Annotated in this window: 103 protein-coding genes and 2 rRNA genes (2 of these 105 cut by a window edge); 56 read left to right on the forward strand and 49 right to left on the reverse strand. The window is 68.9% G+C overall.

What is annotated here, in order from left to right; all coding sequences use genetic code 11:
* On the reverse strand, positions 1 to 334 hold the 5' end (the start) of the coding sequence (solA, locus tag JNUCC0626_RS21285) for an N-methyl-L-tryptophan oxidase (protein WP_394621532.1). The gene continues 764 nt to the left of window position 1, outside the view; 334 of the gene's 1,098 nt are visible here — the first part of the coding sequence; its start codon is at positions 332 to 334; its stop codon lies beyond the left edge, outside the window.
* A complete protein-coding gene (locus JNUCC0626_RS21290) occupies positions 331 to 2,697 on the reverse strand; it encodes a GcvT family protein (protein ID WP_394621533.1) in 2,367 nt (788 codons plus the stop codon). Before JNUCC0626_RS21290 ends, solA begins: the two co-directional genes overlap by 4 nt.
* Before the next feature lie 174 nt (positions 2,698 to 2,871).
* Here JNUCC0626_RS21290 and JNUCC0626_RS21295 point away from each other — a divergent pair, with 174 nt between their 5' ends.
* Together JNUCC0626_RS21295 and JNUCC0626_RS21300 are read left to right on the forward strand one after the other, a co-directional pair.
* Positions 2,872 to 3,687 carry a hypothetical protein gene (locus tag JNUCC0626_RS21295; protein WP_394621534.1) on the forward strand — a complete coding sequence of 272 codons (816 nt, stop codon included), beginning with the start codon at positions 2,872 to 2,874 and terminating at the stop codon, positions 3,685 to 3,687.
* Positions 3,684 to 4,418 carry a hypothetical protein gene (locus JNUCC0626_RS21300; RefSeq protein WP_394621535.1) on the forward strand — a complete coding sequence of 245 codons (735 nt, stop codon included), beginning with the start codon at positions 3,684 to 3,686 and terminating at the stop codon, positions 4,416 to 4,418. Before JNUCC0626_RS21295 ends, JNUCC0626_RS21300 begins: the two co-directional genes overlap by 4 nt.
* On the opposite strand, the gene JNUCC0626_RS21305 is transcribed toward JNUCC0626_RS21300, so the two are convergent.
* Positions 4,415 to 5,185, reverse strand: coding sequence for an IclR family transcriptional regulator (locus JNUCC0626_RS21305; protein ID WP_394621536.1), 771 nt, complete (start codon positions 5,183 to 5,185; stop codon positions 4,415 to 4,417). The two genes, JNUCC0626_RS21300 and JNUCC0626_RS21305, sit on opposite strands and share 4 nt — an antisense overlap.
* Before the next feature lie 119 nt (positions 5,186 to 5,304).
* On the opposite strand from JNUCC0626_RS21305, the gene JNUCC0626_RS21310 reads away from it, so the two are divergent.
* The 5 genes from JNUCC0626_RS21310 (at position 5,305) to JNUCC0626_RS21330 (ending at position 11,190) form a co-directional block, all read left to right on the forward strand.
* Complete coding sequence (locus JNUCC0626_RS21310; RefSeq protein WP_394621537.1) at positions 5,305 to 5,625, forward strand: bifunctional 3-phenylpropionate/cinnamic acid dioxygenase ferredoxin subunit; 321 nt, start codon at positions 5,305 to 5,307, stop codon at positions 5,623 to 5,625.
* The gene (locus tag JNUCC0626_RS21315) at positions 5,622 to 6,725 is read left to right on the forward strand and encodes an NAD(P)/FAD-dependent oxidoreductase (RefSeq protein WP_394621538.1); all 1,104 of its coding nucleotides are present in this window, start codon (positions 5,622 to 5,624) and stop codon (positions 6,723 to 6,725) included. Before JNUCC0626_RS21310 ends, JNUCC0626_RS21315 begins: the two co-directional genes overlap by 4 nt.
* An 80-nt stretch (positions 6,726 to 6,805) precedes the next feature.
* On the forward strand, positions 6,806 to 8,248 hold the full coding sequence (locus JNUCC0626_RS21320; protein ID WP_394621539.1) for an aldehyde dehydrogenase family protein: 1,443 nt from the start codon (positions 6,806 to 6,808) through the stop codon (positions 8,246 to 8,248).
* Positions 8,245 to 9,714, forward strand: a complete 1,470-nt coding sequence (locus JNUCC0626_RS21325) for a GMC family oxidoreductase (protein WP_394621540.1) — start codon at positions 8,245 to 8,247, stop codon at positions 9,712 to 9,714. The genes JNUCC0626_RS21320 and JNUCC0626_RS21325 overlap by 4 nt, the downstream gene beginning before the upstream one ends.
* Positions 9,715 to 11,190 (forward strand): APC family permease, encoded by a 1,476-nt coding sequence (locus JNUCC0626_RS21330; protein WP_394621541.1) that lies wholly within the window; start codon positions 9,715 to 9,717, stop codon positions 11,188 to 11,190.
* Here the strand turns inward: JNUCC0626_RS21330 and JNUCC0626_RS21335 are convergent.
* The 11 genes from JNUCC0626_RS21335 to JNUCC0626_RS21385 form a co-directional block, all read right to left on the reverse strand.
* Positions 11,170 to 12,717 carry a helix-turn-helix domain-containing protein gene (locus JNUCC0626_RS21335; protein ID WP_394621542.1) on the reverse strand — a complete coding sequence of 516 codons (1,548 nt, stop codon included), beginning with the start codon at positions 12,715 to 12,717 and terminating at the stop codon, positions 11,170 to 11,172. The two genes, JNUCC0626_RS21330 and JNUCC0626_RS21335, sit on opposite strands and share 21 nt — an antisense overlap.
* Complete coding sequence (locus JNUCC0626_RS21340; protein WP_394621543.1) at positions 12,714 to 14,006, reverse strand: MFS transporter; 1,293 nt, start codon at positions 14,004 to 14,006, stop codon at positions 12,714 to 12,716. The genes JNUCC0626_RS21335 and JNUCC0626_RS21340 overlap by 4 nt, the downstream gene beginning before the upstream one ends.
* A 10-nt stretch (positions 14,007 to 14,016) precedes the next feature.
* On the reverse strand, positions 14,017 to 14,748 hold the full coding sequence (locus tag JNUCC0626_RS21345) for a 3-hydroxybutyrate dehydrogenase (RefSeq protein ID WP_394621544.1): 732 nt from the start codon (positions 14,746 to 14,748) through the stop codon (positions 14,017 to 14,019).
* 290 nt (positions 14,749 to 15,038) lie between these two features.
* Positions 15,039 to 16,058 (reverse strand): LCP family protein, encoded by a 1,020-nt coding sequence (locus tag JNUCC0626_RS21350; RefSeq protein WP_394621545.1) that lies wholly within the window; start codon positions 16,056 to 16,058, stop codon positions 15,039 to 15,041.
* A gap of 76 nt (positions 16,059 to 16,134) precedes the next feature.
* A complete protein-coding gene (locus tag JNUCC0626_RS21355; protein ID WP_394621546.1) occupies positions 16,135 to 16,521 on the reverse strand; it encodes a DUF3037 domain-containing protein in 387 nt (128 codons plus the stop codon).
* Positions 16,505 to 17,272, reverse strand: a complete 768-nt coding sequence (locus JNUCC0626_RS21360) for a HipA family kinase (RefSeq protein WP_394621547.1) — start codon at positions 17,270 to 17,272, stop codon at positions 16,505 to 16,507. The genes JNUCC0626_RS21355 and JNUCC0626_RS21360 overlap by 17 nt, the downstream gene beginning before the upstream one ends.
* Before the next feature lie 10 nt (positions 17,273 to 17,282).
* On the reverse strand, positions 17,283 to 17,738 hold the full coding sequence (locus tag JNUCC0626_RS21365; RefSeq protein ID WP_394621548.1) for an SRPBCC family protein: 456 nt from the start codon (positions 17,736 to 17,738) through the stop codon (positions 17,283 to 17,285).
* Entirely contained in the window at positions 17,735 to 18,037 is a 303-nt protein-coding gene (locus tag JNUCC0626_RS21370; protein ID WP_394621549.1) for an ArsR/SmtB family transcription factor, read from the reverse strand. The genes JNUCC0626_RS21365 and JNUCC0626_RS21370 overlap by 4 nt, the downstream gene beginning before the upstream one ends.
* A gap of 17 nt (positions 18,038 to 18,054) precedes the next feature.
* Entirely contained in the window at positions 18,055 to 18,786 is a 732-nt protein-coding gene (locus JNUCC0626_RS21375) for an SGNH/GDSL hydrolase family protein (protein ID WP_394621550.1), read from the reverse strand.
* 51 nt (positions 18,787 to 18,837) lie between these two features.
* Positions 18,838 to 19,893, reverse strand: a complete 1,056-nt coding sequence (locus JNUCC0626_RS21380; protein ID WP_394621551.1) for a lactonase family protein — start codon at positions 19,891 to 19,893, stop codon at positions 18,838 to 18,840.
* A gap of 151 nt (positions 19,894 to 20,044) precedes the next feature.
* The gene (locus JNUCC0626_RS21385; protein ID WP_394621552.1) at positions 20,045 to 20,875 is read right to left on the reverse strand and encodes a PPK2 family polyphosphate kinase; all 831 of its coding nucleotides are present in this window, start codon (positions 20,873 to 20,875) and stop codon (positions 20,045 to 20,047) included.
* 140 nt (positions 20,876 to 21,015) lie between these two features.
* Here JNUCC0626_RS21385 and rocD point away from each other — a divergent pair, with 140 nt between their 5' ends.
* The 3 genes from rocD (at position 21,016) to JNUCC0626_RS21400 (ending at position 24,278) form a co-directional block, all read left to right on the forward strand.
* A complete protein-coding gene (rocD, locus tag JNUCC0626_RS21390) occupies positions 21,016 to 22,245 on the forward strand; it encodes an ornithine--oxo-acid transaminase (protein ID WP_394621553.1) in 1,230 nt (409 codons plus the stop codon).
* A 79-nt stretch (positions 22,246 to 22,324) separates the two neighbouring features.
* On the forward strand, positions 22,325 to 23,704 hold the full coding sequence (locus tag JNUCC0626_RS21395; RefSeq protein ID WP_394621554.1) for a DUF2252 domain-containing protein: 1,380 nt from the start codon (positions 22,325 to 22,327) through the stop codon (positions 23,702 to 23,704).
* 169 nt (positions 23,705 to 23,873) lie between these two features.
* Positions 23,874 to 24,278, forward strand: a complete 405-nt coding sequence (locus tag JNUCC0626_RS21400; protein ID WP_394621555.1) for a GNAT family N-acetyltransferase — start codon at positions 23,874 to 23,876, stop codon at positions 24,276 to 24,278.
* 4 nt (positions 24,279 to 24,282) lie between these two features.
* Here JNUCC0626_RS21400 and JNUCC0626_RS21405 read toward each other — a convergent pair whose 3' ends face one another.
* Together JNUCC0626_RS21405 and JNUCC0626_RS21410 are read right to left on the reverse strand one after the other, a co-directional pair.
* Complete coding sequence (locus tag JNUCC0626_RS21405) at positions 24,283 to 25,878, reverse strand: ABC-F family ATP-binding cassette domain-containing protein (RefSeq protein WP_394621556.1); 1,596 nt, start codon at positions 25,876 to 25,878, stop codon at positions 24,283 to 24,285.
* 48 nt (positions 25,879 to 25,926) lie between these two features.
* Positions 25,927 to 26,172, reverse strand: a complete 246-nt coding sequence (locus JNUCC0626_RS21410) for a DUF3040 domain-containing protein (RefSeq protein ID WP_394621557.1) — start codon at positions 26,170 to 26,172, stop codon at positions 25,927 to 25,929.
* A gap of 289 nt (positions 26,173 to 26,461) precedes the next feature.
* Between JNUCC0626_RS21410 and JNUCC0626_RS21415 the strand changes: the two genes are divergently transcribed.
* A complete protein-coding gene (locus tag JNUCC0626_RS21415; protein WP_394621558.1) occupies positions 26,462 to 27,244 on the forward strand; it encodes a M48 family metallopeptidase in 783 nt (260 codons plus the stop codon).
* 217 nt (positions 27,245 to 27,461) lie between these two features.
* On the opposite strand, the gene zapE is transcribed toward JNUCC0626_RS21415, so the two are convergent.
* The gene (zapE, locus tag JNUCC0626_RS21420; RefSeq protein WP_394621559.1) at positions 27,462 to 28,454 is read right to left on the reverse strand and encodes a cell division protein ZapE; all 993 of its coding nucleotides are present in this window, start codon (positions 28,452 to 28,454) and stop codon (positions 27,462 to 27,464) included.
* Positions 28,455 to 28,520: 66 nt separating this feature from the next.
* Here zapE and JNUCC0626_RS21425 point away from each other — a divergent pair, with 66 nt between their 5' ends.
* On the forward strand, positions 28,521 to 29,174 hold the full coding sequence (locus JNUCC0626_RS21425) for a dihydrofolate reductase family protein (protein WP_394621560.1): 654 nt from the start codon (positions 28,521 to 28,523) through the stop codon (positions 29,172 to 29,174).
* A gap of 17 nt (positions 29,175 to 29,191) precedes the next feature.
* Positions 29,192 to 30,256, forward strand: a complete 1,065-nt coding sequence (locus JNUCC0626_RS21430) for an ATP-dependent DNA ligase (RefSeq protein WP_394621561.1) — start codon at positions 29,192 to 29,194, stop codon at positions 30,254 to 30,256.
* Here JNUCC0626_RS21430 and JNUCC0626_RS21435 read toward each other — a convergent pair.
* Positions 30,253 to 31,119 carry an EamA family transporter gene (locus tag JNUCC0626_RS21435; RefSeq protein ID WP_394621562.1) on the reverse strand — a complete coding sequence of 289 codons (867 nt, stop codon included), beginning with the start codon at positions 31,117 to 31,119 and terminating at the stop codon, positions 30,253 to 30,255. The genes JNUCC0626_RS21430 and JNUCC0626_RS21435 overlap by 4 nt on opposite strands.
* A gap of 116 nt (positions 31,120 to 31,235) precedes the next feature.
* Here JNUCC0626_RS21435 and JNUCC0626_RS21440 point away from each other — a divergent pair, with 116 nt between their 5' ends.
* Positions 31,236 to 32,732, forward strand: a complete 1,497-nt coding sequence (locus tag JNUCC0626_RS21440) for an alpha/beta fold hydrolase (RefSeq protein WP_394622073.1) — start codon at positions 31,236 to 31,238, stop codon at positions 32,730 to 32,732.
* Here the strand turns inward: JNUCC0626_RS21440 and JNUCC0626_RS21445 are convergent.
* The 7 genes from JNUCC0626_RS21445 to JNUCC0626_RS21475 all read right to left on the reverse strand — a co-directional run bounded on the left by JNUCC0626_RS21445 (position 32,681) and on the right by JNUCC0626_RS21475 (position 39,077).
* Entirely contained in the window at positions 32,681 to 32,824 is a 144-nt protein-coding gene (locus JNUCC0626_RS21445) for a hypothetical protein (protein ID WP_394621563.1), read from the reverse strand. The two genes, JNUCC0626_RS21440 and JNUCC0626_RS21445, sit on opposite strands and share 52 nt — an antisense overlap.
* Positions 32,825 to 33,110: 286 nt before the next feature.
* On the reverse strand, positions 33,111 to 33,806 hold the full coding sequence (locus tag JNUCC0626_RS21450) for a DUF6319 family protein (RefSeq protein ID WP_394621564.1): 696 nt from the start codon (positions 33,804 to 33,806) through the stop codon (positions 33,111 to 33,113).
* A 105-nt stretch (positions 33,807 to 33,911) separates the two neighbouring features.
* Complete coding sequence (locus tag JNUCC0626_RS21455; RefSeq protein WP_394621565.1) at positions 33,912 to 34,130, reverse strand: hypothetical protein; 219 nt, start codon at positions 34,128 to 34,130, stop codon at positions 33,912 to 33,914.
* A 78-nt stretch (positions 34,131 to 34,208) separates the two neighbouring features.
* Positions 34,209 to 35,018, reverse strand: a complete 810-nt coding sequence (locus JNUCC0626_RS21460) for an aminoglycoside phosphotransferase family protein (protein WP_394621566.1) — start codon at positions 35,016 to 35,018, stop codon at positions 34,209 to 34,211.
* Between the two features lie 11 nt (positions 35,019 to 35,029).
* Positions 35,030 to 37,435, reverse strand: a complete 2,406-nt coding sequence (locus JNUCC0626_RS21465) for an NACHT domain-containing protein (RefSeq protein ID WP_394621567.1) — start codon at positions 37,433 to 37,435, stop codon at positions 35,030 to 35,032.
* A 31-nt stretch (positions 37,436 to 37,466) separates the two neighbouring features.
* Positions 37,467 to 38,468, reverse strand: coding sequence for a non-homologous end-joining DNA ligase (gene ligD, locus JNUCC0626_RS21470; RefSeq protein WP_394621568.1), 1,002 nt, complete (start codon positions 38,466 to 38,468; stop codon positions 37,467 to 37,469).
* A gap of 9 nt (positions 38,469 to 38,477) precedes the next feature.
* A complete protein-coding gene (locus JNUCC0626_RS21475; protein WP_394621569.1) occupies positions 38,478 to 39,077 on the reverse strand; it encodes a TetR/AcrR family transcriptional regulator in 600 nt (199 codons plus the stop codon).
* A gap of 40 nt (positions 39,078 to 39,117) precedes the next feature.
* On the opposite strand from JNUCC0626_RS21475, the gene JNUCC0626_RS21480 reads away from it, so the two are divergent.
* Genes JNUCC0626_RS21480 through JNUCC0626_RS21495 form a run of 4 tightly spaced genes read left to right on the forward strand, consistent with a single transcriptional unit; the run spans position 39,118 to position 42,756 of the window.
* A complete protein-coding gene (locus JNUCC0626_RS21480) occupies positions 39,118 to 40,263 on the forward strand; it encodes an acyl-CoA dehydrogenase family protein (protein ID WP_394621570.1) in 1,146 nt (381 codons plus the stop codon).
* 10 nt (positions 40,264 to 40,273) lie between these two features.
* Positions 40,274 to 41,443 carry an acyl-CoA dehydrogenase family protein gene (locus tag JNUCC0626_RS21485; protein ID WP_394621571.1) on the forward strand — a complete coding sequence of 390 codons (1,170 nt, stop codon included), beginning with the start codon at positions 40,274 to 40,276 and terminating at the stop codon, positions 41,441 to 41,443.
* Positions 41,444 to 41,458: 15 nt separating this feature from the next.
* Positions 41,459 to 42,199, forward strand: a complete 741-nt coding sequence (locus JNUCC0626_RS21490; protein WP_394621572.1) for a MaoC/PaaZ C-terminal domain-containing protein — start codon at positions 41,459 to 41,461, stop codon at positions 42,197 to 42,199.
* Complete coding sequence (locus JNUCC0626_RS21495; RefSeq protein WP_394621573.1) at positions 42,196 to 42,756, forward strand: helix-turn-helix transcriptional regulator; 561 nt, start codon at positions 42,196 to 42,198, stop codon at positions 42,754 to 42,756. The genes JNUCC0626_RS21490 and JNUCC0626_RS21495 overlap by 4 nt, the downstream gene beginning before the upstream one ends.
* On the opposite strand, the gene JNUCC0626_RS21500 is transcribed toward JNUCC0626_RS21495, so the two are convergent.
* Positions 42,753 to 44,690, reverse strand: a complete 1,938-nt coding sequence (locus JNUCC0626_RS21500) for a helix-turn-helix transcriptional regulator (protein WP_394621574.1) — start codon at positions 44,688 to 44,690, stop codon at positions 42,753 to 42,755. The two genes, JNUCC0626_RS21495 and JNUCC0626_RS21500, sit on opposite strands and share 4 nt — an antisense overlap.
* 223 nt (positions 44,691 to 44,913) lie before the next feature.
* Between JNUCC0626_RS21500 and JNUCC0626_RS21505 the strand changes: the two genes are divergently transcribed.
* Complete coding sequence (locus tag JNUCC0626_RS21505) at positions 44,914 to 45,297, forward strand: SsgA family sporulation/cell division regulator (RefSeq protein ID WP_394621575.1); 384 nt, start codon at positions 44,914 to 44,916, stop codon at positions 45,295 to 45,297.
* A 10-nt stretch (positions 45,298 to 45,307) separates the two neighbouring features.
* Here the strand turns inward: JNUCC0626_RS21505 and JNUCC0626_RS21510 are convergent, their stop codons facing one another.
* Entirely contained in the window at positions 45,308 to 47,563 is a 2,256-nt protein-coding gene (locus tag JNUCC0626_RS21510; protein WP_394621576.1) for a helix-turn-helix domain-containing protein, read from the reverse strand.
* A 10-nt stretch (positions 47,564 to 47,573) separates the two neighbouring features.
* Positions 47,574 to 48,227 carry a GntR family transcriptional regulator gene (locus JNUCC0626_RS21515; RefSeq protein ID WP_285646706.1) on the reverse strand — a complete coding sequence of 218 codons (654 nt, stop codon included), beginning with the start codon at positions 48,225 to 48,227 and terminating at the stop codon, positions 47,574 to 47,576.
* A 102-nt stretch (positions 48,228 to 48,329) separates the two neighbouring features.
* Between JNUCC0626_RS21515 and JNUCC0626_RS21520 the strand changes: the two genes are divergently transcribed.
* The 10 genes from JNUCC0626_RS21520 to JNUCC0626_RS21565 all read left to right on the forward strand — a co-directional run bounded on the left by JNUCC0626_RS21520 (position 48,330) and on the right by JNUCC0626_RS21565 (position 58,531).
* Positions 48,330 to 49,283 carry an asparaginase gene (locus JNUCC0626_RS21520; RefSeq protein ID WP_394621577.1) on the forward strand — a complete coding sequence of 318 codons (954 nt, stop codon included), beginning with the start codon at positions 48,330 to 48,332 and terminating at the stop codon, positions 49,281 to 49,283.
* A 349-nt stretch (positions 49,284 to 49,632) separates the two neighbouring features.
* On the forward strand, positions 49,633 to 49,923 hold the full coding sequence (locus JNUCC0626_RS21525; protein ID WP_394621578.1) for a hypothetical protein: 291 nt from the start codon (positions 49,633 to 49,635) through the stop codon (positions 49,921 to 49,923).
* A gap of 96 nt (positions 49,924 to 50,019) precedes the next feature.
* A complete protein-coding gene (gene msrB, locus JNUCC0626_RS21530) occupies positions 50,020 to 50,442 on the forward strand; it encodes a peptide-methionine (R)-S-oxide reductase MsrB (RefSeq protein ID WP_394621579.1) in 423 nt (140 codons plus the stop codon).
* Positions 50,443 to 50,718: 276 nt separating this feature from the next.
* A complete protein-coding gene (locus tag JNUCC0626_RS21535) occupies positions 50,719 to 51,600 on the forward strand; it encodes a TIGR04222 domain-containing membrane protein (RefSeq protein ID WP_394621580.1) in 882 nt (293 codons plus the stop codon).
* Between the two features lie 85 nt (positions 51,601 to 51,685).
* The gene (locus JNUCC0626_RS21540; RefSeq protein ID WP_394621581.1) at positions 51,686 to 52,483 is read left to right on the forward strand and encodes a TIGR04222 domain-containing membrane protein; all 798 of its coding nucleotides are present in this window, start codon (positions 51,686 to 51,688) and stop codon (positions 52,481 to 52,483) included.
* A gap of 10 nt (positions 52,484 to 52,493) precedes the next feature.
* On the forward strand, positions 52,494 to 53,258 hold the full coding sequence (locus tag JNUCC0626_RS21545) for a TIGR04222 domain-containing membrane protein (protein WP_394621582.1): 765 nt from the start codon (positions 52,494 to 52,496) through the stop codon (positions 53,256 to 53,258).
* Positions 53,258 to 54,073: a TIGR04222 domain-containing membrane protein gene (locus JNUCC0626_RS21550; RefSeq protein WP_394621583.1), complete on the forward strand. Its 816-nt coding sequence runs from the start codon at positions 53,258 to 53,260 to the stop codon at positions 54,071 to 54,073. The genes JNUCC0626_RS21545 and JNUCC0626_RS21550 overlap by 1 nt, the downstream gene beginning before the upstream one ends.
* On the forward strand, positions 54,073 to 54,891 hold the full coding sequence (locus JNUCC0626_RS21555) for a DUF692 domain-containing protein (RefSeq protein WP_285646780.1): 819 nt from the start codon (positions 54,073 to 54,075) through the stop codon (positions 54,889 to 54,891). Before JNUCC0626_RS21550 ends, JNUCC0626_RS21555 begins: the two co-directional genes overlap by 1 nt.
* Positions 54,884 to 55,255: a hypothetical protein gene (locus JNUCC0626_RS21560; RefSeq protein WP_394621584.1), complete on the forward strand. Its 372-nt coding sequence runs from the start codon at positions 54,884 to 54,886 to the stop codon at positions 55,253 to 55,255. Before JNUCC0626_RS21555 ends, JNUCC0626_RS21560 begins: the two co-directional genes overlap by 8 nt.
* A 180-nt stretch (positions 55,256 to 55,435) precedes the next feature.
* On the forward strand, positions 55,436 to 58,531 hold the full coding sequence (locus tag JNUCC0626_RS21565) for a S8 family peptidase (protein WP_394621585.1): 3,096 nt from the start codon (positions 55,436 to 55,438) through the stop codon (positions 58,529 to 58,531).
* Between the two features lie 37 nt (positions 58,532 to 58,568).
* Here JNUCC0626_RS21565 and hemQ read toward each other — a convergent pair whose 3' ends face one another.
* The 3 genes from hemQ to hemE are packed head-to-tail and all read right to left on the reverse strand — an operon-like array spanning position 58,569 to position 61,746.
* The gene (gene hemQ / locus JNUCC0626_RS21570) at positions 58,569 to 59,261 is read right to left on the reverse strand and encodes a hydrogen peroxide-dependent heme synthase (RefSeq protein WP_394621586.1); all 693 of its coding nucleotides are present in this window, start codon (positions 59,259 to 59,261) and stop codon (positions 58,569 to 58,571) included.
* Between the two features lie 23 nt (positions 59,262 to 59,284).
* Positions 59,285 to 60,712: a protoporphyrinogen oxidase gene (gene hemG, locus JNUCC0626_RS21575; protein WP_394621587.1), complete on the reverse strand. Its 1,428-nt coding sequence runs from the start codon at positions 60,710 to 60,712 to the stop codon at positions 59,285 to 59,287.
* Positions 60,712 to 61,746 (reverse strand): uroporphyrinogen decarboxylase, encoded by a 1,035-nt coding sequence (hemE, locus tag JNUCC0626_RS21580; protein ID WP_394621588.1) that lies wholly within the window; start codon positions 61,744 to 61,746, stop codon positions 60,712 to 60,714. The genes hemG and hemE overlap by 1 nt, the downstream gene beginning before the upstream one ends.
* A 72-nt stretch (positions 61,747 to 61,818) precedes the next feature.
* Between hemE and JNUCC0626_RS21585 the strand changes: the two genes are divergently transcribed.
* Complete coding sequence (locus JNUCC0626_RS21585; protein ID WP_394621589.1) at positions 61,819 to 62,361, forward strand: DUF3000 domain-containing protein; 543 nt, start codon at positions 61,819 to 61,821, stop codon at positions 62,359 to 62,361.
* A gap of 16 nt (positions 62,362 to 62,377) precedes the next feature.
* Here JNUCC0626_RS21585 and JNUCC0626_RS21590 read toward each other — a convergent pair whose 3' ends face one another.
* Positions 62,378 to 63,481 carry a dipeptidase gene (locus JNUCC0626_RS21590; protein ID WP_394621590.1) on the reverse strand — a complete coding sequence of 368 codons (1,104 nt, stop codon included), beginning with the start codon at positions 63,479 to 63,481 and terminating at the stop codon, positions 62,378 to 62,380.
* A 294-nt stretch (positions 63,482 to 63,775) separates the two neighbouring features.
* Between JNUCC0626_RS21590 and JNUCC0626_RS21595 the strand changes: the two genes are divergently transcribed.
* Together JNUCC0626_RS21595 and JNUCC0626_RS21600 are read left to right on the forward strand one after the other, a co-directional pair.
* Positions 63,776 to 64,492 (forward strand): response regulator, encoded by a 717-nt coding sequence (locus JNUCC0626_RS21595; RefSeq protein WP_015099292.1) that lies wholly within the window; start codon positions 63,776 to 63,778, stop codon positions 64,490 to 64,492.
* A 70-nt stretch (positions 64,493 to 64,562) separates the two neighbouring features.
* A complete protein-coding gene (locus tag JNUCC0626_RS21600; protein WP_394621591.1) occupies positions 64,563 to 65,825 on the forward strand; it encodes an HRDC domain-containing protein in 1,263 nt (420 codons plus the stop codon).
* Positions 65,826 to 65,836: 11 nt separating this feature from the next.
* On the opposite strand, the gene JNUCC0626_RS21605 is transcribed toward JNUCC0626_RS21600, so the two are convergent.
* A complete protein-coding gene (locus JNUCC0626_RS21605; RefSeq protein WP_394621592.1) occupies positions 65,837 to 66,793 on the reverse strand; it encodes an SDR family NAD(P)-dependent oxidoreductase in 957 nt (318 codons plus the stop codon).
* A gap of 79 nt (positions 66,794 to 66,872) precedes the next feature.
* On the opposite strand from JNUCC0626_RS21605, the gene JNUCC0626_RS21610 reads away from it, so the two are divergent.
* A complete protein-coding gene (locus JNUCC0626_RS21610; RefSeq protein WP_394621593.1) occupies positions 66,873 to 67,475 on the forward strand; it encodes a TetR/AcrR family transcriptional regulator in 603 nt (200 codons plus the stop codon).
* Here JNUCC0626_RS21610 and JNUCC0626_RS21615 read toward each other — a convergent pair.
* Positions 67,459 to 68,100 carry an O-methyltransferase gene (locus JNUCC0626_RS21615; protein WP_394621594.1) on the reverse strand — a complete coding sequence of 214 codons (642 nt, stop codon included), beginning with the start codon at positions 68,098 to 68,100 and terminating at the stop codon, positions 67,459 to 67,461. The two genes, JNUCC0626_RS21610 and JNUCC0626_RS21615, sit on opposite strands and share 17 nt — an antisense overlap.
* Before the next feature lie 71 nt (positions 68,101 to 68,171).
* Here JNUCC0626_RS21615 and JNUCC0626_RS21620 point away from each other — a divergent pair, with 71 nt between their 5' ends.
* The 3 genes from JNUCC0626_RS21620 (at position 68,172) to JNUCC0626_RS21630 (ending at position 72,569) form a co-directional block, all read left to right on the forward strand.
* Positions 68,172 to 68,762 (forward strand): TetR/AcrR family transcriptional regulator, encoded by a 591-nt coding sequence (locus tag JNUCC0626_RS21620; protein ID WP_394621595.1) that lies wholly within the window; start codon positions 68,172 to 68,174, stop codon positions 68,760 to 68,762.
* Positions 68,759 to 69,244: a GNAT family N-acetyltransferase gene (locus tag JNUCC0626_RS21625; protein ID WP_394621596.1), complete on the forward strand. Its 486-nt coding sequence runs from the start codon at positions 68,759 to 68,761 to the stop codon at positions 69,242 to 69,244. Before JNUCC0626_RS21620 ends, JNUCC0626_RS21625 begins: the two co-directional genes overlap by 4 nt.
* 136 nt (positions 69,245 to 69,380) lie before the next feature.
* Positions 69,381 to 72,569, forward strand: a complete 3,189-nt coding sequence (locus JNUCC0626_RS21630; RefSeq protein WP_394621597.1) for a S8 family peptidase — start codon at positions 69,381 to 69,383, stop codon at positions 72,567 to 72,569.
* A 40-nt stretch (positions 72,570 to 72,609) separates the two neighbouring features.
* Here the strand turns inward: JNUCC0626_RS21630 and JNUCC0626_RS21635 are convergent, their stop codons facing one another.
* From JNUCC0626_RS21635 to JNUCC0626_RS21645, 3 genes are read right to left on the reverse strand one after another with little or no spacing between them, the layout of a single operon-like run.
* Positions 72,610 to 73,341, reverse strand: coding sequence for a hypothetical protein (locus JNUCC0626_RS21635; protein WP_394621598.1), 732 nt, complete (start codon positions 73,339 to 73,341; stop codon positions 72,610 to 72,612).
* On the reverse strand, positions 73,338 to 73,844 hold the full coding sequence (locus JNUCC0626_RS21640; RefSeq protein WP_394621599.1) for an RNA polymerase sigma factor: 507 nt from the start codon (positions 73,842 to 73,844) through the stop codon (positions 73,338 to 73,340). Before JNUCC0626_RS21640 ends, JNUCC0626_RS21635 begins: the two co-directional genes overlap by 4 nt.
* A gap of 55 nt (positions 73,845 to 73,899) precedes the next feature.
* Positions 73,900 to 74,550, reverse strand: coding sequence for a MerR family transcriptional regulator (locus tag JNUCC0626_RS21645; RefSeq protein WP_394621600.1), 651 nt, complete (start codon positions 74,548 to 74,550; stop codon positions 73,900 to 73,902).
* Between the two features lie 69 nt (positions 74,551 to 74,619).
* Between JNUCC0626_RS21645 and JNUCC0626_RS21650 the strand changes: the two genes are divergently transcribed.
* From JNUCC0626_RS21650 to JNUCC0626_RS21665, 4 genes are all read left to right on the forward strand, one after another.
* A complete protein-coding gene (locus JNUCC0626_RS21650; RefSeq protein WP_394621601.1) occupies positions 74,620 to 75,522 on the forward strand; it encodes a hypothetical protein in 903 nt (300 codons plus the stop codon).
* Complete coding sequence (locus tag JNUCC0626_RS21655) at positions 75,519 to 75,968, forward strand: ABA4-like family protein (RefSeq protein WP_394621602.1); 450 nt, start codon at positions 75,519 to 75,521, stop codon at positions 75,966 to 75,968. The genes JNUCC0626_RS21650 and JNUCC0626_RS21655 overlap by 4 nt, the downstream gene beginning before the upstream one ends.
* Before the next feature lie 92 nt (positions 75,969 to 76,060).
* Positions 76,061 to 77,275, forward strand: coding sequence for a thiolase family protein (locus tag JNUCC0626_RS21660; RefSeq protein WP_394621603.1), 1,215 nt, complete (start codon positions 76,061 to 76,063; stop codon positions 77,273 to 77,275).
* Positions 77,272 to 79,380: a 3-hydroxyacyl-CoA dehydrogenase NAD-binding domain-containing protein gene (locus JNUCC0626_RS21665; protein WP_394621604.1), complete on the forward strand. Its 2,109-nt coding sequence runs from the start codon at positions 77,272 to 77,274 to the stop codon at positions 79,378 to 79,380. Before JNUCC0626_RS21660 ends, JNUCC0626_RS21665 begins: the two co-directional genes overlap by 4 nt.
* 49 nt (positions 79,381 to 79,429) lie before the next feature.
* Here JNUCC0626_RS21665 and JNUCC0626_RS21670 read toward each other — a convergent pair whose 3' ends face one another.
* Both JNUCC0626_RS21670 and JNUCC0626_RS21675 read right to left on the reverse strand, forming a co-directional pair.
* Positions 79,430 to 79,846: a hypothetical protein gene (locus tag JNUCC0626_RS21670; RefSeq protein ID WP_394621605.1), complete on the reverse strand. Its 417-nt coding sequence runs from the start codon at positions 79,844 to 79,846 to the stop codon at positions 79,430 to 79,432.
* A gap of 82 nt (positions 79,847 to 79,928) precedes the next feature.
* Positions 79,929 to 80,255 (reverse strand): hypothetical protein, encoded by a 327-nt coding sequence (locus JNUCC0626_RS21675; protein WP_394621606.1) that lies wholly within the window; start codon positions 80,253 to 80,255, stop codon positions 79,929 to 79,931.
* A gap of 108 nt (positions 80,256 to 80,363) precedes the next feature.
* On the opposite strand from JNUCC0626_RS21675, the gene JNUCC0626_RS21680 reads away from it, so the two are divergent.
* Entirely contained in the window at positions 80,364 to 80,897 is a 534-nt protein-coding gene (locus JNUCC0626_RS21680; protein ID WP_394621607.1) for an HAD domain-containing protein, read from the forward strand.
* Here JNUCC0626_RS21680 and JNUCC0626_RS21685 read toward each other — a convergent pair.
* On the reverse strand, positions 80,836 to 81,351 hold the full coding sequence (locus tag JNUCC0626_RS21685) for a DUF2199 domain-containing protein (protein WP_394621608.1): 516 nt from the start codon (positions 81,349 to 81,351) through the stop codon (positions 80,836 to 80,838). The genes JNUCC0626_RS21680 and JNUCC0626_RS21685 overlap by 62 nt on opposite strands.
* A 55-nt stretch (positions 81,352 to 81,406) precedes the next feature.
* Between JNUCC0626_RS21685 and JNUCC0626_RS21690 the strand changes: the two genes are divergently transcribed.
* Entirely contained in the window at positions 81,407 to 82,039 is a 633-nt protein-coding gene (locus JNUCC0626_RS21690) for a CPBP family intramembrane glutamic endopeptidase (protein ID WP_394621609.1), read from the forward strand.
* On the opposite strand, the gene JNUCC0626_RS21695 is transcribed toward JNUCC0626_RS21690, so the two are convergent.
* Positions 82,030 to 82,437: a type II toxin-antitoxin system VapC family toxin gene (locus JNUCC0626_RS21695; RefSeq protein WP_394621610.1), complete on the reverse strand. Its 408-nt coding sequence runs from the start codon at positions 82,435 to 82,437 to the stop codon at positions 82,030 to 82,032. The two genes, JNUCC0626_RS21690 and JNUCC0626_RS21695, sit on opposite strands and share 10 nt — an antisense overlap.
* Positions 82,425 to 82,712: a type II toxin-antitoxin system Phd/YefM family antitoxin gene (locus tag JNUCC0626_RS21700; RefSeq protein WP_394621611.1), complete on the reverse strand. Its 288-nt coding sequence runs from the start codon at positions 82,710 to 82,712 to the stop codon at positions 82,425 to 82,427. The genes JNUCC0626_RS21695 and JNUCC0626_RS21700 overlap by 13 nt, the downstream gene beginning before the upstream one ends.
* A gap of 129 nt (positions 82,713 to 82,841) precedes the next feature.
* On the opposite strand from JNUCC0626_RS21700, the gene JNUCC0626_RS21705 reads away from it, so the two are divergent.
* The 3 genes from JNUCC0626_RS21705 to JNUCC0626_RS21715 are packed head-to-tail and all read left to right on the forward strand — an operon-like array spanning position 82,842 to position 87,728.
* A complete protein-coding gene (locus JNUCC0626_RS21705) occupies positions 82,842 to 84,824 on the forward strand; it encodes an AAA family ATPase (protein ID WP_394621612.1) in 1,983 nt (660 codons plus the stop codon).
* Positions 84,811 to 85,998, forward strand: a complete 1,188-nt coding sequence (locus JNUCC0626_RS21710) for an McrC family protein (protein WP_394621613.1) — start codon at positions 84,811 to 84,813, stop codon at positions 85,996 to 85,998. The genes JNUCC0626_RS21705 and JNUCC0626_RS21710 overlap by 14 nt, the downstream gene beginning before the upstream one ends.
* A gap of 29 nt (positions 85,999 to 86,027) precedes the next feature.
* Positions 86,028 to 87,728, forward strand: a complete 1,701-nt coding sequence (locus tag JNUCC0626_RS21715) for a glycoside hydrolase family 5 protein (protein ID WP_394621614.1) — start codon at positions 86,028 to 86,030, stop codon at positions 87,726 to 87,728.
* Here JNUCC0626_RS21715 and JNUCC0626_RS21720 read toward each other — a convergent pair.
* A complete protein-coding gene (locus JNUCC0626_RS21720; protein ID WP_394621615.1) occupies positions 87,683 to 88,417 on the reverse strand; it encodes an arylamine N-acetyltransferase family protein in 735 nt (244 codons plus the stop codon). The genes JNUCC0626_RS21715 and JNUCC0626_RS21720 overlap by 46 nt on opposite strands.
* A 17-nt stretch (positions 88,418 to 88,434) precedes the next feature.
* Between JNUCC0626_RS21720 and JNUCC0626_RS21725 the strand changes: the two genes are divergently transcribed.
* The 6 genes from JNUCC0626_RS21725 (at position 88,435) to JNUCC0626_RS21750 (ending at position 96,048) form a co-directional block, all read left to right on the forward strand.
* Positions 88,435 to 89,244: a DUF72 domain-containing protein gene (locus JNUCC0626_RS21725; RefSeq protein WP_394621616.1), complete on the forward strand. Its 810-nt coding sequence runs from the start codon at positions 88,435 to 88,437 to the stop codon at positions 89,242 to 89,244.
* A gap of 40 nt (positions 89,245 to 89,284) precedes the next feature.
* Entirely contained in the window at positions 89,285 to 89,641 is a 357-nt protein-coding gene (locus JNUCC0626_RS21730; protein ID WP_394621617.1) for a peptidase inhibitor family I36 protein, read from the forward strand.
* Positions 89,642 to 89,796: 155 nt separating this feature from the next.
* Positions 89,797 to 92,181 carry an AAA family ATPase gene (locus tag JNUCC0626_RS21735; protein ID WP_394621618.1) on the forward strand — a complete coding sequence of 795 codons (2,385 nt, stop codon included), beginning with the start codon at positions 89,797 to 89,799 and terminating at the stop codon, positions 92,179 to 92,181.
* Positions 92,178 to 92,576 (forward strand): hypothetical protein, encoded by a 399-nt coding sequence (locus tag JNUCC0626_RS21740; protein WP_394621619.1) that lies wholly within the window; start codon positions 92,178 to 92,180, stop codon positions 92,574 to 92,576. Before JNUCC0626_RS21735 ends, JNUCC0626_RS21740 begins: the two co-directional genes overlap by 4 nt.
* 8 nt (positions 92,577 to 92,584) lie before the next feature.
* Positions 92,585 to 93,421, forward strand: coding sequence for a metallophosphoesterase family protein (locus JNUCC0626_RS21745; RefSeq protein WP_394621620.1), 837 nt, complete (start codon positions 92,585 to 92,587; stop codon positions 93,419 to 93,421).
* On the forward strand, positions 93,418 to 96,048 hold the full coding sequence (locus tag JNUCC0626_RS21750; RefSeq protein ID WP_394621621.1) for an AAA family ATPase: 2,631 nt from the start codon (positions 93,418 to 93,420) through the stop codon (positions 96,046 to 96,048). Before JNUCC0626_RS21745 ends, JNUCC0626_RS21750 begins: the two co-directional genes overlap by 4 nt.
* Here JNUCC0626_RS21750 and JNUCC0626_RS21755 read toward each other — a convergent pair.
* Positions 96,029 to 96,172, reverse strand: coding sequence for a hypothetical protein (locus tag JNUCC0626_RS21755; RefSeq protein ID WP_394621622.1), 144 nt, complete (start codon positions 96,170 to 96,172; stop codon positions 96,029 to 96,031). The two genes, JNUCC0626_RS21750 and JNUCC0626_RS21755, sit on opposite strands and share 20 nt — an antisense overlap.
* A gap of 250 nt (positions 96,173 to 96,422) precedes the next feature.
* Here JNUCC0626_RS21755 and JNUCC0626_RS21760 point away from each other — a divergent pair, with 250 nt between their 5' ends.
* Positions 96,423 to 97,058: a hypothetical protein gene (locus JNUCC0626_RS21760; RefSeq protein ID WP_394621623.1), complete on the forward strand. Its 636-nt coding sequence runs from the start codon at positions 96,423 to 96,425 to the stop codon at positions 97,056 to 97,058.
* On the opposite strand, the gene JNUCC0626_RS21765 is transcribed toward JNUCC0626_RS21760, so the two are convergent.
* Positions 97,055 to 97,345: a hypothetical protein gene (locus tag JNUCC0626_RS21765; protein ID WP_394621624.1), complete on the reverse strand. Its 291-nt coding sequence runs from the start codon at positions 97,343 to 97,345 to the stop codon at positions 97,055 to 97,057. The genes JNUCC0626_RS21760 and JNUCC0626_RS21765 overlap by 4 nt on opposite strands.
* 135 nt (positions 97,346 to 97,480) lie before the next feature.
* Here JNUCC0626_RS21765 and JNUCC0626_RS21770 point away from each other — a divergent pair, with 135 nt between their 5' ends.
* Together JNUCC0626_RS21770 and JNUCC0626_RS21775 are read left to right on the forward strand one after the other, a co-directional pair.
* The gene (locus JNUCC0626_RS21770; protein ID WP_394621625.1) at positions 97,481 to 98,380 is read left to right on the forward strand and encodes a helix-turn-helix domain-containing protein; all 900 of its coding nucleotides are present in this window, start codon (positions 97,481 to 97,483) and stop codon (positions 98,378 to 98,380) included.
* A gap of 181 nt (positions 98,381 to 98,561) precedes the next feature.
* A complete protein-coding gene (locus tag JNUCC0626_RS21775; protein WP_394621626.1) occupies positions 98,562 to 99,479 on the forward strand; it encodes a hypothetical protein in 918 nt (305 codons plus the stop codon).
* Here JNUCC0626_RS21775 and JNUCC0626_RS21780 read toward each other — a convergent pair.
* A complete protein-coding gene (locus JNUCC0626_RS21780) occupies positions 99,452 to 100,243 on the reverse strand; it encodes an NmrA family NAD(P)-binding protein (RefSeq protein ID WP_394621627.1) in 792 nt (263 codons plus the stop codon). The two genes, JNUCC0626_RS21775 and JNUCC0626_RS21780, sit on opposite strands and share 28 nt — an antisense overlap.
* A 96-nt stretch (positions 100,244 to 100,339) precedes the next feature.
* Between JNUCC0626_RS21780 and JNUCC0626_RS21785 the strand changes: the two genes are divergently transcribed.
* Both JNUCC0626_RS21785 and JNUCC0626_RS21790 read left to right on the forward strand, forming a co-directional pair.
* Positions 100,340 to 100,714, forward strand: a complete 375-nt coding sequence (locus JNUCC0626_RS21785; protein ID WP_394621628.1) for a nucleotide pyrophosphohydrolase — start codon at positions 100,340 to 100,342, stop codon at positions 100,712 to 100,714.
* Positions 100,698 to 100,904 (forward strand): hypothetical protein, encoded by a 207-nt coding sequence (locus tag JNUCC0626_RS21790; RefSeq protein WP_394621629.1) that lies wholly within the window; start codon positions 100,698 to 100,700, stop codon positions 100,902 to 100,904. Before JNUCC0626_RS21785 ends, JNUCC0626_RS21790 begins: the two co-directional genes overlap by 17 nt.
* 2 nt (positions 100,905 to 100,906) lie before the next feature.
* Here the strand turns inward: JNUCC0626_RS21790 and JNUCC0626_RS21795 are convergent, their stop codons facing one another.
* From JNUCC0626_RS21795 to JNUCC0626_RS21805, 3 genes are all read right to left on the reverse strand, one after another.
* Positions 100,907 to 101,071 (reverse strand): hypothetical protein, encoded by a 165-nt coding sequence (locus tag JNUCC0626_RS21795; RefSeq protein WP_170176444.1) that lies wholly within the window; start codon positions 101,069 to 101,071, stop codon positions 100,907 to 100,909.
* Positions 101,072 to 101,273: 202 nt separating this feature from the next.
* Positions 101,274 to 101,390, reverse strand: a 5S ribosomal RNA gene (rrf, locus tag JNUCC0626_RS21800).
* Positions 101,391 to 101,502: 112 nt separating this feature from the next.
* Positions 101,503 to 103,639, reverse strand: a 23S ribosomal RNA gene (locus JNUCC0626_RS21805) (it continues 948 nt past the right edge of the window).

Raw genomic sequence — 103,639 nt, forward strand, 5'->3', positions numbered from 1 at the left:
TCAGACCGAACTGCTCGACGCTCGCCCGGCTACCCGTGATGGCGCCGCTGTCCTGGGCGCCGACGATGAGGCCGCCGACGCGGTGGAAGATCTGTTCGCCGCTGTCGTGCTCGATCTGGTCCCACATCTCGTGCGCGCGCAACAGCAACGGCACGTACGCGGGGTCCTCGAAGTACGCCTGGCGCGTGACGCGGGAGCCGCCGTGGCTGGAGCCCCTGGCGTGCGCGGGCGTGAACTTCTCCAGGCCCAGCACGCGCAGGCCGCGCTGGGCGAGCCGGTACGCGGCGGCGCTGCCCATGCCGCCGAGTCCGATGACGACGACGTCGTACGTCACCCCCGCAGCCGCTTCATCTCGGGGTCGAACAAAGGTTCCGCGGCTGGACGGGCGGTGACGCGCTGCCCGAGGTACTCGATCTCGACCTCGTCGTCGATCTCGCTGGGCAGCCAGGCGTAGGCGATGTTGAGGCCGGTCGTGTAGCCGTAGGCGGCGCTGGTGACGTAGCCGACCGGTTGTCCTTGGTGGAACACGGGTTCGCTGCCGAGCACGACGCTGTGCGGGTCGTCGATGGTGAGGCAGGTGAGCTTCTTGGTGGACGTCAGGTTGTGCAGCGAGCCCTTGCCGAGGAACTCCTTGTCCTGGCGCACCGCGAAGCCGAGACCCGCCTCGAACGGGTCGTGCTCCGTCGTGACGTCGGTGCCCCACGACCGGTAGCCCTTCTCCAGGCGCAGGCTGTTGAACGCGCCGCGCCCGGCCGCGATGACTCCGTGCCGTTGCCCGGCTTCCCAGAGCGTGTCCCACAGCTTCGGGCCGAGGTCGGCGGTGGTGTAGAGCTCCCAGCCGAGTTCGCCCACATAGGACAGTCGCAGCGCGGTCACCGGGACGTTCTTGATGTACGCCTGCTGCGCGGTGAAGTAGCCCTTGCCGACGTCGAGGGTGTGCGGGAGGTCGTTGATCAGGTCGCGCGCCAGCGGGCCCCACAGGCCGATGCAGCACGTTCCGGCGGTGATGTCCCGGATGAACACGTCGTCCGGCGCGTGCCGGGTGAGCCAGTCGAGGTCGAGGTTGCCGTTGGCGCCGACCTGGAACGTCGTCGGGCCGAGCCGGGCGATGGTGAGGTCGCTGCGCACGCCGCCCTGTTCGTCCAGCAGCAACGTGTAGACGACGGCGCCGGGCTTGCGCCTGAGGTTGTTGGTCGTCATGCGGTGCAGGAACTCCAGCGCTCCCGGCCCGCTGACCTCCAGCCGTTTCAACGGGGTCATGTCGAACAGCGCGACGCGTTTGCGCGTCACCAAGGCTTCGGCGCCGCAGATCGGGGACCAGTAGCGGCTCGCCCAGTCGTTGCGCGCGGGCACCTCGGCGACCTCGGGCAGGTCGGCGTTGGCCTCGTACCAGTGCGGGCGTTCCCAGCCGGACGCCTCCAGGAAGAACGCGCCGAGGGCCTGCTGGCGGCCGTGGAAGGGGCTGGTGCGGATCGGCCGCGGGCTTTCCATGGGCTGCAACGGGTGCAGCAGGTCGTAGACCTCGACGAAGTTCTGGCAGCTGCGTTCCAGCACGTAGTCCGGGGCCAGCTGCACCTGTTCGAACCGGTTGAGGTCGCTCGAGTGCAGGTCCAGCTCGGGCTGGCCGTCCACGATCCACTCGGCCATCGAGCGCGCGACCCCGGCGGAGTGCGTGATCCACACGGCCTCCGCGACCCAGAAGCCGCGCAGTCCGGGGTGCTCGCCGAGCAACGGCATGCCGTCGCTGGTGAACGAGAACAGCCCGTTGAACCCGTGGTCCACCCCGGCCTCGGCGAGTGCCGGGATCAGGTCGACCGCCGCCTCCCAGGACGGTTCGAAGTCCTCCTTGGTGAACGGCAGCTCGGACGCGGTGATGTCCTTGGCGCTGATCGGCATGGGCTTGTGCCCGTACGCGCCGATGCCGAGCGCCTTGCCGTGCGAGCGGAAGTACAGGTCGGCTTCCTGGTGCCGCAGGATCGGCTGCCGCGCCAACGCCTCGGGGTCGGCGTTCAGCGAGCCGGTGAACACGTACTGGTGCGCCATCGGCACGAGCGGCACGGTCAGCCCGACCATCTCGCCCAGCACCGGGCCCCACATGCCCGCGCACGAGACGACGATGTCGGCGGCGAACACGTCGGTCTCGGTCCGCACGGCCGTGACGCGGTCACCGTTCGTCTCGACCGCGACGACCTTCTGCCCGAACAGGAACCGCGCCCCGCGCTGGATCGCCCGGCCCGCCTGGATCTCGGCGGCCCGCACCGGCTTCGCGAGGCCGTCGCTCGGGATGAGGAACCCGCCGAGCAGCTGTTCGCGGTCGAGCAACGGGTGCAGCCGCGCGACCTCGTCCGCGTCGATCAACCGGCTCTCGACGCCCCACGACGTGGCCCAGCCGTGCCGACGGCGCAGGTCCGCGAGCCGTTCGGGGCTGGTCGCGATCTCGAGGCCGCCGACCTGGTCGAAGCAGCCCAGCGCGGTGTACTTCTCGACGGTGTAGCGGGCGAACTGGGTCATGCTGCGGCACGAGTTGGTCTGGAACACCAGGCCGGGGGCGTGCCCGCTCGACCCGCCGACCGCGAGTCCGCTCGCCTGGTCGAGCACCGTGACGTCGGTGAAGCCTCTTTCGGTGAGTTCGTCGGCCAACGCGCACCCGACGATCCCCGCCCCCACGAGCACCACGCGCGGCACTTCACCAGGCATCAGGACTCCCCTTCGCCACAGTTGCGGTCACCAGAACTCGTTCCGCTATCAGCAACAAAGTGCGGTCAGCGCCTCTGACTGTCAATACCGCCGTTCGCGCGATCAGCGTTCGACGGCACGTGAAACCGGATAAATGAGGAGGTTCGGCCGCGGACCGTGGCGCATCATCTGCGGATGGAGTCCGCGACCCTGCACACGATGGCGCGCAGGTACCTGATGAGCCGCAACGAGAAGCTGCACGCCGAGCAGTCGGCCGCCCTGAGGCGCGCGGCCGGTCCCGGAGGCACCCTCACGGAGCGGCTCGACCCCCGGTGCGAAGTGGTGGCCGCGCTGCTGAACGAGGTCGAGAAGCTCGATCCCGAGGACCTGCCGCCGCTCGATCAGCTCGTCAGCGCTCTCTCCACCGCGGCCACGACCGCGCAGTCGATGTTCACGACCGGCCTCGGCCCGGCCGACGCCGAGGCGAGCGCCGGGGAGCGCGCGCTGTTCCGCCGGTCGGTCAAGGACTGGCTGCGCCAGGACCTCGTCGTCGAACCGCTGCCCTACCGGCGCGCGCTGGGTGAGGACGAGGCGCTGGAGTGGCGTCGCCGGATCGAGGCGAGGTGGGGCAGCCCGCTGGACGGCATGGAGTGGCACCCGATCATCGGCCCCGTGCCACCGGACGTGCTCGCCCTCGACTCCGACGCGGTGTGGGAAGGCCCCGCCACCGAACTGGCCCAGGCGGCCCTGCGGGACATGGGTGTGCGCCGGGTGGTCGAGATCCGGGAGTTCGCCGTCACGGGCTACGTGCTGGACCTCGAACTGTTCGTGCCGACCAACGCGGGCGGCCCGGAAGGCATCTGGGCCGACGACACGATGGAGTGGATCGCGTACGCCTCGCACGAGGCGTCGGTGGCGTTCGGTGGCACTCTCGCCGAACGCCTCCGCGCCTCCTGGCCGGACGTGGCCGACTGGACCTGGGTCCCGTACTGGGAGCAGCCGGCGAGATGAAGTCCACCGCGCTGCACACGATGGCCCGGCACTACCTGCGTTCCCGTCGGGGAAAGCAGCCCCGCACCTACGGCGTGGTCGCCGCGATGCTGGCCGAGGTCGTCCGCCTCGACCCGGACGACCTGCCCGCGCCCCGGCAGCTCGCGGCCGCGCTCGCCACGGCGGCGGGCGTCCCGTGCTACGAGAGTCTGCGGGCCACCGGTGCCGAGGCGGAGGTGATCGACGAGGAACGCAGGCTGTTCCGCGAGGCGATCAGGAGCTGGCTGCACCAGGACTTCGCCGTGGAGCCGCTGCCGTACGAACGCCTGCTCGGCGACGAGGAGGCCGCGGTGTGGAACCGACGGCTCCACGAGCGCTGGGGCCACCGGGTTGGGCTGTGGATGCCGACGATCGACGCCGACGCGCCCGCCGGGATGCTGCGGCTCGCGACCTCGGCGATGCAGGACGACGGCCCCGGCGCCGAGCTGCTGCCGGAGGTGTTGCGGGGCATGGGACTCAGCCGGGTGATCGAGATCAGGGAGCCCGGCACCACGGTCTCCCTGATCGACGTCGACCTGGTCGAGGCGTTCTACACCGGCGTCGAGGCCGTCTGGATCGACGAGACGCTCGACTGGATCATCTACACCTCGCACAACTGGACCGTCGAGATCAGCGGCACGCTCGCCGACCGCCTCCGGGCGGCCTGGCCGGACGTCGACGACTGGCTGTGGGAACGCCCGGACTGGTACTAGCCCGCGAAGTAGCCGAGCTGCGCCGAGAGTTCCTGGGCGGCCGTCGACATCGCGGGCACGATCTCCTGCACGCGTTCCCGCGACAGCCGGTACGACGGACCCGAAGCGCTCATCGCGGCCACCACCTCGCCGCGATGGCCGCGCACCGGGACGGCCACGGCGTGCAGCCCCAGTTCGAGCTCCTCGAAACACGACGCGTAGCCCTTGGCCGCGACGTCGTCGAGTTCGGACAGCAGCCGTGTGGCTTCCACGACCGTGTTCTCGGTGTAGGCGTCGAGCGGTAACGACGCGAGGCGCGTGCGTTCGTCCGACGGCAGGTAAGCGAGCAGGACCTTGCCGGAGGAGGTGGCGTGCAACGGGGTGCGCTGGCCGATCCAGTTCACCGCCGAGACGGCCGCGGAGCCGCGGGCCTGGGTGATGTTGATGGCGACGCCGGCGTCGTGCACGGCGATGTTGACCGTCTCGCCGAACGAGTCGGCGAGGGTCTGGCAGACGGGTTGGCCGAGCTTGGTCAGGTCCATCCGGCCGGTGGCGGCACCGGCCAGCCTGACCACGCCGAACCCGATGGCGTACTTGCCTCTTTCGCCGAGCTGCTCCACCAGGCCACGCGCCTCCAGCACGGAGACGAGTCTGGACACCGTGGACTTGTGCACACCCAGCTCACCAGCGATTTCGGTGATGCCGGCCTCGCCTTGGGCGAGCAGTTCGAGCACGCTGATGGCCCTGTCCACGGACTGCACCTGAGCTGCCGAGTCGGAGTTGCTCATCGCGCAACAGTAATCGACAGGCAAAACAACCGGCTGGACTCTTGACGGCGGGTCGCGCGAGGCTCACATTGTGTTGCGTCATTCGGAACGTGTGCCGTGTTACGCAACGGAGGCCGACGATGATCCGCGCCTGCGCTCTCATGGACCTGCCCCCAGGGGAGGCGGTTCGCATCGTCGGCCCTCACGCGCCGATCGCCCTCTTCAACGTCGACGGCGCCATCTACGCCATCGACGACACGTGCACCCACCAGGACGCCTCGCTGAGCGAAGGCTGGCCGGAGGGGTGCTTCGTCGAGTGCCCGCTGCACGCCGCGAGCTTCGACCTGCGCACCGGCGTGCCCACCTGCCTGCCCGCCAAGAGACCCGTGAAGACCCATCCGGTTCTTGTGCAGGATGGAGTCGTCTATGTCGATGTCGATGTGAACAAGGACGTGGCGTGAAGACGATCGCGATCATCGGTGCCTCCCTCGCCGGCCTCAGGTCCGCTCAGGCACTGCGGCAGCAGGGGTTCGACGGACGGATCGTCGTCGTCGGCGACGAGATCCACCTCCCCTACGACCGGCCCCCGCTGTCGAAGGACTTCCTCCTCGGCAAGGTCGAGGCCGTGCCGCTCGCCGACCAGGAGGACCTCGACGCCGTCAACGCCGAGTGGCGCCTCGGCGTGAAGGCGACCGGACTGCTGTCGACGCAGGAGGTCGCGCTCAGCGACGACACCACGCTCGCGGCCGACGGCATCGTCATCGCGACCGGCGGACTGCCGCGCACGATCCCCGGCACGCACGTCCTGCGCACGCTCGACGACGCCGTCAAGCTCCGCGAGGCGTTCGGCACCGCGCAGCACATCGGCGTCATCGGCGCCGGGTTCATCGGCGCGGAGATCGCGTCCAGCGCACGTGCACTGGGCAAGGACGTCACCGTCGTCGAGGCGTTGCCCACTCCACTCACCCGTGTACTGGGTGCACAGATGGGCACTGCATGTGGACATCTGCACGGCGACCACGGATCAACGTTGATTACCGGAATCAATGTTGATTCAGTCAACGTTGACGGCGGAATCAACCTCGCTGATGGACGTGTCGTCAATGCTGACGTGGTCGTGGCGGGCATCGGCACGCGTCCAGCCACGGACTGGTTGACAGGCGGTCCCGTCAACATCGACAACGGCGTGCTGTGCGACGCGGGCGGCGTGACGAACGTGAAGAACATCGTCGCGGTCGGCGACGTCGCGAACTGCGGCGGACATCGGGCCGAGCACTGGACGTCCGCGACCGAACAGGCGCAAGTTGCCACGCGCAACTTGCTGGCGGGCGAGACCGTCGCGACGCACACCGCGGGCGGCTACGTCTGGTCCGACCAGTACGGCGTGCGCATCCAGTTCATCGGGCGAGCGACGGACGACGTCCGCATCGAAGATGGGTCCGTTGAAGACAGGAAGTTCGTCGCGACCTATCGAGACGGTGAGAACCCGGACGACATTGTTGGCATTGTGGCCATGAGCAACGCCCGACTCTTCACCCGGCTCCGCCGGAACCTGAAGTAACGGTCGTCACGGTTTATCCCCGCCGGCGACCGGATATACCCGAGTGTCCTTCGTGGACACATGAACCAGGGAGGCAGTCCGTGTCGCCGGTGCGGCAGATCATCAACCCCTTCGACCAGAGCGTCATCACCGAGGTCGAGGAGCAGACCCGCGACCAGGCCCTCGCCGCGATCGCGAAGGCACGGCACGCCTTCGACCACGGCGACTGGCAGCACTCGAGCCCCGAGCACCGCGCCGCCGTGCTGAACCACGTGGCGGACCTCCTGGAGCGCGACAAGGAGGACATCGCCCGCACCGAGACGCTCGACACCGGCAAGACGCTGGTGGAGAGCCGCATCGACGTGGACGACGTCGCCGCCGTGTTCCGCTACTACGGCAACCTCGCCGGACTGCTGCACCCCAAGATCGTGCAGGGCGTGCCGGAGAACGTCATCAGCCGCATCGACTACGAACCGGTCGGCGTGTGCGGCATGATCGCCCCCTGGAACTACCCGCTGCTCCAGATCTCCTGGAAGATCGCGCCGGCTCTCCTCGCCGGCAACACGCTGGTGGCCAAGCCCAGCGAGATCACCCCGCTCAGCACCATCAAGCTGTTCGAGCTCATGACGGAAGCCGGGCTGCCCGACGGCGTCGCGAACCTCGTCCTCGGCACCGGGCCCGAGGTCGGCGCGCCGCTGTCCGAGCACCCCGACGTCGACCTGATCTCGTTCACCGGCAGCCTCGCGACCGGTCAGCGGATCATGGCGTCGGCCGCGGGCACGGTGAAGAAGGTCGCGCTCGAACTCGGCGGCAAGAACCCGAACATCGTCTTCGCGGACGCCGACATCGACACCGCCGTCGACTACGCGCTCACCGCCGCGTTCTTCCACGCGGGCCAGGTGTGCTCGTCCGGCACGCGGCTCGTCGTGCACACCGACATCTACGACGACTTCGTGAACGAGGTCACGCGCCGGACCGATCTCATCAAGCTGGGCAACGGTTTCGACGAGGACACCGAGTCCGGTCCGCTCGTCAGCGCCGAGCACCGCGCGAAGGTCGAGAGCTACGTCGAGGTCGCCAAGCAGGAAGGCGCGACCCTCAAGGCAGGCGGCAAGCGGCCCGAGGAAGCCGAGCTGCAGAACGGCTTCTTCTTCCGCCCCACGGTCTACGCGGACTGCACCAGGGACATGAAGCTGGTCCAGGACGAGACGTTCGGCCCGATCATCACGGCCGAGCGGTTCAGCACCGAGGACGAGGCGATCATGCTCGGCAACGACACCGAGTACGGCCTCGCCGGCGGTGTCTGGAGCCAGGACCTGGAGAAGGCGCAGCGCGTCGCGAAGAAGCTGCGGCACGGCACGGTCTGGATCAACGAGTTCGGCGCCTACCTGCCGCAGGCCGAGTGGGGCGGCTTCAAGCGTTCCGGCGTCGGCCGCGAACTCGGCACCGCCGGTCTGCACGAGTACACCGAGCCCAAGCACGTGTACCAGAACCTCAAGCCGGCAGCCCAAAACTGGTTCGCGCGAAAGGACTCCACCAAGTGACCGCATATGACTACGTGATCGTCGGCGGCGGAACGGCGGGCTGCGTGCTCGCGGCCAGGCTCACCGAGGACGAGAACGTGACGGTCGCGGTCATCGAGGGCGGCCCGTCCGACGTCGGTGACGAGAAGATCCTGAACCTGCGCAACTGGATCAACCTGCTCGAGACCGAGTACGACTACGACTACCCGACGGTCGAACAGCCGCGCGGCAACTCGCACATCCGGCACAGCCGCGCGAAGGTGCTCGGCGGGTGTTCCAGCCACAACACGCTGATCTGCTTCCAGCCGTTGCCGCAGGACCTCGACGACTGGGGCCACGGCTGGACGTGGGACGCGCTCGGCCCGTACTGGGACAAGGTCCAGCTCAACATCATCCCGGTGGTGGAGAAGGACAGGAACCCGATCGCGAAGGACTTCGTGGCGTCCGCGCGACAGGCCACCGGCGTCCCCGAGATCGACAACTTCAACTCGAAGCCGTTCCAGGACGGCGTGGGCTTCTTCTCCATCGCGTACCACCCGGAGAAGAACAACCAGCGCTCCAGCGCCTCGACCGCTTACGTGCACCCGATCCTGGAGCGCAAGAACCTCACGCTGCTCCTGAACACGTGGACCAGCAAGATCGAGTTCGACGGCACCCGCGCGATCGGCGTGCACACCGACAAGGGCTACGTCGAAGCCAACAAGGAGGTGCTGCTCTGCGCGGGCGCGATCGACACGCCCCGGCTGCTGATGCTCTCGGGCGTCGGCGACGCCGAACACCTGAGCAGCATCGGCATCGAGCCCAAGCACGACCTGCCGGGTGTCGGCGAGAACCTGCTCGACCACCCGGAGTCGGTGATCGTGTGGGAGACCACGAAGCCGTTGCCGGAGAACTCGGTGATGGACTCCGACGCCGGGCTGTTCATCCGGCGCGACGAGTCCGACCCGCGGCCGGACCTGATGTTCCACTTCTACCAGATCCCGTTCACCACCAACACGGAACGCCTCGGCTACCCGGCGGTGGAGCACGGGGTCTGCATGACGCCGAACATCCCCAGGCCGCACAGCAAGGGCAGGCTGTGGCTGAACTCCAGCGACCCCACCGAGAAGCCGCAGCTCGACTTCGGCTACTTCATGAACCCCGACGGCTACGACGAGCAGACGCTCGTGGACGGGTTCAGGATCGCCCGTGAGATCGCCGCGCAGGAGCCGCTGAAGTCGTGGCTCAAGCGGGAGATCGCGCCCGGCCCGGACGTCACGAGCGACGAGGCCCTGTCGGAGTACGGCCGCAAGGCCGCCCACACCGTCTACCACCCCGCCGGCACGTGCGCCATCGGGTCCGTTGTGGACGGTGACCTGAAAGTTCTCGGACTCGAAGGCCTTCGGGTCGTCGACGCGTCCGTGTTCCCCACCATGCCGACGGTGAACCCCATGGTCACCGTCCTCATGATTGGAGAACGCGCCGCGGACCTGATCAAGGAGGCGTAAATGACAGCCACAGCGGAAGACAGGCTCAAGGATCTCGGTTACACCTCGGAGTTCAAGCGGGACATGAGTCCCTGGGCGAACTTCTCGCTGGGCTTCACCTACCTCTCCCCCGTGGTCAGCACGTACACGCTGTTCGGTGTCGCGCTGGCCCTGGGCGGTCCGCCGATGATCTGGAGCTTCGTCGTCGCGGGCGTCGGCCAGTTCCTGGTCGCGCTGATCTTCGGCGAGCTCGTGGCGCAGTACCCGGTGGCGGGCGGCGTGTACCCCTGGGCACGCCGCCTGTGGGGAAAGCGCTGGGCGTGGATGACCGGCTGGGTGTACATGCTCGCCCTGCTGGTCACCATCGCCTCCGTCAGTTACGGCGCAGGTCCTTATCTGGCCACACTTCTCGGGTACACGGCGAACGTCGGCAACACCGTGCTGTGCGCGATCGCGATCATCGCGGTGTCGACGCTGATCAACTACGCGGGCACGAAGGTGCTCAGCTGGGCCGCGATCTTCGGGTTCGCCGCGGAGATCGTCGGCGCGCTGGTCGTCGGCATCTGGCTGCTCGTCGACAACCGCGTGCACGGCCTGGGCGTGCTGTTCGACAGCTTCGGCGCGGAGGGCTCCGGCAGCTACCTGCCCGCGTTCTTCGCGGCCGGCATCATCGGTCTCTACCAGTACTACGGCTTCGAGGCGTGCGGCGACACCGCGGAAGAGGTCAAGGACCCCGGCCGCGTCATCCCGAAGGCCATGCGCCGCACCATCTACATCGGCGGCGCGGCGGCCACGTTCGCGTGCCTGTCGCTGCTGCTCGCGGTGCCGGACTTCGGCAAGGTCATCTCCGGCGAGGACGCCGACCCGGTCACGAACATCCTCACGAACGCGTTCGGCCCGGTCGGCTACAAGATCGTGATCGCGGTCGTGCTGATCTCGTTCCTGTCCTGCACGATGTCGCTGCAGGCCGCCGCGTCCCGCCTGACCTACTCCTACGCTCGCGACAAGATGCTGTTCGGGCATAAGGCACTCGCGCAGTTCAACAAGAAGCGCCACATCCCGCCGTACGCGCTGGCCCTCGCCGGGGTCATCCCGGCGGCCATCGTGGTCGCGTCGATGCTGTCCACCAACGCCCTGGACAAGATCGTGTCGTTCGCGACGCTCGGCATCTACCTGGGCTTCCAGATGGTGGTGTTCGCGGCGCTGCGGGCGCGACTCAAGGGCTGGCAGCCGTCGGGTGAGTTCACGCTCGGCCGGTGGGGCCTGATCGTCAACGTGCTGGCGCTCGCGTACGGCGTCGCGGCGATGGTGAACATGGTGTGGCCGCGCACCCCGGACGCACCCTGGTACGACAACTACATCGTGATCCTCAGCGGTGTCCTGGTCGTGGGCATCGGCCTGGTGTACATGCTGATCGCCAAGCCGTTCGGCAACTCCGACGCGGCCGCGGGCGACGCGATCCCCGTCGAGAAGAACTCAGCCCTGCAGGCGAAGTAGCCGCAACGCGAGCTGCACCTCCAGCACGCGGTCCGGCGACTGCCAGTCGCCGAGCAACGACGTGACCCGGTCGAGTCGTTGCGTGACCGTGTTGACGTGGAGGTGCAGCTCCGCCTTGGCGCGACTGAGGTTCGCGCCGCAGCGGAAGTAGACCTCCAGCGTGTGCACGAGTTCCGTGCCGCGTTCGGTGTCGTAGTCGAGCACCGGCCCGAGCACCGACCGCACGTACCCCGAGACGTCCGCGCGATCCCCCAGCAGCACACCGACGAACCCGAGGTCGTCCAACGTCGCCGCGTCCTTCTCGCGTCCCAGCTGCCGCAACGCCTTCAGGCACCGCCGCGCCTCCTCGTAGGCCGCCGCGATCGCCACCGGCCCGGCGACAGGCCCGCACGCCCCGACCGTCGCGTCCAGCGCCTTGGCCACCTCGCGCGCCACGTGCGTCGACGCTGACGGCAACGCCAGCACGACGTCCCGCCCGCGCGCCCCGGCCAGTCCCCTGTGGACGGACGCGTAGTGCGTCGCCCCGGACAGGTTCCCGTCCGCCACCAGCACCACGTGCGGATCCGACAGCTCCACGCCGACCCGCCGGGCCCGCGCCACCAGCCCGGTCGCGTCCCGCCCGTCCAGGATGTCGGTGATCAGCTCACCGCGGACCTTGTTCTCGGCCTCGGCCACGGTCCGCCGCAGCAGCAACAACAACGCCGTCACCGCCGCCGACCGTTCGAACAACCGCCGGTCCGCGTCCGTCAGATCGGGACGGCCCGCCAGCGCGATCCCGCCCAGCAGCTCCGATCCTGCGAGCACCGCGCACACCCACAGATCACCGAGCAGCACGGCCCGGCCGTTGGCCCGCACCGCGTTGGGCGGCACGGCGTCGAGCACCTCGACCGGCCCGCCGAGCAACTCCCCCACCGCCGCCGCGACCTCCGCCGACGAACCCCCGCGCAGCACCAGGTCCGTCAACCGGTCGTGCGCCTCCTCAGCCCGTTTCATGGCCTCGTTGTGCGACTGGATGGTCGCGAACAACGACGCCGTGTCGATCGCGATCGCCGCGTGGTCCGCGAGCGACTGCAACAGCGCCACTTCCTCGGCCGGGAACTCCCGCGTGGTCCGGTCCGCCGCGTACAGCACGCCGATGACCTTCGAGTCGAGCTTCAGCGGCACGCCCAGGATCGCGGTGAGGCCCTCGTCGTGCACCGCCGAGTCGATCGGGTTGGTGTGGTTGAACCGGGCGTCGGCGAAGTAGTCGGACGTCGCGTACGGCCGGGCGGTCTGCGCGACCAGCCCGCCGAGCCCTTCGCCGAGCCCGAGCCTGACCTTCTGGAACAACGGCGAGAACGACCCGTCCGTCACCCGCATGTAGGTGCCGGCCGGGTCGTTCATCGACAGGTACGAGACGTCCGTCCCGAGCAGCGTCCGGGCTCTGCGCACGATCGAGCGGAGCACCGCGTCCGGGTCTCGCATGCCCGCGAGCTCGGACGCGGTCTCGAACAACGCCGCCAGTTCGGCCTCACGCCGTCGTGTCACACCCCAACCCTGTCACGTTCCTCCAGATCCGCACCACGGGTCTCGCGGGCCAGCAGCACCGACACGAACGTGATCACGCACGTGATCACCACGTACACCGCGATGGGCGCCGACGACCCGTACGCCTGCAACAGGGCCGTCGCGATCAACGGGGCGAGAGCACCGGCCGCGATCGACGCGAGCTGGTAACCGACCGACGCACCCGAGTACCGCACCCGCGTGCCGAACAACTCCGAGAAGAACGCGGCCTGCGGCCCGTACATCGCACCGTGCAGCACCAGGCCGACGGTCGTGGCCACCGTGATCAGCACCGGGTCCTTCGTGTCGAGCATCGCGAAGAACACGAAGATCCACACGGCCATGCCGACCGTCCCGAGCAGGTAGATCGGCTTGCGGCCGAACCTGTCCGAGAGATGGCCCCACACCGGGATCGTCACGAGGTGCACCGCCGAGGCGATGAGCACCGCGTTGAGCCCCACCGACTTCGACAGCCCGAGTCCCGTGACGACGTAGACGAGGATGAACGCCGTGATCACGTAGTAGGACACGTTCTCGGCGAACCTCGCGCCCATCGCGATCAGCACCTCGCGCCAGTTGTGCTTCAGCAACTCCAGCGCGGGCGCCCTCTCCTGCACGGGCTCCTTGGCGCGCTTCTCCTGGGCCGCCAGGAAGATCGGCGATTCGGACACCGACAGCCGGATCCACAGGCCGATCACGACCAGCACACCCGAGAGCAGGAACGGGATCCGCCAGCCCCACGCGAGGAAGTCGGCGTCCGACTGCACGGCCGCGAGCACCGCCAGCACGCCCGTCGCGAGCAGGTTCCCGCACGGCACCCCGGCCTGTGGCCACGACGCCCAGAACCCGCGCCGCTTCGGGTCACCGTGCTCCGACACGATCAGCACGGCCCCGCCCCACTCGCCGCCCAGCGCGAACCCCTGGACGAGGCGCAGCAAGGTCAGCAGCAACGGCGCCAGCACGCCCACCGACGCGTACGTCGGCAGCACGCCCATCAGCATCGTCGCGCCACCCATCAGCAGCAACGACAGCACGAGTAACTTCTTGCGCCCCAAGCGATCCCCGAAGTGGCCGAAGACCAGGCCACCGAGCGGGCGCGCCAGGAAGCCGATCGCGTACGTGGTGAACGCGAGCAGCGTGCCGGTCAGCGGGTCCGCGGTCGGGAAGAACAGCTTGTTGAACACCAGCGCGGCGGCAGACCCGTAGAGGAAGAAGTCGTACCACTCGACAGTTGTCCCGATGAGCGAGGCGCCTACCACTTTTTTGATCATCGACAACTCCTCATTGAGCTGACCAGCCGCCGTCGACGGCCACTGACGTTCCGGTGACAAAACTGTTGCCGCACAACCACAGCACGGCGTCGGCGACCTCGGAAGGCTCGATCAGCCGTTTCACCGCGCTGCGTTGCAGGAAGATCTGCTCGGTCACGTCCTCGGGCGCGATGCCGTGCACCTTCGCCTGATCCGCGATCTGCTTCTCCACCAACGGGGTGCGCACGTACCCGGGCTGCACGCAGTTGGACGTGACGCCGTGCGGGGCGCCTTCGAGCGCGGCGACCTTGGAGAAGCCCTCCAGGCCGTGCTTCGCGGCGACGTAGGCGGACTTGAACGCGGACGCGCGGATGCCGTGCACGCTGGAGATGTGCACGAGCCGGCCCCAGCCCCGGTCGTACATGTGCGGGAGGACGTGCCGGGTGAGCCGGAACGCCGCGCCGAGCATGAGTTCGACCATCGCCGAGAAGCGCTCGGCGGGGAACTCGTGGATGGGCGCGACGTGCTGCACGCCGGCGTTGTTGACCAGGACGTCGATCTCGTCCGGCAACGCGGCGACGGACCCCGTGAGATCGACGACGTGCCCGACCCCGCCCAGTTCCTCAGCGAGAGGAAGAACCTGCGGATCTCGATCTACCAGGTGGACCTTGGCGCCGGAGGAGGCCAGTGCGCGGGCGCAGGCCAGGCCGATGCCGCTCGCGGCTCCGGTGACCAACGCGCTGTGACCCGTGACACTCGACATGACCGGAAACGGTAGGCGTCACCCGGCGTCACCAACATGTGGTGGCCGCACATAACGGCAGGTCACCAGGTGGCTTTAGCCAACATTTAGCGTCTCAACTGCTTATCTGGCGAACGGACGGGGTACAGAGGCGTAAGCTCCCGTCACCTGAACGGGGGAAGATCCGCAACCGAGGGGGACCAATGTCCACAACACCGATTTACGACGACCTCCTGCGCGAGCTCGAAGGCATCGCGCAGGAGGCCGGTTCGACCGGCTCGGAGCCCACTCCCGAGCCCGTCAAGCAGTGACTACTGCGGCACCGCGATCAGCTCGGCGGGGACCGGCTGATCCTTGCTGATCAGGTCGAAGAGCTGAGAAGCCTTCTCCTTGTTCCACTGCACGACCGAGCCCGCACCGGGCACCGTCGGCGTGCCGCCCACCGGCACCGTGCCGCTCGTCGCGTCGCTCATGTTCAGAGCCACGCTGAGCAGGTGCCAGATGTGGTCGTCCTCGTTGATGGAGACCGACCCGGACGCCGCGTTCATCAGCGGGATGGCGCGGAACGGGTTCGCGAGCGTCGCCGGGCTCTTCACCTTCTCGAAGAGCGCGTTGAGGAACTTGCGCTGGTTCTGCACGCGCTGCAGGTCGGCGGTCGCGAACGCACGGGTCCGCACGAACCCGAGCGCCTTCGGCCCGTCGAGCTCCTGGCAGCCCGCGGGCAGGTCGATGCCGGCCAGCGGGTCCTTGATCGGCTCGTCGAGGCAGATGTCCACGCCACCGACCGCGTCGACCATGTCGGAGAAGCCGCCGAAGCCGATCTCCATGTAATGGTCGATCCGCACGCCGGTCGCGCCCTCGACGGTCTGCACGAGCAGCTGCGGCCCGCCGAACGCGTACGCGGCGTTGACCTTGTTGCGGCCGTTCTCCGGGATCGTGACGTAGGAGTCACGCGGAATCGACAGCAGCACCGGCTTGGCCGCGCTGTTGTCCGGCAGGTGCAGCATCATGATCGTGTCCGTGCGCCGACCGGCCGCGTCACCGGTGGCCAGCGCGTCCTTCTGCTCCTGCGACAGCCCCTCGCGGGCGTCCGAGCCGACGAGCAGCCAGGTGGTGCCCGGCGTCTCCGCCGGACGGCCCTCGTAGTCCGGCAGCGCGTTGATCCGCGTCAGCGTCGAGTCCACGTAGAACCCGAACCCGACGGTGCCCAGAACCAGGACGAGCAGCAGCACCAGAATGACGCGTCCCGGACGCCTCTTCTTCTTCATCGGCCGCTGCGGCGGCATGGGACGCCGCGGCTGCTGGTAGCCGTGGTGATACCCAGCGCTCATGTGTCGCCAACCCCGATCGCTTCAGTTTCGCTTTGCAAGTGAGGACGTCGTTCGCCGCCTCAGGTTGCGAGGAAACCTACCGGGGTGGCAGCACCAACGCCTCGAAAAGGCGCGTGACCTCCGCCGACGGGTCGTCAGTCCAGCCCGTGTGTGCCGGTGATGTCTGCACGATCGTGCTGCGCGGCGCGGTGAGCCAGCGGAACCGCTGCCCGACGGTCGTCCTGCTCACCGGACCGGCCTCGGCCGACCCGGCGCACGAGTTCGTCAGGTGCTTCAGACTGCTTTCGAGCATCTCGACGTCGAGGTGCGGGTCCAGCACCCGCAGCCGCTCGCCGTCCACATAGGTCTTGGCGCACAGGAAGTCCAGCGGCGCGCAGTAGACGATCACGCCGACGTTCATGAACTCGCCCCGCTCCTGCCGCGCCACCGCCCGCAGCAGCGCGTACTCAAACACGTGCGGCACGCGCGGCCTCCAGCGAGTCGACCCAGCCGCGGTTCTGCAGGCGATAGGTGAAGAAGTCCTTGTAGCGCTGCCGGAGTTCCGCCGGATCGCCTTCGAGCCACTCGTCCGGAACGAGTGCGAGAACCTCGTCGAGCAGCTCCGGGGTGATCTTCGCGGCCATCTCTGCGTCCACTTCGGACACCGCACCCGCGTTGGGCAGCATCGCGTGGTCCGACGAGTCGTAGCGGAAGTCCTTGGTGGCCGGCCGGTCCTCGCTCCACGAGTAGTGGAAGTACAGCGAGGCGCCGTGGTCGATCAGCCACGGTTCGCGGTGCCACAGCAGCATGTTCGGGTTGCGCCAGCTGCGGTCCACGTTCAGCACGAGGGCATCGAACCACAGCAGCTCCGTGGCGAGTTCGGCGCCGGGGTCGCGCACGATCGGGTTGAAGTCGAACGAGCCGGGCAGGTAGTCGAGGCCGAGGTTGAGGCCACCGCTGGCGCGCAGGAGTTCCTGGACCTCCTGGTCGGGTTCCGCGCGGGCGAGTTCGGGGTCGACGTGCACCAGGACGATCTCGGGTATCCGGAAGCCCAGCCGCCGCGCCAGTTCGCCGACGACGATCTCGGCGACCAGGACCTTCACGCCCTGCCCCGCGCCGCGGAACTTCACCACGTACATGCCCAGGTCATCGGCCTCGACCAGGCCCGGCATCGACCCGCCCTCGCGGAACGGGGTGACGTACCGGGTGGCCGTGACCTCCCTCAGAGAACTCACCCGCGCATGATCACACGAACGCCTGCCCGAAGCCGAGCAGAATTCCCGCCCAGCCACCCTCGCCGCTGACGCCGTCGCGGACCCTTTCGGGCTTCGTGAAGTGCCGCTCGAAGTGGCGATGCACCAGCTCAACGCGGGTGCCGTCGCCCTCGGCGGTGAAGGTGATCTCCACTTCGGACGCCCGCGCGGGGTCCGGGTCGTAATCCCAGTCACCGTCGAGGTGCCAGGCCAGCAGCAGCCGGGAAGGCGGCTCCCAGGCCAACACCTCGCCCCACTCGCACTCGGCGCCGTCGACGCCGATCTCGTACCAGCGGCCGCCCTCGCGCGGTTCGACGACGACGTCCTTCAACTCCGCCTCGCCGATGTGGTGCGCGGCCGGCCACCACGTCACGAACTTCTCCGTGAACACCTTGAACGCGTGGTCGGCACCGGCTTTCACCAGTACGGACCTGCGGACCTCCGTCATGATTCCTCCACCACCGCAGCGAAGTTCGCGAGAGCCTGACCCCACACGTCGTCGAGGTAGTCGCGCATCGCCGCGACCCCGACGTGGTCGACGGAGTACCTCCGCCGGGTGCCCTGGGCCTCGACGCGGACCAGCCGGGCCTCCTTGAGCACCTTGAGGTGCTGGGACACGGCCGGCCGCGACACGGGCAGCACGGCGGCGATCTCCCCCACTGCCCGTGGTCCGGCCACGAGCAGCGTGAAGATCTCGCGGCGGGTCGGATCGCCGAGCGCCGCGAACGCCGTTTGGTAAGTCTCCACGAACGGTAAGTCTGAACTTACCGAAGCGCGGCTGTCAACGCCCGGAAGTACGCGGCCTGTCCGGCCTTGTTCGGGTGGTAGGAGTCCTTGGTGGGGTTGATCAGCGCGTTGATCCACGGGTCGGAGGCGCACACACCGTGGTCCGCAAACGCTTCCCTGACGTCGACGTACCGCGCCCCGGCCCGGTCGGCGGCCTGCGCGATCTGGTCCGAGAGCCGGTCGGCGGCGTCGTTGAGGGCCGCGCGTTTGACGGCCGACAGAGTGCGGCAGCCGTCGTTCGGGGTGAACAGCCTCGGGTAGCCGATGACCACGAGCTGGGCGTGCGGCGCGGCTTGTTTGATCGTCGCGTAGGTGGAGTCGAGCCGGGCGGGCAGCTGGGAGCCGATGAAGTCGACGGCCACGGCGGCGCGTTTCGAGCACGCCGCGTCGCCGTTGAGCGTGCAGGTGGTCAGCACGTCGACGAACCCGAGGTCGTTGCCGCCGATGGTGATCGTGACGAACGTGGTGTTCGGGGTGAGCGCCCGGAACTGCGACCTGAGCGACTTGGTCGTCGCCCCGCTGCACGCGACGAACCGGAACGACGGGAACTCCGCGCCCTGCAACGCCGGGTAGGCGTTCGAGCTGCGGCGGCACGAGCCGTCCACATAGGAACCGGCGCCCGCACCGGACGCGTAGGAGTCGCCGAGTGCGACGTACTCCGGAGCGATCGGCGCGGGCGCCATCAACGCTATTGCCAGTACTCCAGCCATGAGACCCATACGGCCCGGAGTACCACTGTGGACGGTTGTTCCAGAAGGTGCTTAACCCAGTCGAGTGGGCAGCACGCAGACCGGAATGGCGGTCTGCAGAGCGGTTCCGGACGGGGTCAGCCTGCCCGTGGCCTTGTCGACCTTGAACGAGGTGACGTTGTTCGAGTTCTGGTTGGCCGCGAACAACAACGACCCGGTCGGGTCGAACGTGATGTGCCGCGGGTACTTGCCGCCGACCGCCGTCGTGCCGACCATCGTGAGCCCCGTGGCGTTCACCGCGAAGAGCGCGACGCTGTCGTGGCCGCGGTTCGACAGGTACACGAACCTGCCGTCCGCGGAGACCAGCACCTCGGCCGGGTAGTTCGTCGGGCTGTTCGACGGAACGGTCTTGAGCACCTGCCCCGGCGTCAGGATCCCGTTCGCGTACGAGCAGGTCACGATGGTCGAGTCGAGTTCGTTCGCCACGTACGCGGTCTTGCCGTCCGGCGCGAACGCGATGTGCCGCGGCCCCGCGCCCGGCTTCACCTTGGCCTGCGAGACCTGCACGAGCTTCCCGCCGGTGAACGAGTAGACGAACACCGAGTCGGCGCCGAGGTCGACCGCCGCCGCGTACTTGCCGGCCGGGTCGAACACGATGTGGTGCGCGTGCGGGCCTTCCTGGCGTTCCTTGTTCGGCCCGGACCCCTTGTGCTGCACCTTCTGCGTGCGAGCGGCGAGGCTGCCATCGGCGTTGACCGGGAAGACGCTGAGCGAGCCGGACGAGTAGTCGGCCGTGATCAGGAACTTCCCGGACGGGTCGAGCGTCAGGTGGCACGGGTCCGCACCACCGGTCGCCTGCTTGTTGATCACCTTGAGGGTGGCCGCGTTGATCGCGGTCACCTCGCCCTTGGTGTTCTCGTTGACGGCGTAGAGGAACCTGCCGTCGGCCGACTCGATCACGAACGACGGGTTGACCACGCCGTTGATCACGCCGGTCGTCTTCAGCTGCCCGGACACCGAGTCGTAGGTGCCGATGCCGATGCCCTTCGCGCCCCCGCTCCAGGTGGTGTAGGCGCCGAAGAACACTCTCCGGGTGGCGGCGGCCGCTTCAGCGGTTCCTCCGGTCATCAGCAGTCCAGCTCCTACGCCCATGGCTCCGAGAAAACGTCGCCGATCTACACCCACGACTGCACACCTCCGGTCTGACTTCGCGGCGGCGGCGCAGCCCACACTGGCCTAGACCACTGCGGTCAGGCAATAGGTGCAATCAAGATTGCGTCTACCGCAACGGGTCGGCGGAGATCAGCCGGGCCTTCTCGGCCTCGATGTCGTAGACGGGCGGCGGGAACTTCGGGTCCATCTCGCGCATCGTCTCCAGCAGCAACCGGCTGATCGCCCAGTTCCGGTACCACTTCCGGTCCGACGGCACGGCGTACCAGGGCACCTCGTGGCAGTTCTTCAGCGCCTGCGTGTACGCGTCCTGGTACTTCGACCACTTCGACCGCGAGTCGATGTCGGCCGGGTTGTACTTCCAGTGCTTCTTCGGGTCGTCCAGGCGCGCCAGCAGCCGTTCCTTCTGCACCTCGGGCGAGATGTTCAGGAAGCACTTGACCAGCACGACGCCGGAGTCGGCGAGCTCCTTCTCGAAGGCGTTGATCTCCTTGTAACGCCCGCGAATCTCCGCCGCCGTGAGCAGGCGTTCTACTCGGGGGACGAGGACGTCCTCGTAGTGGGAGCGGTCGAACGCGCCGATGCGGCCCTTCTCGGGCAGCACCTTGCGGATGCGGGTGAGGAAGTGCTGACGACGTTCGGCGGGAGTCGGTTTCTTGAACGACGCGATCCGCACGCCCTGCGGGTTCACCAGGCCGACGACGTGGCTGACCACGCCGCCCTTGCCGGCGGTGTCCATGCCCTGCAGCACGAGCAGGACCGAACGGGAGTTCTCCGCGTAGAGCGCCTCCTGCAGGGCGTCCAGCTCGATCCCGGTGGCGGCGATGTCCTCGGCCGCCTCCTTCTTGTTCTTGGGACCGGTGGGACGGCCTGCCGGGTCGAGGGTGGACAGATCCACCTCGTCGAGCCGAAGGGCGTCACGAACCGACTTCTTGGCCATCCCCCGACCGTAGCGATTCACCGCCGATTCCGCCCGCTGTGCAACAAAACACCACCGATAGGTGAATGTCTGCAACGAACTGAGGCAGTGCGCAATGCTTGGCGGTCGAAATCGCTTGTCGACGCCCCTAGCCTTGGAGGATGACCGCCATCGCTGAGCACAAGACCACCACCAGCGCGGACTACGTCTCGATGGACGAAGAGTGGAGCACGCACAACTACCACCCGCTGCCGGTGGTCATCTCGCACGGCGAGGGCGCGTGGGTCACCGACGTCGAGGGACGCCGCTACCTGGACTTCCTGTCGGGCTACTCGTCGCTCAACTTCGGCCACCGGCACCCCGCCCTGGTGGCCGCCGCCGTCGAGCAGCTCGGCCGCGTCACGCTGACGAGCCGCGCGTTCCACCACGACCAGTTCGGCCTCTTCTGCCGTGAGCTCGCCCAGCTCACCGGCACCGAGATGGTCCTCGCGATGAACTCCGGCGCCGAAGCCGTCGAGTCCGCGATCAAGGTCGCGCGCAAGTGGGCGTACCAGGTCAAGGGCGTGCCGGAGGGCACCGCCGAGATCATCGTCGCCGGGTCCAACTTCCACGGCCGCACCACGACGATCGTGTCGTTCTCGACCGACGACACCGCGCGCAACGACTTCGGTCCGTTCACGCCGGGCTTCAAGGTCGTGAAGTACGGGGCGCTGGACGAGATCGAGTCCGCGATCTCCCCGCGCACCGCCGCCGTGCTCTTGGAGCCGATCCAAGGCGAGGCCGGCGTTGTCGTGCCGCCCGCCGGGTACCTCGCGGGCATCCGCCGCCTGTGCGACGAGAACAACGTGCTGATGATCGCCGACGAGATCCAGTCCGGCCTCGGCCGCACCGGTGAGCTGTTCGCGCTCGACCACGAGGGCGTGCGCGCCGACCTCTACACGCTCGGCAAGGCGCTGGGCGGCGGCATCCTGCCGGTGTCCGCGGTGGTCGGGTCGAAGGCCGTGCTGGGCGTGCTCAAGCCGGGCGAGCACGGGTCGACGTTCGGCGGCAACCCGCTCGCCTGCGCGGTCGGCCGTGCGGTCGTGCGGCTGCTCGCGACCGGCGAGTTCCAGGAGCGCTCGCGCGAGATGGGCGCGTACCTGCACGCCGAACTCGGCAAGCTGGTCGGGTCCGGCGTCGCCGAGGTGCGCGGGCGCGGCCTGTGGGCCGGTGTCGAGATCGCGCCGGGTGGCCCCGTCGGCCGGACCGCGTCCGAGGCGTTGGCCGCGCGCGGGGTGCTGTGCAAGGAGACGCACGCGTCGACGTTGCGCGTCGCACCGCCGTTGGTGATCACCCGCGACGAGATCGATCTTGGCGTGCGGGCGATCGCGGACGTCGTTCGTCCCGTTTAGGGGGATTTTCCCTCGTAGCCAGGTCACAAATGCGGCGGACGGGCCACGTTGCCCGTCCGCCGCATGCATCATGACACCTATGGGTGAACGCGTGCGTGCTGAGGCCGCTGCCGCTTTGGGCAGATGGGTTGAGCCGGAAGAGGTCTACGCGGAGGGGCGCGCACTGCGGTCCTCAGTGGACTTCAAGGCGCACCGCGCGATGTCGCTCGCGTCCTCACGCCCGTCGGTGCTGGAGTTCATGCGTGCCAGCAACGAGGGCCGGATCGAGCACCTGATCCCGTTGCGGGTCGGGCGGATGCTGGAGAACCCGTTCGCGTTCTTCCGCGGCTCGGCGGGCCTGCAGGCGGGCGATCTGGCCGCCGGGTGCTCGACGGGACTTCACGCTCAGTTGTGCGGTGATGCACACGCCGCGAACTTCGGCCTCTACGGCACGCCCGAGGGCCAGATCGTCATGGACATCAACGACTTCGACGAGACGCTGCCCGGCCCGTGGGAGTGGGACCTCAAACGGCTCGTCGCCTCGCTGGTGCTCGCGGGCCGCGTCGGGGGCGTGTCGGACAAGGGCTGCCGCGACGCCGCCGAGGACGCCGTGCGCGCGTACCGGGGTGCGATCCGGCACCTCGCGGAGATCCCGTTCATGGACTCGTGGAGCGCCCTGGGCGACGAGTCGACGCTGTCGAAGGTCAAGGCCGACGACCTGATCAACGACTTCTCCAAGGCCGCCGAGAAGTCGCGCAAGAACACCAGCGCCCGGTTCGCCGCGAAGTGGACCGCGCACGACGGAGAGAAGTGGCGGTTCGTGACGAACCCGCCGACGTTCACCGAGGCCACTCCCCCGACCAAGGCCGCCGTGATCGCCGCGCTGCCGTCCTACGTGGACACCCTGCGCGAGTCGCGGACCAACCTGATCATGCGCTACGGCGTGTCGGACGTGGCGTTCCGCGTCGTCGGCACCGGCAGCGTCGGCCTGCGCAACTACCTGATCCTGTTGCACGGCAACGGCTCGGAGGCGTTGGTGCTCCAGGCCAAGGAGGCCCGTCCGTCGGCGTTGCAGCCGTTCCTCGACGTACCGGCGTCCAAGCACGAGGGCAAGCGGATCGTGCACGGCGCGCGGCTCGTGCAGGCCGAGACGGACATCCTGCTGGGCTGGACGACGATCGAGGGCCGGCACTTCATCGTGCGGCAGTTCCGCAACCGCAAGGGCGAGATCGACGCGACGACTTTGAAGCGCGACGACCTCGACGACTACGGCCGGTTCGCGGGAGCGCTGCTGGCCCGCGCGCACACCCGCTCACTCGACCCGCGGCTGCTCGCCGGGTACTTCCAGAACGGGGACGGCGACGACGTCGACGAGGCGTTCGCGAAGTACGCGTTCGACTACGCCGACCAGACCGAGGCCGACCACGACGAGCTGACGAAGCTGGTCAAGAACGGGAAGCTGCCCGCGCACGTCGAATGATCGCCTCGGACACGAGATGAGGCGTACCGACGTCGAGCACGTGCCCGACGCCGAGCGTTGAGCGGCTCGGCCCAGAGCCCGGGCCCGAGGCGTTCGCAGTAGGCGTCGACCGACACGCCAGTGGTTCTACCGCACGGAGATGAACACCAAGATTGCTTAGCCTGACGGTATGAAGATCCGCCGCGCCGCCTCCTCCGACGACGTGTTCGCCGCCGCGCACCTGTTCGACGCGCCGCCGAAGCCGGACGCGACCGCTCGGTTCCTGGCGCAGGATCACAGCCACCTGCTGATCGCGTACGTCGGCGAGGAACCGGCCGGGTTCGTGTCCGGGGTCGAGACCACGCACCCCGACAAGGGCACCGAGATGTTCCTCTACGAACTCGGGGTGGACGACGCGTTCCTGCGCCGCGGCATCGGAACGGCGCTGGTCGAGGCGTTGAGGACGCTGGCGGCGGAACGGGGTTGCTACGCGATGTGGACCGGCACCGCCGCGGGTGACGCGGCGGCGCAGGCCACCTACCGGAAGGCGGGCGGGTCGATCGACGACGGCGCGTTCGTCTCCTGGGAACTCTAGGTCGCTAGGTCCAGACCGGTTCGTCCACTTCGGACACCTTGCCGTCCGCCCGGAAGTGCAGGAACCGGTCGAACGACTTCGCGAACCACCGGTCGTGCGTCACGGCGACGACCGTGCCCTCGAAGTCGTTCAAAGCGTTCTGCAACGCCTCCGCCGACGCGAGGTCGAGGTTGTCGGTCGGCTCGTCGAGCAGCAGCAACGTCGCTCCGGACAGCTCCAGCAGCAGGATCTGGAACCGCGCCTGCTGGCCGCCGGAGAGGTTCTCGAACCGCTGGTCGCCCGCGTGGTGCAGGCCGTAGCGCTGCAACACCGACATGGCCGCGCCCCGGTCCTTGCCCGCGCGTTGCCCCTCGCCGTGCCAGAGGATGTCGACGAGCGTGCGGCCGAGCCACTCCGGGTGCTCGTGCGTCTGCGCGAACAGGCCGGGCACGACCCGTGCGCCGAGCTTCCAGTCACCCGTGATCTTGACGCTGTCGCCGCCGAGCAACCGCAGGAAGTGGCTCTTGCCCGAGCCGTTCGAGCCCAGCACCGCCACCCGGTCGCCGAAGAAGATCTCCTGCGAGAACGGTTTCATGAGCCCGGTCAGTTCCAGCTGCTCGCACGTGATCGCGCGAACGCCGGTGCGGCCGCCCTTCAGCCGGGGGGTGACCTTCTCGTCGGTCGCGATCTCCGGCGGAGGGCCCGCGTCCTCGAACCGTTGCAACCTGCCGACCATCACCCTGTACTTGGAGCTCATCGACTCGTAGAACTTGGCCTGCTCCTGGAGCGTGCGCACCAGTTCCTTGAGCCGTGCGTGCTCCTCGTTCCACCGGCGATGATCTTCTTTGAGCTTCTCGATGCGTTTGGCGCGAGCGTCGTGCCACGTGCCGAACGAGCCGGGGTGCGTCCACGCGGAGTGCGCCTCGACCGTGACGACGTGCGTGGCGGCGTTCGCGAGCAGCTCACGGTCGTGGCTGACGACGAACACGGCCTTGTCGGTGGCTTTGAGGCGTTCCTCGAGCCAGCGCTTGCCGGGCACGTCGAGGTAGTTGTCGGGCTCGTCGAGCAGCAGCACCTGCTCGTGGCCGCGCAACAACGTCTCCAGCACCAGCCGCTTCTGCTCGCCGCCGGAGAGCGTCCGCACCTCGCGGAACCGGGCCCGGTCGTACGGCAGCCCCAGCGCGGCGACGGTCACGGTGTCCCAGAGGACCTCGATGTCGTACCCGCCCGCCTCGCCGTAGCTGGTCAGGGCGTTGGCGTAGCGCATCTGGGCAGCTTCGTCGTCGGTGTCCATCAACGCCAGTTCGGCGTCGTCGAGTTCGCGCGCCGCGTTCCGGAGTGCTTCGGGCGCCACCGACAGCAACAGGTCCCGCACCAGGCTCTCGTCCCGCACCGAGCCGATGAACTGCGGCATCACCGCCAGCCCGCCCTGCACGTGCACGCTGCCCTGCTTCGGGACGAGCTCTCCCGACAGGATCCGCTGCAACGTCGTCTTGCCGACGCCGTTCGCGCCGACGAGCGCGACCACGGTCCCACCGCTCACCTTGAACGAGACGTCGCGGAACAGCTCCCTGCCGTCAGGCAGGGCGTACGCGAGCCCGTTCGCTTCCAGATACCCCACGCCGGAGATGGTCGGGGAACCTGAGGCCCGGCGCCAGCGAGTTTCCGGCTACCTCAGGCGCAGCGGGAACCTGCGGTACACCAGCACACCGGCCGTCACCAGCAGGCACTGGAAGGCGGGGCCGAACGCGCTGATCACGGTGAGCAGCACCGTGAGGCCGCCGAACACCAGCAGAAGGGAGTAGAACAACCAGGGCCGCACCTGGCGGTTCATCGTTCGGGCGAGTCTGGGCTCGTCCGCCAGCAACCGCTGCTCGATCTCCTCGAGCGAGCGGCGTTCGGCTTCACTCAGCATGGGTGCCTCCGGAAGACGTCGGGACGTCATCATTCCCGCCCGCCACTCAGTGGATACTCGAACGCCTCCGGAGTCAAACTCGCCTTTCCCCTGCTTCACACCGTCGGCGCACCGCGAAGATCGCCCGGAGTGTCGGTCCAGCTGACTAACCTTGAAACTGGGGGACCCCGGCGGAGGCGTGTGTGTGGTGTGAACGCACGGGCCGCGAGGCCGCCCGAATACCGATGCCACGCCACGGACCCGCCCGCACTGGGTCGCCGCGCGCGTCGCCCTGATCGGCCTCTCGGTGGTGCTCGTGGTGCTGGTCGCCGAACTCGCCGTGCTGGGCGGGTGGCTCGTGACGCACGACTTCCCGTCGTTCTTCCCGATCGTCGCCGGGGTGCCGGTGCTGCTGGTGGCGTGGGCGCTGCGACCTCGACTGGGGAGCGCGCCCGACTCGTGGCACGAGCTGCGCCGCGACGACGCGCCGACGTTGTTCGCGCTGCTCGACCGTGTCGCCGCGACCGTCGGCACCCAGTTGCGGGACCACGTCGCGCTGGACGCCGACTTCAACGCCTCAGCGTTCACCCACGGCTGGCTGCGGCGCCGGACCCTGACGATCGGGCTGCCGATGTTCGGCGTCCTCACGCCGCAGCAGCGAGTGGCGTTGCTGGGGCACGAGTTCGGTCACTTCGTGAACGGGGATCCGTCGCGCGGCCTGCTGACCGAGCCCGCCGTGCGCACCCCGTTGACGATCGCGGACCTGGTGCGGCCCTCCGAGTCGCTCGTGGGCGACACCCTGTGGGCCCGGCTCGCCGAACGAGCGTTGTGGGCCGTTCCAGGTGCTGCTCGCGTGGCTGTTCACCTGGGCCGGCACCGGTGTCATCGCCGTCGCACCGCGCGACCACCAGCGGGCCGAGTACTGCGCGACGCCCTCGCCGTCCGGCTGGCCGGGTCGACCGCGACCCGGCAGCTGATGGTCGACCTGGCGTCCGCCGAACAGCTGAGGGGCGCGATCGCCGCCGAACGCGGTACCCAGTCCCACGCCGAGACCGCTCGCGGCAACCATCCCGGCGCGGCCCGGTGGCGGTAGGCGGCCGACGCGTGGCACGCCTCGGTCGACGTCGAGGCCGTGCTGAACGGCTCGGTCGATGCCACCTCGCTCTGGCACGACCACCCGGCGGCTGCGGCTGTGCCACCGCTCCCCCGCGCGATTCCTCCTGACGCAACGCGCGAACGCCCGTTTTGGTTCCCGCTCCATCCACAGGCCGAGCGTGGCGCGCCAGCGGACACGATTTGGCCTGGTCAGGTCACTGACGGCTCAGCGCGACCAATCGGCTGACGGCCCGCAGGTACTTCTTGCGGTAGCCGCCGCGCAGCATCTCCTCGGTGAACAGCTCCGACAGCGGCTGCCCCGACACCGCGACCGGGATGTCGCGGTCGTAGAGGCGGTCGCCGAACGCCACGAGCCGCAGCCCGACGTTCTGGTCGGGCGCGGGCTTGACGTTCTTGAGGTGCACGGCCGTGACGCCGTCGAGCAGCCTGCCGTACTTCGACGGGTGGATGCGGGCGAGCGCCGTGCACAGCTCGTCGAAGTCGTCGAGCGTCGAGCCGTCCGTGTTAGAGGCTCTAACAACCAATTCACCCTCTGACATCGGTGAGGGGGCGTCAGGCAGGCCGCGGTGGCGGTAGTCGGGGCCGTCGACGCGGACGATGTCGAACTTCGACGACATCGACTGGATCTCGCGCAGGAAGTCGGCGGCGGCGAACCGGCCCTCGCCGAGCTTGTCGGGCAGGGTGTTCGAGGTGGCGGCGATGTGCACGCCGTGCGCCGTCAGTTCCTTGATCAGGCGGGTGACGAGCATGGTGTCGCCGGGGTCGTCGAGTTCGAACTCGTCGATGGCGAGCAGCTTGTGCGCGGAGAGGCGCTTCACGGCTTCGGGGAACGTGAGGACGCCGACGAGGTTCGTCAGTTCGACGAACGTGCCGTACGCCTTCGGGCCCGGAACGGCGTGCCAGAGCGAGGCGAGCAGGTGGGTCTTGCCGACGCCGAAGCCGCCGTCGAGGTAGAGGCCGAGCTTGCCGGGCTCGTCGTCGCGGGAGCCGAACAGCGACCACTTCTTGCGCTTCACGCTGACCCGCGCGGCGAACAGGCGGCCGGCCTCGACGGCGGCGGCCTGCGACGGCTCGTCCGGGTTCGGGATGTACGTGTCGAAGCTGACGGAGCCGAACCTCGGCGGCGGTACCAGGTTCTCGATCAGTTCGTCGGGGCTGACCTGGGGATCCCGGTCGGACAAGCGCATGCCGGGAGCTTATCGGCGTGATGGGATGGCTCAGTGGAGATGTTGTGGCCCTCACCGGGCGTTGAGATGACCGACACAGCTCTGGCGTCGCTGTACGACTACCCGCCGGATCGGACGTGGGTGACGGCGAACTTCGTGTCCAGCGTGGACGGCGCGGTGTCGGTCGACGGGCGGTCGGCCGGGCTGGGGTCGCCCGCGGACCGGCAGGTCTACCTGCTCGGCCGGGAGCTCGCCGACGTCGTGCTGGTCGGGGCCGCGACCGTGCTGATCGAGGGCTACCGGGGCGCGAAGCGCGATCGGCCGTTACCGATCGCCGTCGTCACGTCACGTGGGTCGCTGACGCCGGACCTGCCGCTGTTCACCGACACGGCCGTGCCGCCGATCGTGATCACCACCGAGGCCGCGAAGCTGCCGGACCTGCCCGCCGACGTGATCATCGCGGGCGAGACCGAGGTGGACCTGAAGGTCGCGGTGGACGCTCTCGCTGCACGCGGCCTGCGCAAGATCAATCTTGAAGGCGGTCCAAGGCTGTTCGGGTCGATGGTGGCCGAGGGGCTGGTCGACGCGCTGAACCTGACGGTGGCGCCGGTGCTCGCGGTCGGCGACTCCTCGCGGATCGCGCACGGCGCGGTGATCCCGCCGGTCGACCTCGCGCTGGCGTCGGTGCTGCGTGCGGACGACGTGTTGTTGATGCGGTATCAGCGGCGGAATTCCAGCTGAAGAGGCAGGATGGGCGCGTGGACCTACCGCTGACACCACCGCTGCAGCCGATGCTCGCCACCGCGGTGGACGGGATCCCGGACGACGCGAACCTGTTCTTCGAACCGAAGTGGGACGGGTTCCGGTGCGTGGTGTTCCGCGCGGGCGACGAGGTGTTGTTGCAGTCGCGCAGTGGGAAGCCGCTCAACCGCTACTTCCCCGAGGTCGTCGCGTCCATGCTGGACGTTCTGCCCGACCGCGTCGTCGTCGACGGCGAACTCGTGGTGGCGAAGAACGAGGAGCTGGACTTCGACGCGTTGTCCGAGCGGATCCACCCGGCGGCCTCGCGGGTGGCTTTGCTGTCGGAGTCGACGCCGGCCACGTTCGTCGCGTTCGACCTGCTGGCGCTCGGGTCCGACGTGCTGCTGGAGTCGCCGACGGTCGCGCGGCGCGAGAAGCTGCTCGAGTTGCCGGGCCTGAACATCACGCCCGCGACGACGTCGGTCGAGACGGCGCGACAGTGGTTCACGCTGTTCGAGGGTGCCGGGCTGGACGGCGTGATGGGCAAGCCGTCGGACGGGCCGTACACGCCGGGCAAGCGGTCGATGATCAAGGTGAAGCACGCGCGCACCGCGGACGTCGTGCTCGCGGGACTGCGCTGGCACAAGGACACCGAGCCCGGCACGGCGGTCGGCTCGTTGCTGCTCGGCGTCTACGACTCGAACGACCTGCTGCACCACATCGGTGTCTGCGGGTCGTTCAAGGCGGCCGAACGCCGTGAGCTGGCCGCCGAGCTCGCGCCGTTGATCACCACCGGCGACGACCACCCGTGGGCGAATCCCCAGCCGGGGCAACGGATTCCGGGCGAGATCAACCGGTGGCGCGGCAAGCAGGCCGAGTACGTGGCGTTGCGTCCCGAACGGGTGCTGGAGATCCACTACACCCAGACCGAGGGCGAGCAGCCGGTGCGGTTGCGGCACAACGGCCAGTTCGCGCGGTGGCGGCCGGACCGCGAACCGCTGTCCTGCCGCTACGACCAGCTGGAGATCCCGGCCCGGTACGACGTGGCGTCCGTGCTGAAGGGCGAACTGCGGGCGCGTTAGACGTCGGGCTTGGCCGTTCGTGTCGCACCGATCGATGCGATTACCACACAACACACGGCAACCCATTGCGCCGGTTTGAGTTGCTCGCCGAGCAGCAGCAGTCCGGCGATCGCGGCGACGACCGGTTCCATCGACATGAGGATGCCGAACACGCGCGGTGGCATGCGCCGCAACGCCTCCAGCTCCAGCGAGTACGGGATCACCGACGACATCAGCGCGACCGCGAACCCCGCCGCGAGGATCAGCGGGTCGAGCATCGCGGTGCCCGCCGAGGTGATCCCGAACGGCAGCGCGATCACCGCCCCGACCACCATCGCGAGCGCGAGGCCCTGGCCGTCGGACGTCTGGCTGCCGAGCTTGGCCGTCACGAGGATGTACCCGGCCCAGCACGCGCCCGCCGCGAGCGCGAACAGCACGCCCGTCCACAACAGACCGCCCTGGAACCCGGTCAGCAGCACCACTCCCGCGCCGGCGAGCAACACCCACACTCCGTCGAGCCACCTTCGTGACCCCGCGACGGCGACGGCGAGCGGGCCGAGGAACTCGATCGTGACGGCGGCGCCGAGGGGGATGCGGGCGAGGGCGGCGTAGAAGAAGAGGTTCATGGCGGCGAGCACCGCGCCGTAGACGGCGACGGTGATCAGCGTGCGGTCGAACCTGATCCTCGGGCGCCAGATCGCGACGAGGATCAGCGCGGCCATGACCAGGCGCAACGTGACCGTGCCCGCCGAGCCGGCGACGGTGAAGAGCTGCTTCGCGAACGCCGCGCCGACCTGCACGCTGACGATGCCGAGCAGCACCAGTGCCGTCGGCGGGATGCCGCCCATGAGGCGTGCGGCGGGAAGCCGATCAGCGTGAGCCATACGTCCATCCTGTCTCACGTTTAGCTCACCTACCGCGTGCGAGGCTCGGCATCTCGGAGTGTGGATGAGTGAGGAAATCTGTGCGTCGCGCTGCCTTGGCCCTTCTGGCAGTGAGCATGCTGAGCGCGTGCACCGTGGGTCCGTCGATCCGGCCGGTGATCGCGGTCAAGGGCGAGGAGAACCAGCCCGTCGACCAGAGCGCGCTCGCCGGTCCGCAGCCCGTGCCCCCGCTGGGCGAGTACAAGGCGAGTTCGCTGCCTTGGACCCAGTGCAACGAGCAGATGAAGGACCGCTTCGGTGACACCGCTCCCCAGGGTGACCTGAAGTACGAGTGCGCGCGCATGACGACCGTGCTCGACCCGCCCGGACGGCCCGGCCGCGGCACGCTCGGCATCGCGCTGACCCGCATCGGCACCGGCAAGAGCGCGCTGGTCGTCGTCAACGACCCCGGCGGTGAGCCCGGCACGTTGCGGGCGGCGCGGCTCGCGGCGTCGTTGCCGAAGGAACTCCTCACCACCTTCACGATCATCGGCGTGGACCGGCGCGGCACGGGCCGTTCGGACGGCATGTCGTGCGTGCCGAACGCGACCCGCGCGCAGCTCGTCGAGTACGACCCGGCCGAGCCCGAGCAGTCGAACCTCGTGGTCGCCGCGGGCGAGGCGTCGCAGGAGTGCGTGCTCGACCTCGAAGGCAGGCTGACGGCGTTCGACTCGTGGCGGGCCGCCGCCGACCTCGAACGACTGCGCGAGATGCTCGGCACCGAACGCCTCAACGCGATCGGTCTGGGCGAGGGCTCGCGGGTGATCACGACCTACGCGCAGCGCTACCCGACCCGCATCGGCCGCACCGTCCTCGACGGCGCCCCCGACCCCGCACTCGACCAGGTCGGCGTGCTGGAGTCGCGCGCGATCGCGGCCGAGGCGACGTTCGACGCGTTCGCCCGCGACTGCAAGACCCGCGGCTGCGCGCTGGCCAACCCGCGCGAGGACGTCGCCGCCCTGCTCACGCAGCTGCGGACCACTCGGGTGCGCGGCGACTACGTCGATCTCACGCCGGGGTCGGCGTTGAACGCGATCCTCGAAGGCCTGTCCGACCGCAGCCGCTGGCCCGCGCTCGCCGACGCCGTCGTGAAGGCTCGTGGTGGGGATGCCGCCGGGCTGTTCGCGTTCCTCGACCCGGTGGTCAACGACCTCGACGAGAACCCGCCGCGCTTCGACGCCGGGCTGATCATCGGCTGCAACGACACGGCCACCCGCATCCCACCGGACCGGGTGAAGGCGCTCACCGCCGACTGGGCGACGAAGCACGCGATGTTCGGTGCCCTGTTCGCGCGGCAGCTGTTGCACTGCAACCCGTTCGTGCCGCCCAAGGCCGAGAAGGTCGACCCGCTGAAGAGCGCGCCGCCCGTCGTCGTGCTGAGCACGGCCAACGACGCGACGACCCCCGCGCCGGGCACCGAGCACGCGGCGCAGCGGTTGCCGGGGGCGGTGCTGGTGGCGTGGCAGGGCAGCGGGCACGGCGCGCTGGGGTCGTCCGGGTGCTCCACGACGGCGGCGCGGGACTACCTGATCGACGCGAAGGTGCCGACGAACGGCACCGTCTGCCCGCCCTGATCGGGTTCTGCGGTGTCCGGCTCGCGCGGGTCGGGCACCTCTGTGGGCGGTTCGTGCCGGAAGTCGCGGTTGTCCCGGTAAACGATCTTCATGCCCTGAACGTCGTCCGAAACCCTCGTTCGGTTACGAAAAAGGCGGGGAGCCCGCCTGGCTCCCCGCCCTGAAACTCCGTGTCAGCAGCTGGAACAGCAGCCGCAGCCGGGACCCGTGCACCCGGAACAGCACCCACACGTACCCATCAGGGCCTCCCCGTACTTCCAAGCCGGACCTGCGCGGGACCTCCGCGCATCCCACGGTCCGCCCCGCCACAACCCCTGGGAACCCCTCTCACCCGAACGCGTGGGGACAACCACCGGGGCGTCGCAGCCCGTGATGCCGCTACGCGCCCAGGTCTTCCAGAGCCTTCTGCGCGGCCTCCAATTCGGCCCGCAACTGCTCCACCCGGGCGAGCTGCTGAGCACGCGCCGCGTTCAGCACGCCCTCGACGATCTCGGCGACCTCGGGCGCGAGCAGCTTCGACGCCTGCGCCACCGCGGCGGGCGGCACCGACGTCGGCTTGACCGTCCGGCGGGTGCCTTGGAGCACCTCCACGGCCCACTCGCCCTCGCCGGTCGTCACGAGCGTGATCGTGACCTCGGGGAAGGTGGCCTTCGGCTGCTGCTTGCGCGCGGGCTTCGGCGCGGGCGCCGGCGTCTGCTCGACAGGAGCGGGAGCGGGCTTCGGCTTGGGGGCCGCGGGCTTCACCGGCGCCTCCGGAACGTAGGGGTGAATGATCTCAGTCTCTCGCGGCGCCTCCACCGGCGCAGGCGGTGGGGTCGCCGGCTTCTTCCTGGGCGGCGGCTTCTCCAGCGTCAACTCCGCCGGGGACAGGAACATCTCGTCCTTCGACCCCGTGGGCCGGACCTGGATGAAATCGCCCTCGGGAGGGTCGCTGACGGCCAGCAGCTTGGCCGACCTGCCCTCCTCCATGCCGACCGCGGCCGCCGTGAACCACACCATCGGCTGACTGCCTTCGTCCAACTGCGAGCGCAGGTTGACGACGTCCTCCGCCGACAGCCCGCTCTTCTTCGCCATCGCGCTGCCTCCCCGTTCGAACACCTGTGCCCCAGCATGCCCTACACCCCCGACAATTCCGTTCACAGGGTGGGCAGCAAGATCATCTAAGGCGTGGGAGCGCTCTCACGACTCTTCGGCGCGTTCGACCTCTTCGACCCGCAGGCGATACTCACACCCGTACTCGACCGCGTACGACAGGTCGTACACGTGCACGATCTTGGGCCCGCCGTGCAGGTGCACGTACGTCACCGTCTGCTTGGGGTCCTCCGGCGTGGACGGCAGCGAATCGACCCTGCCGTCGAGGGGACCGCCGACGTACCGCACCACGTAGGCCTGCGTCATGGACGACCTCCTCTCGCGTTTCGTCCATTCTACGGAGTGGTCCGCCAGATCCATCACCGATACAACCGGTTGGCTCACTCAGCCCCCGAACCACCGCTCCGCGAGTTCCTCGAACGTTTCCCCTCTCGGCATCCCCCGCAGGTAGACCGGCATGTTCGAGTAAACGTGCAACAGCGCGTACGCCATCACCCTGCGCGCGTCCGGCACCCTCCCGTACCCCTCGACCAACGCCCGCCAGCACTCCCGATCGCCTTTCGTCACAAACAGCCCGACACTCGCGAACTCGTACTCGAACGCCCCGCACATGGCCGGCTCGAAGTCGAACAGCCCAGTGAGCTTCCCGTTCCGCCACAACAGATGCGCACTCATCACCTCGGTGTGCAGCAGCACCGGCTTTGCGTCCTCGAACTCCACCTCGTCGAGAAAATCGGGGATCTGCTCCAGCCACCTGTCTTCGAGCCCGCGCTTCCGTTGCAGCTCAACGCATCCGGCCCGCTGCCTCTGCACGAACGCCGCCCAGTCCCCCGGCCCGACGACGTCCGGCGCCTTGACGGCATGGAGCATCCGCAACATCTCGCCGACCTGCCTGCTGACCTCGACGTGCGGTGTTGTGGGCTCTTTCCCGTGCAGTCTCGACATCAGCACGTACGCCCAGTCGTCCAGCAGTCCGGTCGCGTGCAGCTTCGGTGTCGGCAACTTGCCTTGCAGCGCCGCCATGACCGCGGCTTCCACGAGTGCCTCGTCGTGGTGCTCCGGCGGGAACAGCTTCAGCACCAGGTCGTCGCCGATCGCGAAGACGGGCAACGAGCCGTCCTCGAACCGGCGCACGTCCCCGCGCAGCCCCAGTCTGTCGCGGTACGACTCAGCGTCCTGCTGCGAAGGATCCACGCGGCCGATCCTCACCGATCGGGGTCGACGAACGCCACCTCTCCCCTTCCCCACCGCCGCAGCAACTCCTCGACGAGCCGCAACTCCGCGCGAGTCCAGCAACGTTTGATCAGCCGCTCGGCCAGCTCAGGACTGGGATCGGCCGTCGCCGCCTCGATCATCAACACCAGCGCGATGGAGCCGGACGAAGGCACGATGTCCAGGCGGACGGGCAACCTGATCACGGGTAGCGCGGAAGCGGGGAGAGGCAGCACCTGATCCCAGCAATCGAGGAGATGCTCGAGCGCCGGGTGTCTGTAGAAGCCGTCCACCCACGCCTTCACCGCGGGCCCCGGCAGATAGCCCGGGGCACCCGGCAGGCGGGCGCAGATCAGCGCCTCTGGCCCGTATTGCCGGACGAACTGCCTGGGGAGCAGGTATTCGTGCCGCACTTCTCCCAAGGCCGTCTCGAACACGGTCGACCGATCGCGCACCACCATCGCGGCGCCCAGCCTGAGATCGGTACCCGGCTCGGCGGCAGTTCTGGCCAGCACCGCACGACCCACTCGGTCGATGCGCTCACGTCTCGCCGCGCCCCGCTCTCCGAGAGCCGTGAAGAGCATTCCGTCACCACTGGCCCCCAACAGTTCGAACGCACTCTCCAGAAGTGCGTCCGTCGATTCTCGGAGCAGGTTGTCGTGCTCCAGGAACGTCACGCAGAAGCTCACCGCGGCCAGTGAGTCCCTGGCCTTCGCCATCATCAACCCGACACAGGTGTCCGCGCCATCGGCCTGCTGCATGTCGTACAACTGCAACGCGATCTGCGGCACGACCTCGCTCTTGCCGGAGAGGATCATCGGCAGCAGGCGGTCGACGATCTTCTCCGCGGTCGAGGACGTGCGCAGCACGTGGCAAGCCGTGTAGTACTCCATGAAAGTCCTGTGCGTGAACCCGAACCGTCGCTCCCCCTCCAGCGACGTGCCGACCTGCGTCAGCACCCAGGCCCGGTCCGCGCAGTAGTCCAGGAACTCCCGCGCCTGCTGGTGGTAGGACTGCGTGCTTTCCTCCTCGCGTTCCCGCAGATGGGCGACGACGAGTCGTTCCAGCGTCTTCTCGCCTTCGTCACCTCGCCCGTCCAACTCGAAGAAGAAGTGCTGCGCCAGCTCCTGCACCAGGAACTTCGCCAGCTTCACCGACCGGAGCACCGACGGGACCTGGCTGATGGCGTCCCACCGCACCAACATCAGCTCGGAACACTCGCGGTAGACGTCCGCCATGTTCTCCGGGATGTAGCCCTCGCTCTGGTAGAGCATGCACAGCAACGACAACATCAACGGGTTCGAGCGCAGGTCGGTCAGATGTTCGCTGTCCTGAAGAAACCCCCTGATCCTGCTCTCCGCGTGCACGAGGGCGAACCAGGTCCGGACGTACCGCTCGACCTGGTGGGGTTCGAAGTCAGGCAGGAAGCAGACCGGAAAGGTGCCGGCGTCGAGCTTGGCGGCCGGGTAGCTCTCCTTCCGGCACGTCACGACGACTCGTGCCAACGGGAACCTCGCGACGAAGGACTCGATCGCTGCCACCGCAGAACGCCGCGCCTGGATGTCGCCGACCTCGTCCAGCCCGTCGAACACCACCAACGCCTCGCCCGCGTCCAGCAGGTCGGCGACGTGCTGCCGCGACTCGACGCGCTGGGTCACCGTCCGCAGCTCGTGAGCGATGATCGTCACGAAGTCGTCCGTCAACCGCTGGTGCTGTTTGAGCTGCACCAGCAACGGCACCGACTCGGTCCAGCGCAGCAGCCGGCGGATGAACGTGCTCTTGCCCGCGCCGGGGTTTCCCACCACGACGAACCGGCGATCCCGCAACTCGTCCTCAGCGATCGAGTCGTCGCCGAGGCGCAACGTGCGCGGGACGTAGATCTGGTCGATGCGGAAGCGGAAGTCGGCCTTCGAGTGCGGCATGACCATGCGGTCGTACTTGGCCGCCATCGCCGCCCGGATCACCTCGCCCGTCGCCCGCGACTCGGAGCGACGGCCTAGGTCAACGGCGAGGCCCAGGCGTTCGGCGATCGGGCGGTCAGGCCCAGTGACCTTGATGCGGATGCGGTCACGGGCGTCGACCGTGCGGAACGGGGCGTTCCGCGAGATCACGTCCCACAAGGAGGCGGCGAAGTCGGCGGACTGCTGGGTGTCGCGGCGCACGGCTCGTTGGAACTCGCGGCGGAACGCCTCCGCCAGCTCGGAGCGTTCGGCGGACTGGTGGAACTTGCCTTCCTCGGTGTGTTCGAGCTGGCAGAGGAGTTCGAGCAGGGAGGCGCAGTCGGGGCCGCGCAGGTAACCCTCGATGCGGCGGCGGAAGAGGGAGGACATCGGGGTGTTGGAAGCCCACGAGAGAGCGGTCTCGGCCAGGTCCGCCACGACGGTCGCGATCGCTGTCACGCAGACAGGATCGGTCCCGAACGGTGGGCTGTTACTCCTGTTTGCGTGCTCGGGAGGGCTGCACTCGCAGGGGTTCGCCCGGCATCTTCGGGTAGTCGGGCGGGTACGGCATCTCGCCGCGAGGGTCGGCCGCGTACCACTCCAGCAGGGTTTCGAGGCCGAACGCCTCGGAGTCCAGGCCCGCGTGCAGGGTGCCGCGTTCCTCCAGCATCTTCGGCACGGTCAGGACGTCGAAGTCGTCCGGGTCCACAGAGGACAGTTCGTCCCACGTGACGGGGGTGGAGACGGTGGCGCGCGGGGTGCCGCGGACCGACCAGGCCGAGGCGATGGTGCGGTCGCGGGCCGCCTGGTTGAAGTCGATGAACACCCTGGAGCCGCGTTCTTCCTTCCACCAGGCCGAAGTCGCCAGCGACGGAGCCCGGTTCTCGACCTCGCGGGCCAGCGCGATCACGGCGTGGCGGACGTCGATGAAGTCCCAGTCCGGGCGGATTCGGACGGCCACGTGGATGCCGCGGCCGCCGGAGGTCTTCGGGTAGCCGGTCAGGCCCGCGTCGGCCAGCACCTCGCGCAGGACGAGAGCAACGCGTGCCGCGTCGGAGAAGTCGGTGCCCGGTTGCGGGTCCAGGTCGATGCGGAGCTCGTCCGGGTGGTCGACGTCGGAACGGCGGACCGGCCACGGGTGGAAGTCGAAGGTGCCGAGGTTGGCGGCCCACACGATGACGGCCTCGGAGGTCGGGCAGATCTCGTCGGCCGGGCGGCCGGACGGGAAGCGCACTTGGACCGTCTCCACGTACGACGGGGCGCCCTTGGGGACGCGCTTCTGGTAGAACGCCTCGCCCTCGACGCCGTCCACGTAGCGCTTCAGCACCACCGGGCGGTCGCGCAGCACAGAAAGCAAATAGGGCGCCACGGTCCGGTAGTACTCGACCACCTGGCCCTTGGTGATGCCGCGCGCGGGGAAGTACGGCTTGTCCGGGTTGGACACCCGCACCAGCTGGTCACCGACCTCTAGCTCGATCGCCTTGGAAGCCACGCCAGCACACTAAAGGCCTCGCACGAACGCCGCGAGCGCCAGTTCGAAGCTGTCGCGGTCGAGTTCGCGGGCGACGCCCGGCAGGAGGTGGGCGCGGTCGAGGTGCGGGTAGCGGTCCGAGTAGTCGGCGGGGTCCGAGGAGAAGCCGCTGGAGAACGAGCTCAACGCGGAGCCGAACACGATGTACATCAGGCCCGCGGCGATCATCGTCGCCTCGCGGCGGGACCAGCCGGCGTCCACCAGCGCGCCGTGGAGCAGGTCCAAGCGCTGCAACGACTCGTCGCGTCCGGCCGGGCCGTAGGCGAGAAACGGAACGATGTTCGGGTGTGAAGAGAGCGCCGCACGGTAAGAGCGCGCGCACCGCAGCAGCCCCTCACGCCAGTCGACGGCGAAACCCGACACGTCGACGGCCGAGAGCACCGACGAGGCGATGTCGTTCAGCAGTTGGTCCTTGGTGCGGACGTGCCCGTACAGCGACGCCGCCTGCACCCCCAACGAGGCGGCCAGCTTGCGCATCGACAGGCCGTCGAGACCGTCGCGGTCGATGATGGCCAGAGCCACCGACCGGATCCGATCGGGGCTCAGCAGAGGGGTGCTCGGCCGGGGCATGTGAGTTAACCTAACACTGTTCGGTTAGTCGGGAGGGCCTGTGGATCTAACGCTTTCGGACGAACACCGGCAGCTCAGGGAGCTGGCCCGGCGGTTCACCGATGACCGCATCGTGCCCCACGCAACGCGCTGGGACCGCGACGAGTCCATCGACAGGGACCTGCCGGAACGACTCGGCGAGGTCGGCTTCCTCGGACTCGGCATCGACGAGCGCTACGGCGGCAGCGGCGGCGACAACCTCGCCTACTGCCTGGTCCTGGAGGAGATCGCGCGCGGCGACAGCGCGGTCAGAGGCATCATCTCGGTGTCACTGGGCCTGGTCGCGAAGTCGATCGCGAAGCACGGCACCGAGGAGCAGAAGCAACGCTGGCTCCCCGGCCTCACCGCAGGCACCCAAGTCGGCTGCTTCGCCCTCACCGAGCCCGGCACCGGCAGCGACGCGGGCAACCTCACCACCAAGGCCACCAAAACCGACAACGGCTACCTCATCAACGGCCGCAAGGTCTTCATCACCAACGGCACGTGGGCCGACGTGGCGCTGGTGTTCGCCCGCACCGGTGGAGCCGGTCCAAGAGGGATCAGCGCGTTCCTGGTCCCCACGGACGCGCAGGGCTTCCAGGCCACCGAGATCAAGGGCAAGCTCGGCATGCGCGGCCAGGCCACCGCCGAGATCACCCTCGACGACGTGGAGGTCCCCCAAGACGCGCTCCTCAGCGACCAGGGCTTCAAGCTCGCGATGGGCGCACTCGACAAGGGCCGCATGTCCGTCGCCGCGGGCTGTGTGGGGGCAGCAAGAGGCGCCCTCGAAGCAGCGCTCCAGTACGCCAAGGAGCGCGAGCAGTTCGGCAAGCCCATCGCGGGCTTCCAGCTCGTCCAGGAACTCCTCGCCGACATGGCCGTGGAGACCGACGCCGCCCGGCTCCTGACGTGGCGCGTCGCCGACCTCGCCGACCGGGGCGAACCCTTCAGCACCGAGGCCAGCATGGCCAAGCTGTTCGCCAGCGAGGCCGCGGTCAAGGTCGCGAACAGCGCCATCCAGGTCTTCGGCGGCTACGGCTACATCGACGAGTACCCGGTCGGCAAGTACCTGCGGGACGCCCGCGTCACCACCCTCTACGAGGGCACCAGCCAGATCCAGAAACTGCTCATCGGTCGCGCGCTCACGGGCGTGAACGCGTTCGCCTGAAAGGAAAGCAATGGACTTCACGCTCGACGCCGAGCAGAAGGAGATCCGCGACTGGGTGCGGACCTTCGTGCGCAAGGAGATCGTCCCGCTGGAGCCCGAGGTGCTGCGCCGCGAACGCGCGGGCCAGCCGGGTCTGCCCAAGGACGAGCTGAAGGCGTTGCAGGACAAGGCCAAGCAGGCCGGGTTCTTCGGCGTCCTCACGCCGCAGGAGTACGGCGGCATGGGCCTCGGTGCGATGATGACAGCCCTCATCGAGGCCGAGCTGGGCCGCAGCTTCGTCCCGTTCCGCTTCGGCGGCTACGCGGACAACATCCTGTTCCACGGCAACGAGGAGCAGAAGGAGCGCTACCTGCTGCCGACGATCTCGGGCGAACGCGTCTCGTGCTTCGCGATCACCGAACCGGGCGCCGGCAGTGACGCCAAGGCCATCCGCACGACCGCTGTGCGCGACGGCGACGAGTGGGTCATCAACGGCGAGAAGACGTTCATCACGCAGGGCAACGAGGCCGACTTCGTCATGGTGTTCGCCGTGACGGACAAGGAGAAGGGCGCCGACGGCGGCGTCACGTGCTTCCTCGTCGACCGCGACATGGGCTGGAAGTCCGAGCCCATCCCGACCATGGGCCAGTGGGGTCCGGCGGCGCTGGTGTTCGACAACGTCCGGGTGCCGCACGAGAACATCCTCGGCGAGGAGGGCAAGGGCTTCCACCTGGCCATGCAGTGGATCGGCCAGGGTCGGTACCTGCTGCCCGCGCGTGCGCTCGGCTCCGTCGAGCGGCTGGTCGAGATGTCCATCGAGCAGGCCAAGAACCGCGTCACGTTCGGCCAGCCCATCGCCGAGTACCAGGCCATCCAGTGGATGATCGCCGACTCCGCGGTCGAGATCGAGGCGTTGCGCTGGCTCGTGCTGCACGCCGCGTGGCTCGTCGACCAGAAGCAGGACTCGCGGCAGGCGCAGTCGATCGCGAAGCTCTACGGCGGCATCAAGGCCAACGAGATCGTCGACCGCGTGCTCCAGATCCACGGCGGCATGGGCTACACCCGTGAGCTGCCGATCGAGCGCTGGTACCGCGAACTGCGGCTGCTGCGCATCTACGAGGGCACCGACGAGATCCAGCGCCGCACGATCTCCCGCAACCTGCTCAAGGGCCACGCGAACGTGCGCGGCACGCTCGGCTAGTTCTATTTTGGGCTAGTGCTCGATCACGGAATCCTCGGCGTCGTCGAACGACAGGTCCGCACCTGGTCGGACGACGACGCCGAGGTGTACGCGCAGGCCGTCGGCGGCTACTCCCCCGCGTTCGCGATCCCGTTGCTGCAACACGGCGGCCCGCAACTCGGCCTGACCGGCGCCGACATGACCCAGGTCCTGCACGCCGAACAGTCGTTGTGGCTGCACGGCGAACTCCCTCGGCACGGCTCCACCGAGGTCACGAAGACCGTCACCGCCATCCACGACAAGGGCTCGGGCGCGCTCGTCGTCAGCGAGTGGGCGTCTCACTACGCGACCACGAGATCGTCGTGCTTCCTCAAGGGAGAAGGCGGTTTCGGCGGTGACCGCGGCGAGACGCGCAAGTTCGACGTGCCGGACACCCGCCCGGAGACCAGCTTCTTCCAGACCACGCCAGACCAGGCGTTGCGCTACATGAAGACCGGCGACGTCAACCCGATGCACCACGACGAGGAGTTCGCCCGCAGAGCCGGGTTCGCGAAACCCATCCTGCACGGCCTGTGCACGCTCGGGATCACCGTGGGGTTCCTGGACTTCACCGAGCTGCACGCCCGCTTCACCGCCCCCGTCACGCCCGGCGACGAACTGCGGATCGAACGCTGGCCCACCGGCGAGTTCCGCACGTCCGTCGGGCGGACCCAGGTGCTGATCGGTTCGGTTTTCCGAAGTGGACAACCGAGGAAAGCTCGCACCATCGGGGCATGAGTAGTGCCCTGGCAGCCGCGGACGCCGGAATCGAACCGGTGCGCGTGGCGGTGGAGTCCCGTGACCTGATCAGCGCGGCCGGTGTGACGCACCTGCTGAAGACGTCAACGCGGGTGCGGGTGGTGCAGGAGCGCTCGGACGCGCACGTGCTGCTGGCCCTGGTGAACGAGCTGTGCGCGCAGCAGGCCGCCCGGCTGCGCGCGTCGGGGTCGGGCCGGATCGTGGTGATCGCGGCCCGCGTGCACGACCTCACCCCGTCGATCGCGGCCCAGGCCGGACTCGCGATCCCGTTGCGGCGCGCGGACGTCAACGCCGAACGGCTGATCAAACTCCTCGTCGGCGGCCAGGCCGTGCAGGACCGCGCGGCCGTGCTGAACGACCGCGACCTCCAGCTGCTCAAGCTCCTCGCCGACGGCGCGACGATCGCCGAGGTGGCGGCCCGGCTGTTCTGCTCCGAACGCACCGTCAAGTACGCGCTGCACCAGCTGCTGGAACGGTTCGGGCTGCGCAACCGGGTGCACGCGGTCGCGTGGGCGTTGCGGTCGGGCCTGCTCTAACGCCCGAAGACGGACGAGAGCTGCACCCGCCGGCTGATCCCGACCTTGCGGTAGACCCTGGTGAGGTGCAGTTCGACAGCGCGCTGGGTGACGCCGAACCGTTCCGCGATCACCCGATTCGTCTCGCCTTCGAGCACCAACGAGACGATGCGCGACTCGTGCGCGGTCAGCTTCTCCCACGCCGCCGAACGCAACGGCCGTCGTGGCTCCACCAACGCCGCTCGCGCCCGTTCCACGAGCTCGGCCACGCCTGCCCGTTCGGCGTCGGCCAACGCGGATCGCGCGGCCCCCAGGGCGAGATGCATGCGGGCCCGTTGGCGCAGCAACACCGTGCACGCCCACGCCGGCGGCAGAGCTCCCGTGTAACCGAGGCGCACCAACATCTCCCGCGCCTCGCCCGGTCGTCCGTCGTCCACACAGGACGCGACGAACGCGGCCGCCCCCAACGCCACGCAGCCCCGTGCGGGCGACGCCTGGGCGAGATCGCGCATCAGCCGCGCCACCACGGCGTGCTCGCCGAGCCGTGCCCACATCTCCAGCGCCGTCAGCCAGTCCTGCTCCGCGCCGACGAGCCGGGACCGCAGCCGGGGCAGGAACTCCAGCAGCACCCGCGCCGAATCCCGTTGCAGCAGCGCGAGGCCGGCCAGTGCGAGTGCCGGAACCACGCGAGGGCCGTCCGCCGGCAGGTCCCGCAACGCCTGCTCCGGGTCCTCCGGCACCTCCGGCGGCTCGCCGATGCCCAGCACGTCCTCGTCGCACTGCCAGTCGAGGACCACGGCGGCGAACCAGTCCCCCGCGACGCCCTGCTGCCGGGCCAGTTCGCCGGCTCGCGGCGGGATGCCGCAGCGCAGATGCAGGTCCGCCATCCCCACCGCCACCCGCGCCGCGATCTCGGCGCTCTGGGGCTCGCGCAGGGCGGCCCGGAGGCACCGGGCGGCCAGCTCGGCCCGTCCGGCGGCGCGGTGCAGGCGTGCGGCGTCGTGCAGCACCGGGGCGACCCAGTGCGCACCCACGGGTTCCGCGCACGCCACCACGTGCTCGGCGACGGCGGCCGGTGGATCACAGCGCCGGTGCAGCACCTCCGACGCCGCGCGGTGCAGCCGGTCGCGCGTCTCGGGCGTCATCTCGTGCCGGATCGCGTGCCCGAGAGCCGGTGACCGGACCCGCATCGGCTCCCCCACGGCCAGACGGGCGTCCACGAGCCGTTCGAACGCGGCGAGCGCACGCAACGACGCGAGCCCGGCGACCTCGCCCAGCACGGCCAGCGATGTGGTGCCCAGCACGGCCAGCGCCCGTGCGACGGCCACGGCGTCCGCGTCCAACGCCTCCCAGCTGCGCCGCACGGCCCGCAGCAGCCTCGGCAACCGCAGTCCCGGCAACGCCCCTGGCAACGCCGCCACGTCTTGGACGGCCTCCAAGACGTCGCTCAGCACGCCGGGCGCGCCCCCGCTGAACTCCAGGCACGCGGCCGCGAGTTCCGGCGAGACCTCGGCGTCGAACCGCCGCCGGATCATCTCCATCACGTCCTGGGCGCCGATCGGCCGCAGCGGCACCCGCACGGCGCCCACGACCGCCAATTCGTCAGGGTCGCAATCCCCCGCGAGCACGACCACACCCCGGAATCGCGCGAGCCGATCGGCCTCTTCCTCACTGAGCCGCTCGGCGTCGTCCACCACGAGCACGGTGTGCCGGTCGACCCCGCTCAACGCCCGCAAACCGCGCACCGGCCGCAACCCGCTGCGCACGGCGATAGAAGATGCAACGGAAAGCAATGTGCTTTTCCCCATACCAGTTGCACCATGCACAACGCACGAGCGAGCGCCACCGCTCAGGGCGTCCGTCAGGGCGGTGATCTCCCGCTCGCGGCCCACGAGCAGGTCACCCGCCCTGCGCGCGGCGGTCCCGACGAGGCCGGGGCGAAGTGGGGCAACCATGTCTCCCAGCAAATCGCGCGCGGACCGGCAGGACCACGCAGAAGCACCGGCAGAAGTTCCGCAGGTCTGCCCAATCGCACAGCGCGACGGCCCGAACTGAGACGCGGGAACGCGAAAACTATTCGACCAATCAATTGGTAATCGACAGCTCGGATCCCTGAACCATTTCGGCACCCATTACGTGATTCCTTGAGTACACCGGCGAACACTTCAGGGAGTTCCGATGCGGGTCGCGTCACGCACCGTCTTCGACTTCGTCCGGCCCGACGGTTCCACCGCCCCGGTCGAGACCGAACTGATCTACCAGGCAGAAGACCCGTTCGCGGTCACCATGCGGTTCCACGCGGGCGGCACGGTCGCCACCTGGATCATGGGCAGAGACCTGGTCACAGAGGGCATGAGCATGAGAGCCGGCGACGGGGACGTGCGGCTGTGGCCGGTGTCGAGCCGGGTGCTGCGGCTCGAACTCGTCTCCGACCGGCACGTCACGGCGTTCCGGCTGCCGTCGGTGACGCTGCGGAAGTTCCTCGACGCGGCCTACCGGCTGGTGCCGGCCGGCACGGAGCGGTTCGACGCCGACGCGTTCCTGAGCACCGTCCTGCGCTGACCGCGTTCCGTCACGCCCCGGCGAGCCGCTTCCGCACGTCGGCGGCGATCTCCCGGGTGACGTCGGTGTCCCACCGCTCGCAGGCGGCGAGGGCGTCTCCGAGGTGCCGCTGGTGCGCGGTGTGGTCTTCGCGCGCCTCGGCGTTGACGGCGAGTTCGCGCAGGATCTCGATCTCCGCGAGGCCGTCGCCGATCACCCGGAACTCCGCGAGCGCGTGGCCGAGGTCCTCGTCGGACGCGTCGAGCCGTTCCGCCGCGCGATGGGCGAGGCCGCGGTGCCAGCGCGTGCGGGCGAGCCAGGACGCCATCCGAGCGCGCCGGTAGACGTCCTCGGCTTCCGTCAGCGCCGCGACGGCGTCGTCCGGCCTGTCGGCGTCTATCAGGGCGAGGCCGAGCCATCCGAGCGTGCGGCCCAGTGCGGAGAGTTCGTAGATGGAGCGGGCGTAGGCACGTTGTTGCCGGGCGACTTCCTCGTGCGCGGTCACGGCCGCGATCGGCCGGTTCATCAAGCGCCACAACACTCCGAGCACCGAACGCGCGTAGTGCTCGTCCATCGGTTCCCGCATCGAGTCGATGGCCTTGAGGCACACGCGTTCGGCGTCGTCGAAGTCGCCGAGGCCGCTGTGCGCGGCCGACGCGATCAGCCAGATCCAGCCGAGGTGCCCTGTTTCTCCTGAGGTCTCGGCGATCCGGGCCGCGCGGGTCAGCACCTCCAGCGCCGGTCCGGGCGCCTGGGCGACGTCGAACAGCGCCCAGCCGAGCTGGCCCAGCACGACGATCTCCTGCCACGGCTCACGCGCGGACGCGAGGGCGAGGCGGTAGACGCGTTCCCAGACCAGGCCGGGTTCGATGGCGGAGTAGTGCGAGAGCGCGATCACGGCCCTGGCCACGTCGTCGTGCAGACCGCGGGCCTGAGCTCGTTCGACGATCTCGGGCAGCAGGTCGCGGTGCTCGTCCAGCCAGCGCCGACCCGTTGCCACATCCGGGAAAGGTTGTTCTCTCACGTCGACTCGACGTGCGTCGCCCGTCTGTCCGAAGAGGACTCCGGCCGCGCTCGTCCGGTGCAGTAACCAGGCGAGCATCCGGCGGTCGGCGTCGTCGTCGGTGGTGTCGATCAGGCCGTGGGCGAACGTCCGCACCAGGCCGTGCATCGCGTACCCGCGGTCGTCGGGGTCGAGCAGGCTGACGTCGGCGAGCTCTTCCAGCGCCCGTTCGGCTTCGTCCGGCGGGATCGCGGCGAGTTCGGCGGCCAGAGCGGGGGTGACGTGCGTGCCGACGAGCAGGCCGAGGCGCCGGAACACCAGCCGCGCCGTCTCGGGCAGGTGCGCGAGCGACACCTCGAACGCGCCGCGCACGTCCAGGTCACCCGCCGTGAGCGCGGCCAGCCTGCGTTCTTGGATCTGCTCCAAGAGGTGCAGGAGTGGCCAGCGCGGGCGGCTGGCGAGGCGGTTGCCCGCGATCCGCAGCGCGAGCGGCGACATCCCGCACAGCCGCACGAGGTCCCGGGCGGTGCCGGGGTCGGCCGCCACCCGGTCCGCGCCGACGATGGACGCGAGCAGTTCGGTCGCGCACGGTTCGCTGAGACCGCCGAGCCGGATCCAGGTAGCCCCGGCCAGTCCGGTCAGGCGCCGCCGGGACGTGACGATCGTGAGGCAGCCCGAGTCCGCCTGCAACGCGCGGACCTCCTCCTCTGTGCTCGCACCGTCCAACACGAGCAGCAACCGTTTGCCGGCCACCAACGACCGGTAGAGGCGCGTCTGACCGTGCGCGTCCTCCGGCACGTGCTCCGCCGGTACCCCGAGGTCCTTGAGCAACCGCTGCAACGGCCGTGCGGACCCCTCGACGTCGATGAACAACTGACCGTCCGGAAAGCGCCCCTCCAGCAGATGCGCGGCCCTCACGGCGAGGCTCGTCTTACCGGTGCCGGCAACCCCATGAACCACCACGAGCCCATGAGGCGTCTTCGCGATGGCGTCGAGTTCGGCGTCACGCCCGATGAGGTCGGCCACGTACATCGGCACCGACCAGACCGGACTGGCCTGCGTCACCCGCCCCGTCCGCGCGAGCCGCCGCAGCTCGGCCCGGTCGCGCTCGTCGAGCCCCAACGCGTCCAGCAGCGCCTCGGTCGTGCGGCGCTGCGGCGACCGGGCCCGCCCGCGTTCCATGTCGCTGATCGCGCGCACGCTCACGCCGGACCGTTCGCTCAGCTCCTCCTGGCTGAGCCCGGCGTTCCTGCGGTGCTGCACGAGCCGGGCGCCGAACGTCATGCGACAGAAGTTAGTGGGTCAAACTGGTGAGCATCTGCGCGCACACGCGAGAGAGGTGCCGCCGCATCACGGCCCCCGCCTTGGCCGCGTCCCCATCCGCAATCGCCCGGACGAGTTCGTCGTGGTCGTCCATCGACGCGTGCTGGTGCGGCGGATCGTCCTCCAACGAACTGCGCAACAACACCACCCGCTGCTGCACGAGCCGAACCTGCTCGGCGATGTACGGGCTGCGCGCCGCGTCGAGCAACGTCTGGTGGAACGCCAGATCGAGCCGATAGGGGAACGGCTGCCCGGCCCGGTAGTTGCGCCGGCTCTCCGCACACACGTCCTGCAGCCGCACGAGGTCGACATCGGTCCGCCGCGACGCCGCGTGCTCAGCCGCCGCGCACTCCAACGCCGTCCGCAACTCGAACAGCGCCTTCACGTCCTCGGGCGTCGCGTCCGGCACGAACGCACCCCGGTGCGGCACCAGCGTCAACAGCCCCTCGGAAGCGAGATGCCGGATCGCCTCGCGCAACGGCCCGCGGCTGATGCCGAGCTGCTGCGCCACCTCGACCTCGTTGACCCGCGAACCCGGAGGGATCTCCCCGGTCAGCACCTGCTCCCGCAGCACGTCCACGGCCTGCCCGGCCAGGCTGAGGTGCAGAGGGGTCGGGGGTGTCACCTTCGTCTCCTGATCTGGACGGCACCGGCCGTCCTCCCGCTAAACTAGCGAACGTGTCAACTGTCGACAGTTGGCAGTTTCTTGGGACCCGGGAGGGGCGGCATGGGACACGAAGTGGTGGCAGAGGTCTGGCGGGGCGACTTCCTGGAGTCCGTGCACCACGGCACCGTCGTGGCCACCGATTCGTCCGGCTGGCCCGTGGTGTCGGTCGGCCGGCCCGGCGACGTGGCGTTCCCCCGGTCGTCCAACAAGCCGTTGCAGGCCCTCGCGATGCTGCGGTCCGGGCTCGAGCTGGACGGTTCCCTGCTCGCCCTCGCTTGCGCCTCGCACTCCGGCGAGGACTTCCACGTGCGCGGGGCTTTGCAGATCCTCGCCGCGGCCGGGCTGACCGAGGACGCCCTGCAGTGCACGCCCGACCTGCCGTTGGGCGAGGAGGCCCGGGCTCAGCACCTTGCTTTGGGGCTGTCCCCCGCTCCCAAGTACATGAACTGCTCCGGGAAGCACGCCGCGATGCTCGCCACGTGTGTGGTGAACGGGTGGTCTGTGGACGACTACCTTTCGCCGTCGCACCCGTTGCAGGTCGCCACCCGCGCGACGATCGAGGACGTGGCCGGGGAGCCTGTCGCCCAGGTCGGGGTGGACGGGTGCGGGGCGCCGATCTTCGCGATCAGTCTTACCGGGCTGGCTCGTGCGTTCGGGCGGCTCGCGGCTGCCGCGCCTGGGACGTTGGAGCACCGGGTTGCCTCGGCCATGAACGCCTACCCGGAGTGGGTGGGCGGGACCGGCCGGGACGTCACCTTGCTCATGTCTTCGCTGCCTGGGGTTATTGCGAAGGACGGGGCTGAAGGGGTTTACGCGGTCGGGCTGCCTTCTGGGGAGGGGGTGGCTTTGAAGATCGCCGACGGGTCTTCTCGGGCACGGGCTGTGGTCGTGGTGGCTGTGTTGCGACGGCTCGGGGTGGACGTTTCGTCGGTTGAGGGGCTGGCCACCGTGCCTGTTCTGGGGCATGGGCGGGCCGTCGGTGCGGTTCGGCCTTCGTTGGCCCTCGCCAGCTGATTCGGTGGTTGGGCAGACCTTGACGCGCGTGGTCCGGGCATCGCCGCTGGCGCATCGACAGGGACTGGGGCTGGGTTTGTGCTGGTACGTCACCGATACCGGCTGATCGGTGCAGCCAAGAGTGTCGGCTCGCCTTCGGCCTTGCGAGGGGCGGGCGTTGCCCTTGGCCAAGAGCTAAGAACGCCTCGCCTGCGGCACTGCCGTTGACTTCTGGGTGGGCTCGGCTACGCCATCGCGATGCTTGCGCTCGGTCGGCCGCCTCGCCCTCTGCCGCGCCGCCGCGCGCGTGCGTTGAACGTCAACGGCTGTCACACCGGAATGTTCACCCTCTGCCACTAGGCTGGTGGTTATGGGCGATTCGAAGGACGAGAACGAGAGACTCCAGGAGGAGCTCATCGGTCTCGACCCCCACGACCCCGAGACGAAGGCGTTCGCCGACCACCTCGACAAGATGCGGCGGCAGCGGCCCGGGTACACGGTCGAGGGGTATCTGGACGGCGTGCAGGACTTCGCCGACTCGGCCAACCGCACGACCGGGCACCAGCGGCTCGTCGCCGTGCTCGTGGTGGGGCTGATCCTGCTCGGGGTCATCCTCACGATCTGGTTCGCGCTCGGCGACATCCTCGCCATCATCTTCTGACCCCGAACGAGAACCAGTCCTTAACGGGGTCTTACGGCGGGACGGCCCGCAGGCGGCCCGGGAAGCCTCGCGCGGGTGGTCGCGTTATAAAGGGACATGGAACCTGTTGTCGGTACCACCCCGAAGGTCGTGCGTTCCGAAGAGGAATGGCGGACGTTGCTCAACCCCGCCGAGTTCGCGGTGCTGCGCCAGGCAGGCACCGAGCGTCCGTGGACCGGCGAGTACACCGAGACCAAGACCGAAGGCGTCTACGAGTGTCGTGCCTGTGGGGCCGAACTCTTCCGCAGTGACACCAAGTTCGACTCGCACTGCGGGTGGCCCTCGTTCTTCTCGCCGCTCGCCGGGGACACGGTGATCCTGCGGGAGGACCTGTCTCTCGGGGCGAAGCGCGTGGAGGTGCTCTGCGCCACGTGCCACAGCCACCTCGGGCATGTTTTCGAGGGCGAGGGGTATCCCACCCCGACGGATCAGCGCTACTGCATCAACTCCGTCTCCTTGAAACTCGTTCCGTCCGAATAGGAGACTGAGCCCAGTCCGGCCCGCCCCTGGGCCGGACAGACCTGGGAGGCAGAAATGATCTTCTTCGGTACTGACGGTGAAGGCTCCGGCGGAGTCGACGGCGGCTCGTCGAGCTAGCCACCTGCGGTGGAACGTTGCCATGACAACGTTTCACACCAAAGCATGACGGAAGACGGACAACCCTAAGGCTTCGTCAACAAGCCTTGCCGGGCTGTGGCCCGGACCACACCATGAGTGCACCGAAGCAGATTCGGGGCAAGTCAGGGGGTGGGTCAGATGGCTTGGGGGTTGTCCGGACCGGAGTTCCTTCGGTTGTACTGGATCGGGCTGGCGCTGGCGGTGCTGGTCGCGATCGTCGTTCGGGTACGCGTGCGGGCGGGTCGGAGCACCCAGCCCGTGCGCTCCCTCGACATGGACGAGCTCGCATTTCTTGCGGGCGGTCCAAGGCGTGTGGTCGAGACGTCCGTCGCGCGTCTGCTCACCGCGGGTGAGCTCAGGACTTCACGGCGTGGCACCGTTCAGGCCACCGCCGACACGAAGTCGATCAACTCGGTGGACCGCGCCGTCATCACCGACGCGCAGCGCTACACCAACCGCACGGTCAACCTGATGATCCCGTCGGTCGCCAAGGACCGCGTGGTCACGTCGATCGGCGAGCGGTTGCGCGAGATGGGTCTGGTCGTCGACCCGGACGTCGCGAAAAGCGCGCTGCGCAAGGGAACCATCGGTCTCTGGGTGCTGCTCGGGATCGGGTTGGCGCGCTGGATCAACGGCATCGTCATCGGCGCGAACATCGGCTGGCTCACGCTGCAGCTCGTCGTCACGGGTCTGCTGATCCTGCTGCTGACCAGGCGTGGCAAGCACGTCCGCACCAGCAAGGGCAACGACGTGCTGGCGTCGGCACGCGGTACGAGCGTGCGCGCGACCAGCAACGACGACGGCCTGTACGCGGGGGCGGCGGGCATGGTGCTGTTCGGCGGTCTCGCCACCTATCCGGATCTGGCGGTGCGCAGCTCGTTGCTGGCGTCGTCGGGTTCCGGTTCGTACTCCGCCACCACCGGCTACAGCGGGTGTTCGAGCAGTTCTTCTTCGTGTTCAAGCGGAAGCAGTTGTGGCGGTGGCGGCGGCTGCGGTGGTGGCTGCGGCGGCGGCAGCTGATCGTTCGGTCCTATTCAGGTAACACCGGGAACCCAGGGGTAGATCTCACGTCGAAGATGCACCGACACCAGTGAGGGGAGTGCTGATGTCAACGTCCTCGACACCGCACCGGACGACGTGGTCCGCGGAGGAGATCGGGTTCCTGGCAGGGGGACCGGGCAGGGCGGCGGAAGCCGTTCTCGCCCGGCTGCTGGACGGCGGTCTCGTGCGCATCTCCCGCGAGGGACTCGTGACCGCCGTCCACCAGAACACCTACGGCGCCACGAGCGCGCTGGAGGCGTACGTCCTCGCCGGACTGCACGGCGCCGCCCGTCCGATCCACCAGGTCGTGCAGGTGGCGATGGCGAGCCACGAGATGGCCGCGCTGCACCAGAGTCTCGTCTCGCGAGGGATGGTGCCGCAGCAGTGGGGACGGCCGCGCGGTGGCAAGTCGGCGTTGCGCGTGATCCTGTTCATGCTGGCGTTCGTGTCGGTGTTCGTGGCGTTCGCGATCGACCCGCGGCTGTTCCTCGTGACGGCGCTGCTGGTGTTCGTCGCGATCCTGTTGCGCAAGAAGGGGAGGCTCACGCGCAACGGCAAGGCGGTGTGGCTGCACGCGTTGCGCACCCCGCGCAGCAGTGCGGACTCGGTGGCGTTGTTCGGGTTGCGACGGGGGAAACAGCGGGCGAACACCGGTACGTCCACTTCGTACATCGCGAGCAGCTGCAGTTCGTACGACTGGAACCACCACAGTTGCGGCGGCACTTCGAGTTGTTCCAGCAACAGCTGCAACAGTTCGAGCGGTTGCAGCAGTTCCAGCAGCAGCTGCTCGAGCAGTAGCAGCAGTTGCAGCAGTTCGAGTTGCAGCAGCAGTAGCAGTAGCTGCAGCAGTTCCAGCAGTTAGGGGGAAGCTGATGGAAACACCCACGACGCAGGCGACGTGGTTGTCGGCCGAGGAGGCCGGTTACCTGAAGGCGGGTCCGCGGCGCGCGGCGGAAGCCGTGCTGGCGCGACTGATCGACAACGACCTGGTGCGGGTGTCGCGGGAGGGGCTCGTCTCGGCGGTGCACCAGAACGGCCACGGCGCCACGACCTCGGTCGAGGCCCGGATGCTGAGCTACGCGCGGACGCCCGTCCCGTTCGAGGAGATCCTGCCGTCGACGGCGACCAGCACCGAGATGGTCCAGCTGCACCAGCACCTGCTGGGCCGCGGGCTGATGCAGCGGGGACGGCACCGGCACGACGGCTGGTGGTTCTCGCTCGCGATCGCGATCCTGCTCTTCGTGCTCGGGTTCTCCGCGCCGGGATGCTTCTACGGCGTGCCGATCGCCCTGGGGTTCTTCTTCTGGCAGTACGGCAGGAGCCCCGTCACCCACGCCGGCAAGGAAGCGCTGCGGCAGGTGACCGCGAACGACCGGGTGCACGCGGTGGCGTTGCACGGGTTTGACGGCCGGATCGCCACGCAGAGCGTCCGGGCGCTGTTCGGTCTGCCGGAGCAGCTCGTGGTGACGCGGGAGCCTGCCAGGGCGCGCAAGTCCCGGCGGTCCTCTTCGGACGGTGCCGGGTACGGCGCCTACAGTGCGTGCGGCAGCTCGTCCGGGTGCGGCAGCTCCGGCTGTTCCGGCGGGTCGAGCTGCGGTGGTGGCGGCGGTGGTTGTGGTGGCGGAGGAGGAAGCTGATGGCGGTTCCCACGGCGGCGCGGCGCACGGACGTGTCCGCGGAGGAGATCGGATTCCTCACGGCGGGGCCCGGCAGGGCGGCGGAGACCGCGCTGGCCAGGCTGATCGACGGCGGCATCGTGCGGGTGTCCCGCGACGGACTGGTGTCCGCGGTGCACCAGAACGGCCACGGCTCGACGACCGACGTCGAGGCGCACATCCACAACCAGGTGCGCAGCAAGTCGGTGCGAATCGGTCAGGTGGTGCAGAACGCCGCGAACAGCGTGAAAATGGATGCGCTGCAACGGGATCTGCGCTCGCGCCGGTTGACGCGCTCCGCCCGGCCCCGGCTCGGGGCGTGGTGGGTCTTCCTGGTCATCGGTCTCTTCCTGGCCCTGGTGGCGATCACGGAACCGTGGCTGCTCATCGGCACCGTCGGTTTCCTCGGCATCGCCTGGTACTCGTTCGGCGCGAAGCCGCTGACGAGGTCGGGCAGGGCGGCGCTGGCCGGCGTCACCGCGAGCGACCGGGTGCTCGCCGTGGCCTTGGAGGGCTTCCGCGGCCGGATCGGCAACCGGGCCGTCGGTGATCTCTTCGGGCTCTCCCAGGCCGTGGTGAAGATGATCCCGCGCAAGAAGAAGGCGCGGAAGATGGCCCGCGGCGGCGCGGCGTCGAGTTCGGCGGCGGCGTGCGGCAGTTGCGGCAGCGGGTGTGGCAGCAGCAGCTGTGGTAGCAGTAGCTGTTCGTCGAGCAGCAGCAGTTGCAGCAGTTCGAGCGGCAGCAGTTGCTCTTCCGGTGGCAGCAGCTGTGGCGGTGGTGGCGGAGGAGGCGACTGATGGCGGGCATCAAGGACCTGGGCGTCGGCATCGGCTGGCGGTCGGAGATCGACCTGACGGTGGAACGGCTGCCCGGCGTGGACTTCGTCGAGGTCGTCGCCGAGAACCTCCACGTCGGACACCTGCCGGAGTCCGTGACGCTGCTGCTGGAGCGCGGCGTCCCGGTGCTCCCCCACGCCGTGTCGCTGTCGCTGGGCGGCGCCGACCCCGTCGACCTGCACCGCGTCGAACACCTGGGCGCGGTCGCGGAGGCCGTCGGCGCGCCGATGGTGAGCGACCACGTCTGCTTCGTGCGGGCGGGCGGCCTCGACTCCGGCCACCTGATGCCGGTGCCGCGCACCAGGGACTCCCTGGACGTGCTCGTCGCGAACGTCAAGCTCGCGCAGGCGAACCTGCCGGTGCCGCTCGCGCTGGAGAACGTCGCCGCGCTGCTGGAGTGGCCGGACGGCGAGCTGTCCGAGGGCCAGTTCCTCGCCGAACTCGTCGAGCGCACGGACTGCTGGCTGCTCGTGGACGTCGCGAACCTCTACGCGAACGCCCGCAACATCGGCACCGACCCGGAACGCTTCCTGGACGAGATCCCGCTCGAACGCCTCGCGTACGTGCACGTGGCCGGCGGCGAACAGCACGGCGACATCTACCACGACACGCACGCGCACGCGGTTCTGCCGGAAGTTCTCGAAGTGCTCGACGAACTCTGCTCGCGCGTCGCACCGCCGGGTGTTCTCCTGGAACGCGACGACAACTACCCGTCCGACACCGAAATCGCGAGCGAACTGGCCGCGATCCGTGCGGTGGTGGACAAACATCGTGCCTGAAAACGGGAAAGAGAATAGCCTTTCGTCTGCACGCGAAAGGCTTGCAACCCAACAGGCCGAGCTGCTAAATGCATTGCTCGGCAACGGCCCCGCACCCGCGGGATTCGACGAACAACGCTTGAACGTCGAACGCCGTGCGCTGCTGTCGAAACGCCGCGGCATCGTCCGCATGCTCGGCCCGGCCGTCGCCGACGAGCTGGGCGACCGGTTCCGGCAGCTCTTCGACGCCTACGCCGTCGAACACCCACGTCGTGCGGGCTCACGCGCGCGCGAGGATGCCGCATCTTTTGCGGATTGGTGCCGCGAACGCGGCGAACTGTCAGTTAATCGCAAGGCACGCTGGAAGTTCTGGCAGTCGAACTGACGGGCGAACAAAACGGGGGCCAGAATCCCCCGTTCGGCCCTGTGTGCTCACAACGGCCGTCGTTACGTTCGAAAGGGTCGGGGGACCTTTGTGGACGCATTGCTATCGCTTTGCCGCGAATGGCCTTCCCGGCCTGCGCGAACCACAGCGCGCAGTAATTCGAAGCATGAGGGGATTCGAATGCGCGGAAAATTCACAGCGCTCGGCGTCGTAGCGGCGCTGGCCCTGACAGCGGTACCGGCCGGGGTGGCCGGCGCCGCACCACCGGTACTCGATCACGCTCCACGTCCAGGGCAGGCCGTCGACGAAGTCACCCTCGTCACGGGTGACAGGGTGGTTCTGGGCAGGGACAACCAGGTGCTCGCGATCCGGCCCGGTGAGGGTCGCGAGAAGATGGCTTTCAAGACCGCCCGCACCGCGGACGGCCACGTGATGGTGGTGCCTCAGGACGCCTTCGGGCCGCTGGCGGCGGGCCGGCTCGACCGCAGGCTCTTCGACGTCACCACGTTGCTGGACTTCGGCTACCGCGACCGCATGCCGTTGATCGTGGACGGCCGGGCGAGAGTGGGAGCGCGTTCCTCGAACGACTGGACGGCGCTCAAGGCGGAGACCGACAGCGGCGACAAGGTCTGGCTCGACGGCATCCGCAAGCCGAGCCTCGACCGGTCGGTCGCCCAGATCGGCGCGCCGGCCGCCCACCAGAAGGGCATCACCGGCAAGGGGATCAAGGTCGCGATCGTCGACACCGGTGTCGACGAGAAGCACCCCGACCTCGCCGGTCAGCAGATCGCGGAGAAGAACTTCACGACCGACCCCGACAACACCGACAACGTCGGGCACGGCACGCACGTCGGGGCCACGGTCGCGAGCAAGGACGCGAAGTTCGGCGGTGTCGCGCCGGGCGCGCAGCTCCTCGACGCGAAGGTGTGCGTCGAGTTCGGCTGCCAGGAGTCGTGGATCCTCGACGGCATGCGCTGGGCGGCGGAGCAGGGCGCCCAGGTCGTCAACATGAGTCTCGGCGGCGGCGACACGCCGGACGTCGACCCGCTCGAGCAGGCCGTCAACGACCTGACGGCCCAGTACGGCACGTTGTTCGTCATCGCGGCGGGCAACTCGGGTTCGCCGGGTTCGGTGAGCTCGCCCAGCACGGCCGAGGCCGCGCTGTCGGTCGGCGCCGTCGACCGCGACGACAAGATCGCTCCTTTCTCCAGCAAAGGCCCTCGCGTTGGAGACAGCGGGCTCAAGCCCGAGGTGACCGCACCCGGCGTCGACATCGTCGCCGCCAAGGCGGGCACCAGCGACCGGTTCGCCGCCAGCGGCACGTCGATGGCGACCCCGCACGTCGCGGGCGCCGCGGCCCTGCTGCGCCAGCAGCACCCGGAGTGGACGCCGGCGCAGGTCAAGTCGGTGCTCGCGACCACGGCCAAGCCCACCGAGGGCGTCAGCGCGTTCGACCAGGGCGCCGGACGCATCGACGTGGCCAAGGCCGTCAACCAGGTGCTGACCGCCGACACGACGGTCAACCTCGGCCTGCACGAGTGGCCGCACGCGGACGACGTGCCGGTGACCAAGCCGGTCACCTACGCGAACCCGACGGACGCGCCGCTCACGCTCGACCTGGCGCTGAAGACGACCGCACCCGCGGGCATGTTCGCGCTCGCCGCCACCAAGGTCACGGTGCCCGCCAAGGGAACCGCGTCGGTGAACGTCACCGGTGACACCCGCGTCGGCACGAACGACGCGGCGTACTCGGCCGAGGTCGTGGCCACCTCCGGACCGCACACCGTCCGCACGCTCGTCGGCATCGACCGCGAGGTCGAGAGCTACGACCTCAAGATCGACCTGACGACGCGCGACGGCAAGGACCCGGAGAGCTCGTTCACGTTCGTCGTGGGCCTGGACAACAACGTGTTCACGCCGGTGGCGGGCAAGGGCGACCTGAAGGTGCGGCTGCCGAAGGGCACCTACATCCTCGACACGTCGCTGTCGAACGGCCCGGAGGAGTCGGACCTGCTCGTCCAGCCGACGGTGAAGCTGACCGGGCACATGACGGTCCAGCAGGACGCCCGGCTCGCGAAGCCGGTGTCGGTGACGGCACCGGAACCGACCGGCGACTTCACTCTCGGCGTGCTCGGCTACCGGCGCGCGCTCGGCGAGACCGGCGGTCTGCAGGCGACGTTCTTCATGTTCGGCGGCTTCCGGGGTCTGCGGGTCGCCCAGGCCGGTGGGCAGCTCCCGCCGGAGCAGTTCTCGTCGATCGCGTCGTTGCAGGCCAACACCACGGCCGACCCGCACACGTTCTACCGGCTCTCCTACGGGGTCCCGGGCGGGCTGCCGGGCGGGCTGACCAAGGCCCCGGCCAAGAAGGACCTGGCCGAGGTCAGGAGCACGATCGGCGGGACCAAGCCGGACAGCCAGGTGTCGAAGGGTGAGATGCCGTTGACGCGGGAGGGGCTCAGCGGTGGCGCGGCGCTCTACCCGGTGGCGCACGGCGCGACCGCGGTCGAGTACCTGTCGACCCAGGACCTGCGCTGGGAGTCCATGGTGATGTCCCGGCACGCCAACGGTTCGGAGGAACGCCACTCCTCCCCGTTGCGCACCTACAAGGCCGGCAAGTCGTACCAGGAGCGCGAGGTCCGGCCGGTGTTCTCACCGGGTCTGCCGGAGTCGCCGTACGGCTACCTCCAGCAGTTCGGGTCGACGTTCTACATCGGCGCGCCGCTGTTCAGCGACGGCAACCACGGCGCCGGTGACTCCACTGTGGACAGCGCGCGGGTCGCGTTGCACCGCAACGGGGTGCTGCTCGGCGAGACCGACGGCAGCGGCACGTTCCCGAACGTTCCGCTGGCGCAGGGCGACTTCCGCGCGGAGGTCAGCGTCGACCGGAGCAAGCAGTTCGAGTTCAGCACCAAGGTGTCCGCGGCGTGGAACTTCAAGTCCAAGGGCGTCGAGGGCAAGAGCACCGTGCCGTCGCTGCCCGTGGTCCGGTTCGAGCCGAAGCTCGACGCCGGCGGCGCGGTGCCGGCGGGGTCGTTGCAGCGCGTCGGGCTGCTCACGCAGTCGCAGGGTGACGCGGGCAAGATCCGCATCACCGGCGTCGAGTACTCGCACGACGACGGTGCCACGTGGCGCCGTGCGGGTGTGGTGGGCAACAGCGCGTTGATCTACCACCCCGGCAACGCCCAGTGGACCTCGTTGAAGGCCACGGCGAAGGACAGCAAGGGCAGCACCGTCGAACTGACGGTCATCCGCGCCTACAAGGTCGCGGCGAAGTAACCGGTTGGTGGGGGCTCGTGCCTGAGCCCCCACCGACTCACGGCAGGTTGAGAACGAGCTCGGCCGCCGGGACGCGGGTGCCCGTGTAGAAGGGGATCTCCTCACGCACGTGCAGCCGCGCCTCGGTGCCGCGCAGGTGCCGCATGAGGTCGACGATGCGGTGCAGTTCGTCGGCCTCGAACGCGAGCAGCCACTCGTAGTCGCCGAGCGCGAACGACGCGACGGTGTTCGCACGCACGTCCGGGTAGTCGCGGGCTTCCTTGCCGTGGTCCGCCAGCATCTTGCGACGCTCGCCCTCCTCCAGCAGGTACCACTCGTAGGACCGCACGAACGGGTAGACGCAGACGTACTTGCGCGCCTCTTCACCCGCGAGGAACGCGGGGATGTGGCTGCGGTTGAACTCCGCCGGGCGGTGCAGGGCGACCTGCGACCAGACCGGCGTCGAGACCTTGCCGAGCGGCGTGCGGCGGAAGCCCGTGTAGGCGGCCTGCACCTGCTCGATCTCCTCGGCGTGCCACCAGATCATGAAGTCCGCGTCGGCGCGCAGACCGGCCACGTCGTAGACGCCGCGCACGACGACGCCCTTGCCCTCCAACGCGTCCAGGTAGTTCTGGGTCTCGCTGGCGGCCGCCGAGCGGTCGTCCGGGAGCTTGCCGGGTTCGACTCGGAACACCGACCACATCGTGTAGCGGATGGTGTCGTTGAGCTCGTTGTAGTTCAGACGCGCCATAGGTCCATCTTGGCACGCTGTCCTCAACGCCGAACGCGGCCCAGCAGGTGTGCTGCGACACGGGCGGCGGCCGCGTCGGCGGTGGCGATGCAGGCGGGAACGCCCACGCCGTGCAGGGTGGCGCCCGCGACGGCAAGACCTGGTACGTCGGCGATGCCGCGTTCGATGGTGTCGACCAGATCGACGTGGCCGACGCCGTACTGCGGCAGCCCGCCGCCCCAGCGCTGCACCACGAAGTCGATCGGCGCGGCGGTGATGCCGGTCAGCTCGCGCAGGTCGTTGCGCACTGCCTTGACGAGGTCCGCGTCGCTGCGCTGCAGGAGCGCCGTCTCTCCGTGGCGGCCGACCGAGCCGCGCAGGATGACGGGGTCGCCGTAGTGCGCCCACTTGCGGCTGGAGAACGTGAAGGCCTTGGCGGTGAACGGGGTGATGCGGTCGGAGTACCGCTCCCCCTCCGCGATGAGCGTGCCGGAGCGCTGCGGCAGTTCGGTTCCCGGCGGCAGGGCGAGCGCGACGACGGCCATCGAGGCGACCTCGACCTTGCCGTACGCGGCGGACACCTGCGGGGCGATCTCGTGCAGCAGCTTGCGGGCGGACGGCGCCGGGACCGCGAGCACGACGCCGTCGCACTCCAGGTACTCGGGCGTCGCGGCCGACCCGATCTCGAGCCGCCAGCCGTCGCCGAGCCACGACAGCACCCGGACCGGCAGGCCCAAGCGCACTTCGGGCTTCGCGACCTCGGCGAGCTTGTCGACCAGCGACGAGACGCCGTTCGCGAGCGAGGCGAACACCGGCGGGCGGGCCGCGCGGGGTTGCGGCGGCGCGGGCATCATCATCGCGGCGGCCGCGAGCAGTGAGCCGACGCCCTTGTCCAGCAGCGTCGCGATCTGAGGCATGGTGGCGCGCAGGCCCAGTTCGTCGGCCCGGCCCGCGTAGACGCCGCCGAGCAGCGGACTGACCAGCCGGTCGGCGACCTCGGGGCCGAACCTGTCCTTCATCAACGTGCCGACGGCGACGTCGCCGCCCCGGAGCTGGACCGGCGGCAGCGTCGGTTCCATCTCGACCCGCAGCGCGCCCTCGGACGACAGCATGTGCCGCACGGTCTCGACGCTCGCCGGGACACCCATGAACGTGTGCGCCGGAAGCTGGTGCGTGCGCCCGGCCGCGTGGACCGACGCCTTCGCGTCCGTCGGGTGCACGACGTGGTCGGAGAGCCCGACCTCGTCGATCAGCTCCTGCGCCTCCGGCTTGCGGTGCAGGAACGCCTCGGCACCCACGTCGAACCGCACGCCCGCGAGTTCGGTGGTGCGGAGCTTGCCGCCGAGCCGGTCGGACTGCTCGATCACGGTGATCCTGGCCTGCGGGCCGAGCAGCATGCGCAACCGGTGCGCGGCGGCGAGCCCGGAGATGCCTCCCCCGACGACGGCGACGTGCGGCGCTCTTCCGTGCATTACAAGCTGTGGATCAGTTCGACGGTCCGGGTGATGATCTCCGGATCGGTGTCCGGCAGCACGCCGTGACCGAGGTTGAAGATGTGGCCCGCCGCGGCCTTGCCCTCGGCGTGGATGCGGCGCACCTCGCGTTCGACTGCGTCGAAGCCCGCGAAGAACAACGCCGGGTCGAGGTTGCCCTGCACGACCGGCTTCGGCAGCTCGGGGTGCGCCTTCTGCAGGCGCTCGACCGCGACGTCCAGGGGCAGGCGCCAGTCGACGCCGATGACGTCCGCGCCGGCTTCGCGCATGGCGGGCAGCAGTTCGCCGGTGCCGACGCCGAAGTGGATGCGCGGGACACCGGAGATCGTCTCCAGGACGCGCTTCGAGTGCGGCAGCACGAACTCGCGGTAGTCGCGCTCGGACAGCGCGCCCGCCCACGAGTCGAACAGCTGCACGGCCTGCACGCCCGCGTCGAGCTGCGCGTGCAGGAACGCCGCCGTGACGTCCGCGATCTTCGCGAGCAGCGCGTGCCACAGCTCGGGGTTGCCGTGCATGAGCGCCTTGGTGCGCTCGTGGTTCTTGCTGGGACCGCCCTCGACCAGGTAGCTCGCCAGCGTGAACGGCGCTCCGGCGAACCCGATCAGCGCGACCTCGTCCGGGAGTTCCTTGAGCAGCAACCCGATCGCGTCCTGCACCGGCTGGACCTGCTCGGCCTGCAGCTCGGGCAGCGCCTGCACGTCCGCGAGCGTGCGGACCGGGTTGGCGACCACGGGACCGGTGCCCGCGACGATGTCGAGGTCGACACCGGCGGCCTTGAGCGGCACCACGATGTCGGAGAAGAGGATCGCGCCGTCGACACCGTGCCGCCGGATCGGCTGCATGGTGATCTCGCAGACCATCGCCGGGTCCATGCACGCGTCGAGCATCGCGGTGCCCTGACGCAGGGCCCGGTACTCGGGCAACGACCGTCCCGCCTGCCTCATGAACCAGACAGGGGTGTGCGACGGGGTGCCGCCACTTGCGGCCACGAGGAGGGGGACTTGAGTGCTCATATCTCTTTCATGGTCCCACGTCCCGGCGTGCCGCCGTCACTCGGCCGGATTGCGAGGCATACAGTCAGTTGTGTGACCGAGCCGGAAATCTTCCGCCGGGCGGTGGGGACGCTCAAGTCGGTTCGCCACAGGCCCGAGATCGAACTCACCGAAGTTCGCCCACCGCAGCGGCTCGCTCCGTGGGCGTACGCGCTGACGGCTGAGGTCACCGGCCCGTCGGACGAACTGTCGACCGGAAGGCTCGTGCTGCTGCACGACCCGGACGGCGACGAGGCGTGGGGCGGTGTCCTGCGCGTCGTGGCGTACGTGCGCGTCGAACTGGACCACGAGCTGGCGTCCGATCCCCTGCTGCCCGAGGTCGGGTGGTCGTGGCTGACGGAGGCCCTCGAACAGGCGGGCGCGGAGTTCACCGCGCTGGGCGGCACCGTGACGCAGACGTCGTCGGCCCGGTTCGGGGACATCGCGGGTCCGGCCCGCACCGACGACCTGGAGCTGCGCGCGTCGTGGACCGCGCTCGACGGGGAACTCGCCGAGCACGGCACCGCGTTCTACGACCTGATGGCGACGGCCGTGGGGCTGCCGCCGGTCGGCGTGACGATGTTCGGGCAGCGCTGACCAGGTCAGTGTCTATCTAGTCGGCGTCCTTGAGGACGCGCAGGACGTTCGCGCCCGCGAGCTTGGTGAGGTCGTCCTCGGACCAGCCCCGGTCGAGCAGCGCGCCGAAGAGGTTCGGATAGGTGGAGACGTCCTCCAGGCCCTGCGGGAGCGCCTGCACGCCGTCGTAGTCGCCGCCGATGCCGATGTGGTCGACGCCGACGACCTCACGCGCGTGCTCGACGTGCGCGACGACGTCGTCGAGCGTCGCGGTGGGCGCCGGGTGGTCGACGAGCCACTTCTCGCCGAAGAGCTTGCGCTCGTCCATGTCGGCGTGGTTCGCGCCGGCGGCCGTCATCGCGTCACGAAGGGCTGCGTCCCATTCAGCGAACCGGGGTGCGACGAAGCTCGGGACGAATGTGATCATGGCCACACCGCCGTTGGTCCTCAGCTTGATCAAAACGTCGTCGGGAATGTTGCGCGGGTGGTCCGCAACCTTGCGGCACGACGAGTGGCTGAAGATGACGGGCTTGACGCTCGTGTCGAGGGCGTCGTGCATGGTGCTCGGCGCGACGTGGCTGAGGTCGACGAGCATGCCGATCCGGTTCATCTCGCGCACGACGTCGCGGCCGAACTCGGTCAGGCCGCCGTGTACCGGCTGGTCAGTGGCGCTGTCGGCCCACGGCGTGTTGTCGTTGTGGGTCAGCGTCATGTAGCGGACACCCAGGCGGCGCAGTGCACGCAGGACGCCGAGTGAAGAGTTGATGGAGTGTCCGCCCTCGGCACCGATGAGGGACGCGACACGCCCGGAGGCGAAAACTTTTTCAGCTTCGGCCGCGGTGGTCGCGAGGCCGAGGTGTTCGGAGTACCGCTCCGCCAGCTCGTAGACCAGTTCGACCTGCTCCAGCACGGCGGTGACGGCTCCGTCTCCTGCCAGCCTGCCGGGGATCCAAACAGACCAGAACTGCATCCCCAAGCCGCCGTCGCGCATCTTCACGACGTCTGTGTGCAGCCTGGGGTGACGCTCGGTCAGATCGATCTTGGCGGCGGTCTCGTAGACGTTCTCGCCCGTTCCCTCGCCGAACTCGCGCAGGGCCCACGGCAGGTCGTTGTGGCCGTCGACGAGAGGAACGCGCTGCAACAAGGCTCGCGCTCGGTCGACACCAGAACCGCTAGACACAACCAACTCCAAGATGTCGTTCTGAGAGGGGCTCGCGTTACACCCCCTATCTAGTTGTCATCCAATCGTGTGACACATGAGGCCATCTGTCACAACTCAATAGGGATAGATACCCGATTGATCGTCCCGTAGACCCGCATGGGCGGCTACGCTGCCCCAGACGACACCACTTTCGGTCGATCAGTGGCGCGGCTGATTGGACGAAAGTCTCCGGTGCCGGTCGGGGGGCACGACCGACTCCAGGGAGGTAGTGACGTGGCTGCCGTCGGCTTAGGTCAGGCCGTTCGTACCACGCCAGCCGGCTCGTTGCCGGCGAACATGGTCCCGCACCCGCGGGAAGAGCTTTTTTCAGTGCTGGTGGTCGACGACCACCCACTGCTGAGGGAGGCGATATCAGCTCGGCTCACCCAAATGGGAGCCGGGACAGTGCATGAGGCCGCATCGGTGGCAGAGGCTCGGGCGCGGGCACTTGCAACCGGTCCTTGCGACCTCGCGATCCTCGATCTGGGCCTGCCGGATGGCACCGGCATCGACCTGGTCACGGAACTCCGTGCTCAGGGCTGGCCCCGCATCGTGGTCCTCGCATCCTCCGACGACCCCTACGCGGTCAGGTCGGCTTTCCAGGCGGGCGCTCAGGCGTACCTCCTGAAGTCCGCCTCGCCGATGGTGGTCACCGATGGGGTGCGCAGGGTCCTCGACGGCGGCGTTTACGCAGATCCGAGCGTGGCACCAGTACTCGCAGCGGGTACTCGGGTGCCGGGCACGGACAACACGCCGCGGGAACTCTCCGCGCGTGAGGTCGAGGTGCTCCAGCTGGTCGCCGATGGCCAGAGCAACAAGGAAATCGGCGAGGCTCTGAGCCTGTCCGCGTTGACGGTGAAGTCTCACCTGTCGCGGATCGGCCGGAAGCTGGGCACAGGAGATCGCGCTCAGATGGTTGCGCTGGCCATGCGTGCCGGCGTGATCCGTTAGACACCGGTTCGAAGCACTGAACCGGCCGAGAACACCTGTGAGGGGTGCGATCGTCGTAGGGTCATCCGTTGTGGATGTACCCGCCGACGAGCCAACCGCACCAACCGGACCAGAACCGGTACCGCTGACGGAACCTGCTGATGGGGTCCCGCCCGTGGTCGCCGATCCAGCTGCGCTCCGGCGAGCCGCTGACGCGCTCGCCGGGGCGAAGGGCCCGGTCGCGGTGGACACCGAGCGAGCCTCGGGCTACCGCTACTCACAGCGTGCCTATCTGGTGCAACTGCGCCGGGAAGGCGCCGGCACCTGGTTGGTCGACCCGATCGCCCTCGGCGGTCGGCTAGAACCCCTGGTGCAGGCGTTGGAGGGCACTGAGTGGGTGTTGCACGCGGCGTCTCAGGACCTGCCGTGCCTCGCCGAACTCGGTCTCCGACCCGGCGTGCTGTTCGACACCGAGCTGGCGGGCAGGCTGGCTGGGTTCGAACGCGTCGCACTGGGCACGTTGGTGGAACGGCTGCTCGGTTTTCGGCTTGAGAAGGGGCACGGCGCGGCCGACTGGTCGCGCCGTCCTCTTCCCGCCGACTGGCTGACGTACGCCGCTCTGGACGTGGAGCTGCTCGTGCAGCTGCGCGACGTTCTCGAAGCCGAGCTGGAGCGCCAGGGCAAACTCGCCTGGGCGCTCGAAGAGTTCGAGGCGGTGCGGATGGCGCCATTGCCGCGCCCCCGCACCGACCCCTGGCGGCGCACGTCCGGTATCCACCGCGTGCGCAACCAGCGGCAACTGGCCCTCGTGCGCGCGCTCTGGGAAGCCCGCGACACCGTGGCCCGCGAACGCGACATCGCTCCCGGACGGGTCCTCCCGGACTCCGCTCTGATGGAAGCCGCCGCCCGCAACCCCGCTTCCGAGTCCGAACTGCTGGCCCTGCCGGTCTTCCGCGGCCGCTCGCAGCGCCGCATGTCCGGCGTGTGGATGAACGCCCTGCGCAAGGCGGGCGCGTTGACGAAGTCCGAACTCCCGGAACCGGCCGGTCAGCACGACGGCCCGCCCCCGCCCAACCGCTGGGCGGACAAGGATCCGGACGCCGCGGCCCGTCTCGCCGCCACCCGAGCGGCGCTGGCGGCGATCGCCGAGGCCAACACCCTGCCGGTCGAGAACCTGCTGCTGCCGGACCTGGTGCGGCGCACCTGCTGGCAACCGCCGGCCGACCTGTCGCCCGACTCCGTCGCCACCGTTCTGCGGGACGGCGGCGCCCGGTCGTGGCAGGTCTCGCTGACGCTGGAGGCTCTGACCAAGGCGTTGGCCTCCACCGCTCCGCCACCCGCCGCCGCCAACTGATATCCGATATATCAGTTCTGCGGCAAGTCCAACTGTGCGTTGACGACGGCCTCGACGTCCTCGCGCCGGCTCAGGCCGAGCGCACCGCCGAGTGCCGTCGTCAACGCGTCGAAGGGGTCGACGACCTCGACGCCGACGGTGTCGAAAGCGTCGGCGAGGGCGTCGACGGTCCAGGGCTCGTCGCTCTCGACGCGGGGCCCGAGCGACCAGCCCCGGTTGACCGCGACCGACGTGCCGCGCACCGACAGCACCTGCCCGGTCAGCGGACATCCGTCGCCGGCGAGGTAGGTGACGACGGGGGCGACGACGTCCGGTCCGGTCATGCGCTCCCCCGGCACGCCCGCCGTCAGCCGCGTGCGCACCATCGACGGGCTGACGCAGTTGACCCGCACCCCGAACCGCCGCAACTCGAGGGCGTGCACGGTCGTCATCGCCGCGACGGCCGCGTTGGCCGCCGCGTAGTTCGACTGCGTCGGCAGCGGGTTCAGCAACCCCGACCCGGACGCGGTGTTGACGATCGCCCGATCGGTTCGCTCGCCCGCCTCGAACCGCGCGCGCCAGTGCCGTGCGGCGTGATGGCTGACCGCGAACGTCCCCTTCAGCTTGACGGCGACGACGTCGTCGAACTCGTCCTCGGCCAGTCGTTCCATCCCCTTGTTGACCTCGGTGGCGGCGTTGTTGACCACGACGTGCAGGTCGCCGAACTCGTCGACGGCCCGCGCGACCATCCGCCCGGCGTCCTCCCAGTCGGCGACGTTCCCGGTGTCCGCGACGGCCCGTCCACCGAGTGCGCGGATCTCGGCGACGACGGCGTCGGCGACACCCGCGTCCCCGCCGCGCCCGTCGATCTCGACGCCGGGGTCGTTCACCACGACGTTCGCCCCGGCCGCCGCCAGGTGCAGCGCCTCGGCCCGCCCGATCCCCCGCCCGGCCCCGGTCACCAGCACCGTCCGCCCAGCAACACTCATCGCAACCCCCAACGTTGTCTGCACTCAGCGCAACACTACACCGAGTGCATTTATTAATGGGGTGCAGTAAGTTAGACCTGTGTCAGACGATTCAGGGCGTCGCGAACGCAAGAAGCAGGCCACTCGCCAGGCGTTGGTCGCGGCGGCGGTCCGGCTCTTCACCGAGCGGGGCTACGACAACACCAGCGTCACCGACATCACGGACCTCGCCGACGTCAGCAAACGCACGTTCTTCCTGCACTTCCCCACCAAGGAGGACGTGCTGCTGGCCGACAGCGACGCCCGCGTCGCGCTGGCCGTCGAGGCCGTCGCCGGGCACGCCACACCCCGCGAGTCGCTGCTGGCGGCCGCGACCCGCATGATCGCGAACACCGCGGCGGGCGACCTGCCGTCCGGCCTGGCCGCCCTGCGCGCCGAACTCGTCGTGACCACCCCGGCGGTCCAGGCCCGCGTGCTGCACGCGATGTTCCAGGCCCAGGTGAAGATCACCGCGGCCCTGCTGGCCGCCCACCCCGGCGAACTCGACGAGGTGACGGCGTCCGCGATGGTCGGCGCGCTGATGGGCGCGATCAGCGCCGCGACCGTCACGAGCCTCACGCGCGGCGACTCCCCCGCCATCACGCAGGCCGCGATGCGCAGGGCCACCGTCGTGGCGTTGCGGTGCGTCACCCGCGACAGCTGATCTCCATCCCGTCCTCGACGGGGAACGCGACGCTGACGTAGCCGTTGGCCGGGTCCCGCACGTACTCGAGGTACCCGGCCATCGACTCCTTGTCGATGTCGTCGGCGACCACCAACGCCCCCGGCGCGAGCCTCGGTTCGAGGTCGCGCAGCACCGGCAGGCAGAGCTCCTTCCAGCCGTCGAGCAGCACCAGCCCGATCGGTCCCTCCAGCCCCGCGAGCGACTGCCGGGCGTCGCCGGGCAGCACCGTGGCGACGCCGCCGAGCCCGGCCTCCTCCAGGTTCGCGCGGGCCGCCGCCAGCTTCACCGCGGAGAGTTCCGTTCCGTAGACGTGCCCGCGGCCGTTGTCCCGCACGGCCGCCGCGAGGTAGAGCGTCGAGATGCCGTACGACGTCCCGAACTCCACCACGGTCTCCGGCCGGCAGGCCCGGACCAGCCCGTAGAGCAGGTCGCCGCCGCGAGCGGAGATGGGCATGTAGATGGAGTCGAGCGCGTCGGCCCGTTCCTGCGCACCCGCCTCGCGCCAGTGCCCGCACGACACCTCGCGCGTCTCGTCCTCCCCTGCGGCCTCGAACAGCCGCTCCAGCACTTCGCGGACCCGGTCCTCGTGCAACGTGATCGTCATGCAGGCCAGAGTAGACGCAACGTTGCGTCTAGGCTAGGCCCGGTTAAGGTACGGCCCGTGGGAGACAGGCGATGACCAGCGACACCGCGCACCGCGGCAACCGGCACGGCCGCAGCGAACAGGCACGCAGCGCCGTGCTGGAGGCGGCCGACGACCTGCTGGCCGAGAAGGGCTTCGCGGGCGTGACGATCGAGGGCATCGCCGCGCGGGCGGGCGTCGCCAAGCAGACGATCTACCGCTGGTGGCCGTCCAAGGTCGACGTCCTGCTGGAGGCGTTCACCGAGGACATGGCCGAACACCTCACGCCGCCGGACACCGGCGACCTGGCCACCGACCTCCGCACCCACCTGGCGAACCTGGCCGGCTTCCTCACCACGTCCGACCCCGGCGCCGTCTTCCGGGCGCTGACCGGCCAGGCCCAGCACGACCCCGCCCTCGCGACCCGCCTGCGCGACGACCACCTGAGCCACCAGCGCACCCGCGACCGCCTCCCGATCGAACGCGCCATCGCCCGCGGCGACCTCCCGGACCTCGACGTCGACGTCGCCGTCGACCAGCTGGTCGGCCCCGTCCACTACCGGGTCCTGGTGACCGGCGCCCCGGTCCCGCGCGCGTTCACCGACGACCTCGTCGCCGCCTTCCTCGCCCAGCACCGGCGATGATCACCACCGCCCGCCTGGACCTGCTGCCACTGACCCCGGAGCACGCCCCCGAGATGGCCGCCGTCCTGTCGGACCAGGCGCTGCACACGTTCATCAGCGGCGCTCCGCTGTCTCCCGAGGCGCTCCGGACCCACTACGAACGCCTGGCCGCGGGCTCCCCCGACCCGACAGTGCGGTGGCTGAACTGGGTGATCCGGCTCCGCGACGAGAGCTGCCTGACCGGCACCGTCCAGGCGACCGTCGCCGACCGGACCGCAGAGATCGCCTGGGTCGTCGGCACCCCGTGGCAGGGCCGCGGCATCGCCCGCGAAGCCGCCCAGGGGCTGGTCACCTGGCTGCGCACGCAGCCGATCGAGGCCGTGATCGCCCACGTCCACCCGAACCACCACGCCTCGGCCGCCGTCGCGGTCGCGGCCGGTCTCACCCGCACCGACGAGGTCGACGACGACGGCGAGGTCCGCTGGAGCCTGCGCCTCTCCTGATCGAAATCCAATATCCGATATATCAGTTTCCTTCGGGCCCAGCCCGGTGCTGTTGACAGTTGCCGTTGCGAAATATCGGGGAGGAGTGACGGACATATGCCGCCGAGGAGTTGTCCGTCACCAGGAGAGGCCTCCCTTGAAACCTCATCTCCCCCTCGCCGCGGCCGGTCTCGTGCTGGCCTCGGTCCTGTGCGGCGTCACCCCCGCCGCCGCAACCACGGCCGGGACCACAACCGGCATCGACCAGTCGGTGTCGACCCAGCAGCGCTGGCTCACCCTCATCACGGGCGACCAGGTGCTGACCGACGACAGAGGCAAGCCGCTGCAGTTCAAGGCCGCGCCAGGCCGTGAACACATCCTCGTCACCACGAGAGAGGACGGCGCGCATCTGTACGTCGTGCCCGCCGACGTCGAGCCGTTGATCGCCGAGGGCCGGGTCGACCAGCGCCTGTTCGACCTCGCGTTGCTGAGCAAGCCCGAGTACGCGAGGCACAACGGCCTCAAGGTGCTCGTGTCGCAGGGGTCCGGACTCGCGGCCGCGCGGTCGTTCAGCCGCATCGGCGTCGACGCCGTCACGGTCACGGCCGAGTCCGCGCCGACCGTGTGGAAGTCGCTGACGAACCCCGACGCCCGCAGCGCCAAGACGACCATCTGGCTCGACGCGGTGCGCAAGGCCGCGCTCGACCGCAGCACCGCCCAGATCGGCGCGCCCCAGGCGTGGCAGACCGGGCTCGACGGCACCGGCGTGAAGATCGCCGTGCTGGACACCGGCGTCGACAACACGCACCCGGACCTCGCCACGCAGGAGATCGCGGAACGCAACTTCACCGACTCCCCCGACAACCAGGACCGCGTCGGGCACGGCACGCACGTCGCGTCCATCGCGGCCGGCACCGGGGCGAAGTCGGGCGGGAAGTTCCGGGGTGTGGCACCGGGCGCGCGCATCCTCGACGGCAAGGTGCTCGGCGACGACGGCTCCGGCTACGAGTCCGGCATCCTCGCGGGCATCGAGTGGGCCGTCGAGCAGCAGGCGGACGTCGTCAACATGAGCCTCGGCGGCGACGACGGCCCGCTGCTCGACCCGATGGAGGTGCTGATCAACCGGCTCTCCCAGAAGACGGGCACGTTGTTCGTCATCGCGGCGGGCAACGCGGGACCGAACTCGGTCGGCTCCCCCGGCAGCGCGGACGCCGCGCTGACCGTCGGCGCCGTCGACCGCAACGACAAGCTCGCGAGCTTCTCCAGCACCGGGCCGCGCAACGGGGACGGCGCCGTCAAGCCGGACATCACCGCTCCTGGCGTCGGCATCGGCGCCGCGGCGGCGGGCAGGCTCGGCGAGACCAGGCCCAGCCCGGCCGAGGGCTACATCTCGCTCGACGGCACGTCGATGGCCACCCCGCACGTCGCGGGCGCGGCGGCGATCCTCGCCCAGCTTCACCCGGACTGGCGTGGCGACGAGATCAAGGCCGCGCTGATGGCGTCGGCCGAGCCGGGCGCACACACCCCGTTCGAACAGGGCGCCGGACGCACGGACGTCGCCCACGCGATCAAGCAGACGATCACGTCCGGCTCGGTCTCGTTCGGCACGGCGTTGTGGCCGCACCACGACGACGTCCCGAGCACCAAGGACGTCGTCTACACCAACAAGGGCGACCAGCCGGTCACCCTCGCACTCAAGGTCGACACCACGGCGCCGCAGGGTTTCTTCACGCTGAAGGACGCCACCCTGACCGTGCCCGCGCACGGCACGGCCACCACCACTCTGACCGCTGACACCAAACTCGGCGGCGACGCGTCCGGCACGTTCAGCGCGTACATCAACGCGAGTGGCGGCGGCCAGTCCGTGACGACCCCTGCGGCCGTGACGCGCGAAGCCGAGCGCTACAGCCTCACGATCAAGACGATCGGCCGGGACGGCAAGCCCGCGAAGAACTGGTTCGCGAGCCTGCAGGGCGTCACCGGCGAGGCGAAGGGCGCGTTCGCCGGACTCGGCACCGGCCTGGAGACCCTCCGCGTCGCCAAGGGCCGCTACCTGGTCAACGGCCACGAGTGGATCAGCCCCGACCAGCCGAACCCTTACTACACCTGGTTCAACGGCACGAACATCGACGTCACGAAGGACACCACGATCACCCTCGACGCCCGCCAGGCCAAGCCCGTCGACATCGGCCTGCCCGGCAAGCCCACCGAACGGCACTCCTACATCCGCGTCGGCCACAAGGTCCCGGAGATGGAGTACGGCTTCGGCCTGCTGGGCGTGCCGCTGAACGTCCTCAGCACCGCGCACGTCGGCCCCGAGGGCAAGCCGGGCGAGATGAACGAACTGGTCATCGCCTCCTACACCGGCGCCGGCAACGAGGAGTTCCACGTCGTCGACCAGAACACGACGCTCACGAAGTTCTGGACGGGCTACCGCAAGCAGCTCAGGCAGAAGGACCTCGTGACCATCGAGGCGAAGGCGGGCACCACCGCGCCGGACCGCACCGGCTACCTGCACGCCCAGGCCGAGGTCGGCGACAGCCCGCTGTTCGGCGTCGCGTTCGGCTACGCCCTGCCGCACACCCGCAAGGTGAACCTGCACTCCCCCACCAACACCTGGAGCCTGCGCTTCGAACAGGACCACGGCGAGGTGTCCGAGGCGTACTGGAACTCCCCGAACGAGCAGTTCAAACCGGGCCGCACCTACCAGAAGACGTTCAACACCGGCGTCTTCGGCCCGCTGCTGACCGACGAACGCCGCGTGGGCCTCTTCCGCGACGGCGACATCCTGTTCGGCAGCCTGCCGTTCTTCGCCGACGGGCAGGGCCGCTCCGGCGGTTCGATCGTCGACTCGGGATCGACGGTGCTCAAGCGCGGCGGGAAGGTCGTCGACTCGACCGACCGCCCGCTCGACCTGGAGACGTTCTTCTCGCTGCCCTCGACGCCCGGCCGCTACGAGCTGACGACCACCGCGACCCGCTCGGGCGTGGCGGCGATCAGCACCTCGGTCACCACGACGTGGGGCTTCGACTCGGCGACGACGCCGGCCGTCACCCAGGTGCCGTTGTCGATGGTCAGGTTCACCCCGGACCTCGCCCTCGACGGCACCCTGCCCGCACACCGGTTCCAGCAGATCCCGCTGACCGTCCAGGGCAAGACGAGGTCGTTGTCCGTGCAGGTGTCCTACGACAAGGGCGCGACCTGGCTGAAGGCGCTGGTCGTCGGCAACGCGGCCTACGTCGTCAACCCCGGCCGCGGCGGCAGCGTCTCGTTGCGCGCCACGGCCGTGGGCAAGGGCGGTGACTCGGTCACCCAGACCGTGCTCAACGCCTACCTGACCAAGTAGTCCGGATACGGCGGTGCGTCCCTCCAGGGCGCACCGCCGTTCACCGTCCGGGGAAAGCCTCGTCGTAGACCGCCCGCAGCCCGGGTTCGTCGGGTCCGCTGTAGCCGCAGCCCATCACCCGCAGGTCGCTCGCCGCGACGAGGTAGGTCCTGCCGACCTCGGGTTCGAACCCGGCCAGCACCGGCGCGGTCGCGGTGGTGCGGACCTCGACGAGATCGGCCTGGCCGAGCCACGCCCGCCGCACCTGCAACGTCACCAGATTGCCCTCGATCTTCAGCGCGGTCGCCTCGAACGCCATCTGCGCGCGTTCCCGCAGCACCGCCGCCTCGGGCGCACGGCACCGGACCTCCGGATCGACCGGCCCGTCCGCGAGCACCGCGACCGTGGTCTTGCGCCCGTCCGACGAGGTCGTCGTCGGCGCCGGCGCGGTGGTCGTGCTGGTCGGCGGCGTGACGCTCGTGGTCAACCGGCCGCCGCTGGTGTCCGGCAGCCCAGATCCGTTCGCGAGCCCCGGTTGCGTCGACGTCGGCAACGCGACCTCGGACCGCGGCACCGGCGCGTTCCCGTCGCCGTCGAACACGAGCACCCCGGCCACGACGGCGACGACGGCCGCCGCCCCGACGAGCACCGGCAGCCTCCGCAGGACGAACCGGGGCTCCACCGGCACCGCCACCCCGGCGAGCAGCCGGCGCGTCTCGTCCTCGGGCAACGGCCGCAACGAGGCGGCGGGGTCGGCGCGGCGCATCCGGTCGCGCAGGTCGTCGTCGGTCATGGCCGCTCTCCTTCCGCCTGCTCGTCCAGCAGGGACTTCAACTTCCGGCGCGCCCGGTGCAGGCGGATGCTGACCGCGTTGGCGCTCATCCCCACCACCAGGGCGATCTCCGCGGGCCCGAGTTCCTCCCACGCCCAGAGCCGCACGAGTTCGGCGTCCACCTCGGACAACCGTCCGAGCGCTCTGGCCAGCCCCGGATCCGGGTCGTCACGGGCGGGCGCGTGCTCGGGCGGTCTCGCGAGTTGCCAGATCCGCACCAGCAACCGGTCCTGCCGCCGCCGCGCCCGATCAGCGTTGGCGAGGCAGTTGCGTGCCACGGCGTACGCCCAGGCCAGCGGTTCGGCCGGCATCTCGGCCCGGCGCCGCCAGGCCACCAGCAACGTCTCGGACAGCACGTCGTCCGCGGTCGCCGCGTCGGTCCGGCGCGCGAGGTATCTGCGCAGCGGCTCGATCAGCTCCTGCGCGACGGCGTCGAAACCCGTCCGGCGCGGTTCCACGTCCACCTGCTCCACCCCGGGTCATGTCCGGCAGGACACCCGGTCTTTCACCCTGAACGCATCAGTTCGAGAGGTACGGCTCCGTGCCCGGTCCGAGCCGCTCGCGCGACACCTGCGCGTGCGCGAGCCGCCGCACCGCCTTGAGGACGGTGTCCCCGATCAGAGTGCCGACGACCATCGCCTCGATGACGTCGTCGGGCGAACTGTGCCGGGTGACGTACTCGAGGTCCGCCTGGGCGATGATCTTCAGCCCCTCCAGGTAGGGGTCGAGCAGCTCGTGGATCCTCTCGTGGCCGACCGACCTGGCCGAGGACAGCGCGGCCGCGAGCATGTGGGTCACGTTCGACTCGGTCACGTCGACGCACTCGGTCTGGCCGTTGCGCGCGAAGAACGCCTGGACGTCCTCGACCGCCAGCGGGTCGAGTTCCACCGGGCTCGGGTGGCTGATGGCCTCCTGGACGGCTCCGAGCTTGTTGTGCAGCGACTCGTCGTGCGTGTCGATGGCTCCGAGGACGTCCCGCACGGAGGCGATCGACAGACCTCCGACGTCTATCAGGGCACGGACGAGCCGCAGCCGACGCAGGTGCTCGTCGTCGTAGTGGGCCTGGTTCGGGCTGGTCAGCACGCCGGCGGGCAGCAGTCCCTCGCGCAGGTAGTACTTGATCGTCGGCACCGGGACGCCGCTCTTCTTCGAAAGCTCGCCAACACGCATATGGATAGTGTACCTTCCCGTTTATCGATAGTGGAGAGCTCCACTATCCATTCTAAGCAGGGGGTTCCGATGCTGAAGGCCATGCAGAACTGGCACCGCCCGTTAGTCGTCTTCGGGTGGGCGATGGTGGCGCTCATCCCGATCGCGCTCGTCGGACTCGTCGTCGACGACCGCACGGTGATGAACTCGCCGATCTGGCTCAAGCCGTTCAAGTTCGCCGTGTCGCTCGCGCTCTACTCGTTCACGCTCGCGTGGCTGCTCACGTTCCTGAAGCGGTTCCAGCGCGTCGGCTGGTGGGCGGGCACGGTGCTGACGGTGGCCGGCGCGGCCGAGATGGTCGTGATCGTCGGCCAGGTGATCCGCGGCAAGCGCAGCCACTTCAACTTCGAGACGCCGCTCGACACCGCGCTGTTCTCGATCATGGGCTCGACGATCGTCGTGCTGTGGGTGACCCACGCGATCGTCGCGATCCTGCTGTGGCGCACGGACATCGAGAACAAGGCGTTCTCCTGGTCCATCCGGCTCGGGCTCGTGATCTCGTTCCTGGGCCTCGGCGTCGGGTTCCTGATGACCAGCCCGAAGCCCGGCCAGGCGCTCGACGGCGACACGCTCGGCTCGCACACGATCGGCGCGGCCGACGGCGGCGCCTACATGCCGATCACCGGCTGGAGCACCGAGCACGGCGACCTGCGCATCGGCCACTTCGTGGGCATGCACGCGCTCCAGGTCCTGCCCCTGCTGATCCTGCTCGCGGGACGCTGGGCGAACACGCGCTTCGCGTGGGTCCTCAGCGGCGGCTACCTGGGCATGACGCTGCTCGTGACGTGGCAGGCACTGCGCGGGCAGTCGCTGATCAAGCCGGACGCGCTGACGCTGATCGTCGCCGCTGCCGTCCTCGCCGCGACCGCGCTCGGGGTGCTGTGGTCGCGGCAGCCGAGCAAGGGAACCAAGAAGGAGTACACGCTCGCATGATCGCCACCCTGTTCGACCTGACGTTCCTGGTCGCCGCGCCGTTCTGGGCGTTGATGATCCTCGCGCCGAAGTGGTCGTGGACGCAGCGGATCGCCGAGTCCTACCTGATCGTGCTGCCGCCCGCCCTGATCTACGTCGTGCTGCTGATCCCCGAGCTGTCCACGGTGCTGCCGCTGGTCACCCGGCCCGAACTCGGACCGCTGGCGGAGTACCTGGCCACTCCCGCCGGCACCGCGCTGGTGTGGGCGCACATGCTCGCGTGGGACCTCTTCGTCGGGCGCTGGATGTACCTCGAGAGCCGTCGGCTGAACGTCCACCCGCTCGTCATGGCACCCGTTCTGGTGATCACGATCCTGCTGGCTCCGGTCGGGTTGCCGCTGTTCCTGATCATCCGCAAGGTGTGTGACACAACCAACAGGGGCCCCGCAGTGGTTACTCACCAGTAACTAGGGTTAGAGTTGGCGTTACCGACCGGTAGGGATGTCGCGCAGCCCGACCGGTAGTGGACAGAGTTGTCACCACAAGTGGAGGAGACGCCGTGGCCGCACCAGCAGCGCCGGCACGCGTTCGGAACGTGGTCTTCGTCGACGGCGTACGCACGCCGTTCGGCAAGGCCGGCCCCAAGGGGATTTTCGCCGAGACCCGTGCCGACGACCTGATCGTCAAGGTCATCCGTGAGCTGCTGCGCAGGCACCCCGAGCTGCCGCCGGAGCGGGTCGACGAGGTCGCCATCGCGGCGACCACGCAGATCGGCGACCAGGGCCTCACGCTCGGCCGCACCGCGGCACTGCTCGCGGGCCTGCCGAAGTCGGTGCCCGGCTACTCGATCGACCGCATGTGCGCGGGCGCGATGACCGCCGTGACCACGGCCGCGAGCGGCATCGCGTTCGGCGCCTACGACATCGCCATCGCGGGCGGCGTCGAGCACATGGGCAGGCACCCGATGGGCGAGGGCGTCGACCCGAACCCGCGCTTCCTGTCGGACCGGATCGTCGACACCAGCGCACTCGTCATGGGCCAGACCGCGGAGAACCTGCACGACCGGTTCCCGCACATCACCAAGGACCGCACGGACGCCTACGCGGCCAACTCCCAGGCCAAGTACGCCGACGCGCTCAAGAACGGCAAGATCGGGCCGGAGCTCGTGCCCGTCGCGACCCGCTCGGCGGAGAACGGCTGGGGCCTCGCGACGGCCGACGAGCCGCCGCGTCCGGGCACCACGGTCGAGGACCTCGCCAAGCTCAAGACCCCGTTCCGCCCGCACGGCCGGATCACCGCGGGCAACGCGGCCGGTCTGAACGACGGCGCGACCGGCTGCATCCTCGCCGAGGAGGAGACCGCGCGCGAGCTCGGCCTGCCCGTCGGCATGCGGATGGTCGGCTACTCGTTCCTGGGTGTCGAGCCCGAGGTCATGGGCATCGGCCCGGTTCCGGCCACGGAGAAGGCACTGCAGCGCGCCGGTCTGTCCATCGAGGACATCGGCCTGTTCGAGGTGAACGAGGCGTTCGCGATCCAGGTGCTCGCGTTCCTCGACCACTTCGGCATCTCCGACGACGACCCCCGCGTGAACCAGTGGGGCGGCGCCATCGCGACGGGCCACCCGCTGGCCTCGTCCGGTGTCCGTCTGATGACGCAGCTCTCGCGTCAGTTCGCCGAGCGTCCGGACGTCCGTTACGGCCTCACCACCATGTGCATCGGCATCGGCATGGGTGGAACGGTCATCTGGGAGAACCCGAACTGGAGTGGCAAGTGACCATCACCGCTGAGGAAGCAAAGGCGATCTTCCCCGACGAGGTCGTCACTCACGCCAAGACTCGTCTGATCAGCGTGCCCGGGCTGGACAAGCCGGTCGCGTTCATCACGATCGACAACGGCCTGGACCACACGCGTCCGTCGACGTTCGGCCCGCAGTCGCTGGTGTCTTTGGGCGCGGCGTTCGACGAGGCCTACGCGGCCAAGCCCGCCGCCATCGCGGTGACCGGCAAGCCGTTCATCTTCGCCGTCGGCGCGGACCTGTCCGGCGTCGAGGAGACCGGCGACCGCTCGCAGGGCGTGGTGATCGGCAAGCTCGGCCACGACGTCTTCAAGAAGTTCACCGACTCGGACGTCCCGACCTTCGCCTTCGTCAACGGCGCGGTCATGGGCGGTGGCCTGGAGCTCGCGCTGTCGTGCCACTACCGCACGCTGGCGTCGAACGCGGCCGCGATCGCGCTGCCCGAGGTGTTCCTGGGCCTGTTCCCTGGCTGGGGCGGCACGCAGCTGCTGCCGAACCTGATCGGCGCCAACGACGCCGTGACGGTGATCTTCGAGAACGCGTTGAACCAGAACAAGATGCTCAAGCCGAAGGAAGCTCTCGCGCTGGGCATCGCGGACGTGCTGTTCGACTCCGCCGACTACCTGGAGCAGTCGCTGCTGTGGCTGTCCGGCGTCGTGCGCGGCGAGATCTCGGTGCCGCGCAAGGAGATCGACCGCGGTGACGCGTGGGACGCGGCCGTCGCGCGCGCCAAGGGCATCGTGCACGGCAAGACCAAGGGCGCGGCGCCCGGTGCGTTGAAGGCGCTGGAGCTGCTGGAACTGGCGCGCGAGAACGACCTGGAGAAGGGCTACGCCGCCGAGACCGAGGGCCTTGCGGACCTCATCATGAGCGACGAGCTGCGCGCAGGCCTGTACTCGTTCAACCTGGTGCAGAAGCGGGCCAAGCGACCGGCGGGCGCGCCCGACAAGTCGTTGGCGCGCAAGGTCACCAAGGTCGGTGTCGTCGGCGCGGGCCTGATGGCCTCGCAGATGGCGCTGCTGTTCATCCGCCGCCTGCACGTGCCGGTCGTGCTGACCGACATCGACCAGGCACGCGTGGACAAGGGCGTCGGCTACGTCCACGCCGAGATCGACAAGCTCGCCGGCAAGAAGCGGATCTCGCCGGACGAGGCGAACCGCCTCAAGGCGCTGGTCTCCGGTTCGCTCGACAAGGCCGCGTTCTCCGACGCCGACTTCGTGATCGAGGCCGTGTTCGAGGACCTGGCCGTCAAGCAGCAGGTGTTCGCCGAGGTCGAGGAGCACGTCTCCGCCGAGGCGATCCTCGCGACGAACACGTCGTCGCTGTCCATCACGGACATGGCGTCGAAGCTCAAGCACCCCGAGCGGGTCGTGGGCTTCCACTTCTTCAACCCGGTCGCGGTCATGCCGTTGCTGGAGATCGTGCGCGCCGAGCAGACCGACGACGCCACGCTGGCGACGGCGTTCTCGATCGGCAAGCAGCTCAAGAAGTCCTCGGTGCTCGTGAAGGACGCGCCCGCGTTCGTCGTGAACCGCCTGCTGACCCGCTTCATGGGCGAGGTCATCAAGTCGGTCGACGAGGGCACGTCGTTCGAGGTCGCCGACAAGGCCACCGAGCCGCTGGGCCTGCCGATGTCGCCGATGATCCTGCTGCAGCTGGTCGGTTCCGCCGTCGCGCTGCACGTGTCGGAGACGATGCACGGCGCGTTCCCCGACCGGTTCTCGGTGTCGGAGAACATGAAGAAGTTCGTCGCCGCCGGCAAGGGCGCTGTCTGGCAGTGGGACTCGTCCGGCAACCAGACGGTCGACCCCGAGGTCCTCGCGCTGTGGAACTTCGGTGACGCGCCGCTGACCGGTGACGAGGTGAAGAACCGCGCGCTGGAGGCGTTGGCCGAGGAGATCCGGATCATGCTCGACGAGGGCGTGGTCGCGGAGGCGCAGGACATCGACCTGTGCATGATCCTGGGCGCCGGGTGGCCGTTCTGGCTGGGCGGCATCACGCCGTACCTGGACCGCACGGGCATCTCGGAGAAGGTCACGGGCAAGCGTTTCCTGGCGCCGGGTGTGGCGTCGGTGCCCGCCTAGATCGCCGTAGTCGAAGCCCCGGTTCCTCCTCGACGGAGCCGGGGCTTCTTCACGCGGTGAGGAGCCCGATCCCGAGCGTCAGCACTCCGGCGGCCAGCGACACCGCGCCGAGCCAGAGGATCCACGCGAACCCGTTCGGCTCGGTCCGCCCCTTGCCCGCCGAGGCGGCGAAGAACCCACCCGACATCAGCGCGGCGGCCGCAGGCACGCCGAGTCGCGCGATCCAGCCGAGGGCGCCGTCGAGTCCCGCCGCGTCGGCCAGCACGGCGCAGATCAGCCCGAGCGTGACCAGCACACCCGCGTGTCCGTGCCCGGCGCGGGCGGACGACTTCTGGAACTCCGTCATCGGCACCGCGCCGCGCGCGATCCGCGTCAGGAACCAGCCGCCGGACTCGATCGTGACGAGCGTGATCAGCATGACGCCGGCCATCGTCCGGCTCGCGTCGCTGAGGACAAGTGTCTGCACGCCCGCGAGGGAACAGCCTGTGACCTGCTGTTTTCAAGCGGTCGGCACCGGCATGTCCTGAACGGGCAGCGGCGCCTGCCCGCTAGGCCTCCGGCACCATCTGGGGCTGGTGCAGCTCGGCCTTGCCGGCCTGGCAGATGAAGTAGGCGTCGATGTTCGTCGCGCGCAACGTCACCTCGGAGCCCGCCACCAGTTCCCGGTAGCGCGGCAGGTCCGGCAGGCCGAGGGCGACGGTGTCGAACGGGTGGGTCTGGCGCAGCATCAACGACCTGCGCAGGGCCTCACCGAACGCCCAGCGGGGTGAATCGTCGTCCTGGGGAACCTCGACCAGCGCGTCTTCGAGGTGGCGTTCGAGCGCGGCTCGCACGTGGTCCGCCGTACCCCACGTCGCGATGTCCGTGACAGTCATGTGTCAGGTATCGGGATGAAACGCCGGATCATTAGCCGTTCGGACGTCCCGATCGGGTCGTTTTCGAAATTCACGAGCTCCTGAGGCTTCTGAATGATCTCATCGGGCATGCCTCGTCCCGCGATCCTGCTGGACGTCGACGGCCCGCTGAACCCGTTTCTCGCGAAGCCGACCCGGCGCCCGGCCGGCTACACCACGCACCGCATCCGCCCGCACGGCTTCTTCCGGCCGTTGCGCGTGTGGCTCGACCCGTCGCACGGCCCGTGGCTGCTCTCGCTCGCCGCCGCCGTCGACGCCGACCTGGTGTGGGCGACGACGTGGGAACACGAGGCGAACGAGTTCATCGGCCCGGTCCTCGGCCTGCCCGACCTGGAGTGGATCGCGTTCGGCGGCGCCGGCCACAGCGACGGCCTGCACGCCAAGGTCCCGGCGATCACCGAGTGGGCCGGCACGAGGCCGATCGCGTGGCTGGACGACGAGTTCCAGCCGCGCGACACCGAGTGGGCCGCGGAACGTCCCGGCACGTTGCTGGTGCCGGTCGACCCGCGCAAGGGCATCGGCATCGACCACCTGGAACGCGTCAGGGCGTTCCTCGCTGGTGCAGGGCGATCTCCGCGAACTCCTGCACCCGTGCGAGCGTGATGCCCTCGCGCTGCTCGACGGCGAGCGGGTGCCCCGTCGGTTCGAGCTCGATCAACGGACGCTCGCCGAGCTTCTGCGTGTGCAGCCGGGTCTTGAGGTTGACGGTCGGATACTCGTAGCCGGGCAGGGCCGTCGACAGCCACCCGAAGTACGGCGGCTCGGCCACGCGCGCCGGGTCGTCGAAGACGTCCAGCATGCGCTGGTAGTTCGCGGGCGAGAGGGACACCCACACGCCCCACTCCAGGTCCTCGTCGGCGTCGCGCACCGGCAGCACGATCCGCCCGCGCGCGAAGTAGTGCTCCTCCGCGATCACGCACTGCTCCCCGGCGAGGAAACTGCCCGGCAACCCGGCCACCTCGTCGGACCAGTACACCGGCGCCGGCATCGAGTAGGCGAACGGCAGCCCCTCGTGCACCTCACCGCAACACGAACAGCTGAACCCCAGAGCGGTCATGACCGGAGCCTAAAGCGGCGACCTCCGTTCACCTTGACCGCCTACGGTCGCGCCCGTGATCACCTCGAGGCGCAGGGCCGTGCTGATGGCCGAGTACGTCGCCGTCTTCTTCGGCCTCGCCCTGCTCTACTTCCTGCTGGCCCGCGGCACGAGCCCGATCCCGGTGCTGCTGGTCCTGGGCGGCGCGAGCGTCTGGTACCTGCTGCGCTCCGAGACGTTCGACCGGAAGTCGTTGTGGCGCCGCGAAGCCGTGCGCTGGCGCCCGATCCTCGCGCTGTGGGCTTTGTCGGCCGTCGCCGCCATCGCCGTCGTGGCGGTGCTGTTCCCGGCGCAACTGTTCGCGTTCCCGCGCGAACAACCACTGCTGTGGCTGGCGGTGATGGTGTTCTACCCGCTGCTCAGCGTGTACCCGCAGGAACTGGTGTTCCGCGCGTTCCTGTTCGACCGCTACTCCGCCGCGTTCGGCACCTGGACCGTCGCAGCGAGCGCGGCGGCGTTCGGCTTCGTGCACATCGTCTTCGGCAGCTGGGTCTCGGTCGTCCTGTCAGCAGCGGGCGGCTGGCTCTTCGCCACCCGCTACCAGCGCACCCGTTCCCTGCTGGCGGCGTCGATCGAACACGCCCTCTACGGCATGCTCGTGTTCACCGTCGGCCTGGGCCAGTACTTCTTCCACGGCGCTCAGACCTGACGAATCGGCACGACCTCCACCAGCCGTCCGACGTCCTTGAAGTCCTTGACGTTCATCGTCAGCACCGGCACCCCCGCGACCGCCGCGGTGGCCGCGATCTGCAGGTCCATCCGCCGAGGCCGCGGACTGCGCCCAGCCCGCCGCACCAACGAGGCCATCTGCCCGTAGACCTTGGCCTCCTCGACCCCGAACGGCAGCACCTCGAACGTCTGCAACGCCGCGTAGTACCGCTCGGTCCGCGCGAACCGCTCGACCGGATCCTCGGTGTCGAGCCCAAAGGCCAACTCCGCGATCGTCACGGCACTCAAGTACGGCTGGGCGTTGACGTACTCACCCAGGTTCGCCCGCTCCAACCTGATCAGCACACAGGTGTCGAGCAGACAACTCAGCTGCGCCACGGGTCGTCCAGGGGGTCGTCGGCACCGAAGATGGCATCAGCCGCCTGCCGATCGGCCTCCCACCGTTCGGCGTCCACCGAGGGCAGGGTGCCGAACAGCACCTGCACGTCCCCGAGCGGCGGCCGGCTGACCGCCTCCTCGCGGTAGGGCGAGAGCTGGGCGACGGGCTTGTTGTTGCGGGTGACGACGAAGCTCTCACCCGCCTCGACGCGCCGCATGATCTCCGCGTTGTCGTTGCGGAGTTCACGCTGGCCGATGGCTTTGAGCTGCTGCATGCCACCAAGGTAGCACCAACCCCAAATAAGTGCTACAGAGTCGCTACAGAGATGCATGCAAACGCACCAGCAACGTTTCGTCCCCAACGCTCGATCTAGCCCTCAAGACCGCCGTCGTGAGGAGCAGCCGTGCCCGGCCCGGACGATCTGAAGAAGGCCCTCGCCGCCTTTCCCAAGCCCGACGTGACCGCCCTGTCGAAGCTCGTCGAGGCCGAGCGGGCAGGTGTGTTCGCCGACTACCCCCTGGCGGAGTGGCCGAACCTGGAACTCGACCGCTACGCCTTGGGAACCAAAGGAGACTCCTTCAGCCGCAGGATGGAGTTCCGCACGCCCTACTCGGGGACGATCAAGGGCGGCAGCTCGGTCAAGCACATCATCTACCGGCGTCGGTCCGACCAGTCCTGGTACCAGGCGGGTTCACTCGCCGAGCTTCCGGTCGACGAGGCATGGCGCCGCCTGCGCGCCCAGTTCACGCAGGCCTTCGCCGCGGTCGAGGCGAAGGAGTTCGGCGAGCTGAGCCGCCTCACTCTGCTGCGGCACGGCCAAGCGGTCGTCACGAAGGCGCTCACGACGTACTTCCCCGAGGCGTTCGTGCCGATCTTCTCCGCCTCCCACCTGCGCGACTACATCAAGCTCCTCGGCGCCGAGCCGGTGGCGAACGGCCTGTCGTGGGACCTCAACCGCCAGCTCAAGGACCTGCTCAGCCGGCACCGCACCTTCTCCGGCTGGACCAACCTCGAGGTTGCCCGCTTCCTGTACAGCCACCTCGATCCGCGGGGCGTGACCGAGAACGTCGTCAAGATCGCGCCGGGCCGCAACGGCGAGTACTGGAAGGAGTGCCTGTCGGAGGGCGTGATCAGGGTCGGCTGGGACGAGGTCGGCGACCTGGGCGACTACGCGACGCAGGAAGACCTGACCGAGGCGCTCCTGTCGGCCTATCCGGAGAAGTCCGCGCACGCGCACAAGGCCACGGCGTCGCGGCTGTTCCGCTACTTCCGAGACCTGCCAACGGGTTCACGGGTGGTGGCGAACCAGGGCAAGTCCAAGATCCTCGCGGTCGGCACCGTCACCGACAGGGGCTACGAGTACGACCCGTCCAAGACCAGGTACCGGCACACCCTCGCGGTGGAGTGGGACACCCGGTACGAGCAGGAGCTCGACGAACCGATCAACTCCTGGCTGAGCACGTTCTCCCCGGTGAGGTCCGCGCTGTGGACCCGAATCCGCGCGCAGGTCACGGTCGTCCAGGAAGTGCCTGATGACATCAAGAACGTCATCCACGGTCTCGAACGCAAGAAGCAGGTGATCCTGCACGGCCCACCGGGCACCGGCAAGACTCGTCTCGCCAACCTGGTGGCCAAGGAGTTCGCCGGAGCCAACGTCACGCACACGACGTTCCACCCGTCCTACGGCTACGAGGACTTCGTCGAGGGGTACAAGCCGATCGGCTCGGCGTCCGGTCTCACGCTCAAGCTCGAAGACGGAATCTTCTTGACGGTGTGCGAACAGGCCCGCGAGAAGCCGAAGCAGAACCACGTCCTCGTCATCGACGAGATCAACCGGGCCGATCTGTCTCGCGTCCTCGGCGAGTTGGTCACCTACCTCGAACGCGACAAGCGCGGCCTGAAGTTCGTGCTGCCGACCAGCCGCCGCACGTATGCCGTACCTGACAACGTCTTCATCATCGGCACCATGAACACCGCCGACCGCAGCGTCGCCCACCTCGACGCCGCGATCCGCCGTCGGTTCGAGTTCCGCGAACTGCGCACCGACCACGATCTCGTCGTCGGCGAGGTCGGAGCGCTCGACCTCGGCAAATTGCTGACGGAGCTCAACACGAGGGTGCGCGACCTGCTCGGGCCCGACTTCGAGATCGGGCACTCCTACTTCCTGTTGGACGGCAAGCCCCTAGACAACGAGAAGGACGTGCACGCCGCGTTCTTCCACGAGATCAAGCCGTTGCTGGAGGACTACACGATCAACGACCAGCGCGTGCTCAAGGAAATCCTCAAGGGCACCCTCGACGTCGACCCCGACACGTCGCCGGACGAACTGCTCACGCTGCTGGCCGAGCAGTTCAAGGCGGAGGCGGCCGCCGATGAGTCTGGCTGAGGTCTCCGAGTACGGCACGGTCACGATCCCGTTCGAACTGACCGAGGCCGACCACCGCATGCTGCTGAACCCGAAGCTGCGCAAGCACATCAAGCTCGTTCCTGGGCCAGGAAGCAGCTGGCAGGTGAAGGCCGGCGACGTCGTCGGAGTTCTGCAACTCACCAACGGGCCGATCCAGATCCGGCCGAAGATCAAGATCAGCGGCGCCATGCTCCTCAACTGGCTGCACTACGCGCTCGATCCGCAGAAGCCCTTCGACCCGCCCGACAAGAACTGGGACGTAGGCGGCACCCACTTCAGCGACATGGTCGTGCGCGCCCTTTTGAACGAGTGCGTGGCGCTGTCCCGCGGCGAACTGCGCCGCGACTACCAGAGCCACGACTCGGTCGAAGGGGTGCTGCGCGGCCGCCTCGACCTGGTCCGGCAGGCCACCCGGCGCTACGGGATGGTCGACCGCCTGCACGTGCGGACCTTCGAGCGCACCGCGGACATCTGGGAGAACCAGGTCTGCGGCGCCGCCCTGCGTCACGTGGCGACCACCGCCGACAACATGCACCACCGTGCCGAGGCTCTGCGGCTGCTCGTCAGGTTCCCCGAGTGCTCCGGCAAGGCCGCGCTGAAGATCCTCGCCCGCGCCCGCCACAACCGGCTCAACCACCGCTACCGGGCCGCGCACACGTGGGCGGCTGTGATCCTGCGGGCCGGCGGCGTGCGCGACCTGTACCTCGACGGTGACTTGGTCGGCGCCTCGCAACTGCTGGACATGCCGGTGCTCTGGGAGAGGGTCGTCCAGCGCATGGTCGACACGACCACGATCACCCCCATCGAGGTCGGGCGACCAGGCCGACCGCCCGCTCGCTACACACCGGACGCCGTGGTGGTCACTCCGACGGGCAGGCTGGCCATCGACGCCAAGTACAAGAACTACGACACCCGAAACGTCACTCGCGACGACATCCACCAACTGCTCACTTACGCGAGTGCCTACCGAATGTCGGACACCGACCGGCTGCACACCGCCATCGTCTACCCCTCGACGTCTGCTGCCGAGCCACGCCTGATCAAGGTCGACTTCGGGGGCAACCGGCTGGCGGAGATCGACCTGGTCGGCGTTGATGTGACAGTTCGGCCAGAAGTCAACGCGACAGTTCTGCGAGAGCGCTTCCACAGCTAAGCTGTTCAGATATGAGAACGATTCGCGTCTTGGCTCCCCTGCTCCTGGCCGCGAGTCTCGTGGCTCCCGTGCAAGCGCACGCGGAGGAGGCGGCCTGGACCGGCCCCCTCAGCACCCGAGGCCGGTGGATCGTCGACGCCCACGGCGACCGCTTCAAGCTCAAGTCCGGCAACTGGCACGGTGCGAGCGGCACCTACACCGGTTCCGGCGACATCAACGACCCCGCCAACCACCACTCCGGCGAGAAGGCCTACCAGGTGCCGCTCGGCCTCGACCGGGCGTCGATGGCCACGATCATCAGTGGTTTCAAGGAGATCGGCGTCAACAGCATCAGGCTGCCGTTCTCCAACCAGATGATCAAGGACACCAACCCGGTCAACGGCCTGAAGGACGCGCAGCTCAACGGCAAGCGGCCCCTCGAGGTCTACGACGCGGTCGTCGGCGAACTGACGCGCAACAACCTCGCCGTCATCCTCAACAACCACACCACGACGTCGCGGTGGTGTTGCGGGGTCGACGGCAACGAGCGCTGGAACACCAGCCAGAGCACCGACCAGTGGATCAACGACTGGGCGTTCATGGCCGACCGCTACAAGGCCAACAAGCGCGTTGTCGGCGCGGACCTCTACAACGAGGTGCGCCGCAACGTCTGGGACGACCCGAACTGGGGCTGGGGCAACGACCACGACTGGCACAAGGCGTCCCAGCAGGCCGCGGATCGCCTGCAGCAGACCGCGCCCGACCTGCTCGTGATCGTCGAGGGCATCAACTGGACGGGCATCCCCGTCGACGGCTTCGCGCACGGGCGGCCGACGCTGGAACCCGCGCGGTTCCTCAGCCACACGCTCGCGAACCCCGAGAAGCTCGTGTACTCGGCGCACTTCTACGGTTACACGGGCCCGAACCACAGCGGCGCAACGGGAATCGGTGAGACGACCGACCCGCGCTACCAGGACCTGTCGCCGCAGGAGCACATCAACGTGTTGCAACGGCAGGCGTTCTTCATCACCGAGGCGCAGAAGCACTTCACCGCGCCGTTGTGGATCAGCGAGTTCGGGGTCGGCGGCCGCGGGGAGAACAACCCCAAGGCGCGCGACTGGTTCGAGCGCTTCGTGAACCAGCTGATCGCCAACGACACGGACTTCGCCTACTGGCCGTTGGTCGGCTTCCACACCAACCGCGGCGGCAACGGCTGGGCGTTGTTGCACTGGGACGCCAACGGCAACCGCATGGGCGTCAACGACGGCGACGACTGGCGGGCCGGCGCGTGGAACCGCCTCGTCAACGCGCCGAGCCGGACCGGGCAGGTGGCGCGCGAGACCCGGTGGAACCAGCTGCTCAAGGAGTCCTGCCCGCAGAGCGAGAAGCTGGTCGGCATCAGCCACACCGGCAACCGCGGCCTGTGCGTCAGTGGTCCACAGTGGAGCAACACGACGCGCGTCACCAACGAGCAGCACGTGACGAACGACTGGGCCTCCGGGTACACGAAACTCCAGTGCCCGCAAGGCAATGCCACCGTCGGCTACGCCAACTTCACGTTGATCTGCGCGCCGGTCGCGCAGGGAAACCAGACCCGCGTGCTCTGGTTCGACCGGGGCGACAACCGGCCGGACCAGGGCGGTGACTGGGCGAACGGGCACTACAAGGGCCAGTGCGCCCAGGACGAGCACATCGCCGGTGTCGCCTACAACTGGCGCAGGACTCCGGACGCGCTGCTCTGCCGGAAGTGAAGTCCGAAGTGTTCTAGGAAAGCGGCCGCAGGATCGTCGACGGGATCGTCGGTCCTGTGGCCGTTCTTCGTGATCACGATCTTCTCGTCGGTCACGGTGATGCGGCCGTCCGGCGTCGCGATGCTCGCCCTCGGCGCCACGCGGAAGTTCGACTCCGGCCCGGTCTGCTGCCACCAGCAGGCCGGGACGAAGTCCGTCAGCTCCCGCGGCCGCCGATCGATCCGGTAGCAGGGCTTGTCGTCGTTGTAGACGTCGACGTCGTCGCCGTGGTCCACGAACGTGAAGACGCCCGCCGGGTCCACCTGTTCCTCGCGCGAGTCCCAGCGCAGCGGGCGCAGGGTGAACGCTCCGAACCCGACGTCGCACAGCCACTCACCGTCCACCAGCAACGTCAGGTGGGCGAACGGATAGCCCAGCCGGCCGTCCTGGCCGAACACCCGCGCGGCCATCAGGTCGACGTGATGTCCCAAGTGCCGCAACAACTCCGCGAACAGCCCGTTGAGCTCGTAGCAGAACCCGCCGCGCCGTTGCGTCACGATCTTGTCGTGCAGCCACGGGATCTCCAGCACGATCCGGGTGTCCATGTGCGTGTAGAGGTTCTCGAACGGAACGCTCATCAGGTGCCGTTCGTGCAGCTCCGCCAACGACGACGAGCGGGTCGCGCCGATGCGCTGAAGGTAGTCGTCCACCGTGCCACGATAGCCACATGCACGAGGTCAGGATCGGCACTTCCGGATGGGTCTACCCACCCTGGCGCGGCACGTTCTACCCCAAGGGCGTCACGCAGAAGCGGGAGCTGGCGTACCTGAGCGAGCAGCTCGGTTCGGTCGAGATCAACGGCTCGTTCTACTCGCTGCAACGCCCGTCGAGCTATCAGAAGTGGGCCGCCGAGACGCCCGAGGACTTCGTGTTCTCGGTCAAGGGCAGCAGGTTCATCACGCACATGAAGCGCCTCAAGGACGGCGACGAGCTCCTCGCGAACTACCTGGCGTCGGGAGTGCTGGCCCTGGGCCCGAAGCTCGGCCCGATCCTCTGGCAGCTCCCGCCCACGCTCCAGTTCGACGCGGGCCTGCTCACGGCGTTCTTCGAGGCGCTCCCCCGCACCACCACCGAAGCCGCGAAGATCGCCGAACGGCACGACCACCGAGTGGACCCGGCCCACACCACCACAGACGCCGAACGGCCGATGCGTTATGCCGTCGAAGTCCGCCACGACAGTTACGCCAACCGTGAGTTCTTGGAGCTCCTCCAACGCCACGGGATCGCCGTCGTCATCGCGGACGCCGCCGGCAAGTACCCGTTCATCGAGGAGGTCACGGCGGACTTCGTCTACGTCCGGCTGCACGGCCACGACGAGCTCTACGTGAGCGGCTACACCGACGAGGGCCTCGACCGTTGGGCGGAGAAGGTCCGGGCGTGGAGCGCGCACGGTGACGTGTTCGTCTACTTCGACAACGACGCCAAGGCGTACGCCCCGCGCGACGCACGGGCGCTTCAAGATCGGCTGGCCGACTGACCCGAATGGACGCACACTCCAATGCGACGGAGGTGCGCCCATGTCGACGAAGAGCCTCATCGCCGCCCTGGTGATCACTGCGGGCGCGGTTGCCTCCAGTGGGATCGCCGCTGCGCAGAGTGACGGAACCTGCGACAAGGGCGAGTTCTGCGTGTGGGCCGGACCGGAGTACACGGGCTCCGTGCAACGCCTCGACCTGGAGACCGCGAACCCCGGCGAGTGCATCACCCTGACGCTCACCGGCAAGTCGTTCGCGAACCGCCTGAGCAGGGACGCGAGCGTGTACCAGCGGGAGAACTGCTCGACCGAGGCCGAGTTCACCACCTACCCGAAGCACGGCACCTACGTGCCGGACGCCTACTTCGTGATCAGGGGCCTCCAGGTGTGGGGTCCCTAACGAGCACGACCTACTTTAGTCACCCTATGTAACTCCACTCGATCGTGTGAGTACTCACCAGTAGGTCCCCTTTCGTGCCTAAGTTGCCGCCCTATCGAGTGGTGGCAGCTGGAGGAAATGTGACCGTGGCGGGTGAAGCCGGGTTACTGGAACTGATGGCCGGACGACTGGCCCAAGACGATCTCACCCCACGTGCGGCGGAACTGGTGCTGGCGGCGTGCCGGGGCGACGCGGCGCTGGACCGCGCGCTGACCGGCGTCGCGGTCGAGGACGACGCGCCCCTGGAGCAGTCCGACGGGCCTGGCCAGGGCATCTTCGTGGCGGAGATCCGGGTGCGCGGCTTCCGCGGCATCGGTCCCCAGGCACGCCTGCCGCTGGCGCCTGGCCCGGGACTGACCGTCGTCACCGGCCGCAACGGCTCGGGCAAGTCGAGCTTCGCCGAGGCCGCCGAACTCGCGCTGACCGGTTACAACGCCCGCTGGACCCAGGCCAGGCACGACACCTGGAAGCAGGGCTGGCGCAACCTGCACCAGCCCGACACCGCCGTCGAATTGGAGCTCGTCCAAGCCGAGCACGCGGAGAAGACGACGATCCGAAGACGGTGGGCGCCGGACGAGGATCTGGCGCGGGGCGTGTGGACGCAGGACGACCAGCCGTTCGACCACGGCAGGTGGCACGACGCGTTGGAGACCTACCGGCCGTTCCTGCCCTACAGCGAGCTGGGGACCGTTCTCGACGCCCAACCGGAAGACCTCTACGAGGCGATGCACCGCCTCCTCGGCCTGGAGGCCATCACCGAGGCGCAGCAGGCGCTCGCCGAGCACCGCAAGCGCCTCGCCGAGGTCGTCGCCCGCCCCTACGACCGGCGCGAACGCGTGCGCGCGGCGCTGCTGGCGTCCCAGGACGAACGCGCCCGCCGCGCCGCCGCGCTGCTCGGCAGCGACTCCCCCGACCTCGACGCGATCGCGGACCTCGCGCTCGGCGCGGAGGTCGGCACCGGCACGAACCTGCTGCACCAGATCGTGGACGTGACACCGCCGCCCGACGACGAGGTCGAACGGGTGCGCGAGACGCTCGACCTGGCGCTCGGCGCCGTCACGGCCGTCGCGACGGACAACGCGCAGGACTCGTTGCGGTGCAGCGAGATCCTGCGGCTCGCGATCCAGCTGACGGAGTCCGCCAAGGCGTCCGACTCCGCCCGCTCCCAGACCTGCCCGGTGTGCGACCTCGGCCGACTCGACGGCCGCTGGCTCTCGAAGGCCAAGGACCGCGCCGAGCACCTCGCCAGGGCCGCCGCCGAACTGCACGAGGCCGCCGACCGCCTGGACGTCGCCGTCGCGGCCACCCGCGCGTTGTGCCAGCCGGTGCCCGAGGTGCTGCTCGAAGCCGAGGGCGTGCTCGACGTGACGACGGCGTTGCAGGCGTGGCAGGCCTGGCACGACTGCGTCGCGATCGACGACCCCGTGCGCCTTCGACAGGAGGTATTCGAGCGGTATACAGGGCTCATACAGGCTGTCGACCAGCTGAAGACCGTCGCGCGGGAGCAGATCGAGCGACGCGACCTGGTGTGGCGGCCGATGGCGATCGCGTTGTTCGAGTGGCACTCGCAGGCCCAGCAGGCGCTGGCGGACTCCCAGGTGCTCGCGGACGTGACCGAGGCGGAGAACTGGATCCGCAAGGCCGCGGCGACGTTGCGGGCCGAGCGGATCGCGCCGTTCGCGAAGGAGTCGCAGCGGATCTGGCAGCGGCTGCGCCAGCAGAGCAACGTCGACCTGGGCGCGGTGCGGCTCGGCGGGGCACGCAACGTCGAGCTGGACGTGTCGGTCGACGGCGTCACGAACTCGGCGCTCGCGGTGATGAGCCAGGGCGAACTGCACTCGCTGGGACTCGCGTTGTTCCTGCCGCGAGCGATGGTGGACGAGAGCCCGTTCCGGTTCGTGGTGATCGACGACCCGGTGCAGGCCATGGACGCCTCCAAGGTCGACGGGCTCGCACAGGTGCTCGCCGACGTGGGGCTGACCCGCCAGGTCGTGGTCTTCACGCACGACGAACGGCTGGTGGAGGCGTTGCGACGGCTCCGGCTCCCCGCGACCGTGTGGGAGGTGTGCCGCGGCGAGGAGTCCGTGGTGCAGGTGCGGATGTCGGACGACCCGGTCGGCCGCTGCCTGGGCGACGCCCGTGCGATGCGGAGCGACGAGGACCTGCCGGACGCGTTGCGCGCGGAGCTCGTGGCCTCGTGCTGCCGGGCCGCGCTGGAAGCCGCGTCGCACGCCCGGTTCCGGCGTCGCCGCCTGGGCCACGGGATGCCGCACGCCGAGGTGGAACGCCAGCTCGAGTGCGCGTTGACGACGCGGCAGAAGCTCACCCTGGCCGTGCTCGACGACCTCGCGGAGCCGGCGAAGCTGGTGCCGCACCTGGAGGACGTCGTCGGCTCATGGGCGGTGGACCTACTGCAGGCGTGCCGCGTCGGCGGGGACACCGGCGACCTGGACGTGCTGATCCGCGACACCGAACTGCTCGCCGGGTGGTTGCAGCGATGACCCTCCCCTCTGACGTCCAGGACCGGCTCACCTGCGTCGCGAACCTGCTGGCGCGCCCCGACCAGCTCGACGGCGTGCGGATCCGGTGCTGCGCCGAGCTGTTGCGCACGGCGGTGGAACGGTCGGTGGCGCGTGCGTGCGGTGCCGAGAACGCCGACCAGCCCGTGCACGCGTTGCTGATCGCGCTTCCATCCTTTGTGGACACCGATGTGGCGCAGGACGCCTCCCAGCTGTGGCACGCGCTGAGTCGCGCGATCCGCCACCACGGCTACGAGCTGACCCCGACCGTCGCGGAGTTGGCTGGCTGGCACGCCGACACCGCGGCCGTGGCGGCGGCCCTGCGCCCGAATCTGACCCCGAATCTGACCCTGTCCGGCAAGATCGACCTGAGCTGAAGGCACCGGTGAAACTGCTGCTGTTCGCTGACCTGCACCTGGACACGCGTTTTCCGAGCGCGGGACCTGAGCGGCGTCAAGCGTTGCGCGACACGTTGGGCCACATCGTGGATCTCGCCCAGGAATCCGGCGTCGACGCGATGCTGTGCGCCGGCGACCTGTACGAGCACGATCGGTGCTCCCCTTCGACGGCCTCGTTCCTGCAGTCGTCGTTCGACTGCCCGGTACCGGTGTTCCTGGTGCCCGGCAACGACGACTGGTACGGGCCCCAGTCGGTCTACCAGCAGGTGGACTGGACGCCGAACGTGCACGTGTTCTCGTCGGAGTCGCTGACGCCGGTGGAGCTCGCCGACGGGATCACGTTGTGGGGCGCGGCGAACGTCGGTCCCGGCCCGGCGCGGGACGTGCTCGACGGGTTCGCGGTGAACCGGAGTGGCGTGAACCTGGCGCTGTGCCACGGTTCCGCACCCGGTGACGTCGCGATCACGGGGCTGGACCACGCGTTCCTCGGGCACGTGCACACGCCGGAGCACGCCGCGCACTACACGTTCCCGGGCAACCCGGATCCGCTGACGCCGGGCGAGACCGGGGAACGCGGCGCGGTGCTGTGCACGGTGCACGAGGACGGTTCGGTGTCGCGCGAGGTGTTCGACGTGTCGGCGTCGCGGTCGCTCGGCTGGCACGAGGCCGAGCGGACGTTCCCGTTGCTGGACTTCGACCACGTGTCGTCGGAACGGACCGTGCGCGGCCAGTTCGTGCGGGACGTGCTCGCCGATCCGTCGCTGGACGTGGCTCTGCGCGGGCGTGTGCTGTCGGCCGGCCTGCGCGCGTTGGAGGAACGATGAGGATCGAGTCCGTTGTCGCGCACGCGTTCGGGCCGTTGCACGACCGCACGTTGCCGCTGGCGCCCGGCCTGACCGTGGTGGCCGGGATGAACGAGTCGGCGAAGTCGTCGTGGCACGCGGCGATCCGCGCGGCGCTGTGCGGTGCACCGGCGTCGCGGCACCGTCCGTGGCGGGGCACGGCGTGGCGGGTGGAGGCGATGGTGTCGCTGGAGTCGGGCGAGATCGTGATGGTGGACCGCGATTTCAACGACGACACCGCTCCGGACGTGTCGCGCCGCGTCGGCCTGGACCGCGCGTCGTTCACCTCGACCGCGTGCGTGGACCAGGCGCAGCTGCTGTCGGTGCTGGACGCGGCCGACGGCATGCAGAACCACCTGCGGCGCGCGGCGGCGACGGCGGGCACCGACGGCACCGTGGAGCAGGCGTTGCAACGGCTGACCGCGCCCGTCGACGAGTTGCGCGAGGCCCGCAACCGCTTGCGCGAAGCCGAGACCGACCTGGCCGTGGCACGGCGTGAACACGACCGCTACCAGGAACTGAGCGCCCAGGCCAGGTTCGCCTCGGCCGCCCGCGCCCGCCTGGCCGTGCAGGAGCACACGGAGTCGATGAAGGGCCTGTCCACGCGCGTGGGAAGGCTGATCGAGCTGAAGAAGCGGTTCGGCGACTCGCCGCCGTCCGGTCTGGCCGCGCAGGAGGAACTCACCCACGTGGTGAACCGCGCGCTGGCCGCGTGGCGCGCCGCGCCGAACCCGCGTGCGCTGGCCGGCCCGACCGCCGCGACGCTGGAGACCGAACTCGAGTCCCTGCCGAAACCCCCGGTCGGCGAAACCGCGCTGGACGACGAACTCCGCGTGGTCGCCTCGGCCTACGCGACCGCGTCCGCCGTGGCCGCCGCGCACAACGAACGCCGTCCGCAGCCCCCGACGACCGCCGAACCGTCCGTGCTGCGCGGCCTCGCCACCCGCCTGGACCCGGCCGCCGGTGGCCGCCTGACCACGGCGTCGATCGACGTGGACACCGCCCGCCAGCACCAGGACCACGCGGCCGCCGACGCGGCCCGCACCCAGGTCGAGGCCGACGTGGCCGCGGCCCGCGTGCAGGAGATCGCGGTGCCGAACCCGTTCCTGCGCAACGCTTTGCTGGCGTTGAGCTGCCTCACCTCGCTGGTCGGCCTGCTGCTCTTCCTGACAGGCCAACACCTCGCGGCCGTCGGCGTCGTGGTGGCAGCCCTGGTAGCGGGCGTCGGCGGCGCCCTGTCCCGTGGCAACAGCACCCACCGCGAAGCGGCCGTGACCTTCGCCGCCGACCGAGCGTCCGCCGCCACCGACTCGCGCGCACGCCTCTTCACCGCGGACCGCGCCCTCGCCGAAGCCGAGGGCCAACGCGCCGTGGCGCTGGAAGCCGTGCGAATCCACGACGAGGCCGTGGCCGAATGCGCCTCGCTGCGGGTGCCGGCGGACCGCGAAACGTTGTGGCGCCTGGCCAACCGAAGCGCCTGGGAAGCCGACCACGCCGACCTCGTCTGCGAGGTGTCCCGCACCGAGAAGGCAGTGCGCGTGGAACTGGCGGCCCGCGGCAAGGTGGACGCCGCGATGACCGTCCCCGACCTCCTCGTGGACTACGAAACCGACTGCAAGGTCCGCGCCCGCCAGGCGTTGATGGCGGCCCAACGCCCCCTCCTCGCCCAGGCTCTCGCAGACCGCCGCCTCGCCGAAGCCGCCGTGACCGAAGCCGCCACCGCCCGAACGCAGGCGTTGAACCTCCTCCGCGAGGCCGTCAAGGCCATCGGCGGCACCGGCGACCGCCCGGAAGACCTCCTGCGCGCCGTCGCCGAGTGGCAACGAGGCTGGGACCGCCTCCTGCGCGAAGCCGAGGACGAACGCATCGCCTGGGCGGAACTCCAAACCCTGCAAGCCGACGGCACCCTCGACGACCTCGAGACAACCCTCTCCGCAGCCCAAACCCACCAGGCCACCCTGGTGGAAGCAGCCCTCCGCTACGCCACCGTCCCGCCGGCGGACCCGTCCTCGGCGCCCAACGCCGAGGCTCTGACCGCCACCGTCGCCGAACTGGCCCGTACCCTCCCCAGCGTCCCGGACGCCGAGGAGGCACTGGCGACCGCAACAGCGGCCCTGGCCGAACTGACAGCCGAGGTGGAGGCCATAGACCTGGCCTCCCGCTACCTGACCGCAGCACGCGAAAAGGTCCACAGCACCATCGCCCCGGCCCTCGAAGACACCCTCCGCACGTGGCTCCCGACCGTCACCGACGGCCGCTACATCGACGCCGCCGTGGACCCCGCAACCCTGACCGTGCGCGTCCGCACGTCCGCCGAGTCGTGGCACCAGGCCTCACGCCTGTCCCTGGGCACGGCCGAGCAGATCTACCTGCTGCTCCGCGTGGCCCTGGCCCAGCACCTCGCCACCGAGTCCTGTCCCCTCCTGCTCGATGACGTGACCGTGCAGGCGGACGACACCCGCACCCACGCCGTGCTCGACCTGCTGCTGCAACTGTCGGCGGACCGGCAGATCGTGCTGTTCGCGCAGGACACGGCGGTGGCGGAGTGGGCGCGGGAGAAGCTGGGCGAACGGGACGTGCTGCACCAGCTCACCCAGGTGGCTGCCTGAGCGACACCACGAGCGCGAGGACCCGGTCGGCGACGTCGTCCGGGTCTTCGCGCTCCCAGACGCGGACGACGCGCCAGCCCGCCGACGTGAGCTGTGCATCCGTGTCCCTGTCACGAACGACCACGCCGCGCAGCACATCGACACGCCTGCGCCGGTTGGTCCCGGGAGCGGCGACGTCGACGAGGTACCGCAGCCCCTCTGCGGTGCAGCGCTCTCCTGACCGCCATCTCCGGCGCCGTCCCGGTCCGGCGCGTGTGGCGCATGACCTTCGACGTCGCCTCGGACGTGGCGGCCGGCGCGGAGCCTGGATCGACGTAGCGGTACACGACCAGCAGCTTCGCAGAATTGTCAGACCCCGGGGTTACCGTCGAGCCATGACCAACGCCGCCTTCCGCAAGCTCTCCCCCGACACCGACGAGAAGCTCGCCGAGCTGGGCCTGCGCCAAGCGATCCTGGATCGCGCGATCACGGCCGGGATCGACGCCCGCGCCGCCTCGCCTCCGTTCGGGCCCACCAACGCGCCGGGTCTGCTCGACTGGATTCATCGGGTGGGCACGTTGCGGGAGTTGCTGGCGGCGGAAGGGTGGCAGCGGCTCGACCACTGGAACGCCGGGCTCATTCGGCACCCGTCGCGGCCGGTGTTGCTCGGGACGTTGCAGGGCAATCGCGGCACCGGGTCGCCGGAGGCGCCGTTGCGCAGCGACTACGCGAAGGGGCCCGCTATCGCGGCGATGATGCGGGACAACGACCACGACCAGTTCGCGCTGTTCGAGAACGTGCGCAGCGAAGGGCTCAAGTTGTGGTTCCTGGTCACGTATCCGGTGCAGTTGGAGGATCGGCTGCTGGTGTTGCGGGAGGTGTCGCAGCCGGAGCCGACGCCGCAGAACCAGATCATCGAGCGGTGGGCGTATCGGATCGTGTTGCCGCCGATGGAGTTCCCGCTGACCAAAGCGCCCAATGTGGACGGTCCGGAGGAGGTGGACTTTCCGGTCTCGCTGCGGCGGGGTTAGTGGGTCATGCCTGCGGCGAGGTTGGCCAGGGCGCCGGCGGCGACCAGGAGGGCCAGGGTGAGGGTGGCCAGGGTGAGTGGTCTGCGCAGGCCTGTGGTGTGGCGCATGCGGTAGGTGGTGGCGAGGCTGAGCAGCGCGCAGGCGATCGGGGCGGTCCACACCCAGTGCGGCCAGCGGATCGCGCCCACGACGGAGAGACCAAGGAACAGCAGGCCCAGTAGCCAGGCGGCGAAGCCTGCCGTGTGCAGCAGTTGCTTTTGCCGTTGGGCTCTGTTTTCTGGTGCCACGCAGCCACGTCCGATCCACCTGTGTCCAGCGCCGCACGTTTTACGCTACGCCAAACGGCCTGGTGATGCCGATTTGAGCGCTAGGCCCGGGGCCGTCTGGCCGTGGGGACGGGCAAGAGCGACAATGGCCGGATCATGCTCACGCCCTCGCGACTCACGCTCGCCCGCACCCGGCGCGGTCTCACCGCGGCCGAGTTGGCGCGGAAGTCGGGGGTGCAGGCTCGGGCCATCAACGAGTACGAGCGCGGGGTGCGCCAGCCGTTGCCCGCGACGGTCGAGTCGTTGGCCGGGGCGCTGGGATTTCCGTCCGGGTTCCTGGAGGCGCCGGAACCGCCTCGGCCGCAGAACGCACCGGAGGACGCGCAGGTGACGGCGGCCGCTCAGCTCGCGATCGAGTTCAACGGGTGGCTCGATCGGCTGTTCGTGTTGCCGCAGCCCGATCTGCCGGCTCCGCGCACGTCGCCGCAGGGGGTGCGGGACGCGTGGCGGCTCGCTGACGGGCCCGCGCCGAACATGGTGCAGTTGCTGGAGTCGCACGGTGTGCGGGTGTTCTCGTTGCCGGTCGACTGCGTTGTGCAGGAAGCCTTTTCGTGGTGGCACAACGGGACGCCGTTCGTGTTCCTGACGCCGACGGCCTCGCCGGAGCAGGCCAGGTTCGACGCCGCCGTGCAGTTGGCGGTGTTGCTCGGGCACGACGAACCCGGTGAGTTCACGGCCGAGTTCCTGATGCCCCAACGGCAGTTGCCCGGCACCGATCACCGGCACTGGCACGTGGGACGCGAGCAGTTCACGCGGTGGGCGAACGTGCACAGCCTCGTGCCGGGCGGCATGACGCGCCGGGAGACCTCGAAGCTGCTCACCAAGGTGTTCAAGGTCCTGCGCGAGAACGGGACCACGCCGTCGCACGTGGCCAAGGAACTCGACCTCGGGCTCGAGGAGCTCAACGGGCTGGTGTTCGGCCTCGTGCTCACGGCCCTGCCCGGTGGCGGCGAGCCTGGGCCTCGTGGGCGTGCGCGGTTGACGCTCGTCCACTGACTCTGGTGTCGCCGGAGGCCGTGCACGTACGGTCGGCGGCCGACCGCGATCCGCGACCGAATTCGGTCACTCGGCGGAGTCTCATACCCCTCAGACTGGGCCAAACGAGCGATTTGTGAAACGCATCGCCCGGCATCCCCGACACTGAGAGTGACGGGAAGCCGAGTCGTGAGGATGCCCCATGACGATGCAGCAACGCACAGAGCCATCGCCCGCCGCCGTCCTGATCGCCGTTGCCGTGCTCGCGCTGGTTCTGACCGTTGCTTTCGGCCCTCTGGGCTTCGTCCTCGGTCTCGCGTTGTTCGCGTTGATGTTCATCGGAACCAAGAACAGGTCCGCCGAGCCGATCGCCCCGGCGCGGACCCGGTCCCGCCTGCGCCGCCTGTCGACGGCCGGGCGGGTCTCGATCGTCGGCGAGTCCCACCACCAGGACGCCATCGGCGAGGTCGTCCACCTCTCCTCGACGCACACGCCCGACTCGCGGGACGGCACGTCGGTCCCGGCCGTCGCGGTGCTGGTGCCGGAGGCCGGGAACCGGAGTGCGGTGCGGGTCGACCTGCTGCGCGGCGACGGGTCCGCGGTCGCCGCCGGGTACCTGCGCGGCGAGCAGGCCGGTGAGTACGAGCCGCTGCTGAGGGAACTCGCCGAACGCGGTGAGGTCGGGTCGTGCCCGGCCCGCATCGTCGTCAGCGGCCAGCGGTACGGCGTGCACCTGCATCTCGGCGCGCCGCGGTTGCTGCTGCTGGACCACGACGCGCTCGGCACGGCACCCACGTTGCCGGCGGAACAGCAGGTCGCCGTCGTTGGAGAGAGCGTCCATCAACACGTGCTGTATCGCGTGGTCAACGGGCGAACGCCGGTGCACGTGATCGCCGAGTTAAGGGATTGCAGGATCGCTAGAGGGTCTCACGTTGGTGAACACACCCTCGAAGTGCTGCTCGAAGGCGAGTCGATCGGACAACTCACGCACGCGATGGGGCTTCGCTACTACGACATGGCGGAGGAGTGGCGCGCCCGCACGGGGCGCGCGCTCTGCGAAGCCGTCATCACCAACGAGGGCACGCGCGGTCTTCAGGCGAACTTGCTGCTGCCCAAGTAGTCGGCGAACGTCCGCGGCGCACGCCCGAGCACGCGCTGGACACCGTCGGCGATGTGCGCTTCCTTGCCCTCGCGGATGAGCACGATCAGCATCGTGACGAGCTCGGCGATCTCCTCCGAGTAGCCGTGCGCCAACAGCACCAGGGTGAACTCCGCCTCCGGGAGGTCCACGTACCGCACGGGCTTGCCGGTCACCTCGGTGATCCGCGCCAGCACGTCGGGGAACGACAGGACCTCACCGCCGCTGAGGTCGTAGGTCTGCCCGTGGTGGCCGGACTGCGTCAGCGCGACGACGGCGACCTCAGCGATGTCCACCGCGTCGATGAACGGGTGCACGCCTTCGCCCGCGGGAACGGCGAGTTCGCCGTGTTCGACGGACGGGGCGAAGATGTCCTCGTCGAAGTTCTGCATGAACCACGTCGGCCGCAGGATCGTCCACTCCGCACCGGAGTCCTTGACCGCCGCCTCGAACGGGTCGTCGTCCGGGGCGCCGCGCATCGACAGCAGCACGAGTCTCGTGACGCCGGCCTTCACCGCGACGCGCACGAACTCGGACAGCAGCACGGGGTTCTCCGGCGGCACGACGTAGACGGCGGTCGTGCCGGCGACCGCGGGCTCCCAGGTGTCCTGATCGGACCAGTCGAACTTGGTCGACGCGGACCGCGACGCCGGACGGGCCGCAGGGCCGAGCAGTGCGGTGACGCGACGACCGGTCTTGCCGGTGGCGCCGAGCACGAGGACCGAATCAATGTTGATTGCGCTCAATGTTGACATGACTAGAGCTAATCAACGTTGACGCGGACGATCCATGTCCATACCACCGGCATCCTTGCTCGTTCGTCCACGTGGTAGTTGTGGGGCATGAGTCAGCGTGATCTCGTGGACCTGAGGGACGCCCTGCGCGCGTTCGCCGCTGCCCGTGACTGGGACAGCTACCACACGCCCAAGAACCTGGTGATGGCGTTGTCCGCGGAGGTCGGCGAGCTCACCGACCTGTTCCAGTGGTTGACGCCGGAAGAGGCCAGGGACGCCATGAAGGACCCGGAACTCGCGTGGAACGTCCGGGACGAGCTCGCGGACGTGATGCACTACCTGACCAGGCTGGCGGACAAGCTCGACGTCGACCTCGTGGAGGCCGCGTTCGCCAAGATCGAGCGCAACGAGCTGAGGTTCCCGACCGGAAGCCTGGTGCCCGTCCCGCTCGAGAAGATCAAGGACGGTGCCGGGGAAGGGTGAAGCCGGAGACGCGCCGTTCCCCTTGCGGCATCACTACGACTTCGCGACGGAGAACGGCGCTCCCGTGGTCAGCGTCGACAGGAAGACCTGGATCCGTGACCAGTACCTGGTCCTGGTCCGGGTTCCTGGCGTCGACCGCCGGCTCGTGATCGCCCTGGCCGTGGCGCTCGACGCACTGCAGTCCCGCTAGGACTAGAGGTAAGTCAGCAGGAGGAGGATCAGGCACACCAGCAGCACGACGCCGAGCACTGCGGGCAGGATCGACTGCGAGGACGGCGCGGGCTCGCGGGCGTGCCTGCCCCGCCTCCTGCGCGCTCGCCACCGCAAAGGTGCCTCCCCTGCCCACTGCTCGTTCATGACGATCACGGTAGGGAGGAACAACCCGAGCCTGACTCACGTCACCCGCTCGCCGAGGTCTCATCACCCGGTCAGCCGCTCAAGGCGTACCGCACCACATGCACGAAGACATGCGAAAAACGGTCCAGAAAAAGGGCAGGAAAAGGCACGAAAAAAGCCCTGCGGGGAGCGCTTGTGGCGCTCAACCCGCAGGGCAAATTAAGTTCGGCGGCGACCTACTCTCCCACACCGTAACCAGTGCAGTACCATCGGCGCAGAAGGGCTTAACTACCGGGTTCGGAATGGGACCGGGTGTTTCCCCAACGCTATAACCACCGAAACACTATGGAAATATCAACCTGAACCCCGACCAACAGAAACCTGAGTCTCTGCTTGGGGTCGATCGGTTCTGGTTGTTCTCCCAGAACCGCACAGTGGATGCGTAGCGTCTTTGTAACAAGTCCTCGGCCTATTAGTACCAGTCAGCTCCAACCGTTACCGGTCTTCCACCTCTGGCCTATCAACCCAGTGGTCTAGCTGGGGGCCTTAACTCACGAAGAGTGGGATACCTCATCTTGGAACGAGCTTCCCGCTTAGATGCCTTCAGCGGTTATCCCTTCCGAACGTAGCCAACCAGCAATGCTCTTGGCAGAACAACTGGCACACCAGCGGTCCGTCCGTCCCGGTCCTCTCGTACTAGGGACAGCCTTCCTCAAGTATCCTACGCGCGCGGCGGATAGGGACCGAACTGTCTCACGACGTTCTAAACCCAGCTCGCGTACCGCTTTAATGGGCGAACAGCCCAACCCTTGGGACCTACTCCAGCCCCAGGATGCGACGAGCCGACATCGAGGTGCCAAACCATCCCGTCGATATGGACTCTTGGGGAAGATCAGCCTGTTATCCCCGGGGTACCTTTTATCCGTTGAGCGACCACGCTTCCACAAGCCATGGCCGGATCACTAGTTCCGACTTTCGTCCCTGCTCGACCCGTCAGTCTCACAGTCAAGCTCCCTTGTGCACTTGCACTCAACACCTGATTGCCAACCAGGCTGAGGGAACCTTTGAGCGCCTCCGTTACTCTTTGGGAGGCAACCGCCCCAGTTAAACTACCCACCAGGCACTGTCCCTGATCCGGATCACGGACCGAGGTTAGACATCCAATACGACCAGAGTGGTATTTCAACGATGACTCCACAACCACTGGCGTGGCCGCTTCACAGTCTCCCACCTATCCTACACAAGCCGAATCGAACACCAATACCAAGCTATAGTAAAGGTCCCGGGGTCTTTCCGTCCTGCCGCGCGTAACGAGCATCTTTACTCGTAATGCAATTTCGCCGGGCCTGCGGTTGAGACAGTCGAGAAGTCGTTACGCCATTCGTGCAGGTCGGAACTTACCCGACAAGGAATTTCGCTACCTTAGGATGGTTATAGTTACCACCGCCGTTTACTGGCGCTTAAGTTCTCAGCTTCGCCACCGAAGTGACTAACCGGTCCCCTTAACGTTCCAGCACCGGGCAGGCGTCAGTCCATATACATCGTCTTGCGACTTCGCATGGACCTGTGTTTTTAGTAAACAGTCGCTTCTCGCTGGTCTCTGCGGCCGTCTCGCCCTAGCCTGCAAGAGGCTTCAAGCGCTACGGCCCCCCTTCTCCCGAAGTTACGGGGGCATTTTGCCGAGTTCCTTAACCACAGTTCGCCCGATCGCCTTGGTATTCTCTACCTGACCACCTGTGTCGGTTTGGGGTACGGGCCGCGTGAAAGCTCGCTAGAGGCTTTTCTCGGCAGCATGGGATCACTCTACTTCGCCTCAATCGGCTACGCATCACGTCTCAGGCTTAATGAGTTGCGGATTTGCCTACAACTCGCCCTACACGCTTGCACCAGTACTACCACTCACTGGCGGAGCTACCCTCCTGCGTCACCCCATCGCTTGACTACTACAAGTTCAGGTCCCGCGCTCCACTGACTTCTAGCTCCCGAAGGAGTTTCGAAGGGCTTCGGGCGGTTAGTATCACAAGGTTCATCATGGGCGCGTTCACACGGGTACGGGAATATCAACCCGTTGTCCATCGACTACGCCTGTCGGCCTCGCCTTAGGTCCCGACTTACCCTGGGCGGATTAGCCTGGCCCAGGAACCCTTGGTCATCCGGCGGACGAGTTTCTCACTCGTCTTTCGCTACTCATGCCTGCATTCTCACTCGCATAGCGTCCACGGCTGGATTACTCCGCCGCTTCAACCGCTACACGACGCTCCCCTACCCATCCCGAGACAAGCTCGGAATGACACAGCTTCGGTGGTGTGCTTAAGCCCCGCTACATTGTCGGCGCAGGACCACTTGACCAGTGAGCTATTACGCACTCTTTAAAGGGTGGCTGCTTCTAAGCCAACCTCCTGGCTGTCTGTGCGACCCCACATCCTTTCCCACTTAGCACACACTTAGGGACCTTAGCTGGCGTTCTGGGCTGTTTCCCTCTCGACTACGAAGCTTATCCCCCGCAGTCTCACTGCCGCGCTCTAACACACCGGTATTCGGAGTTTGGTTGATTTCGGTAAGCTTGTGGGCCCCCTAGACCATCCAGTG

The sequence above is a fragment of the Lentzea sp. JNUCC 0626 genome, assembly GCF_043632865.1.
Classification (GTDB): Bacteria; Actinomycetota; Actinomycetes; order Mycobacteriales; family Pseudonocardiaceae; genus Lentzea.

What these genes read in the sequence shown, in the direction of transcription:
- JNUCC0626_RS21290 (WP_394621533.1), bottom strand. Translation starts at nt 2,697, where the DNA reads ATGCCTGGTGAAGTGCCGCGCGTGGTGCTCGTGGGGGCGGGGATCGTC.
- JNUCC0626_RS21295 (WP_394621534.1), top strand. Translation starts at nt 2,872, where the DNA reads ATGGAGTCCGCGACCCTGCACACGATGGCGCGCAGGTACCTGATGAGC.
- JNUCC0626_RS21300 (WP_394621535.1), top strand. Translation starts at nt 3,684, where the DNA reads ATGAAGTCCACCGCGCTGCACACGATGGCCCGGCACTACCTGCGTTCC.
- JNUCC0626_RS21305 (WP_394621536.1), bottom strand. Translation starts at nt 5,185, where the DNA reads ATGAGCAACTCCGACTCGGCAGCTCAGGTGCAGTCCGTGGACAGGGCC.
- JNUCC0626_RS21310 (WP_394621537.1), top strand. Translation starts at nt 5,305, where the DNA reads ATGATCCGCGCCTGCGCTCTCATGGACCTGCCCCCAGGGGAGGCGGTT.
- JNUCC0626_RS21330 (WP_394621541.1), top strand. Translation starts at nt 9,715, where the DNA reads ATGACAGCCACAGCGGAAGACAGGCTCAAGGATCTCGGTTACACCTCG.
- JNUCC0626_RS21340 (WP_394621543.1), bottom strand. Translation starts at nt 14,006, where the DNA reads ATGATCAAAAAAGTGGTAGGCGCCTCGCTCATCGGGACAACTGTCGAG.
- JNUCC0626_RS21345 (WP_394621544.1), bottom strand. Translation starts at nt 14,748, where the DNA reads ATGTCGAGTGTCACGGGTCACAGCGCGTTGGTCACCGGAGCCGCGAGC.
- JNUCC0626_RS21350 (WP_394621545.1), bottom strand. Translation starts at nt 16,058, where the DNA reads ATGAGCGCTGGGTATCACCACGGCTACCAGCAGCCGCGGCGTCCCATG.
- JNUCC0626_RS21365 (WP_394621548.1), bottom strand. Translation starts at nt 17,738, where the DNA reads ATGACGGAGGTCCGCAGGTCCGTACTGGTGAAAGCCGGTGCCGACCAC.
- JNUCC0626_RS21375 (WP_394621550.1), bottom strand. Translation starts at nt 18,786, where the DNA reads ATGGCTGGAGTACTGGCAATAGCGTTGATGGCGCCCGCGCCGATCGCT.
- JNUCC0626_RS21380 (WP_394621551.1), bottom strand. Translation starts at nt 19,893, where the DNA reads ATGACCGGAGGAACCGCTGAAGCGGCCGCCGCCACCCGGAGAGTGTTC.
- JNUCC0626_RS21385 (WP_394621552.1), bottom strand. Translation starts at nt 20,875, where the DNA reads ATGGCCAAGAAGTCGGTTCGTGACGCCCTTCGGCTCGACGAGGTGGAT.
- rocD (WP_394621553.1), top strand. Translation starts at nt 21,016, where the DNA reads ATGACCGCCATCGCTGAGCACAAGACCACCACCAGCGCGGACTACGTC.
- JNUCC0626_RS21395 (WP_394621554.1), top strand. Translation starts at nt 22,325, where the DNA reads ATGGGTGAACGCGTGCGTGCTGAGGCCGCTGCCGCTTTGGGCAGATGG.
- JNUCC0626_RS21400 (WP_394621555.1), top strand. Translation starts at nt 23,874, where the DNA reads ATGAAGATCCGCCGCGCCGCCTCCTCCGACGACGTGTTCGCCGCCGCG.
- JNUCC0626_RS21410 (WP_394621557.1), bottom strand. Translation starts at nt 26,172, where the DNA reads ATGCTGAGTGAAGCCGAACGCCGCTCGCTCGAGGAGATCGAGCAGCGG.
- zapE (WP_394621559.1), bottom strand. Translation starts at nt 28,454, where the DNA reads ATGCGCTTGTCCGACCGGGATCCCCAGGTCAGCCCCGACGAACTGATC.
- JNUCC0626_RS21425 (WP_394621560.1), top strand. Translation starts at nt 28,521, where the DNA reads ATGACCGACACAGCTCTGGCGTCGCTGTACGACTACCCGCCGGATCGG.
- JNUCC0626_RS21435 (WP_394621562.1), bottom strand. Translation starts at nt 31,119, where the DNA reads ATGGCTCACGCTGATCGGCTTCCCGCCGCACGCCTCATGGGCGGCATC.
- JNUCC0626_RS21440 (WP_394622073.1), top strand. Translation starts at nt 31,236, where the DNA reads ATGCTGAGCGCGTGCACCGTGGGTCCGTCGATCCGGCCGGTGATCGCG.
- JNUCC0626_RS21445 (WP_394621563.1), bottom strand. Translation starts at nt 32,824, where the DNA reads ATGAAGATCGTTTACCGGGACAACCGCGACTTCCGGCACGAACCGCCC.
- JNUCC0626_RS21450 (WP_394621564.1), bottom strand. Translation starts at nt 33,806, where the DNA reads ATGGCGAAGAAGAGCGGGCTGTCGGCGGAGGACGTCGTCAACCTGCGC.
- JNUCC0626_RS21455 (WP_394621565.1), bottom strand. Translation starts at nt 34,130, where the DNA reads ATGACGCAGGCCTACGTGGTGCGGTACGTCGGCGGTCCCCTCGACGGC.
- JNUCC0626_RS21475 (WP_394621569.1), bottom strand. Translation starts at nt 39,077, where the DNA reads ATGCCCCGGCCGAGCACCCCTCTGCTGAGCCCCGATCGGATCCGGTCG.
- JNUCC0626_RS21485 (WP_394621571.1), top strand. Translation starts at nt 40,274, where the DNA reads ATGGACTTCACGCTCGACGCCGAGCAGAAGGAGATCCGCGACTGGGTG.
- JNUCC0626_RS21495 (WP_394621573.1), top strand. Translation starts at nt 42,196, where the DNA reads ATGAGTAGTGCCCTGGCAGCCGCGGACGCCGGAATCGAACCGGTGCGC.
- JNUCC0626_RS21500 (WP_394621574.1), bottom strand. Translation starts at nt 44,690, where the DNA reads ATGGTTGCCCCACTTCGCCCCGGCCTCGTCGGGACCGCCGCGCGCAGG.
- JNUCC0626_RS21505 (WP_394621575.1), top strand. Translation starts at nt 44,914, where the DNA reads ATGCGGGTCGCGTCACGCACCGTCTTCGACTTCGTCCGGCCCGACGGT.
- JNUCC0626_RS21510 (WP_394621576.1), bottom strand. Translation starts at nt 47,563, where the DNA reads ATGACGTTCGGCGCCCGGCTCGTGCAGCACCGCAGGAACGCCGGGCTC.
- JNUCC0626_RS21520 (WP_394621577.1), top strand. Translation starts at nt 48,330, where the DNA reads ATGGGACACGAAGTGGTGGCAGAGGTCTGGCGGGGCGACTTCCTGGAG.
- JNUCC0626_RS21525 (WP_394621578.1), top strand. Translation starts at nt 49,633, where the DNA reads ATGGGCGATTCGAAGGACGAGAACGAGAGACTCCAGGAGGAGCTCATC.
- msrB (WP_394621579.1), top strand. Translation starts at nt 50,020, where the DNA reads ATGGAACCTGTTGTCGGTACCACCCCGAAGGTCGTGCGTTCCGAAGAG.
- JNUCC0626_RS21535 (WP_394621580.1), top strand. Translation starts at nt 50,719, where the DNA reads ATGGCTTGGGGGTTGTCCGGACCGGAGTTCCTTCGGTTGTACTGGATC.
- JNUCC0626_RS21540 (WP_394621581.1), top strand. Translation starts at nt 51,686, where the DNA reads ATGTCAACGTCCTCGACACCGCACCGGACGACGTGGTCCGCGGAGGAG.
- JNUCC0626_RS21545 (WP_394621582.1), top strand. Translation starts at nt 52,494, where the DNA reads ATGGAAACACCCACGACGCAGGCGACGTGGTTGTCGGCCGAGGAGGCC.
- JNUCC0626_RS21550 (WP_394621583.1), top strand. Translation starts at nt 53,258, where the DNA reads ATGGCGGTTCCCACGGCGGCGCGGCGCACGGACGTGTCCGCGGAGGAG.
- JNUCC0626_RS21555 (WP_285646780.1), top strand. Translation starts at nt 54,073, where the DNA reads ATGGCGGGCATCAAGGACCTGGGCGTCGGCATCGGCTGGCGGTCGGAG.
- JNUCC0626_RS21565 (WP_394621585.1), top strand. Translation starts at nt 55,436, where the DNA reads ATGCGCGGAAAATTCACAGCGCTCGGCGTCGTAGCGGCGCTGGCCCTG.
- hemQ (WP_394621586.1), bottom strand. Translation starts at nt 59,261, where the DNA reads ATGGCGCGTCTGAACTACAACGAGCTCAACGACACCATCCGCTACACG.
- hemG (WP_394621587.1), bottom strand. Translation starts at nt 60,712, where the DNA reads ATGCACGGAAGAGCGCCGCACGTCGCCGTCGTCGGGGGAGGCATCTCC.
- hemE (WP_394621588.1), bottom strand. Translation starts at nt 61,746, where the DNA reads ATGAGCACTCAAGTCCCCCTCCTCGTGGCCGCAAGTGGCGGCACCCCG.
- JNUCC0626_RS21605 (WP_394621592.1), bottom strand. Translation starts at nt 66,793, where the DNA reads ATGAGTGTTGCTGGGCGGACGGTGCTGGTGACCGGGGCCGGGCGGGGG.
- JNUCC0626_RS21615 (WP_394621594.1), bottom strand. Translation starts at nt 68,100, where the DNA reads ATGACGATCACGTTGCACGAGGACCGGGTCCGCGAAGTGCTGGAGCGG.
- JNUCC0626_RS21620 (WP_394621595.1), top strand. Translation starts at nt 68,172, where the DNA reads ATGACCAGCGACACCGCGCACCGCGGCAACCGGCACGGCCGCAGCGAA.
- JNUCC0626_RS21625 (WP_394621596.1), top strand. Translation starts at nt 68,759, where the DNA reads ATGATCACCACCGCCCGCCTGGACCTGCTGCCACTGACCCCGGAGCAC.
- JNUCC0626_RS21635 (WP_394621598.1), bottom strand. Translation starts at nt 73,341, where the DNA reads ATGACCGACGACGACCTGCGCGACCGGATGCGCCGCGCCGACCCCGCC.
- JNUCC0626_RS21645 (WP_394621600.1), bottom strand. Translation starts at nt 74,550, where the DNA reads ATGCGTGTTGGCGAGCTTTCGAAGAAGAGCGGCGTCCCGGTGCCGACG.
- JNUCC0626_RS21650 (WP_394621601.1), top strand. Translation starts at nt 74,620, where the DNA reads ATGCTGAAGGCCATGCAGAACTGGCACCGCCCGTTAGTCGTCTTCGGG.
- JNUCC0626_RS21655 (WP_394621602.1), top strand. Translation starts at nt 75,519, where the DNA reads ATGATCGCCACCCTGTTCGACCTGACGTTCCTGGTCGCCGCGCCGTTC.
- JNUCC0626_RS21675 (WP_394621606.1), bottom strand. Translation starts at nt 80,255, where the DNA reads ATGACTGTCACGGACATCGCGACGTGGGGTACGGCGGACCACGTGCGA.
- JNUCC0626_RS21680 (WP_394621607.1), top strand. Translation starts at nt 80,364, where the DNA reads ATGCCTCGTCCCGCGATCCTGCTGGACGTCGACGGCCCGCTGAACCCG.
- JNUCC0626_RS21685 (WP_394621608.1), bottom strand. Translation starts at nt 81,351, where the DNA reads ATGACCGCTCTGGGGTTCAGCTGTTCGTGTTGCGGTGAGGTGCACGAG.
- JNUCC0626_RS21700 (WP_394621611.1), bottom strand. Translation starts at nt 82,712, where the DNA reads ATGCAGCAGCTCAAAGCCATCGGCCAGCGTGAACTCCGCAACGACAAC.
- JNUCC0626_RS21710 (WP_394621613.1), top strand. Translation starts at nt 84,811, where the DNA reads ATGAGTCTGGCTGAGGTCTCCGAGTACGGCACGGTCACGATCCCGTTC.
- JNUCC0626_RS21725 (WP_394621616.1), top strand. Translation starts at nt 88,435, where the DNA reads ATGCACGAGGTCAGGATCGGCACTTCCGGATGGGTCTACCCACCCTGG.
- JNUCC0626_RS21730 (WP_394621617.1), top strand. Translation starts at nt 89,285, where the DNA reads ATGTCGACGAAGAGCCTCATCGCCGCCCTGGTGATCACTGCGGGCGCG.
- JNUCC0626_RS21735 (WP_394621618.1), top strand. Translation starts at nt 89,797, where the DNA reads ATGGCCGGACGACTGGCCCAAGACGATCTCACCCCACGTGCGGCGGAA.
- JNUCC0626_RS21740 (WP_394621619.1), top strand. Translation starts at nt 92,178, where the DNA reads ATGACCCTCCCCTCTGACGTCCAGGACCGGCTCACCTGCGTCGCGAAC.
- JNUCC0626_RS21750 (WP_394621621.1), top strand. Translation starts at nt 93,418, where the DNA reads ATGAGGATCGAGTCCGTTGTCGCGCACGCGTTCGGGCCGTTGCACGAC.
- JNUCC0626_RS21760 (WP_394621623.1), top strand. Translation starts at nt 96,423, where the DNA reads ATGACCAACGCCGCCTTCCGCAAGCTCTCCCCCGACACCGACGAGAAG.
- JNUCC0626_RS21770 (WP_394621625.1), top strand. Translation starts at nt 97,481, where the DNA reads ATGCTCACGCCCTCGCGACTCACGCTCGCCCGCACCCGGCGCGGTCTC.
- JNUCC0626_RS21775 (WP_394621626.1), top strand. Translation starts at nt 98,562, where the DNA reads ATGACGATGCAGCAACGCACAGAGCCATCGCCCGCCGCCGTCCTGATC.
- JNUCC0626_RS21785 (WP_394621628.1), top strand. Translation starts at nt 100,340, where the DNA reads ATGAGTCAGCGTGATCTCGTGGACCTGAGGGACGCCCTGCGCGCGTTC.
- JNUCC0626_RS21795 (WP_170176444.1), bottom strand. Translation starts at nt 101,071, where the DNA reads ATGAACGAGCAGTGGGCAGGGGAGGCACCTTTGCGGTGGCGAGCGCGC.